104 protein-coding genes, 6 tRNA genes and 1 pseudogene (1 of these 111 only partly in view) are annotated in these 114,510 nt (G+C 61.0%); 40 read left to right on the top strand and 71 right to left on the bottom strand.

The genetic code is table 11. The annotated features are described in order from the left end of the window. The 3 genes in view from miaB to hflX are tightly spaced (each overlapping or abutting the next) and all read left to right on the top strand, a layout consistent with a single transcriptional unit that may run on beyond the window. Positions 1-1,026 carry the 3' portion of a tRNA (N6-isopentenyl adenosine(37)-C2)-methylthiotransferase MiaB gene (gene miaB / locus GXM19_RS02940; protein WP_022094691.1) on the top strand. 345 nt of this gene lie to the left of the window's left edge, so the window shows 1,026 of its 1,371 coding nt (coding positions 346-1,371); its start codon lies off the left edge, out of view; its stop codon occupies positions 1,024-1,026. Beyond that, positions 1,026-1,964, top strand: coding sequence for a tRNA (adenosine(37)-N6)-dimethylallyltransferase MiaA (gene miaA / locus GXM19_RS02935; protein WP_115596192.1), 939 nt, complete (start codon positions 1,026-1,028; stop codon positions 1,962-1,964). Before miaB ends, miaA begins: the two co-directional genes overlap by 1 nt. Continuing rightward, complete coding sequence (hflX, locus tag GXM19_RS02930; RefSeq protein WP_006235986.1) at positions 1,964-3,253, top strand: GTPase HflX; 1,290 nt, start codon at positions 1,964-1,966, stop codon at positions 3,251-3,253. The genes miaA and hflX overlap by 1 nt, the downstream gene beginning before the upstream one ends. Here the strand turns inward: hflX and GXM19_RS02925 are convergent. Both GXM19_RS02925 and lexA read right to left on the bottom strand, forming a co-directional pair. Next, on the bottom strand, positions 3,241-3,942 hold the full coding sequence (locus GXM19_RS02925; protein WP_006235987.1) for a heparan-alpha-glucosaminide N-acetyltransferase: 702 nt from the start codon (positions 3,940-3,942) through the stop codon (positions 3,241-3,243). The genes hflX and GXM19_RS02925 overlap by 13 nt on opposite strands. After that, on the bottom strand, positions 3,942-4,586 hold the full coding sequence (gene lexA, locus GXM19_RS02920; RefSeq protein ID WP_040359862.1) for a transcriptional repressor LexA: 645 nt from the start codon (positions 4,584-4,586) through the stop codon (positions 3,942-3,944). Before lexA ends, GXM19_RS02925 begins: the two co-directional genes overlap by 1 nt. Before the next feature lie 163 nt (positions 4,587-4,749). Between lexA and GXM19_RS02915 the strand changes: the two genes are divergently transcribed. From GXM19_RS02915 to dut, 3 genes are read left to right on the top strand one after another with little or no spacing between them, the layout of a single operon-like run. Then, entirely contained in the window at positions 4,750-5,199 is a 450-nt protein-coding gene (locus GXM19_RS02915; protein ID WP_050766178.1) for a LysM peptidoglycan-binding domain-containing protein, read from the top strand. A 51-nt stretch (positions 5,200-5,250) separates the two neighbouring features. After that, entirely contained in the window at positions 5,251-5,694 is a 444-nt protein-coding gene (nrdR, locus tag GXM19_RS02910) for a transcriptional regulator NrdR (RefSeq protein WP_022093781.1), read from the top strand. 4 nt (positions 5,695-5,698) lie between these two features. Next, on the top strand, positions 5,699-6,142 hold the full coding sequence (gene dut, locus GXM19_RS02905) for a dUTP diphosphatase (protein WP_006235992.1): 444 nt from the start codon (positions 5,699-5,701) through the stop codon (positions 6,140-6,142). A 379-nt stretch (positions 6,143-6,521) separates the two neighbouring features. On the opposite strand, the gene GXM19_RS02900 is transcribed toward dut, so the two are convergent. Next, positions 6,522-7,871 (bottom strand): MGDG synthase family glycosyltransferase, encoded by a 1,350-nt coding sequence (locus GXM19_RS02900; protein ID WP_239057645.1) that lies wholly within the window; start codon positions 7,869-7,871, stop codon positions 6,522-6,524. A gap of 69 nt (positions 7,872-7,940) precedes the next feature. Here GXM19_RS02900 and GXM19_RS02895 point away from each other — a divergent pair, with 69 nt between their 5' ends. Together GXM19_RS02895 and GXM19_RS02890 are read left to right on the top strand one after the other, a co-directional pair. Further along, positions 7,941-8,876: an NAD(P)/FAD-dependent oxidoreductase gene (locus GXM19_RS02895; protein WP_040359863.1), complete on the top strand. Its 936-nt coding sequence runs from the start codon at positions 7,941-7,943 to the stop codon at positions 8,874-8,876. 156 nt (positions 8,877-9,032) lie between these two features. Next, the gene (locus GXM19_RS02890; protein WP_006235996.1) at positions 9,033-9,644 is read left to right on the top strand and encodes a DUF1836 domain-containing protein; all 612 of its coding nucleotides are present in this window, start codon (positions 9,033-9,035) and stop codon (positions 9,642-9,644) included. A 72-nt stretch (positions 9,645-9,716) separates the two neighbouring features. On the opposite strand, the gene GXM19_RS02885 is transcribed toward GXM19_RS02890, so the two are convergent. From GXM19_RS02885 to GXM19_RS02855, 7 genes are all read right to left on the bottom strand, one after another. Next, entirely contained in the window at positions 9,717-10,583 is an 867-nt protein-coding gene (locus tag GXM19_RS02885) for a DegV family protein (protein WP_006235997.1), read from the bottom strand. A gap of 164 nt (positions 10,584-10,747) precedes the next feature. Next, complete coding sequence (locus tag GXM19_RS02880) at positions 10,748-11,875, bottom strand: coiled-coil domain-containing protein (protein WP_203572376.1); 1,128 nt, start codon at positions 11,873-11,875, stop codon at positions 10,748-10,750. Positions 11,876-11,907: 32 nt separating this feature from the next. Continuing rightward, positions 11,908-12,438 (bottom strand): adenine phosphoribosyltransferase, encoded by a 531-nt coding sequence (locus GXM19_RS02875; protein ID WP_006235999.1) that lies wholly within the window; start codon positions 12,436-12,438, stop codon positions 11,908-11,910. A gap of 40 nt (positions 12,439-12,478) precedes the next feature. Then, positions 12,479-13,357 (bottom strand): transcriptional regulator FtsR, encoded by an 879-nt coding sequence (gene ftsR, locus GXM19_RS02870; RefSeq protein WP_006236000.1) that lies wholly within the window; start codon positions 13,355-13,357, stop codon positions 12,479-12,481. 3 nt (positions 13,358-13,360) lie between these two features. Beyond that, a complete protein-coding gene (locus GXM19_RS02865) occupies positions 13,361-13,795 on the bottom strand; it encodes an FHA domain-containing protein (RefSeq protein WP_006236002.1) in 435 nt (144 codons plus the stop codon). A gap of 66 nt (positions 13,796-13,861) precedes the next feature. Then, positions 13,862-14,566, bottom strand: a complete 705-nt coding sequence (locus GXM19_RS02860; RefSeq protein WP_040359866.1) for a CDP-alcohol phosphatidyltransferase family protein — start codon at positions 14,564-14,566, stop codon at positions 13,862-13,864. A 149-nt stretch (positions 14,567-14,715) separates the two neighbouring features. Further along, on the bottom strand, positions 14,716-14,967 hold the full coding sequence (locus GXM19_RS02855) for a dienelactone hydrolase family protein (protein ID WP_006236004.1): 252 nt from the start codon (positions 14,965-14,967) through the stop codon (positions 14,716-14,718). A gap of 447 nt (positions 14,968-15,414) precedes the next feature. Here GXM19_RS02855 and GXM19_RS02845 point away from each other — a divergent pair, with 447 nt between their 5' ends. Next, positions 15,415-16,206, top strand: a complete 792-nt coding sequence (locus tag GXM19_RS02845; protein WP_006236005.1) for a 7beta-hydroxysteroid dehydrogenase — start codon at positions 15,415-15,417, stop codon at positions 16,204-16,206. Positions 16,207-16,886: 680 nt separating this feature from the next. Here GXM19_RS02845 and GXM19_RS02840 read toward each other — a convergent pair. Continuing rightward, positions 16,887-17,126 (bottom strand): hypothetical protein, encoded by a 240-nt coding sequence (locus GXM19_RS02840; protein WP_006236008.1) that lies wholly within the window; start codon positions 17,124-17,126, stop codon positions 16,887-16,889. A gap of 1,260 nt (positions 17,127-18,386) precedes the next feature. Between GXM19_RS02840 and GXM19_RS02835 the strand changes: the two genes are divergently transcribed. Further along, positions 18,387-19,058 carry a BspA family leucine-rich repeat surface protein gene (locus GXM19_RS02835; protein WP_006236013.1) on the top strand — a complete coding sequence of 224 codons (672 nt, stop codon included), beginning with the start codon at positions 18,387-18,389 and terminating at the stop codon, positions 19,056-19,058. A 321-nt stretch (positions 19,059-19,379) separates the two neighbouring features. After that, a complete protein-coding gene (gene relB, locus GXM19_RS02830) occupies positions 19,380-19,652 on the top strand; it encodes a type II toxin-antitoxin system RelB family antitoxin (RefSeq protein WP_239057644.1) in 273 nt (90 codons plus the stop codon). Here the strand turns inward: relB and GXM19_RS02825 are convergent. Then, on the bottom strand, positions 19,607-21,799 hold the full coding sequence (locus GXM19_RS02825; RefSeq protein WP_006236017.1) for a hypothetical protein: 2,193 nt from the start codon (positions 21,797-21,799) through the stop codon (positions 19,607-19,609). The two genes, relB and GXM19_RS02825, sit on opposite strands and share 46 nt — an antisense overlap. Before the next feature lie 483 nt (positions 21,800-22,282). Between GXM19_RS02825 and GXM19_RS02820 the strand changes: the two genes are divergently transcribed. Continuing rightward, a complete protein-coding gene (locus GXM19_RS02820) occupies positions 22,283-23,107 on the top strand; it encodes a DUF6273 domain-containing protein (RefSeq protein ID WP_147293046.1) in 825 nt (274 codons plus the stop codon). A gap of 524 nt (positions 23,108-23,631) precedes the next feature. On the opposite strand, the gene GXM19_RS02815 is transcribed toward GXM19_RS02820, so the two are convergent. The 20 genes from GXM19_RS02815 to GXM19_RS02720 form a co-directional block, all read right to left on the bottom strand. After that, positions 23,632-23,708, bottom strand: a tRNA-Pro gene (locus GXM19_RS02815). Between the two features lie 80 nt (positions 23,709-23,788). Then, positions 23,789-25,000, bottom strand: coding sequence for a bifunctional phosphopantothenoylcysteine decarboxylase/phosphopantothenate--cysteine ligase CoaBC (gene coaBC, locus GXM19_RS02810; protein WP_239057643.1), 1,212 nt, complete (start codon positions 24,998-25,000; stop codon positions 23,789-23,791). Positions 25,001-25,003: 3 nt separating this feature from the next. Next, the gene (locus tag GXM19_RS02805; RefSeq protein ID WP_006236021.1) at positions 25,004-25,723 is read right to left on the bottom strand and encodes a zinc ribbon domain-containing protein; all 720 of its coding nucleotides are present in this window, start codon (positions 25,721-25,723) and stop codon (positions 25,004-25,006) included. Then, positions 25,720-26,529, bottom strand: coding sequence for a Nif3-like dinuclear metal center hexameric protein (locus GXM19_RS02800; RefSeq protein WP_006236022.1), 810 nt, complete (start codon positions 26,527-26,529; stop codon positions 25,720-25,722). Before GXM19_RS02800 ends, GXM19_RS02805 begins: the two co-directional genes overlap by 4 nt. Further along, positions 26,526-27,704: a cysteine desulfurase family protein gene (locus tag GXM19_RS02795; protein WP_115596188.1), complete on the bottom strand. Its 1,179-nt coding sequence runs from the start codon at positions 27,702-27,704 to the stop codon at positions 26,526-26,528. Before GXM19_RS02795 ends, GXM19_RS02800 begins: the two co-directional genes overlap by 4 nt. Before the next feature lie 6 nt (positions 27,705-27,710). Further along, entirely contained in the window at positions 27,711-28,382 is a 672-nt protein-coding gene (gene rpe, locus GXM19_RS02790) for a ribulose-phosphate 3-epimerase (protein WP_006236026.1), read from the bottom strand. Between the two features lie 18 nt (positions 28,383-28,400). After that, the gene (locus GXM19_RS02785) at positions 28,401-29,408 is read right to left on the bottom strand and encodes an NAD(P)H-dependent glycerol-3-phosphate dehydrogenase (RefSeq protein WP_006236027.1); all 1,008 of its coding nucleotides are present in this window, start codon (positions 29,406-29,408) and stop codon (positions 28,401-28,403) included. A 9-nt stretch (positions 29,409-29,417) separates the two neighbouring features. After that, positions 29,418-30,101, bottom strand: a complete 684-nt coding sequence (gene plsY / locus GXM19_RS02780) for a glycerol-3-phosphate 1-O-acyltransferase PlsY (protein WP_006236028.1) — start codon at positions 30,099-30,101, stop codon at positions 29,418-29,420. Next, complete coding sequence (der, locus tag GXM19_RS02775) at positions 30,094-31,428, bottom strand: ribosome biogenesis GTPase Der (protein ID WP_006236029.1); 1,335 nt, start codon at positions 31,426-31,428, stop codon at positions 30,094-30,096. Before der ends, plsY begins: the two co-directional genes overlap by 8 nt. A 10-nt stretch (positions 31,429-31,438) precedes the next feature. Further along, a complete protein-coding gene (locus GXM19_RS02770; protein ID WP_006236030.1) occupies positions 31,439-32,881 on the bottom strand; it encodes a DUF512 domain-containing protein in 1,443 nt (480 codons plus the stop codon). A gap of 2 nt (positions 32,882-32,883) precedes the next feature. Further along, entirely contained in the window at positions 32,884-33,783 is a 900-nt protein-coding gene (locus tag GXM19_RS02765) for a 4-hydroxy-3-methylbut-2-enyl diphosphate reductase (protein ID WP_006236031.1), read from the bottom strand. Between the two features lie 2 nt (positions 33,784-33,785). Further along, positions 33,786-34,514: a lysophospholipid acyltransferase family protein gene (locus tag GXM19_RS02760; protein ID WP_006236033.1), complete on the bottom strand. Its 729-nt coding sequence runs from the start codon at positions 34,512-34,514 to the stop codon at positions 33,786-33,788. Between the two features lie 3 nt (positions 34,515-34,517). Further along, positions 34,518-35,204 carry a (d)CMP kinase gene (gene cmk / locus GXM19_RS02755; RefSeq protein ID WP_006236034.1) on the bottom strand — a complete coding sequence of 229 codons (687 nt, stop codon included), beginning with the start codon at positions 35,202-35,204 and terminating at the stop codon, positions 34,518-34,520. A 66-nt stretch (positions 35,205-35,270) separates the two neighbouring features. After that, complete coding sequence (locus GXM19_RS02750; protein ID WP_082222955.1) at positions 35,271-36,200, bottom strand: pseudouridine synthase; 930 nt, start codon at positions 36,198-36,200, stop codon at positions 35,271-35,273. Between the two features lie 22 nt (positions 36,201-36,222). Further along, complete coding sequence (gene scpB / locus GXM19_RS02745; RefSeq protein ID WP_006236036.1) at positions 36,223-36,951, bottom strand: SMC-Scp complex subunit ScpB; 729 nt, start codon at positions 36,949-36,951, stop codon at positions 36,223-36,225. A gap of 11 nt (positions 36,952-36,962) precedes the next feature. Next, positions 36,963-37,772 carry a segregation and condensation protein A gene (locus GXM19_RS02740; protein WP_006236037.1) on the bottom strand — a complete coding sequence of 270 codons (810 nt, stop codon included), beginning with the start codon at positions 37,770-37,772 and terminating at the stop codon, positions 36,963-36,965. A gap of 84 nt (positions 37,773-37,856) precedes the next feature. Continuing rightward, positions 37,857-38,540 carry a site-2 protease family protein gene (locus tag GXM19_RS02735; RefSeq protein ID WP_006236038.1) on the bottom strand — a complete coding sequence of 228 codons (684 nt, stop codon included), beginning with the start codon at positions 38,538-38,540 and terminating at the stop codon, positions 37,857-37,859. A gap of 9 nt (positions 38,541-38,549) precedes the next feature. Then, positions 38,550-38,846: a hypothetical protein gene (locus GXM19_RS02730; RefSeq protein WP_040359881.1), complete on the bottom strand. Its 297-nt coding sequence runs from the start codon at positions 38,844-38,846 to the stop codon at positions 38,550-38,552. Further along, positions 38,833-40,869: an ABC-F family ATP-binding cassette domain-containing protein gene (locus GXM19_RS02725; RefSeq protein ID WP_006236040.1), complete on the bottom strand. Its 2,037-nt coding sequence runs from the start codon at positions 40,867-40,869 to the stop codon at positions 38,833-38,835. The genes GXM19_RS02730 and GXM19_RS02725 overlap by 14 nt, the downstream gene beginning before the upstream one ends. 75 nt (positions 40,870-40,944) lie before the next feature. Beyond that, a tRNA-Ala gene (locus tag GXM19_RS02720) sits at positions 40,945-41,017 on the bottom strand. Positions 41,018-41,645: 628 nt separating this feature from the next. Here GXM19_RS02720 and GXM19_RS02715 point away from each other — a divergent pair. Then, positions 41,646-41,721: transfer RNA gene (locus GXM19_RS02715), tRNA-Ile, on the top strand. A gap of 210 nt (positions 41,722-41,931) precedes the next feature. On the opposite strand, the gene GXM19_RS02710 is transcribed toward GXM19_RS02715, so the two are convergent. The 5 genes from GXM19_RS02710 to GXM19_RS02690 form a co-directional block, all read right to left on the bottom strand. Continuing rightward, positions 41,932-42,004, bottom strand: a tRNA-Ala gene (locus tag GXM19_RS02710). A 518-nt stretch (positions 42,005-42,522) separates the two neighbouring features. After that, positions 42,523-43,026 (bottom strand): DEAD/DEAH box helicase family protein, encoded by a 504-nt coding sequence (locus tag GXM19_RS02705; protein ID WP_147293045.1) that lies wholly within the window; start codon positions 43,024-43,026, stop codon positions 42,523-42,525. Further along, positions 42,990-43,676, bottom strand: a complete 687-nt coding sequence (locus tag GXM19_RS02700; RefSeq protein ID WP_006236359.1) for a hypothetical protein — start codon at positions 43,674-43,676, stop codon at positions 42,990-42,992. The genes GXM19_RS02705 and GXM19_RS02700 overlap by 37 nt, the downstream gene beginning before the upstream one ends. A gap of 378 nt (positions 43,677-44,054) precedes the next feature. Further along, positions 44,055-44,129, bottom strand: a tRNA-Val gene (locus tag GXM19_RS02695). A 138-nt stretch (positions 44,130-44,267) separates the two neighbouring features. Next, positions 44,268-44,681, bottom strand: coding sequence for a DUF3825 domain-containing protein (locus tag GXM19_RS02690; RefSeq protein WP_082222972.1), 414 nt, complete (start codon positions 44,679-44,681; stop codon positions 44,268-44,270). Between the two features lie 209 nt (positions 44,682-44,890). On the opposite strand from GXM19_RS02690, the gene istA reads away from it, so the two are divergent. Continuing rightward, positions 44,891-46,144: an IS21 family transposase gene (gene istA, locus GXM19_RS02685; RefSeq protein WP_006235233.1), complete on the top strand. Its 1,254-nt coding sequence runs from the start codon at positions 44,891-44,893 to the stop codon at positions 46,142-46,144. Beyond that, a complete protein-coding gene (locus GXM19_RS02680) occupies positions 46,141-46,968 on the top strand; it encodes an ATP-binding protein (RefSeq protein WP_006234068.1) in 828 nt (275 codons plus the stop codon). Before istA ends, GXM19_RS02680 begins: the two co-directional genes overlap by 4 nt. 90 nt (positions 46,969-47,058) lie before the next feature. Here the strand turns inward: GXM19_RS02680 and GXM19_RS02675 are convergent, their stop codons facing one another. The 5 genes from GXM19_RS02675 to GXM19_RS02655 all read right to left on the bottom strand — a co-directional run bounded on the left by GXM19_RS02675 (position 47,059) and on the right by GXM19_RS02655 (position 50,939). After that, positions 47,059-47,436 (bottom strand): DUF3825 domain-containing protein, encoded by a 378-nt coding sequence (locus GXM19_RS02675; RefSeq protein WP_172544920.1) that lies wholly within the window; start codon positions 47,434-47,436, stop codon positions 47,059-47,061. A gap of 358 nt (positions 47,437-47,794) precedes the next feature. Next, positions 47,795-48,577, bottom strand: a complete 783-nt coding sequence (locus GXM19_RS02670; RefSeq protein WP_006236350.1) for a dCTP deaminase/dUTPase family protein — start codon at positions 48,575-48,577, stop codon at positions 47,795-47,797. Between the two features lie 111 nt (positions 48,578-48,688). After that, positions 48,689-49,213, bottom strand: a complete 525-nt coding sequence (locus GXM19_RS02665) for a hypothetical protein (protein ID WP_006236351.1) — start codon at positions 49,211-49,213, stop codon at positions 48,689-48,691. Positions 49,214-49,236: 23 nt separating this feature from the next. Continuing rightward, positions 49,237-49,827 carry a hypothetical protein gene (locus GXM19_RS02660; RefSeq protein WP_006236352.1) on the bottom strand — a complete coding sequence of 197 codons (591 nt, stop codon included), beginning with the start codon at positions 49,825-49,827 and terminating at the stop codon, positions 49,237-49,239. Between the two features lie 266 nt (positions 49,828-50,093). Beyond that, complete coding sequence (locus tag GXM19_RS02655; RefSeq protein WP_147293044.1) at positions 50,094-50,939, bottom strand: hypothetical protein; 846 nt, start codon at positions 50,937-50,939, stop codon at positions 50,094-50,096. A 162-nt stretch (positions 50,940-51,101) separates the two neighbouring features. On the opposite strand from GXM19_RS02655, the gene GXM19_RS02650 reads away from it, so the two are divergent. From GXM19_RS02650 to GXM19_RS02625, 7 genes and pseudogenes are all read left to right on the top strand, one after another. Next, positions 51,102-52,382 carry an IS256 family transposase gene (locus tag GXM19_RS02650; RefSeq protein ID WP_006234240.1) on the top strand — a complete coding sequence of 427 codons (1,281 nt, stop codon included), beginning with the start codon at positions 51,102-51,104 and terminating at the stop codon, positions 52,380-52,382. 49 nt (positions 52,383-52,431) lie between these two features. Continuing rightward, complete coding sequence (locus tag GXM19_RS02645) at positions 52,432-53,136, top strand: class B sortase (RefSeq protein WP_203572375.1); 705 nt, start codon at positions 52,432-52,434, stop codon at positions 53,134-53,136. 396 nt (positions 53,137-53,532) lie between these two features. Next, complete coding sequence (locus GXM19_RS02640; RefSeq protein ID WP_006236368.1) at positions 53,533-53,715, top strand: type II toxin-antitoxin system Phd/YefM family antitoxin; 183 nt, start codon at positions 53,533-53,535, stop codon at positions 53,713-53,715. Between the two features lie 13 nt (positions 53,716-53,728). Further along, positions 53,729-54,973, top strand: a complete 1,245-nt coding sequence (locus tag GXM19_RS02635; RefSeq protein WP_239057642.1) for a flagellar basal body-associated FliL family protein — start codon at positions 53,729-53,731, stop codon at positions 54,971-54,973. A gap of 274 nt (positions 54,974-55,247) precedes the next feature. Continuing rightward, a pseudogene (locus GXM19_RS11205) lies at positions 55,248-55,313 on the top strand (IS1/IS1595 family N-terminal zinc-binding domain-containing protein); the annotation flags it as partial. Positions 55,314-55,328: 15 nt separating this feature from the next. Then, positions 55,329-56,108: an IS1595 family transposase gene (locus tag GXM19_RS02630; RefSeq protein ID WP_006235590.1), complete on the top strand. Its 780-nt coding sequence runs from the start codon at positions 55,329-55,331 to the stop codon at positions 56,106-56,108. Between the two features lie 76 nt (positions 56,109-56,184). After that, complete coding sequence (locus GXM19_RS02625; RefSeq protein ID WP_006235589.1) at positions 56,185-56,382, top strand: type II toxin-antitoxin system RelB/DinJ family antitoxin; 198 nt, start codon at positions 56,185-56,187, stop codon at positions 56,380-56,382. A gap of 180 nt (positions 56,383-56,562) precedes the next feature. Here GXM19_RS02625 and GXM19_RS02620 read toward each other — a convergent pair whose 3' ends face one another. The 6 genes from GXM19_RS02620 to GXM19_RS02595 all read right to left on the bottom strand — a co-directional run bounded on the left by GXM19_RS02620 (position 56,563) and on the right by GXM19_RS02595 (position 61,556). Next, positions 56,563-57,822 (bottom strand): nucleotide sugar dehydrogenase, encoded by a 1,260-nt coding sequence (locus GXM19_RS02620; protein ID WP_006233909.1) that lies wholly within the window; start codon positions 57,820-57,822, stop codon positions 56,563-56,565. Between the two features lie 37 nt (positions 57,823-57,859). Then, complete coding sequence (locus GXM19_RS02615; RefSeq protein ID WP_239057641.1) at positions 57,860-58,621, bottom strand: sugar transferase; 762 nt, start codon at positions 58,619-58,621, stop codon at positions 57,860-57,862. Positions 58,622-58,676: 55 nt separating this feature from the next. After that, entirely contained in the window at positions 58,677-59,228 is a 552-nt protein-coding gene (gene loaP, locus GXM19_RS02610) for an antiterminator LoaP (protein WP_239057640.1), read from the bottom strand. A 766-nt stretch (positions 59,229-59,994) separates the two neighbouring features. Further along, positions 59,995-60,070, bottom strand: a tRNA-Ala gene (locus GXM19_RS02605). Between the two features lie 106 nt (positions 60,071-60,176). Then, the gene (locus GXM19_RS02600; protein ID WP_050766069.1) at positions 60,177-60,857 is read right to left on the bottom strand and encodes a thiamine diphosphokinase; all 681 of its coding nucleotides are present in this window, start codon (positions 60,855-60,857) and stop codon (positions 60,177-60,179) included. A gap of 9 nt (positions 60,858-60,866) precedes the next feature. Next, positions 60,867-61,556, bottom strand: a complete 690-nt coding sequence (locus tag GXM19_RS02595; RefSeq protein ID WP_006233915.1) for an HAD family hydrolase — start codon at positions 61,554-61,556, stop codon at positions 60,867-60,869. Between the two features lie 331 nt (positions 61,557-61,887). Between GXM19_RS02595 and glgB the strand changes: the two genes are divergently transcribed. From glgB to GXM19_RS02560, 7 genes are all read left to right on the top strand, one after another. Further along, the gene (gene glgB, locus GXM19_RS02590; protein WP_006233917.1) at positions 61,888-64,149 is read left to right on the top strand and encodes a 1,4-alpha-glucan branching protein GlgB; all 2,262 of its coding nucleotides are present in this window, start codon (positions 61,888-61,890) and stop codon (positions 64,147-64,149) included. Positions 64,150-64,243: 94 nt separating this feature from the next. Next, positions 64,244-66,670: a glycogen/starch/alpha-glucan phosphorylase gene (locus GXM19_RS02585; protein ID WP_006233919.1), complete on the top strand. Its 2,427-nt coding sequence runs from the start codon at positions 64,244-64,246 to the stop codon at positions 66,668-66,670. A 108-nt stretch (positions 66,671-66,778) separates the two neighbouring features. Then, positions 66,779-67,927, top strand: coding sequence for a glucose-1-phosphate adenylyltransferase (locus GXM19_RS02580; RefSeq protein WP_006233920.1), 1,149 nt, complete (start codon positions 66,779-66,781; stop codon positions 67,925-67,927). 4 nt (positions 67,928-67,931) lie between these two features. After that, positions 67,932-69,059, top strand: coding sequence for a glucose-1-phosphate adenylyltransferase subunit GlgD (gene glgD, locus GXM19_RS02575; protein WP_006233921.1), 1,128 nt, complete (start codon positions 67,932-67,934; stop codon positions 69,057-69,059). A 90-nt stretch (positions 69,060-69,149) separates the two neighbouring features. Continuing rightward, positions 69,150-71,387, top strand: coding sequence for a glycogen synthase GlgA (glgA, locus tag GXM19_RS02570; protein ID WP_040358115.1), 2,238 nt, complete (start codon positions 69,150-69,152; stop codon positions 71,385-71,387). A 430-nt stretch (positions 71,388-71,817) separates the two neighbouring features. Beyond that, positions 71,818-75,114 carry a 4-alpha-glucanotransferase gene (locus GXM19_RS02565; RefSeq protein ID WP_006233924.1) on the top strand — a complete coding sequence of 1,099 codons (3,297 nt, stop codon included), beginning with the start codon at positions 71,818-71,820 and terminating at the stop codon, positions 75,112-75,114. Between the two features lie 88 nt (positions 75,115-75,202). Then, the gene (locus GXM19_RS02560; RefSeq protein WP_006233925.1) at positions 75,203-75,439 is read left to right on the top strand and encodes an FmdB family zinc ribbon protein; all 237 of its coding nucleotides are present in this window, start codon (positions 75,203-75,205) and stop codon (positions 75,437-75,439) included. Positions 75,440-75,580: 141 nt separating this feature from the next. On the opposite strand, the gene GXM19_RS02555 is transcribed toward GXM19_RS02560, so the two are convergent. The 5 genes from GXM19_RS02555 to gltX form a co-directional block, all read right to left on the bottom strand. After that, complete coding sequence (locus GXM19_RS02555) at positions 75,581-76,981, bottom strand: RsmB/NOP family class I SAM-dependent RNA methyltransferase (protein ID WP_006233927.1); 1,401 nt, start codon at positions 76,979-76,981, stop codon at positions 75,581-75,583. Then, positions 76,978-77,898, bottom strand: coding sequence for a methionyl-tRNA formyltransferase (fmt, locus tag GXM19_RS02550; RefSeq protein WP_006233928.1), 921 nt, complete (start codon positions 77,896-77,898; stop codon positions 76,978-76,980). The genes GXM19_RS02555 and fmt overlap by 4 nt, the downstream gene beginning before the upstream one ends. A 326-nt stretch (positions 77,899-78,224) precedes the next feature. Beyond that, the gene (gene def, locus GXM19_RS02545) at positions 78,225-78,761 is read right to left on the bottom strand and encodes a peptide deformylase (RefSeq protein ID WP_040358120.1); all 537 of its coding nucleotides are present in this window, start codon (positions 78,759-78,761) and stop codon (positions 78,225-78,227) included. 18 nt (positions 78,762-78,779) lie between these two features. Next, positions 78,780-81,206: a replication restart helicase PriA gene (gene priA / locus GXM19_RS02540; RefSeq protein WP_239057639.1), complete on the bottom strand. Its 2,427-nt coding sequence runs from the start codon at positions 81,204-81,206 to the stop codon at positions 78,780-78,782. Positions 81,207-81,294: 88 nt separating this feature from the next. Further along, complete coding sequence (gene gltX / locus GXM19_RS02535; protein ID WP_006233932.1) at positions 81,295-82,770, bottom strand: glutamate--tRNA ligase; 1,476 nt, start codon at positions 82,768-82,770, stop codon at positions 81,295-81,297. A 282-nt stretch (positions 82,771-83,052) separates the two neighbouring features. On the opposite strand from gltX, the gene metK reads away from it, so the two are divergent. The 6 genes from metK to GXM19_RS02505 all read left to right on the top strand — a co-directional run bounded on the left by metK (position 83,053) and on the right by GXM19_RS02505 (position 91,686). Next, a complete protein-coding gene (gene metK / locus GXM19_RS02530) occupies positions 83,053-84,333 on the top strand; it encodes a methionine adenosyltransferase (RefSeq protein WP_006233933.1) in 1,281 nt (426 codons plus the stop codon). A 312-nt stretch (positions 84,334-84,645) separates the two neighbouring features. After that, entirely contained in the window at positions 84,646-86,253 is a 1,608-nt protein-coding gene (gene sdaAA, locus GXM19_RS02525) for an L-serine ammonia-lyase, iron-sulfur-dependent, subunit alpha (RefSeq protein WP_006233934.1), read from the top strand. 149 nt (positions 86,254-86,402) lie between these two features. Further along, positions 86,403-88,136: a L,D-transpeptidase gene (locus GXM19_RS02520; protein WP_050766070.1), complete on the top strand. Its 1,734-nt coding sequence runs from the start codon at positions 86,403-86,405 to the stop codon at positions 88,134-88,136. A gap of 132 nt (positions 88,137-88,268) precedes the next feature. Further along, positions 88,269-89,702, top strand: coding sequence for an efflux RND transporter periplasmic adaptor subunit (locus GXM19_RS02515; RefSeq protein WP_006233936.1), 1,434 nt, complete (start codon positions 88,269-88,271; stop codon positions 89,700-89,702). Continuing rightward, on the top strand, positions 89,702-90,475 hold the full coding sequence (locus GXM19_RS02510) for an ABC transporter ATP-binding protein (protein WP_006233937.1): 774 nt from the start codon (positions 89,702-89,704) through the stop codon (positions 90,473-90,475). Before GXM19_RS02515 ends, GXM19_RS02510 begins: the two co-directional genes overlap by 1 nt. Then, positions 90,472-91,686 carry an ABC transporter permease gene (locus tag GXM19_RS02505; protein WP_006233938.1) on the top strand — a complete coding sequence of 405 codons (1,215 nt, stop codon included), beginning with the start codon at positions 90,472-90,474 and terminating at the stop codon, positions 91,684-91,686. Before GXM19_RS02510 ends, GXM19_RS02505 begins: the two co-directional genes overlap by 4 nt. A 212-nt stretch (positions 91,687-91,898) precedes the next feature. Here GXM19_RS02505 and cobK read toward each other — a convergent pair whose 3' ends face one another. The 17 genes from cobK to cobM are packed head-to-tail and all read right to left on the bottom strand — an operon-like array spanning position 91,899 to position 107,678. Next, entirely contained in the window at positions 91,899-92,672 is a 774-nt protein-coding gene (cobK, locus tag GXM19_RS02500; protein ID WP_050766071.1) for a precorrin-6A reductase, read from the bottom strand. After that, positions 92,669-93,310, bottom strand: coding sequence for a precorrin-8X methylmutase (locus GXM19_RS02495; RefSeq protein ID WP_006233941.1), 642 nt, complete (start codon positions 93,308-93,310; stop codon positions 92,669-92,671). The genes cobK and GXM19_RS02495 overlap by 4 nt, the downstream gene beginning before the upstream one ends. After that, the gene (locus GXM19_RS02490; protein WP_006233943.1) at positions 93,311-93,826 is read right to left on the bottom strand and encodes a cob(I)yrinic acid a,c-diamide adenosyltransferase; all 516 of its coding nucleotides are present in this window, start codon (positions 93,824-93,826) and stop codon (positions 93,311-93,313) included. Beyond that, positions 93,823-95,322, bottom strand: a complete 1,500-nt coding sequence (locus GXM19_RS02485) for a cobyric acid synthase (RefSeq protein ID WP_239057638.1) — start codon at positions 95,320-95,322, stop codon at positions 93,823-93,825. The genes GXM19_RS02490 and GXM19_RS02485 overlap by 4 nt, the downstream gene beginning before the upstream one ends. After that, positions 95,315-96,538, bottom strand: a complete 1,224-nt coding sequence (locus tag GXM19_RS02480) for a pyridoxal phosphate-dependent aminotransferase (RefSeq protein ID WP_006233945.1) — start codon at positions 96,536-96,538, stop codon at positions 95,315-95,317. Before GXM19_RS02480 ends, GXM19_RS02485 begins: the two co-directional genes overlap by 8 nt. Next, complete coding sequence (cbiB, locus tag GXM19_RS02475) at positions 96,535-97,509, bottom strand: adenosylcobinamide-phosphate synthase CbiB (protein WP_006233946.1); 975 nt, start codon at positions 97,507-97,509, stop codon at positions 96,535-96,537. Before cbiB ends, GXM19_RS02480 begins: the two co-directional genes overlap by 4 nt. Continuing rightward, on the bottom strand, positions 97,509-98,573 hold the full coding sequence (locus GXM19_RS02470; RefSeq protein ID WP_203572374.1) for a histidine phosphatase family protein: 1,065 nt from the start codon (positions 98,571-98,573) through the stop codon (positions 97,509-97,511). Before GXM19_RS02470 ends, cbiB begins: the two co-directional genes overlap by 1 nt. Beyond that, entirely contained in the window at positions 98,507-99,274 is a 768-nt protein-coding gene (locus GXM19_RS02465) for an adenosylcobinamide-GDP ribazoletransferase (protein ID WP_040358125.1), read from the bottom strand. The genes GXM19_RS02470 and GXM19_RS02465 overlap by 67 nt, the downstream gene beginning before the upstream one ends. After that, entirely contained in the window at positions 99,271-99,819 is a 549-nt protein-coding gene (locus GXM19_RS02460) for a bifunctional adenosylcobinamide kinase/adenosylcobinamide-phosphate guanylyltransferase (RefSeq protein WP_006233949.1), read from the bottom strand. Before GXM19_RS02460 ends, GXM19_RS02465 begins: the two co-directional genes overlap by 4 nt. Continuing rightward, entirely contained in the window at positions 99,816-101,036 is a 1,221-nt protein-coding gene (locus tag GXM19_RS02455) for a nicotinate-nucleotide--dimethylbenzimidazole phosphoribosyltransferase (protein WP_203572373.1), read from the bottom strand. The genes GXM19_RS02460 and GXM19_RS02455 overlap by 4 nt, the downstream gene beginning before the upstream one ends. After that, on the bottom strand, positions 100,951-102,333 hold the full coding sequence (locus GXM19_RS02450; RefSeq protein WP_239057637.1) for a cobyrinic acid a,c-diamide synthase CobB: 1,383 nt from the start codon (positions 102,331-102,333) through the stop codon (positions 100,951-100,953). The genes GXM19_RS02455 and GXM19_RS02450 overlap by 86 nt, the downstream gene beginning before the upstream one ends. Continuing rightward, positions 102,330-103,610, bottom strand: coding sequence for a precorrin-6y C5,15-methyltransferase (decarboxylating) subunit CbiE (gene cbiE, locus GXM19_RS02445; protein ID WP_006233952.1), 1,281 nt, complete (start codon positions 103,608-103,610; stop codon positions 102,330-102,332). Before cbiE ends, GXM19_RS02450 begins: the two co-directional genes overlap by 4 nt. Then, positions 103,598-104,341, bottom strand: a complete 744-nt coding sequence (gene cobJ, locus GXM19_RS02440; protein ID WP_006233953.1) for a precorrin-3B C(17)-methyltransferase — start codon at positions 104,339-104,341, stop codon at positions 103,598-103,600. Before cobJ ends, cbiE begins: the two co-directional genes overlap by 13 nt. Beyond that, positions 104,341-105,432, bottom strand: a complete 1,092-nt coding sequence (locus GXM19_RS02435) for a cobalt-precorrin 5A hydrolase (RefSeq protein WP_239057636.1) — start codon at positions 105,430-105,432, stop codon at positions 104,341-104,343. Before GXM19_RS02435 ends, cobJ begins: the two co-directional genes overlap by 1 nt. A gap of 42 nt (positions 105,433-105,474) precedes the next feature. Continuing rightward, positions 105,475-105,708: an SAM-dependent methyltransferase gene (locus GXM19_RS02430; RefSeq protein WP_006233955.1), complete on the bottom strand. Its 234-nt coding sequence runs from the start codon at positions 105,706-105,708 to the stop codon at positions 105,475-105,477. After that, positions 105,701-106,885 carry a cobalt-precorrin-5B (C(1))-methyltransferase CbiD gene (gene cbiD / locus GXM19_RS02425; RefSeq protein ID WP_040358130.1) on the bottom strand — a complete coding sequence of 395 codons (1,185 nt, stop codon included), beginning with the start codon at positions 106,883-106,885 and terminating at the stop codon, positions 105,701-105,703. Before cbiD ends, GXM19_RS02430 begins: the two co-directional genes overlap by 8 nt. 1 nt (position 106,886) lies before the next feature. Beyond that, positions 106,887-107,678, bottom strand: coding sequence for a precorrin-4 C(11)-methyltransferase (cobM, locus tag GXM19_RS02420; RefSeq protein WP_006233957.1), 792 nt, complete (start codon positions 107,676-107,678; stop codon positions 106,887-106,889). 458 nt (positions 107,679-108,136) lie between these two features. On the opposite strand from cobM, the gene GXM19_RS02415 reads away from it, so the two are divergent. The 5 genes from GXM19_RS02415 (at position 108,137) to GXM19_RS02395 (ending at position 113,680) form a co-directional block, all read left to right on the top strand. Next, positions 108,137-109,063, top strand: a complete 927-nt coding sequence (locus GXM19_RS02415; RefSeq protein WP_006233958.1) for a sirohydrochlorin cobaltochelatase — start codon at positions 108,137-108,139, stop codon at positions 109,061-109,063. A gap of 145 nt (positions 109,064-109,208) precedes the next feature. Further along, positions 109,209-109,742 (top strand): hypothetical protein, encoded by a 534-nt coding sequence (locus GXM19_RS02410; protein ID WP_006233960.1) that lies wholly within the window; start codon positions 109,209-109,211, stop codon positions 109,740-109,742. Between the two features lie 4 nt (positions 109,743-109,746). Then, positions 109,747-111,318: an ABC transporter substrate-binding protein gene (locus GXM19_RS02405; RefSeq protein WP_006233961.1), complete on the top strand. Its 1,572-nt coding sequence runs from the start codon at positions 109,747-109,749 to the stop codon at positions 111,316-111,318. A 22-nt stretch (positions 111,319-111,340) separates the two neighbouring features. Next, positions 111,341-112,363 (top strand): FecCD family ABC transporter permease, encoded by a 1,023-nt coding sequence (locus GXM19_RS02400; protein ID WP_006233962.1) that lies wholly within the window; start codon positions 111,341-111,343, stop codon positions 112,361-112,363. 12 nt (positions 112,364-112,375) lie between these two features. Continuing rightward, positions 112,376-113,680, top strand: a complete 1,305-nt coding sequence (locus GXM19_RS02395) for an ABC transporter ATP-binding protein (protein WP_115596251.1) — start codon at positions 112,376-112,378, stop codon at positions 113,678-113,680. A 110-nt stretch (positions 113,681-113,790) separates the two neighbouring features. Here GXM19_RS02395 and GXM19_RS02390 read toward each other — a convergent pair whose 3' ends face one another. Then, positions 113,791-114,402 (bottom strand): TetR/AcrR family transcriptional regulator, encoded by a 612-nt coding sequence (locus GXM19_RS02390; protein ID WP_050766073.1) that lies wholly within the window; start codon positions 114,400-114,402, stop codon positions 113,791-113,793. Positions 114,403-114,510: the final 108 nt, after the last annotated feature.

Below are 114,510 nucleotides of genomic sequence, written 5' to 3'. Positions count from 1 at the left end.
CATTCCATCGCACATGTGGCCGAGCTCATTGCCGAGGCGTTCCTTGATGGTAAGCGTCATATCCGCACCAATGAGCATGAGGATACGGATGCCATGAGCATGCCGTGGCATCGCGAGACCCAGTATCACGCCTGGGTGCCCATCATGACGGGCTGCAATAATTTCTGCACCTATTGCATCGTGCCGTACGTGCGCGGTCGCGAAAAGAGCCGCCCCTTCGAGGAGATTGTCGACGAGGTGACCGGTTTGGTGCGCCAGGGCGTGCGTGAGATTACGCTGCTGGGCCAAAACGTTAACTCATATGGTCGCGATCTGTTTGGCAAGCCGCGTTTTGCCGATCTGCTGCGTGCCGTGGGCGATACGGGTGTGGAGCGCATCTTCTTTACGTCTTCGCATCCCAAGGATCTGCTGCCCGAGACCATCGACGCCATGGCCGAGACGCCTGCTGTTATGCCGCAGCTGCACCTGGCCGTCCAGTCAGGTTCGACGCGGATCCTCAAAGAGATGAATCGCCGTTATACACGCGAGGACTATTTGGGCCTGGTCGATCGCATTCGCAACCGTATGCCCGATATCGCACTCTCGACCGACATTATCGTTGGCTTCCCGGGCGAGACTGAAGAAGACTTTGAGCAGACGCTCTCGCTTGCCGAGACGGTTCGCTATGCCCAGGCCTATACCTTCATTTATTCCAAGCGCGCCGGTACCCCGGCCGCAGAGATTGACGATCCTACGCCGCATGAGGTTATTCTCGAGCGTTTCAACCGCCTGGTTAAGGTTATCGAGACCACGGCACACGAGTATAACCAGGGTGAGCTTCATACTGTGGTTCCGGCGCTCATTGAGGGAACGAGTAAAAAGAACGACGCGGTCCTGCTGGGCAAGAGTCCTAAGAATCAGACCGTTCATGCGCCCATCCCCGAGGGCTACAGCATCGATCAGCTTGTTGGCAAGATCGTTGATGTTGACGTTGACGTTGCCAAGACCTGGTATTTGTCCGGCTCCGTTGTGGGCGAGCCGCGCTAATGGTTTCTCCCGGGGCAGGTCTTTCCGCCGTCGCGATCGTCGGTCCGACGGCGGTTGGTAAGAGTGATGTTGCCGACCGTTTGGCCGCTCGTCTTTCGTCCGAAGTGCTGTCGTGCGATGCGATGCAAATCTATCGCGGCATGGACATCGGTACCGCAAAGATGGCGCCCGATGAGTGTACGGCGCCGCTGCGTCTCGTCGACATTGTAGAGCCGGGTGTGGCATATTCTGCTGCGCTTTATCAGGCTGACGCTCGCGCGCATGTTGAACGTCTCCTTGGTTCGGGTTGCCTGCCGGTTTTTTGCGGAGGTACGGGGCTGTATCTCAAGGCCGCCCTCGATGAGATGGACTTTCCCTCGGGCGAACTTGAGGACGATCGCCGTGCGGGCTATCAGGAGCTTGCCGAGCGTATTGGTGAGGAAGAACTGCATGCCCTGCTTGCCGAGCGTGACCCCGAGTCCGCTGCGGTCATCCACCCCCATAATGTTCGCCGCGTGATTCGTGCGCTCGAAATGCACGATGATGGTATCTCCTATGCACAGCAAAAAAGTCAGTTTAGTGTTCCGCGCGAGCATTATCATGCTCTATGGTTTGGTCTGACGCGTAATCGCGAGGTTCTCTACGAGCGCATTAACCTACGTGTCGATCTGATGTTTGAACAGGGTCTTGTCGATGAGGTTCGCGGTCTGATGGACCAGGGGCTGGGAGATGCCCTGACGTCGATGCAGGCAATTGGCTATAAAGAGATTATCGATGCTTTTAATGGCGTGATGAGCATGGATGAGGCTCGCGAGCTCATTAAGATGCGTTCGCGTCGTTATGCCAAGCGTCAGCTTTCGTGGTTTAAGCGCGATGACCGTATCGTGTGGTTTGATATGGACGAGTTTACGATCGATAAGGTCGTTGAGGACATCCTGCATCGTATTGAGGCTGCCTAATGGCCCGTTTCCCCCTTGTTCCCACGGCACCCGAGCCCGAGCGTGCCATATTAGTTGGTGTTGAGTGGCGCGACAATGCATGGCCGCTCGATCGTTCGCTTGACGAGCTTGAGCGCCTGGCCCATACGGCTGGCGCCCAGTGCGTGGCGCGTTTGTCACAGCGTCTGGTTAAGCCGTATCCAAAATCGTTTATCGGTTCCGGTAAGGTTGAAGAGCTGTGCGGCCTGGTGCATCGCATGGATGCCGATGTCGTTATTTTTGACGACGACCTGACGCCCTCGCAGCAATCCTATTTGGAGAAAGCCGTGGGCGAGCCGGTAAAGATTATCGATCGTACAGCACTGATCTTGGATATCTTTGGCCTGCATGCTCAGACGCGTGAGGGACGCCTACAGGTACAGCTGGCGCAGCTTCAATATCTGTTGCCTCGTCTGCGTGGCATGTGGAGCCATCTTGCCAAGGAGCAGACGCGCGGCGGCATCGGTTCGCGCTTTGGCCAGGGTGAAAGCCAGCTCGAGGTTGACCGTCGCTTGATTCGCAATAAGATTGCCGCGCTTCGTCGTGAGCTCAAGCAGGTTGAACAGCGTCGCGATGTCCAGTCCAAGAGCCGCATTGAGTCACCGGCGTTTCGCGTCGCGTTAGCCGGTTATACCAATGCCGGTAAATCGACGTTGCTCAATCGCCTGACCGGCTCTACGGTACTTTCGCAGGACAAGCTGTTTGCTACGCTCGACCCGACGACGCGTTCGTATCGCCTGCCCGGCGGTCGCGGCATGACGATTACTGATACCGTCGGCTTTATTCAAAAGCTGCCGCATGGTCTGGTCGATGCCTTTAAATCGACGCTGTCTGAGGTTCTTGGTGCCGATCTGATCCTTAAAGTTGTGGATGCCTCTGACGAGGACTACGAGCGCCAGCTCGAGGCAGTCGATCGCGTTCTTGACGAGATCGGTGCCGGCGAGCGTTTGACGCTTACGGTATTCAATAAAATCGATCTTCTCGATAGCGTTGATCGATTGAGTTTCCGTCGTCGCTATCCCGAGGCCGTGCTGTTCTCGGCCCAGACGGGCGAGGGACTCGACGATCTCGTCGACCGTATTGCTCGTGAGGCGGCTGCCACCGATGTGTTGCTCTCTGCTGATATCCCGTATCGCGAGGGCGCTCTCATCACGCTGGTGCATGAACAGGGAACCCTTTTGCACGAGGAATATCTTGAGGGCGGCGTTCGTATTGTTGCGAAGCTGCCGGCTCGTATCGCGCCGCGGCTCAAGCGTTATCACACCGAGTAGACGAGCTCCAAAAAGCCCAGAATAATGGGCTGATGCAGTAGATAAAAGGGGAGTGCGTGACGTCCAAGGCTGGCGAGCGCCGGGATGGGATTGGCGTAGGCCCAGCTTGGGACGGTCTTATCGATTCCCTGCGCTATGTGTGCGGCGAAGTATCCTGCAAGATACATAAAGATAAACGGGATGATGGGGTAGTAATCACCTGAGATAAATCCAGGGCTCGGAAATCCTAGCCACGCCAGGTATGGGACAGGGTAGGTCGTTTTGGGGATGCTCCAGGTGAGGGCGAACAACACAAGGCATAGGGACATGCCCCATCTCGCCGAAATCTTCTTAAGGACGGGATCGGTCAACGCCACGATGCCGGTACATGCGGCCATGCAGTAGATGATGCCAAAATTAACCGAATCGTCGACTGAGACAAGTGTTGTTGCCAGCCAGACGACGAGTGCTGCTAAGGCGTATTTGGCGGCACGTTTGATATTGTTGCGCGAAAGGGTGCACATCCAACCCGCGATAAACAAAAATACCCAGCTGATGCTGGCGCGCCAGATGTCTTGAAAGACGGTCTGGGTAAACCAGGGCATATCCCAGTCGTACAGGTAGGCGAGATCGTAGCAAGCGTGAAAACCTGCCATTGAAATCATCGTAAACCCGCGGACGGTATCAAAGATGGTGATGCGTTTTTGCATTACGAGAACCGGCGCATCAAGCCGACGACTTTGCCCAAGATAACGGGATTCGTTGCATAGATAGGCTCCATGGTGTCATTCTCGGGCTGCAGGCGTACGCGTCCCTGCTCCTTGTAGAACGTCTTGACGGTCGCTGAACCATCAATCATGGCCACGACAATTTCGCCGTTCATGGCACTCTTTTGTTCACGGACGATGATGTAATCGCCATTGAAGATGCCGACATTGATCATTGAGCTCCCATGTACCTCAAGGATAAAGGAACCCTGATCGGTGGCGATTTCGGTCGGGATAGTAAAAGTGTCTTCGATATTCTGCTCGGCCAGAATGGGAATCCCAGCCGCGACGCGACCAACGAGCGGTAGCGAGACCGTTCCGCGAGGTGCGGTGGGCTCGTCAGATTTAGAAATTGAGACCGAGGAACCGTCCTCGTTAAAGAGTTCCAGGGCGCGCGGTTTGGTGGCATCGCGCTTGAGTAGCCCGCGCGCCTCCAGAGCAGATAGATGGGCGTGCACGGTGCTGGGGGAGGAAAGGCCCACGGCAGAAGCCATCTCGCGCACGCTGGGCGGATAACCCTTCTCCTGCTGATATTCCTTGATGAAGTCGTAAATTTGCTGCTGACGCTTGGTAATTTTGCGAGCCATCAGGGCATCCTCTCTACCCATGTCAAACAAATGTTCGAATTTTGCTTGACAGGAACAACTGTTCGAAGATAATAATAACCGAACATTCGTTCTCGCGCTAGACTTTTTTGTCCGCGCGGCTTGATAAAACTGTTCTCAGCAAAACACGCGAGAGGAGAACATGATGAACGCAACGAATATGGTCCAGGGAAACCTCGCCCTTAAGCTCGAGACGCCTGCAGAACCCACTTTTACGGTTGTTCAGGGTGGCCGCTCCGGCTTTCAGCCTTTGACCGTAAATCCTGCTTGCAATCAGCAGGCTGCAGTCGCGCCGGCCCGCGTTGCCCTGAAGGTTCCGACGATTGTTGCCGTCGCCGTTGCGCTCACGCTCTTCTTTGTCCTCGCTATGTCGGTCTTTAGCGCTCGTCACGCCGCGTATGCCGAGTCCGTTTCCAGCGTTACCTACGAGACCATTCGCGTTCAGCCTGGTGATTCTCTTTGGTCGCTTGCCGAGGAATATCCAATCGAAGGCCTTTCCACGCAAGAGACTTCCGACATGATCCGTAACGTCAATCATCTGGAGCATGGTTCGCTCGCCGCCGGTGCGCATCTTAAGGTTCCTGCTCGTTCGTAATCATTATCGCGCTGCGCATGGTACCCTTGTTATCGTTTAAGAGGAGGTACCATGCGCTGTCCCAAATGCGGCAAGGCACATACCCGCGTCGTTGATTCCCGTATGCAGGAGTCAAATAACACCATTAAGCGCCGTCGCGAATGTTGCTCGTGTAACTACCGCTTTACAACGTTCGAGCGATGCGAAGACCCAATTGAGGTCATTAAGTCGGACGGAACCAAGCAGCGGTTCGATCGCAATAAGCTGCTCGTCGGCTTGATGCGCGCCACCATCAAGCGTGATATCGACACTAAGAAGCTCAATGAGATTATCGACGATATCGAGGTCGAGCTGCGTTCTCGTACGCTGACGGCCGTCACGTCCCATGAGTTGGGTGACATGGTGCTCAAACGCTTGGCCAAGATCGACAAGGTGGCGTACATCCGCTTTGCCTCGGTCTACCGCGATTTCAAAGACGTTGATGAGTTTCTGCAAGAGCTCGACAAGCTAAGGTGATTCCATGTCCAACATTACCGTCAACATAAAGCGTCTCGACCCCACCGTCGAACTTCCCAAATACGCCCATCCCACCGATGCCGGCTTGGATCTGCGCTCCAACGAGGACTGCGTCCTGAAGCCCTTCGAACGCCGTCTGGTCTCTACTGGGCTGGCCATCGCCTTGCCCGATGGCTACGCCGGCTTCGTGCAGCCCCGAAGCGGCTTGGCCATCAAGCAGGGCCTGTCTATAGTCAACACGCCGGGCCTCATCGACGCCCACTACCGAGGAGAACTCAAGGTTATCATCATCAACCTGGATCCCTCCAACAACATCCAAATCAATAAAGGTGACCGCATAGCCCAACTCGTCATCCAAGAAGTCCCCACGGTCAACCTCGTAGAAGTACAAGAACTAGACGAAACCGACCGAGGCAACGGAGGCTTCGGCTCCTCCGGCGTCGCCTAGTTGCTTCCGTCCGCTCACCCGTGGGAGGACCCTATATATCATCCCATGCTCAAACATTCTCGCTGCGCTGCGAAACTGCGCGTGGGACGATATATAGGGCCCTCCCACGGGTGAGCTACGTTTGCATGCTTGTAACTACCGTGCCTCTTCGCTGGAAGCTGATAGCATTAATCGATTTGTAAGCCGGTGCGACAAGGGAGTTTCTCCTTTGTCGCACCGGCTTTCTAGTCGGATTGCAATTTGTTTTCAAGCAGGAAGCCTCTCGTCCGGGACTCACCCATATCGTTCCACGCGCAGTTTCGCAGCGAGCGCAGCGAAGCGAGAATGTTTGAGCATGGAATGATATAAGGGCGGCTCCGACAGAGCGGCGGACATTCGACTAGCGGATATGCGCGGGTTTTCCGCCCCAGTAGAAGCGGCAGAAGGCTCGTTTGCGCTTTTGGGGTTTGCCTACGAGCTCCATGGTTGCGATGGCTATGTCTTCGGCTGCGCGTGGACGGCGCAGGACTTCGCCGTTGATGAGTAGCGCTTTGAGCGACTCAGGGTGGTCGTGCAGGTGACGAAGCGTCACGATGAGTTCTCGTGCGGTGGTGACGTGCATGCTGGCGCCCATGCCGGTGAGCATCGTGGTGTTGGCCTTTTCCTGGCCATAGGACTTGCCCAGCAGGATCATCGGCAGATGCGCGCACAGACACTCGGTGACGGTGAGCCCGCCCGATTTGAGGATTGCCAGGTCACAGCCGTGCATGAGGGCCGCCATGTCGTCCACGTAGTCCAGAACCGTGACGTTGTCGAGCTTCATGGCGTCGAAGAGCGTCTTGAGTCGGGCGGCGTATTCCTTATCCTTGCCCGGTAAAAAGACAAAGTGCATGTCTTCAAAGCTGCGTAAGAAGGGGAGCGTGTGGTCCATCGCGGCACGGAAACGCACGTATGGTTGGGGCAAACTGGCGCCGGCCATCACCAATACGACGGTTTTGTCTATGGGGAGATTGAACTTGCTCAGCTCATCCTCGCGTTTGTAATCGGTATCGAAACCGGCTCGGATGGGGATGCCCGTTATGCGGATCTTTGACTCGGGAACCTTGCGCGGGCGCAGCGTTTCGGCCATAAACTCGTTGGCCACGCAGAACAGGTCGGTGTCCTTGTGGGGCCAAAAGCCTTCGACTTCGTAATCTGTTGGTACGCAGATGACCGGATAATCGATACCCGTAATTACGCGGGCGCCCACGGCAACATTGGCTGCTGTGATGTGCGTTGCGACCACGGCTATAGGCCTGCGGCGACGAATATATTCGTTGAAGGCGGGGAACATAATTCGCGACCATGCCGTGCCGCCACCCCAGAGAAGATGTCCCGTAAGCGTATATCGCCAGGTCAGGTCGTAAATGGGGCGTGTGGCTCCCGTAAAAGAAGCCGCGGTCTTATTGCCGTCGAATTTAATACGTCCAAAATCAAGGATATCGAGCACTTCAATTTCAATATCCTCAGGGATTCCCTTGGTGCCGCGGATAAGGTCAAATGCTTGTGCAATCGCGTTGGCGGCGGCTTTGTGGCCCGATCCAACCGATGCGTGCACAATGGTTACTAGGGGTTTTTGTGCAGGTAAAACGGTCATTTGCTCCGGTTGGGGAGTGGCTTGCATGGGCAGGGGAGCGCTATTGCCCGTCTGCGTTTGATCCATCGATAACTCCCCTTCAGCTTTGTTACGCGATTTATCATTGTAGTGCATGAGTGTCATGTTTACGTAAATTTGGGTATGAGCGCAAAGAACGACAACGTTTCGACGAGAGGATTCTTCATGACTACCGATCAGTCAATCGATGTTGCGATTATCGGCGGCGGCCCCGCGGGCTATGCTGGCGCCATTTATGCGGCGCGCGCCAACCTAACGACGACTGTCTTTGAGCAGGGCATGTCGGGCGGACAGATCGCCACGACCAACGAGGTTGAGAATTATCCTGGCATTCCGCTGCTGAGCGGTGCTGAACTTGGCGAGCGGTTCCAACAACATGCTGAAGGCTTGGGGGCTCAGGTTGAATGGAGTATGGTGACAGGCGTCGACTACGATGCCGATGCAGCGCTGTTTACGGTGCATCACGATATGGGCGATTCGCTGGCCTCGAGCGTTATCGCTTGTATGGGTGCAACGCCTCGACCGGCAGGTTTCGCTGGCGAGGATACCTATCGAGGTCGTGGCGTTTCATATTGCGCAACATGTGACGGCATGTTCTTCCGCGGCAAACAGGTCTTTATAATCGGTGGTGGCAATTCGGCATGCGAAGAGGCGCTGTTCCTGTCAGATATTGCCAGCAGTGTGACCATCGTGCTGCGCCGCGACCAGTTCCGTGCGCCTGATGGTGTTGTTCGGAAGGTGATCGAAAAGGACAATATTACAGTTAGGTACCAAACTAGTATTGTGGAGCTCTCGGGCGAAGCCATGCCAACGACGATCACCTTTAAGGACAATGCATCCGGTGAGACTCATACCGAGTCATTTGAGCCTGGCTCGTTTGGCATCTTTGTCTTTACCGGGACGCAACCCCATACCGAGCTTGTTGAGCATCTAGTCGATCTGGCGCCTGATGGCGGCATTCTGACTGATGAATCCATGGCGACCCGCACGCCAGGTTTATTTGCCGCTGGTGATATCCGTTCCAAGCGTTTACGCCAGGTTGTGACCGCCGTTTCTGACGGAGCCATAGCGGCAACCAGCGCATATGCATTTCTCCATTGATAAGTACGATAATATATCTTATGTAAGGTTGTTATCTTTTAACAAAGTGGTTGGACGGTGTATCAATGTGCTGTCCAACCACTTTTACTTGGCGACTATGTGGTATGCAAAACTAGATAACGTAGAATACAATATATAAATGAACGGAGGATCCTTATGAACCACGCCAAACGCGTTATCCCGATGTCCGATACATCGGTTAGCATTAAGCCTGAGGATATTCAGCCCACTGTGCTGCCCGATGCATTTATTCAGTCCGATATCGTACGCAAACTCAATACGTTGAGTCTGCCGCGCTATGACCAGTTGCCCAATGTGACGCTCTACCGCGACCAGGTCATTGAGTATGTCGCGCTGTGGATGGAGCCGCTGTCCCTTTGCGTTGAGCAGCCTATCATTACGCCATCGATGATCAATAACTACGTAAAGGTTGGCCTGGTGCCTGCTCCGGTCAAAAAGCAATATGGCCGCGAGCAAATTGCCCGCCTGATCGCTATCTGCATCTTTAAGCAGGTGCTACCTATTGCTGCGGTGCAGGCACTCTTTAACATTCAGCGTTTGAGCTACGATGCCCCGACGGCCTTCGACTATGTGGTCGATCAGCTTGAGGCATCGATTCGTTCGGCGTTTTCTGTCGAGCAGACGCCGGTTCCCGATACGGCGCATCAGGTAACGCGTGAGTCGCTGCTTGTGCGCAGTGCGGTTTCCTCCTTCGTTTCGAAGGCTTACTTGATGAGCTATCTCAAGTTCAACGGGTTTAATAGCTAGCCGACGTATAAAACGGGCGGGACAAAGAGCCATCTGTCGCTTTGTCCCGCCCGTATTTTGCTTGGTTGGACTTTATTTGCCTGAAGCTACGCCCATGCCGTAGCCGATGATGAGGCCGTGCATCTCGGCGTAATAGGAATCCAGGCCGCTGCAGGGCATGATGATGGTCTTGGAGCCGGGCCAATGTTCGACTATGCGATCAGCAAGCGCCTGGGCTCCAGCTTCGTTCTCAACGTGATCGATGATGACCTCACCGCCCGTAAAGCCCTCGGCTTCCATAGTGTCGATAATCTTGTTGAGCATCTTCTTTTCGCCACGCGTGTGCCCGACGAGTTCGATTTTACCGGCCTCACTCGCCGTGCCCAAAATGCGGATATTGAGCTTGTTGGCAATGACGCCGGCTGCCTTAGGGATACGTCCGGCTTTGGCGAGGTTTTCGTAATTGCACAAACTGAAGAGGATTTTGCTGTTCTGTTCAAGGCTATCGAAGTATGCGCAAGCATCCTCGAATGAGACATTCGGATTGCTTGCAAGATAGCGGTCGAACAGCAAGAAAATGAGGTCCATTTTGCCGCCAGCTGCGCGTGAATTGACTAGATGAATCTGTCGGTCGGGCTCCTCGGCAAGAACCATATCGCGAGCCGTGGCTGCCGCGTTGTAGCTGCCCGACACGCCCTCAGAGATCGGCATGCAGATGGTCTTGTCTGCCAATTTGAAGAGCTCGGCCCACTCCCCTACGCTGGGACAAGCGCTCGAAGAAGCGTTCGTCTCCGCCTGAACAGCGCAGTTGAGCTCATGAACATCGAGCGAAAGGTCATCGACGAATTCATGCTCCCCCACTCGAATTTTGAGGGGCGCAAATGCAAAGGTGGTATGGGGCGCGGTCGGTTGCCAATCGCGGAGGTTACAGCTTGAATCGGAGATAAGTGCCCAGCTCATAGAGGGTCCTTTCTAATCGTTCCCATTCAATTATAACCATCTTGCAGACCGATTGGGCCGCTATCTAGTATTCAAAACTAGATAGCGGACTGCACTAAAGGCAAAAGAATGGACCCCATGACTCAAAGCCACGAGGTCCATATCCGTTTGCTTTATCTGAATACTTAGTAGCGCACGAAAATGTAGTTGTTGTTCATGCCGGCGGCAACGGAGCTGATGATAACACCCGTGTTGTAGTCGGAAGCATGAATCATCTGACCACCACCGATGTAAATGCCGGTGTGGTACGAGTTGACTACAACGTCACCGGGCTGCGGATCGGACACACGCGTCCAGCCCATAAAGGTGCCCGTGGTGCCCAGGCGGCAATAGCGACCAGTAAGGCAATAGCTTACAAAACCAGAGCAGTCGAAGCTGTTCGGGCCAATTCCGCCCCAGGAATAGGCGCAACCAAGCTTGCTGTATGCACGCGAGACAACAGAACCGCCATCGACGGACTGGCTCGGAGCAGAAGGCGTCGGAGCCGGAGCAGGTGTGGAGGGCTGCGGCGTCGGAGCAGGTGCCGGCGTAGGAGCCGGAGTGTTGCCGCCCTGGTTGTTGTTATTGCTGGTCTGGCCACCGTTGTTGGTCTTCTCGGTCGTACCGGCAGTCTCGTTGCTCACCGTGGCCTTCTCGGCGGTGCTGGCGTTGATGCCGGCCTGCAGCGCGGCGTTGGCCTCGGCCTCTGCGGCAAGCTCGGCTTGCAGCTGCGAATCCAGGGAGTTTACGACGTTCTGGGCTTCAGCCTGCTGGGCGTTAAGCTCGTCAACCTTCTTTTGCGTGGTGGCGACGTTCTTCTCCTGCTCGGCCTGCTTATCGGTGAGCTGCTGCTTAAGCTCTTTGACCTCTTGAATGGTCTGAGCTTGCTTATCGGAAACTTTGCCGTAGTAGAACAAACGGTTGAGCATATCGCTCAGATCATCGACACCCGTCAGAACCTGAAGCAGGCTCAGACCGCCGGTTTTGTACTCGCCGGCGACATAGGTCGAGAGTTTGGCCTGACCATCGGCGATCTCCTGCTGCTTTTGCGTGATCTCGCCAGCAGTCTGATCGAGTGCCTGCGTCTGCGTGGCGAGCTCATCGTAAATCTGCTGGGTTTGGGTACCGATCTGCTCGAGCTTCGTACGAGCAGCGGCAAGGTCGGATGCGGTATCGGCGTAGGCAGGAGCCGCGAGGCCCAAGCCCAAAACACAAGCGAGGGTTGCCGTAGCAGCGCAGCGTGCCATGTTTTTGTGCGTGTTTGCTGTGCGCATGTAGCTTCCTTTCCAGTAACTAAGGGTAACGGCTAGTCCACCGTCACCAGGCTAAAGAGCTCCACATCGTCATCAGACGGCGTGAGCTTCTCGCGCGGGTTGAGAAACGCAAGCTCAAGGATACAACCGTAACCGACAAGCTTTGCGCCCATATCACGCACCAGTTTACCTGTTGCCTCGACGGTTCCGCCCGTCGCGACCAAGTCGTCCAGAATCAACACGGTATCTTTAGAGCTGATAGCGTCGGCATGGATTTCAATTGAATCGGTGCCGTACTCGAGCTCGTAGCTCTGACTTACGGTCTCGCGCGGTAGCTTGCCAGGTTTACGTGCGGGAACAAAGCCGGCGCCAAGGGCTACAGCCACCGGTACGCCAACCATAAAGCCGCGAGCCTCGGGACCCACGACCTTGGTGATTCCCATGCCGGCAAAGTGCTCGGCGAGGGCATCGGTCATGGCTTTGAGTGCCTCGGGATTGCCAAAGAGCGGCGTGATGTCTTTAAAGATGACTCCGGGCTCGGGATAGTCGGGGATGTCGACGATTTGAGATTCGAAGTCGTACATTTCAGGACCTTTCAATGGGTTGCCGGATAAGCGGCAGCGGTTATTTGGCCGCGTTGGCGGTGCCGGATTGCGAAGGGGCGACGACCTTGAGCGGCTTGACGAGAGAATCCTCGTGCGAAGCCGGCGCGGCTATCTCTTCGTTTTTGGCCTTGGTGGACTCGGAGCGAGTGATTTCCTCATCGAGTGCATCGATGTCGGCGTCTTCAACCACGGCGTTGAGCGATTCAAAAACGCGGTTCTTGAGCAGCGCGGTGTGCACGCCCTCCGTCAGGTCGTGAAGCTTCTTAAATGCACGCTCGAGCTTGGCGTCGCGCTCGTCATCGGAGGTATCCATGCCGAGCATGCTCACGAGCACCTGCTCAAACATCGAGGACTCGCGGTTGGCGGAAGACACGTACTGACGCAGGTTGCGGGGCTCGATATGGAAGCGTGACAGCTCGGAGCAGTAGCGGATGATCGGAAAATCGCGGCCATCGACAAGCTCGCGATTCTGCGGACTCTTGATGATGCGAATGAGGTCGTTCTCGGCGAGCGAGCGGATAAACGAAATCTCGACGCCCAACATATCGGGAATGGTCTCGATGGGATGCAGCTTTTGCTTAGTCTCCTTGGGCTCCGTCTTGAGCGGAACATCGGATAGCAAGCCCACCTCGTAGGCGAGCGTTGACAGGTCCGTGGCGTTTTCCAAGCGCTGCTTAATCACGTTGAGCGGCATGTAGCGGGTCTTCTGCAAGTGCAGGATGACCTCCAGACGATCAACGTCCTCCTTAGAGTACTGACGGTATCCCTTAGGCGTACGATGAGGGGTAATGAGCCCCTCATCCTCTAGAAATCTAATTTTTGAGTTCGAAAGATCGGGGTATGCGCCTCGAAGTAGGTTGACGACTTGGCCGATACTCAGATAGTTGCGTTCGGCCATGCCCTACTCACCGGTTTCGATGCGCTCCGGCGTGCTCTCGTGGTAGATGAGCGTAAACGTACCGATCTGAACGGAAGAACCGTCGTGCAGCGGGGCTGCATTGACAATGGCACCGTCGACCCAGGTACCATTGAGCGAGCCCAGGTCCTCGATGCGAGCGCCGAGGCCCTCGCGAATAATGCGCGCGTGGCTGCGCGAAACGGTCATGTCATTAAGGAAGATGCCGTTCGCGGGATCGCGGCCGATGGTGGTCACGTCGTCCTCGAGCTCAAAGGCGGCACCAGTCTGCGGACCCTTGACGATGGACAGGACGGGGGCGGTGATGCGCACGTTGGCCATGAGGTCGGGAACGGTGACGTCGCTTGAAGGCACGCGGAATACGCAGGTAGCGTCAGCAGTCTTATCATTCTGAGGCATATTGTTAACCATGTTGTCCATGACAACCCCTAACTTATCGCGGACGTGCCGCAAATAATGAACCGTACGTAATCATACCCCAACGAATCAGTCTTCGATTTCAGGGTTCAGAAAGTCGATGTCCTCGTCCTCGGGATGCGCGAGAGCCTGTTTAATGGCCACTCCGCCCTTAATGGAGTAGATGACAGCCGTGAGCATGGAGAAGATCACGCCGCCGTACACAAAGAAGATGCCGAGGGGCACCGAGCTTCCGTTGAGGCCCGGGAAGGCCGTAAGGGTTGAAGATAAAAGGTGCAGGCCGTCAATAACGGGGAAACCGAGCAGCATGAGTGAGAAGCCGGTCATGAGCAGCGCCGTGGCAATCTTTCCGGGAAAGACCACATCGATGGGGCGACGGTGATAATGACGCACGATAAGCGTGCCGATGCCCAGATAGATGTCGCGGCCAATAATGAGTACGCAGACCCAGATGGGCAGCTCTCCGCGGACCACCAGTCCAAGTACGCCGGTGAACAGCAGCGCACGGTCGCAAATGGGATCCATGACCTTGCCGAGCCACGAGACCGTCTTAGTCATGCGGGCGATCTGACCGTCCATCCAGTCGGTGGAGGCGGCAACGGCGTAGATAACGATGGCGATGACACGGTTGTTATCCGTCACAAACAGGTACAGAAATACCAGGGTGAGGATCAGGCGCGTAAAGGTGATGAAATTGGAGATCGTAAAGATCTTATTCGACGGGTAATCGGAAGTGCCGATAAGCTCCTTTTTGATCTTCTTTTTGATGCCCACAGGACTCCCCCGCTGGTTAACGACAAAACTTTCGATACTATACCCGTTCCGGCGATGTCTATCCAGCGCAGCCATAGAGAGTCCAGACATATGGAGGATGCTGCTGGGTGCCACGAGGACTCTCGCGCCGTTGCTTTAACAAAAAACTCTCACAGGAAGTAGCCGCGAGGGCTATGTTGGTAGTTGCAGCTACAGTTATTGTTGAGGGTGAGCAGCGCGTCGCGCACGCCGTAGAGGTAGCCGCTGATGAGCGCCCAGCGCACGCGCTCGTCGAGCGCAGCGAGGTAGAGCGTCTGCATGCCACCGCCGGAAAAGCCGACGCAGCCGAGTTCGCGCAGACTCCACGCGCCGCGCGCCGCAACGTAGTCGATGAGGCGCATGAGGTCCCAGGTCTTCGGCATCGATGTGCACATCGAGCATCACGCCGACCATGAACATTGCGAGAAACGTATTTGCCGAGCCCACCGAAGCGGTGACGTCGAGCACCGGCGCAGAATAGCGATGCATCCCTTTGTACATGGGCACACAAGGGGATACAGCAAAGGCGACCGGAGGTCGCAATACCCTCCTGGTGAACAGCTAGCAAGGTGAGTAAAACCACACCGAACGCCGCTCACGCCAGGGCGGCGTTCACCTTTTGGTTCCACCTGCCAGCACCTCCTCTCTCGATGCCGCAAGGGTTTCTTCGCGGTGATAGACCGACACCGTTCATCGTTGTTACGGGCTCGTTCGCAAAGTCGTGAACACGCTCCCCTCTTGTTCAGCGCATAATGGTGCACCGTGTGCGGCTGTGCGGTCGCACGCTAAAGGAGATGTGCCCGCATGGGCATCGAGAGAGAGGATGCAGCATGAACCTGAGGGAGAAGTACGGTGAGTGGGGCCTGATCCTGGGCGCGACCGAGGGCGTCGGCAAGGCGTTCTGCGAGAAGATCGCCGCCGGCGGCATGAACGTCGTCATGGTCGGCCGTCGCGAGGAGAAGCTGAACGTGCTCGCAGGCGAGATCCGCGAGACCTACGGCGTGGAGACCAAGGTCGTGCGCGCCGACTTTAGCCAGCCCGGCGCTGCCGAGACCGTCTTCGCCGCGACCGAGGGCCTGGACATGGGCTTCATGAGCTACGTGGCCTGCCTGCACAGCTTCGGTAAGATCCAGGACACCCCCTGGGAGAAGCACGAGGCCATGATCAACGTCAACGTCGTGACCTTCCTCAAGTGCTTCCACCACTACATGCGGATCTTTGCCGCCCAGGACCGCGGCGCCGTGATCAACGTCTCGTCGATGACCGGCATCAGCTCCAGCCCCTGGAACGGCCAGTACGGCGCGGGCAAGGCCTTCATCCTCAAGATGACCGAGGCCGTGGCCTGCGAGTGCGAGGGCACCGGCGTCGACGTCGAGGTCATCACCCTCGGCACCACCCTAACCCCCAGCCTGCTGTCCAACCTCCCCGGCGGCCCGCAGGGCGAGGCCGTCATGAAGATCGCCCTCACCCCCGAGGAGTGCGTTGACGAGGCCTTTGAGAAGCTGGGTAAGGAGCTCTCCGTCATCGCCGGCCAGCGCAACAAGGACTCCGTCCACGACTGGAAGGCAAACCACACCGAGGACGAGTACATCCGCTACATGGGGTCGTTCTACCGCGACTAGCAACTGCGGAACACACGCGCGAGGCTGCATACGGGTTCGCAGGTAGAGATGCGAGTGCGAGGGTTTCTTTGCGGGGGCGTGCGGATGCGGCGCCTGCGAGGGAACCCTCTTTTCATGGGTGGGCGCGACGGTATCTCTGCGCTCATCGTCGAGGGCGACCTGCCCGGCTCCCTCGTGATCTCCCCGCACGGGACCCCGCGCCCCGGCATCCTCTGGACCGTGTCCCGCTTGTGCCCAGTGGCTCGGCCGATCCGGCCCTCAGGGTATCGGATTCCCGCATTCATCCGTACACACACGGATGAATGCGGGAAGTGTCCGGATGAAGTTGATAATCAAGGAAACAATGCCGTTCTGCCTGGGACGGCTTTGGTCTCGACTTTAACTACAACATCGCAATCGACACTTATCAGCTCGCGCGACGCGCATGGCCAAATCTCGGACGCTGGTGCATGGAGGACCTTCGAGATTTACTGTACATCCAAAACGACGACGCACACCGCGTGCTCGCCGACTGCGAAGACGAGATGGCTGTCTACAATGCGATCAGAAACGGCGTGAAGTCCGGAGAGCTTTCTGTCGAACCGCCGCGCCGTCGCGCGAGCCGACCGGGCAACCCGGGCAATCTGGTCCCGGCTCTCCCGGTCGTATTCCTACGATATCGCCCCTAGATCACCAATGTGTCAGATAAAGAATGAGGCAATGGCTGTGATCACGCCTACGGCGGACGCAACGACTGCGCCTTTTTTCCTCTCCTTTAGTCCGACGAATAGGGTTGCCGTAAAGTAAAGGGCGGAAATGCAGGCTATGGCAAGCGAAACGAGTTCCTTGGGCGGTTTCAGCAAAAGGTCGCTAGCAAAGAGTAATGCAAGCAGGGCAAAGCCGATTGTGGTCAAGTATCTCGATTGGTTTTGCGACAACATGGCAACTTCCTTTCAGAACATGCAAGTGAAAAGTCGGTACGATGTCATTGCGGTTGCAAAAAAGCCGCCGCTAGGACCGGTTGTCACGAGACCGGCGATAACTTCAGCGGTGCCAGCAAGGTAGGGATCGCGCAGGCAAGCCTCCTCCTTCGCGTTCAACTTGACCTTGTGAGGGACGGGGCGGTTATTTGCAGATCCGTGAGAATCGCACCACGCCTTGGAATATGAATCCGTGCAGCGCCCGCGCTCAAAAAAGGGATATATCGTAATTTTCGTCGTAGTTGACTCCGACGTAGATATCGCTGCTCTCGGCGGGAGATCCCTCGTCGGCATGGGCTGCCGCAACGGGCACAAATGGTGTCATGACAAGGGAGAGGCAAAGAGTTGCTGAGACGATGGAGGGTAGGCATTTCTTCATGGCGGGCTCCTTAATCTGGCCTTTGATAGTTACTCGATGTCGCCTCCTTCAGCTTTCTATCCGTTGTATTCGGCGTATTTCTTTAATAAGGCAAGAGGTTCTTCCTCTCCTTCGGATAAGCCGATGATGTTTCCTTGATCATCCAGTATGAATACGGACGGAAGATGCTCAAGTTCATATTGGTCATACACGGTCTTATCTTAATCTATGTATATGGGAAAGTCTCCTTCATGGACCGAGGCTTCTTTAATTGTGCGTCCTCGGAAACAGTGAAAAGGTTCTTCCTTAAGGCTGCGAAATTATCAAGTTGTTGCATATCCTCTATGAGAGATTCACAGTGCGAACACCACGATGCCCAGAACATCAAGATGTTTTCCTCATTAGGTTTTAGCTTGTCAAAATAATTGACGTTTCGGCCGAGGCTGAAATCTTGGCCCATTTTAATGGACAAAGATGAGGGATAAGCATCGTGTTGCGGTTTGATATTGACGGCGATTAAGGCGGCGAAACACGTCAGAGTCGCCAAAGTCAGTAAGGCGATAACGCATTTTCTCGGTTTCCAGCTCATGACAGATCCCTCTCTCATGGTGAAACGCATACGTTTTGAAACGGGACGTCACTCCGAACGCCTTGCCCTCTTAGTGTGATTGCCGCAGCGGCATTGTCTGGTTAGCTGGCGAGGTCATGTCTATCCTCTACGGCGTCAGCCAATCCAATCCGAGAGGAGCCGCACATGAACGCAGCGGAAATTCCTTTCGGGGGGGGGGGTATCTCCGAGATTTACCCGCCGTCCGAAGGGGCAGTCGACAGTAGAGTACGTCCTGATCATCGCGATTATAGTCTTGGTTATCTTGATCGCGGGGCCGTGGGTCTCGTCTGCCATCAGAAACCAGTTCAACACGGTGGCGGGCGCCATCGGGTCTGGCACGACGGGCGAGAACTTCTACGAGCCGGAGGACATCCCCGACCCTGAGAACGGCACGGCGTTCGCGGTCTACTCCGAGGACGACCACAGCCTCATGTTCTACAAGAGGCGCGGGGTGCCCAAGGTAGGAGACATGTTCAACTACCGCAAGGTGACTGCGCTGTATACGGGATTCGAGACGGATCGCTATACACCGATAGACTACAACTACTCAAACGATGCGACAAACGCTCCGTGGTATAGCCGTTCAAGTGATTGTCGGAGCGTGTCCGTCGTTGACGGCGGCATTAAGCCGATCAGCATCTCCTTCTGGTTCCATCAATTCAAGAATTGCATTTCGTTTGATGTGTCGAAGCTCGATACCAGTTCGGTCTCCGGTATCGAGCATATTTTCTATAACTGCGGGAATGTGAGAGACCTGGATCTATCGACATGGGATTTATCTCATTGCGTGACCGCTGTATCGGCATTCGCATATCGGCATTCGCATATTGCCATAATCTGGAATCTATCGAATTCGGTCCTATCTCCACGGCTGATTTCAAGCCATATGGATGCTATTGGATGTTCTCAGACTGCAACAACCTGAGCCTCGACTGCTCGGAGTGGATTATCGATCCGAGCGCTGCAAATTATGCGTTCAACTCCGGGGCGCCCGGTGTGATCTCTCCCAAAGCGTGGCGTTAACCGGTATCGAACTCAGTGCGAGAAGCCGACCCCGGCGCATCGAGGACGGCTTCTCGTTTCAGCCGTTTTGAGAGCCGGTGTCTAATTCAATTTGACCCAGATAACGGGACGGACTCCGAGCACGTCATCCTGTTTGCTCCCGTAATCGCCCGATTTGATAATGCCTTCGGGTTCTCGGTTTTCTCCCCTGCTTGGCATTTGGAATTCAGGGCGTACGCGGTGGGTGGATAATTGGCTCAATCAGATGACGGCGTTGACGGGAACAATCATGGCGATGTACGAGATTGCGGTCAAGTTCGATGAGGGCGAAAGGGCTTTGATTCAGGGCCGTGCGGACGCTGCGGGCATGTCCTTTTCCGAGTTCGTGAGAAGGGCCGCGCTCGAGAAGGCTGAGGACATGGCGGACATCGAGGCCTACAACGAGGCCTTGGACGGGGATGGCGGCACCCGCTACCCGATGGAAGAGGTCGTGCGCATGGCGGTGGAGGCCGAGTGATTGTCCGCGCACATCGTCTGCTCGAACTCGACAAGGGCGTCGGATATCTGACTGCTGGTGGGAAGCGCGAAGCGCTCTCTGCGCGACACGATCTCATCGAACAACGGGACAAGGAACGCCCGGACCTTCGCCTCTTGGTCCTGCGATGAGAGCGTCTCCTCCATCAGCGCCTTGAACTCTTCCGGCTTTACGCCGTCTAGGGCGGCAAGCAGCTCGTCCATCTCGCGTCCGTCGAGCAGGTACTCGACCGCCATGCACGACACCATGGCGTTGAAGTACCGCCCGAAAGACGCGCCGTCGCCCTCGAACAGTATCCCGCCGACTACGCCCGCGGCCGCCGTGCCGACCGTTCCGCCAACCATGCCGCCCGCGAGGCCGACGATGGTCCCCACGCCGGGCGACACCGCCGTGCCGGCGACGGCGCCGACCTTCGCCGCCGCGACACCTGCTGCGGCGGCGCCGGCGATTCCCCCGGCGATCGAGGTGGCGAGGCATGCCATGTTCTGGGCGTACTGGGCGCCACTTGCCTTGCCCTGGAAGAGCCTGTAGGTCTCGGGGACTGAGAACACGGCGAGAGTCACCGCCGCCGAGACGGCGTTGCCCCTTAGCATCTTCGCAAGCTGCTTGGAGGCGGCCGCCCCGCTGATGGCGGTCTTGCCCGTAAGGGCGCGCAGGCCGTTGACGATTGTGGCGGACGCCTTGAATCCGAGCTTGCCGACCAACGCCTGGCTGGGCGCCATCAAGGCGTTGGAAAGCCCCGCTCTGGAGAGCTGCGAGACGACCATATGCTGGGCGAAGGACAGGCCGAACACCTGGACGCCGGCGGCGATGCCAGCCTGGACGGCACCGGTGATGTCCTTGGTCTCCCTGTACGCCATGAACGTCGTCGCCAGAAACGACAGGCCGAACGCGCAGGAGCATGTGACCGCGCCGGTCGCGGCGTCATAGGTCACCGATTCAATCGTTCCCGGTTTGGTGAGGTTCACCGCCTGGTCGTATGTGAGCTTGCCTTTGCGGACGATCTTCTCGGCGTCCTTGGGGTCGCTGACGCCGGGGACCTTGCCTTGGCTGATCTTCTTCTCGAAACCGCGGAGCACCTGCTGGTACTGGTCTTTCGGGACTTCGAGCTGCATCGGCGTGCGGTCTTCTGTGAGGTAGCGATACTGATGGCTGCTCGGGTCGAAGCACGCTTCGAGGGACCCTCGCGCCGTCTTGTAGTACTTGGTCTGGATCAGAACGCCGTCGACGCTTCGGTCGGCGCCGTTCTTCGCGTTGTCCCTCCCCAGAATCTCGGCCTGGTGGCCCTGGAGCCTGTCGATGATGCTGTTCGCCTCCTCGGCAAGCTCTCCGTGGCCCGCGGGGTTGTTGACCGCGGCCCGTTGCTCGACGAAGACCTCCCCGTTGCTGTTGATGGTCGCCGCCGCCGCGACTGCCGCGGCTTTGACCGCCGTATCGCCCACCGTGGCAAGCTCGCTGTCGATGCCGGCGGCGCGGTCATCCTCAAGGCCGCGGAGCGCCTGGCAGCGGGATATGAACTGGCCCCGGCACGCCTCATCGACGGTGAGCGCGAGGTTGCTTTCACCGTCGGAGGCGAAGGAGCCTGGTTCGAAGTGCGCCCACTCGAAGTAGAAGAGGCGAGACCGCCTCTTTTCCTTCCCCGGGACGGCGAACGCGTCGGCGTCCGCCTTGATGTAGACGCCCTTCTCGGTCATGGCGATGCCGCTGGGCCTGAGGTCGAACTCGGCGTCGGCCCAGACGACGGTCTGTTCCCTCGGTATCGGGAAGGCTGACTTCACCTTGGCTGCATTGGCTTCCGTCAACGGAAGTGGAGACTCCTGGAATGAGCCGAGTAGCTCCTGTGCGCGGGTCGCCTCAATCGCCCTCAGGGCTTCCTGTACCTTGGGCGCGTACTCCGCCTTCTCCGCATCAAGTCTTTCGGCCTCTATTTCGTCGAGGGCGGCCTTCGCGCCGCCCGTCGCCCCTGCGACCGCCGCGCCAGCCATTGTCGCCGCGTCTGCAACCGCAGCGCTTGCCGCTACTGCCATCCCAGATGCCCCCTCGGCAATCCTGGTCGCCGCCTCGCCGGCAGTCTTAGTGGCCCTCTGAATCTCCTGCAGCGGGTCGAAGCCTTTGTCGAATATGCTCATGGACGATTCTTTCTCGTGGGCGAACAGACAGTTCGAATCGCGTCGTTTCTCATACGAGCGTTATTATACTTTGCGTTTTATGCCTTTGGTTCAGCTGCCAGACCCGGCGCAGGGAACTCGAGCAAGATTGTCAAACATTGGGCTGTACAAGGGGGGGTACCCACAATCGCCTCTATATCGACGAGGTGCAGCCGTGCGAGGGCTTCGAGAGGGCAATTGGCTGCATTCAAGACACTCGGTTTTCTCCCCTACCGTCATCGTTGCCGCTGCGGCAAGACCGGAGCAGGATTTTGGAATAGCCCTACGCTCGGCGATGTATCTACAAACCCTGAGCGAAGGGAGTGTCGCATATGCATGCAGCGGCAATTGACCTTCGGGGGGGGGGTATCTCCTAGGAATACCCGCCTCCGAGGTCAATCTATCATCGAGTACGTCCTGATCATCGCAATCATCGGTCTGGTGATCGTGTTCGCGGGACCCGGCGTGGCCGGGGCCATCCGAAACCAGTTCAACCTGGTCGGCAATACGGTGAACAATGGGACGACCGCCGGCACCGAGGGCGGCGGTGCGCCAGGCGGCGGCTCCACGGGAGCCGATTCGGCGACCGTCCAGGCGGCAATCGCCAAGGACGCCAAGGACTGGACGCTCGATGAGCAGAAGGCCGTCGCCGAGGATATCGCCGCGAAGGGCGAGGCATCTCCCGCCTACGCCAAGGCCAAGGCCGCTATGGACGCGGGGACGAAGTTCTCGATGAAACTGACGAACGGCAAGACGCTCGAATACCGCATCGTCGGCATCAACCACGATGATCTGGCCGACGGTTCCGGCAAGGCGGGCCTGACGTTTGAGGCGACCAACACTGTCTTGGACGCCCAGAGAATGAACGCCACGGGCACTAACGTCGGTGGCTGGGACAAGTCGGAGCTTCGCAGCCGTCTCAACAGCGGTGACCTCTGGTCGCTCCTGCCGGCCGAGATCCAGTCCAAGGTGAAGTCTGTCAAGAAGATGACCGACAATAAGGGCGGCGGCACCGCAGGCACCCCCTCAGTCACGACTGACAAGATCTTCCTGCTCTCTACGACCGAGGTATACGGGGACATGCAGTCCGACGGCGTCCAGTACGAGTTCTACAAGTCCAAGGGCGTGACGACGTCGAACTACTCCGGAGCTTCGTCGAGGTGGCATCACTGGACTCGCTCTGTGACTCCGAGCGCCTCCACGGGCTTCCGCTTTGTCGTTGGCAACGGCGACTGGGACTACAGCAACGCGACGGGCGTCCCCTATGTGTTCCCCGCTTTCTCCTTCTAATTCATCTTTCTGTCTTTAGATTCATCTGTTAAGCCCGCACAGGCTGCGCGGGCTTTTCTTTTGGCAAGTGTACGAACGGTTTAGGTTCGTGGCACAGGTATTCGGGTTGAGGAGAAATAGGGTCATACAGCGGCTCTCAGAGCGCCAGCCGCACTCCTCCGCCATTACCTCTGCGGCGTCCTCGTATAGAGCCCGTCCTGCTTGGCGTTTCGTTGCAACAGCCCACTTGTCCACCAATCAAGTGGACTACTGGAATAAATACAGCGACACGCTTGTTCGATACAGTCGCTATATCTGTGTAAATCGCCGCGATTAATACAGCCTGTACTCGACTGTATACCAGCTACGCGTATGTAGATTCGTATCGCGTTAATAAATCGGCTCAAGCGTGTGCAAAACGCGCAAGTAGCCGCAAAAGGCGATTATCGCGTAGGTAGATTTTTGGCACCTTGTTGCTTAATCAAAATTAAGCAATTGCTTAAAACAAAAAAGGTCAGGCACTAGGTGCCTGACCTGCAAACTTCTGGTCGGGACGACTGGATTCGAACCAGCGACCCCTTGACCCCCAGTCAAGTGCGCTACCAAGCTGCGCCACGTCCCGAAGCTTTTGTTTGTTGCTCTGCTCTCGCTCGCAACAGGGAGTATATTAACCCGAAACTTTAGACTTGTGCAAGAACTTTTTTACAATTTTTGAAGCAAGTCCAAAATTGTATCTGCGAGCTGGGGTTTTGTTAGTACGGGAAGTTCTTGCGTACCCGTTGTGCTCACAATCCAGGCCTTGTTGGTGTCGGTCCCAAAGCCCGAATCGGTGCGTGAGACATCGTTGGCGATTATTACATCGCACCCCTTGCGGGCCAATTTGCGCTCTGCGTACTCGACAACGTTATCGGTCTCGGCCGCAAATCCGATCACGCATCGCTCGCCCTTCTGGCGCGAGAGCTCGGCCAAAATATCGACCGTCTCGACCAGTTCGATGCGATCCAGGCGCTCGTTGGCCTTTTTGAGCTTATGGTCCGCAGGGGCCGCGGGGGTGTAGTCGGCGACGGCGGCCGCACAAATTGCCGCATCGGCCGTCTGGAAGGCGCTCAGGGCCGCCTGGAGCATCTCTGCGGCGGTCTGCACGCGCACGCACTCCACGCCGCAGGGCACATCGAGTGATGTCGGTCCCAACACGAGCGTGACCGCAGCGCCGCGGCGTGCGGCCTCCCCCGCCAGGGCGATGCCCATCTTGCCCGAAGAGCGGTTGCCAATGAATCGCACGGGGTCGATCGGCTCGTGCGTGGGACCGGCGGTAATTACGATGCGCTTACCCGCCAGGTCCTGTGGCGCGGGGTTGAGCACCTCACAGACAGCCTCTACGATGACCTCGGGCTCGCTCATGCGTCCCGTGTCCACGTTGCCGCAGGCAAGGTAGCCGCTGCCCGGACCCACCACATGGACACCGCGCTCGCGCAGCGTGGCCATGTTGGCCTGCGTCGCCGGCGCCTTCCACATGCCGTTGTTCATAGCGGGTGCGATCACGATGGGTCGCGGCGTCGCAAGCAGCGTGGTGGAGATGAGGTCATCGGCGACGCCGTTGGCCATCTTGGCGATGATATTGGCCGTCGCGGGCGCCACGACCACCAGATCGGGCTCCTGCGCCAGCGAAATGTGGTGGATGGGGTCGGAGGGATCGTCGAATAGGCCCACCGCGACCGGCTCATTGGTGAGTGCGCGGAAGGTAAGCGGCCCCACAAACTCGGTGGCATGCTCGCTCATAACGACCTTGACGCGCGCGCCGCGCTTTTGCAGCAGGCGCACGATATTGCACGACTTATAGGCGGCGATCCCGCCGGTAATGCCCAGCAGGATCGTATTTCCCTCAAGTTGCATTGAATTGTTGGGTGCCGCCATCGTTTAAGCTTCCTTGCTCGGGAGCACCAGGAGGCGGTGGCAGTACGGGCAGTGCGTAATTGACCTACCGTCGTGGTTGAGGTCGCTCATGGACGATGCCTGCAGCGCGGTGTGGCAGACCGTGGGGATGTTGCCCTGGATGGTCTCGACGGCCAGGCCACGGAACTGCTTGAGCAGACGCTCGTAGTCGGTGAGAACGTCGGCCGGCAGCGTGGCAGCAAGCGCGGTGCGCTCCTTAGCGGCGGCGTCAATCTGAGCCTGCAGGTCGGCAGCCTTGGCGCGGGCGGCCTTGGTATCGGCCTTCACGCCCTCCTCGAACTTGGCGATGATTGCCTGCGCGCGGGCCTCGCGGTCGAGCGCCTCCTTATGGGCGACAACGACGTCCTTGCGGGTGTGCTCAATCTTGTCCAGACGCTTGGCCAGGGTGGCGAGTTCATTCTCCAGGTCCTGAACCTCGCGGTAGTCGGAGCCGTCGACATGGCGCTTCTTGGCAGCCTCGATGGCGTTGTTGGTCTGAATCTCGGTGGTGTTGAGATCGTCGAGCTCAATGTCCAGATCCTTGCGCTGGGCGTAGAGCTTGGTCATCTCGGACTTGAGCTTCACATAGGTCTTGCGCTTGGAAGCGAGCTCCTTGAGCTCCGGCATATTGGCAAGTTCGCTCTTGTTGCGGGCGAGCTCCAAATCGATCTGTTGCAGCTTGAGTAGCGTAGCGCCGGCGCTCATAAGTTCTCTCCTTTTGTCACAGTCCACCATTGGCAAGGGTTCAGTATTTTAATCGCATGACGGGGGTCGACCCCGGCGTCAACTGCAGAGTTCATCAATATATCAACGAACGGCTCCTCGGAGCGGTCGTGGCCGAGCAAGATCACCGGCAGCCCGCGTAAGGCAAGGTCTTGCGCCACGTGGTATCCCGCCTCGCCCGTCACGACAACGTCCGCGCCCGCGGCGATGGCGAGCTCTCCAAAGTCGCCCAGGGAGCCGCCCAAAATGGCGACGGTGCGGCACGGGCGATCGGCTTCGCCCCACACACGCGGGTCGCTGCCGAAGGCCGTGGCAGCACGGGTGGCAAGATCGCGCAGCGTGCACGGGTCGTTGAGCGTTGCAAGCGCGCCCAGGCCGGTTGCCTCGGGGTCGTCCACGTGCTCCAGTGAGCTCACGGGTGCGGCACCCAGCAGCTCGCTCAGGCAGACACGGGCTTCGTGCGAGCAGTCCAGGTTGGTGTGGAGCGATATGATGCTCACGCCGCAACGGGCCGCCTCATAGAGTGCCGCGCTGCACTGGGGGCGTGACGCATCCGCCGGACAAAACGCCTCGGGCGCCTTGATATAGACGGGGTGATGCGTCAGCAGCACGTTGGCACCGGCATCTTGTGCGCGGCGAACATTAGCTTCGGTCGCATCGAGTGCGCAGGCCACGCCAGCAATCTCGGCGGCAGGGTCGCCCACGGAGAGCCCTACATGATCCCAGCCCTCGGCGTCCGCCTTGGGGTAGCGCGCCAGCAGCGCGCGTTCAAGCTCGGCGACGATCATGCAGTACCTACGATCGAGAGCAGCGTCTGGGCAAAGTCGTCCAGGTCAGCCGGGTCCACGCGGTCATCGAAGGAGATGCGCAGTGCGCCTAGCGCCTGCTCGCGACCAATGCCCATGGCGCTGAGCACGTGGCTCGGGTCCATGCTGCCGCTCGAGCACGCCGAGCCGGCCGAAACCTCAAAGCCGGCGGCGTCGAGCTTGACGATGAGCTCCTCGGAGTCCATGCCGTCGACGTAGATCGAAACCATGCCCGGCAGACGATCGGCCTGCGCGTAGTCGCCCATGGTGGCGTGAATGCGCGGGTGGGCCGTAAGCGTGGCGTAGAGCTTGTTGGAAAGGGTTTGCAGCGTCGCACGCTCCTGGGCCACATGGGGCGCCAGCGTGCGGGCGGCAGCGGCAAAGGCCAGCTGCGTGCGCAGGTCCTGCGTGCCGGCACGACGACCGGCCTCCTGTCCGCCGCCAAAGATGCGCGGGCGCAGCGGCGTGCGGTTCTTAAGGTAGAGCGCGCCGGATGCCACGGGGCCACCGATCTTGTGCGCGGCAACGGTCATGGCGTCAACTCCCAGCTCGGTGACATCGAGCGGAATGTGCAGATACCCCTGGATGGCATCGGTGTGGAACAGGGCGCCCACGGTATGCGCGGCCGCGGCAAGCTCGCGGATGGGCTGTACCACGCCGGTCTCGTTGTTGGCGACCATAATGCTCACGAGCGCCACGTCGTCGCCGAGCAAGTCGCTCAGCGCGGCGGGTTCGATGTAGCCCGCGCGGCAGGGCTGCACCAGGTCGACGGTAAAGCCGGCGGCGCGCAGCAGCGGCAGGTTGTCCAGAATCGAATCGTGCTCGATGGCCGAAACGATTACACGATCGCGCTTGCGATCGCGCTGACGAGCACCCTCGGCAAGACCGAGCAGCGCAAGCTGGTTGGCCTCGGTGCCGCCGTTGGTAAGGATGATCTCGGACGGGCGAACGCGTGCGCCAAAGCTACGGGCGATCTCGCGACGAGCGACTTCTAGGCGTGCGGCGGCCTTGCGGCCAAGCGAGTGCAGCGAGTTGGGGTTGACGCCGGCAAGCTCGCTGTCGTCGTACTCGCGCTGCGCAAGGAGCGCCTCGGCGCGCATGGGCGTCGAGGCGGCATAGTCAAGATTCACGGGTATGCGGTTTTGACCTGCGGTCATAAGGGTTTATGCCTCCTGTGCAGCCTCGTTGCCCAGCTTCTGCAGCAGCGCAACCTCGGCGGCGGGATCTTCGGACTTAAATACGGCGGAGCCGGCCACCAGGACATTTGCGCCGGCCTTGACGACCTCGGCAATGTTCTTGGAAGAAATGCCACCGTCGACCTCGATGAGGGGCGAAACGCCGTGACGCTCGCACATGGCCTTGAGCTCTTGGAGCTTAGCGATGGTGCCCGGGATAAAGCTCTGGCCGCCAAAGCCTGGGTTCACGCTCATGAGCAGCACCATATCGACGACGTCGATGATGCTCTCGAGCACGCACACGGGGGTGGCGGGGTTGAGCACAACGCCGGCCTTGACGCCGCGCTGCTGCAGATGCGTGAGCGTGCGGTGCAGGTGCGTGGAAGCCTCGTAGTGCACGGTGATCATGTCGGCGCCGGCGTCGGCGTACCAATCCACCGTCTCGTCGGGGTTCGATACCATCAGGTGCGCGTCGACCGGTACATCGGTGGAGCGCTTGACGGCCTTAAGGATGTCAACGCCAAAGGTGAGGTTGCCGGTAAAGTGGCCGTCCATAACGTCAAAGTGCACGTAATCGGCGCCGGCGATCTTGTCGAGCTCGCCCTTGAGGTTGGCCATGTCGGCCGAAAGGACGGACGGAGCGATTTTAATGGAACCCATGGTAGAAGCCTTTCTGCGCTAGTCGTTGAGTCCGTAGAACTCTTGAGAGGGGACGCGGTCGGTAAGGATCTCGAGCGCCCTATCCAAAGTAACACCGTTGTAGAGCGTTTGCTCCACGGCAAAGGTGAGCGGAATGTCTACGCCCAGTGAACGGGCGAGCTCGCTCACGCTGCGGGCGGCGACGGCGCCCTCGACCACCATATGCGTGCGCGTCTGATACTCGTCGAGCGACACGCCGTGGGCAAACTCGTAGCCAAAGGTGCGGTTGCGCGAATGCTCCGAGGTGCAGGTGGCGATGAGGTCACCCATGCCGGCAAGTCCCATGCAGGTCATAGCCTGCCCGCCGCGGGCATGCACCAGACGGCTGATCTCGGCCAGGCCGCGCGTCATGATAAGGGCGAGCGTGTTGTCGCCCGCACCGGTACCGGCGGAGATGCCACACACGATCGCGATGACATTTTTCATGGCGCCGCAAACCTCGACGCCGGTCATGTCCTGTGACAGGTAGATGCGGAAGGCCGTGGACAGGAGCAGGTCCTTAAAGGTCTCCCCTATCTGCGGATCTTCGCTGGCGATGACGGCGGCAGAAAGTCCACCGCGGCAGATTTCCTCAGCATGGTTGGGGCCCGAGAGCGCCGCCACGCGCGACTCGTTGCCGATCTCGCTGGTGATGACCTCGCTCATGAGCAGGCCAGACTCGGGCTCAATGCCCTTGGTGAGGCAGAGCACCGGGGTGCCGGCGGCGATGAAGAGTGCTGCCTGATGACATACGCTGCGCAGGTGTGTGGAGGGCACGGCAAAGATAATGGAGTCGGCGCCGTCGAGCGCCTGCGACAGGTCCGTGGTGGCGACAACGTTGCCGGGCAGCTCGTAGTCCACCAGATACCGGGGATTGCGGTGCTCGCCATTGATGCCGGCGGCCGTCTGCTCGCTATGGGCCCACATGGTCACGCGCTCGGCTCGCGCGGCGGCAAGGCCGGCGACGGCGGTTCCCCAGGAGCCAGAGCCAATTAGCGCAACATTCATGACTCTCTCCTACTTATCGTCGGGCTCGGTGACGCGCTTGGTAAACGAGAGCTTGGACTCCTTACCGGTCATGAGCTTTTTGATGTTCGCGCGATGGGCCCACACCACGGTGATGCCGATCATCGCCATGCAAAACTTAAGTCCCAGGCTGCTGTACGGAAAGACCGCGCAAGCAGCGATGGGAAGGCCGATGGCAGCGGCAAGCGATCCCACCGACACATACTTGGTGATGGCGACGGCCACGATAAACATGCCCAGCAGCGACAGGCCAATGGGCCAGTACCAGGCGAGAATAACGCCCAGACCCACGGCGATACCCTTGCCTCCATGGAAGTTGAGGTAGGGCGAGAAGATATGGCCCCACACCGCTGCCAGACAAATGACGCCGAGCATCCAGTCGCCGGCGGCGCCGGGGGCCATAATGCTCACGGGGAAGCCATAGCCCAAGTCGGCAATGAGCGGACGCGCGATAAGGACGCAGATGGCGCCCTTAAGGCAGTCGAGCAGCAGCGTGAGCGCGGCCACCTTGGGGCCGGCCACGCGCAGCGCGTTGGTGGTGCCGATGTTGCCGGAGCCCGCCTTGCGAATGTCCGTGTGGTTGAACACGCGGCCCAAGATCAGGCCAAACGGAATCGCTCCGATAAAGAACGAGACCACGGCGCAGATGGCGGTCAGCAGAATCGGATTATGCATCCTTTTGCTCCTTCTTTCTAAAGAAGAGTCGAATGGGCGTGCCGGCAAAGTCGAAGGTCGAGCGCATGCGGTTCTCCACATAGCGCTGGTAGGTGTCGTTGACCAAGTCGCTGTGGTTGACGAAGAACGTGAACGTCGGCGGGTTGACGCCCGTCTGGGTCACGTAGTGCATGCGCAGGCGGCGCTTGCCGTCCACCACGGTATGACCGAACTCGCGCAGGTCGGTGAGGAACGTGTTGAGGCGCGAGGTGCTGATCTTTTGCGAGCGCGTCTTTTCGGCAGCGTCGACCATTGCCCAGATCTTCTCGACGCTGCGCCCGGTCAGGGCCGAAATGCGCAGGTACTGGGCCCAGGGAGCCATGACGCCTAGACGGCGGTCGATGGTCTCCATGCAGGCCTCGCGCTTACGGTCGTCGTCGAGCAGATCCCACTTGTTGAGCAGCACAACGATGGCGCAGCCGCGCTCGATGGCCAAGCCCATGACCTTCTGGTCCTGCTCGGTAACGCCCACGGAGGCGTCGACGACGAGTAGCGCCACGTCGGCGCGGTCGATGGCGCGCAGGCCGCGGACCATGGAGTAGTACTCGATGTTCTCGTACACGGTGCTCTTCTTGCGGATTCCCGCGGTATCGACCATGCGGTAGTGCTTGCCGTTGCGCTCGACGACTGTGTCGATGGCGTCGCGCGTGGTGCCGGCGATGTTCGAGACGATGGAGCGGTCGGCGCCCAGGATTCGGTTGAACAGCGAAGACTTACCGGCGTTGGGGCGGCCGATGATGGCGACGTTCAGCGCGTCGGGGAACTCATCGGCGACCTCGTCCTCTTCCTCGGGAAGCAGGGCCACGATGTCGTCGAGCAGGTCGCCCGTGCCGTGGCCGTGCAGGGCCGAGAGCGGCGTGGGCTCGCCGATACCGAGCGAATAGAACTCCCAGATGCTGTCGTTCTCTCGATCAGGGTTGTCGAGCTTGTTCACCAGCAGAAAGACCGGCTTGTCGCAGCGCTTGAGCATGCGAGCGACCGACTCATCCTCCTCGGTGACGCCGGTGCGGCCGTCGACCACAAACAGGATGACGGCGGCTTCCTCGGCGGCGGCGAGGGCCTGGTCGCGAATGGACGTGGCGAAGACGTCATCGCTCTTGAGCGGTTCGATGCCGCCCGTGTCGACGATGGTGAACTCGCGGCCGTTCCAATCGGCCGTGTGGTACGAGCGGTCGCGCGTGACGCCGCGGGACTCGTGGACGATGGCGTCCGAGGTCTGGGCCAGGCGGTTAACGAGCGTGGACTTGCCCACGTTGGGGCGTCCGACGACGGCGACGATAGGTTTCATCTGCACTCCTTTAATGGGTAGGGTCAGTGGAAATGTTAGAGTCCGCGGGCACAATGCCAAGGATGTGCTCCAGGGTATCGAGCAGCTCATGCGGCATGGTCGACACCACATGAACCTCGGCGCCGCGACTGGTAAGGCTTGCGAGTAAATCGTCACGATGATACTCGTCAAGCGTCATGCCGTCAGCGTTGAATATGAGCTTAGGCACAAAGAGCATAACCCCCGACAGGTCTTGGGGCAGCTGCTCCAGAATGTCACACGCGACGATGAGGCCGGTCACGTCCACGTTGCCGCCAAAGTAGCGATTCTTGATGGCCGTGACAGTGCCGGCGAGTCCCCGGGGCGACTCCACAAAGCGGGCCACCGTGTCGCGTGCGCTGGCGCCCGAGAGACACAGAAGCCGCTGGTTGCGGGCGGCGACGGCCTCGCGGGCGCGGGCCAGACGCTCGGCGTCGGTAGCCAGCACGTCGTCGGTCTCGTCCAGATACGAGCGGATCATGCCAATGCCATCGTAGTACTGCGGGTACCCGTCGTAAAAGTCTGCCTCGGGAGGATCGATGCCGGCGTCCAGATAGAACTCGTCGCTCATCTGGAAGGTGTGGCGGCCAAAACGCTCGAAGGCGCGGTCCTGGTAGGGACGGATCATGGCAATGGTCTCGCGCGCCAGTTCGGGCTTGTCGCTGTATGACCAGCTAAAGCGGTTCTGATGCTTGGTAAAACCGAGCGGCACAATGCCCAGGCTTGTGATTTGCTCGTGCTCCTCGCAAAAGCGCAGGGTCTTTTCCAGCTCTTCGCCGTCGTTCATGCCAGGGCACAGTACGATCTGGGCGTGGATCTCGATGCCGGCGGCCATGATGGCCTCGAGTACGTCCATGCCGCGCTGGGCGTTGCGGCCCATCATGCGGCGGCGGACGTCGGGGCTTACGGCATGGACCGACACGTTCATGGGGCTCATGTTGCGTTGGATGACGTTTTCAACATCTTCGTCGGTGAGGTTCGTGAGCGTGACAAAGTTGCCCTGCAAAAAGCTCAGTCGGTAGTCGTCATCGCGAATATAGAGCGTTGAGCGGCCGCCCTTGGGCAGCATGGTCATAAAACAGAACACGCAGGCGTTCACACAGGTGCGCATGCCGTCAAAGATGGGGCCGTCGAACTCCAGGCCCCAGTCCTCGCCCGGGAAGCGGTCGAGCTCGACGGAGGTGACGGTGTTGTCGCGTGGGTCGAAAACCTCGAGGTCGACGGTATCATCGTCGGCCTCCCAAAGCCATACGATCATGTCGGTCAGCTGCTCGCCGTTGACCGTGAGCACGCGCATTCCCGGCTCGATACCCACATCCCACGCGGGCGATTCGGGACGCACGTTCTTAACGAGCGCGCCCTCACCCGGCTCGGGGTCGCGGCTGCGCCCGTAATCGGCCACCTCGGCGGCGTATGCGGGTACGGTATGGTCCATGGTTAGAGGCAAAGCTCCTTGATGCGCTCGACGGCGCGCTCGATGTGTTCTTGCGGGGTGGAGGCTCCGGCGGTGATGCCGATGTGGTGAGCGTCGGTAAACCACGCGGCCTGGAGCTCGGAAGCTTCCTCGATGTGATACGTGCGCTCGCAGGCGTCTGCGCAAATCTGAGCCAGGCGGCGGGTGTTGCCCGAGTTCTTGCCGCCCACCACGACCATGCAGTCGCAGCGGTTGGCAAGTGTGGCTGCTGCCTGTTGACGCTCACTCGTGGCGGCGCAGATGGTGTTGATCACGCGCAGCTCCTGCACACGCGGGGTGATGACTGCCACGACCTCGGCGAGGTTCTGCGCGGTCTGAGTGGTCTGCACGACGAGGCCTACCTTGCCCTTGAGCGGCAGCGCGTCCGCATCAGCGGCGCAACTCACGACCTGCGCATCGTCGCCGGCGTGACCCAGAATGCCCTCGACCTCGGGATGCCCCGGCTCGCCTACGACCACCACGCGGTAGCCCTCGTGCACCAGGCGCTCGGCTGCCATATGGACCTTCTTCACGTAGGGGCAGGTGGCGTCGACCACGTTGAGGCCGCGCGTGCGGGCAGCATCAATCACCTGTGGCACCACGCCGTGGGCGCGGATGATCACGGTGCCGGTTGCGGCGTCGTCCAGGTTCTCGGCCAGGCCAACGCCTGCCTCAGCGAGCTCGCGCACCACGATGGGGTTATGGATGAGCGGACCCAAGGTATGGACCTGAGTGCATTCCCCTGCCTGCGGCGCGGCGGCCAGCGCCATATCGAGCGCACGCTGTACGCCGTAGCAAGTGCCGGCGTGGGCGGCGATCTCGATGGTGGGCGCGGTTGCTTGGTCGGACGCAGTCGCAGCGGTGTTCGTCACGTTCTCGCTCATGGCTAGAACCTGCCCGGATGCTCGGCGCACAGCTCGTCGCGCATCTTATAGACGCGGTTCATGGCCTCGGATTCAAACCAGGCCAGGCGCTCCGTGCGCTTAAGCCCGGCCGGTGCGTCAGAAAGCGAGACGGCCTTGCCGGCGCGGATCCAGCACTTCTTGGGACGCATGAGCTTTTTGCCCGCGGGCGTGATGTCGGACCAGCCGCAGATGGCGAGCGGGTTCACAGGTGCCTTGCCCATCTGAGCGATGAGCGCAAAACCGCCGTGGACCTCGGGCTTGATCTCGCGCGAGCGGATGCGCGTGCCCTCGGGGAAGATCAGGACGTCCTCACCGCGCTGCAGCGCATGCTGGGCGGCGCGCAGGCACTTCATATCGGCAGTACCACGCTCCACGGGGATGCCGCCAACGCGGCTAAAGGCCCAGCGCACAATCTTGCTCTTGGCGAACTCGGACTTAAAGATGGGGCGAATGCGGCGGCCGCCAAAGAACAGCGCCGTCTCTACAGCCAGGAGCTCGGCCATCGAGGTGTGGTTGCAGATGACTACGCTGCCGCGGCCTTCCTGGCGCTCAAACAGCAGATCGGCGTCTTCGACCTTCCAACGCCACATGAGCTTGGAGAAGGCCCAGAGGATTGCCATGACCACGACGACGGTGCCGCGGATGAGCGCCGGAAACTCGGCGTAGGGGGCGCTGTAATAATCCTCGGGCGTCTGCTTAAACAGGCGCATGGGCTACCTCCTTTGGTTGATGAGGTCCTCGATGATGCGTACAACCTCGTCGATGGTGTGGGCGGTGGAGTCGACGTGCACGGCGTCCTCGGCGGGCACGAGCGGGGCGACCTCGCGGCTGCTGTCGAGCTTGTCGCGCTGCTTAAGGGCGTCGAGGGTCTCGTCGACCTCGGCCTCGAGCTGCTCGGACGTGAGCGGCTGGGCATCGTTTTGGTGGCGCTGAAGCACGCGGCGGCGGGCGCGCTCGCGTGGGTCGGCGGTCAGGAAGACCTTGACCTGCGCGTTAGGGAACACGACGGTTCCGATGTCGCGACCCTCGGCCACGATATCGCGGTCCTCGGCGGCACGGCGCTGATGGATGAGCATGGCGGCGCGCACGCCCGGGTAGGCCGAGACCTTGGAGACGTTAGCGTCAACCTGCGGGGTGCGGATGGCGGCTGAAGCGTCCTGGCCGTCAATGGTTAGGCGCGTATCCTCGCCGGTGCCGTTGGTAAAGCGAATTTCGATCTGCTCGGCGAGAGCATCGATGGCTGCCTCGTCATCCAGGTCGATGCCGCGGTCGAGCGCGGCGAAGGTGACGGCGCGGTACATGGCGCCCGTGTCGAGCTTGTTAAAGCCCAGCTGGCGGGCGATCTCCTTGGCGATGGTGGACTTGCCGGATCCGGCGGGGCCGTCGATGGCGACGATCATGCAATGCTTCCTTTCGATGATTGACGTGCTGGTATGGTTCGCGGGCGTTGGGGCGCGGCGGGTTGCCTAGCCCGTGTAGCGCTCGCGGTAGGTGTTGCGCTTGGGTGCGGAGCCGTGGCTGCCGTGGTGACGCGTGCGGCTGGCGGGGGTGTCTTGGGGCTTGTCGCCGTTGCGCTTGGCGCTCGCCTGCTTGGGCGGGATGCCGCCGCTTTTGAGGATCTGCACTTCGCGGTCGGTGAGCTCGCGCCACGAGCCCTTGGCCACGCCCTCGAGCTCAAGGCCGGCAAAGTTGCAGCGATGCAGACGGATTACCGGATGGTGAATCTTGCCCAGCATGCGCTTGACTTGGTTCTTGCGGCCCTCGCGAATGATGACCTCCACGGCGGTGGTGCCGGGCTTGACGCCTTGCGGAGCCACGGCCACGGCCTCGCGCGCGTTGATGACTCGGCAGATTGCCGGCTGGCATAGGCCGTCGTCGAGCTCGATGCCACGGCGGAGCTGATCTAGATCGCGGTCGGTCAGCTGTCCGTCCACGAGCGCTTGGTAGGTCTTGTGGACATGCTTGCTGGGGTGCAGCAGGTCCTGCGATAGGTCGCCGTCGGTGGTAAAGAGCAAAAGGCCCGTGGTGTCGCGGTCCAGGCGACCCACCGGGAAGAGCCCCGGAAAGCGGTTGCGCGGGACCAGGTCGGCCACGCAAGGGCGCTCCTGCGGGTCGCTCATGGTGGTGAGGTAGCCGGTCGGCTTGTAAAGCATCAGGTACACGGCGCCCTGGTTGAGCTTGACGGGCACGCCGTCGACCTCGATGTGATCGCGGTCGACATCGACCTTGGTGCCCAGTTCGGTCGCGACCAGCCCGTTGACGGTCACGCGGCCGGCGGTCATCAGGTCCTCCGAGCCGCGGCGGCTCGCCACGCCCGCGCGCGCCAAAAAACGCTGCAGGCGCATGGTGTGCGGGTAGACGGGCTGAGCGTCGGTTGCGGGTACTGAATTGCCCATGGCGCGCGTCTCCCCTACTTCGTTAGTCCTCGTCATGTATATCCTCCGAGGTCTCGTCGACGACAAGGGTCTCCAAGTCCTCGACTGCCTCAACATCTTCAACATCGGTATCGAGCAGTTCGCGCTCTTCGTCCAGATCCTCGGCCTGCTCCTCGAGCGTGGACTGAATACTGCGGCCGCTCAGGCGCTCGCGGATAAACTGACGCGACTGCTCGTCGGGGGCAAACTGCTCCAGGTCGGGCAGGTCGCGGGTGGAGCGCAGGCCGAACTTTTCCAAGAAGGCGTTGGTCGTGCCGTAGATGATGGCCTGACCGCGCTGGGGGTCGCGGCCCAGCTCGCGCACCAGGCCCTTGTCCACGAGCGACGCGATGACGCCGTCGGAATTGACGCCGCGGATGCCCTTAACCACCTCGCGTGTCACGGGCTGGTGGTATGCGATGACGGCCAGGGTTTCGAGCGCCGCCTGCGACAGCTTTTGCGTGTCCCAGCTCAACACATAGGCCTCGACCACGTCGTGGTAGGCGGGGTGCGTGAACAGGCGCCAGCCGCCGGCGACCTCGCGCAGCTGAAAGCCGCGGTTGGCCTCCTCGTACTCAACCTTGAGCTCGGCGAGCAGCGATGCGCACTCGCCGGGGGCGATATCCAGTGCGCCGGCCAGCGCGGGCGCACTCACCGGGTCGCTCGACACCAGCAGCAGCGCCTCGAGGGCGCCTTTGAGGCTGTTTGCCTCCAGCGTGGAAAGGGTTGACATGGTTGCGGCTCCTATTCGGTGAGCTCGGGGCCCTCGCCGGGCACGTAGGCCTCGGCCCCCTCGACTCGGTTGATGCTGATGGTTCCGAAGATCTCGTCCTGGCTCAGCGTGAGCGAGCCGCGCTTGGCAAGCTCAAGCATGGCCAGGAAGGTGACGACGAGCTGCTCGGTGGAAGCGTCGCCGTCCAGTAGCTCGCGGAAGGTGCAGGTTTGGTGCGCCATGGTAAAGCGGTCGACTGAGGCCACGGTCAGGTCGAGCGGCACGCGATGGGGTGCCACGTGTTCGGCTTCCAGCAGGAAGGTCTGGCGCTTGCCATCCAGGTCGGCACAGATAACGGCCAGGCCGCGCAGGGTAATGCCGGCCAGGTAGTCGGGCATGAGGCCCAAGAACTCGGGGTCGGGGCCGGCCACACGCGGGTGCATGCGGCTTTCGGCCTGCATGCGGGCACCGAGGGCCGCAGCCGCGCCCTTAAACTGCTTGTAGGCAATCAGACGCTGGATCAGGACCTCGCGCAAGGCGTCGCCGTCGAGCGTGCTGAGCTCCTCGAGGTCTTCGTCGAACTCGTCATCGTCGTCGGCTTTGCGCGGGGCCTCCTGCGGTACCAGCGATGCGGCTTTGATGTCCAAAAGGGTTGCCGCGACCAGCAAAAAGTCGCTCGCCACGTCTAGGTCCAGCGCCTCGATACGCTCGGCCTCGGCAAGGTACTGCTCGGCCACCTCGCTGATGGAGATGGCGCCGATATCAACTTTTTGGCGGGTTACCAGCTGCAGCAGCAGGTCGAACGGTCCGCTGTAGACCTGCGTCGACACGCGATACGACATCTTCGACCTCCTTTGACGGCGCCTTCGCGGCGCGGTTTGGGTGAAAATTGCGACCGTTTTGCACGGTCGACCTGTAAGTTTACCTTAGATGCCGGCGATTGCGAAGTTGAGCAGCCACTCGGCCAGCGGATACACGGTAACGTCGAAATACCGCCCGATCACGTCGATGCCGGTCCACATGGGCAGCAGGTACAGCACGATGATAAGGATCGGCATGGCGTATTGTTGTAGACGGTAATAGTTATTGAGCGCCTTGCCATTGAGGAACGGCACGATGATCGACGAGCCATCGAGCGGCGGAATCGGGATGAGGTTGAAGAACGCAAGCGACAGGTTGACCACGATGAACGTGGCGCCGAAGTTCATGATCTGTGATGCCACGGCAAAGGACATGCTGGTGTAGAGGTTGCCGTACGTTGCGTGCATGAGGGCGGCCGCGAGGCACGCGAGGGCGATGTTCGACGCGGGGCCGGCCACGCTCACCAGGACCTCGTCGCGCTTGGGGTGCTTGAGGTTGTTGAGGTAGACGGGCACGGGCTTGGCGAAGGCGAATACGGGACCGCCGGCGGCAAGCATAAGCAGCGGCAGGAGGACGGTGCCAAACGGGTCGATATGGTTGAGCGGGTTGAGCGACACGCGACCGCGCGAACGGGCTGTCTTATCGCCGAGTGCCCAGGCCGCGGCGGCGTGCGCACTCTCGTGGATCACGATGCCGACGATGACGGCGACGGCGCTGGCTAGTAGGTTCATGATGTAGCTGCTGGACATGGCACTCCCCTAGCGGACGCGGCGCGAGGCGCGCGTGAGCAGGTGGTCGATCACAAACAGGATGACGGCGACGATAGCGTAATCCAGGCGGAAGACGCCGCCAAAGGGAGAGGTGATGACGCCGTAGCCGGCGATGGCGCTCGGCAGCGCGCGCGAAAGCTCAATGACAAAGCCAACGATCTGCAGCTTGGCGGTGAGGCCGCTAAAGCACAGCAGCACGGTCATCGCGCTCATAAAGATGCCGCAGATGCGACAGGCGATGGCGATGATGCTCATCGCCACGGCAGCGGCCTTACGAGAGTTCACGCGCGGTCTCCTCTTCGATCTGGGTGGAAAGCTCCAGCCATTCGTCCTCGAGCTTGGGCAGCTCTTGCTTAAGGCCGTTATATTCCCCCAGCGCGGCATTGAACTTGTCCTGATCGGCATAAAGCTCTTCGCTTGCCATCAATTCCATAAGCTCGTCATAGCGGGCGCGCTTTTTGTCGAGCTCCGTCTCGATCTTCTTAAGCTGGTTGCGCACGCCCTTGAGTTTTTTGTTGAGTGCGGCACGGGCCTGGGCCTCGGCGCGCTTTTGCTCCTTGGTCTTTTTGCCCTCTATCGGCTTGGGGGCCGACGCGGGGCTGCTGTCCTGGGCGGCGTTGGCGGGCTTAGTGCTCTTGCCTGCGGCAGGCGCGCTCTCCCCTGCTGCCTCGGCGGCGGCGCGGGCTGCGAGGTCCTCGCGCTTGTAGAGGTAGTAGTCGTAGTCGCCGTCGTAGACCGTGACCTTGCCGTCACGGATGTCGATGATGCGGTTTGCCACGGCACGTACCAAGTGCTCGTCGTGGCTGATCAGCACGATGGTGCCGGGAAAGTTTTGCAGGGCGTTCTCGAGCATGTCCACCGAGTCGATATCCAGGTGGTTGGTGGGCTCGTCCAGGCACAGGAGCGCCTCGGGGGCCACGAGCATCTTGGCCAGGGCCAGGCGCGCCTTTTCGCCACCGGAGAGAACGCGGACCTGTTTTTCGATTGCATCGTTGTCGCTAAACAGGAAGGCGCCCAGCAGGCTGCGCTGCTGCGGCACGGTCCATTTGGGCGTGACGGTGTCGATCTCTTGCAGGACGGTATTGGACTCGGTCATGCCCTCGAGCGCGTGCTGAGCGTAGTATGCCACGCCCACGTTGGTGCCCAGGTCCCGGGTGCCGGTGGTGGGCGGCTCCAGGCCGGCGAGGATCTTCATGAGCGTGGACTTGCCGGCGCCGTTGGGGCCGACGAGCGCCACGTGCTCGCCGCGGTAGAGCTTGAGGTCGATATCGCTGTAGATGTGCTTGTCGCCGTAAGACTTGGACACGCCCTCTAGACCCACGACCATGTCGCCCGAGCGCGGCGGGTCAGGGAACTTAAAATCGATGTGCTTGTGGCCCTCGGGCAGGATGACGAGCTCCTTTTTGATCTGCTCGATCTTTCGGATGCGCTCCTGAGCCTGGGCAGCCTTGGTGGGCTTGTAGCGGAACTTGTCGACGAAGACCTGCATGTGGGCGATGTCGCGCTCCTGGGCGGCTCGCTTTGCGCGCATCTGCTCCAGGTTGTCCTCGCGCTGCTTAAGGTAGCTGCTGTAGTTGCCGGTGTAGGTGGTCACGCGACGGTTTTCGAGAGCGGCGACGTGGTCGACGCAGGCGTCCATGAAGGCGCGGTCGTGGCTGACGATGAGGACGGCGCCGTCGTAGTTGGCGATAAAGCCGCGCAGCCACTGGACGCTCTCGAGGTCCAGGTGGTTAGTGGGCTCGTCTAGAAGCAGCAGGTCGGGGTGGCGCAGGAAGAGCTTGGCCAGCGCGATGCGCATCTGCCAGCCGCCCGAGAACTCGGAGCACGGGCGCTCAAAGTCGGTGACCTTAAAGCCCAGGCCGGACAGGATCTTGCGAGCGTTGCTCTCGAGCTCGTAGCCGCCCAGGTGCTCAAAGCGGTCCTGGACCTGGCCGTACTCGTTGAGGAGTGCGTCGACGTCCTTGCCCTGCTCGGAGAGCTCGGTGATCTGAGCCTGCAGCTCGTTGGCGCGTTCGCCCATGCGGCGAATTTCCTTGGCGGCCGCCATGACCTCGGCGAGGATGGCGGTGTCCTTGTGCTCCAGGTTGGTTTCCTGCTCTAGGTAGCCCACCTGGCAGTCTTTGGCGTACTGGACCTGGCCGGCGTCGGGGCTGTCGATGCCCATGATGATTTTGAGCATGGTGGTTTTGCCGGCGCCGTTGGGGCCCACGAGCGCGAAGCGCTCGCCGGGGTTGATCTGGAAGGACGCGCCGCTAAAGAGGACGCGCGCGCCGAAGCTTTTTTCGATCTTGTCGACCAGGAGGATCATGGTGCCGCCTTTGACCTTGTGTGCCTATATGAAAAAAGGCCCCAACTTGCGTTGGAGCCTCATTCAATGCTCGGGTGGAGACGAGGGGGATCGAACCCCTGACCTCTTGACTGCCAGTCAAGCGCTCTCCCAGCTGAGCTACGCCCCCGTGCGAAGAAGTACTATACGGGAACTCGGACCACGATGCAAGGGCAATTTTGGAAAAACTTTCCGGGGGGGGCGGGCGCCGGAGTCCCGCGGGGCCGGGCCAGCCTGCGGAGCGCCTGGCCCCCGCACGGCCCCTACGCCGGCCGACTTGGCGCGCGGAACGCGACCCTCTCCGCGCAACCGGATTTCCTATGCGTCGCCAGTCCCATTATCGGGTCCGATTGCGAACCGTTCCTCATCTGCGCCTCAGAACTATGCCGGTTTACTACGATGTATCTTGAATGTTCGACCACGCACGCCTTTTCGTGTAACCGTCGGACTCTCTACCTGCGGTTTTGCAAACTGAGAACACGCGGTGGTCGAAGGTCGCCAATCCGTCGTAGTAAACCAGCATGGTTTTGAAATGGCATCAGGTTGATTTCACGCTGAAATGTCTTGAAGCCCTGATTTTAAGGCCTTAACTTTTTATAAAACACTTCTTATGTGCGACGGGCCTAGATTAGCTGTTGTTTAGCATCGAACTTGATCTTGCGTTGTGCGACTTGCTCGTGCATGGTAGTATTTCACGACGTGAAGCGAAGAAATTAGGCCTGAGTTGCCTTTGCTAGAATTGCATTCACCGTTCATAAGGGCTCTTGGCGCAACGGTTAGCGCAGGGGACTCATAATCCCTGGGTTCTGGGTTCGAATCCCGGAGGGCCCACCAGAGTATTTCGAGGCCGGACATTACGCCCGGCCTCTTTGTTATTGGCGCTGCAGACTAGGTTTGCTATCCAGAAACGTAAAGTTATTAACATTCATATTCGTAATTAACAATGGGTATGTCGCCAAGATGCTGCTCAGTCAACACATTGCGTAAATCGATAGATATGAAAAAAGGCCCCAACTTGCGTTGGAGCCTCATTCAATGCTCGGGTGGAGACGAGGGGGATCGAACCCCTGACCTCTTGACTGCCAGTCAAGCGCTCTCCCAGCTGAGCTACGCCCCCGTGCGAAGAAGTACTATACGGGAACTCCCCCGCCGATGCAAGGACAATTTTGGAAAAGATTTTACGGTGCGTGGAACGGCGCGGGGCCGAAGGGACACACGATGCCCGAAATAGCCCGCGGGGCGCGCCCCGCGGGCAGCGGCAAGCCCGCCGCCCTCCTTCCCGGGGCGCGCATGTCGCCCCAGGTGCCGCCGGCCAGAACAAAGCAATCCGCGGTGCTTCCGCGGGAGGGTTTCGTCTGAGCCCCTCTCCGCGCCTTCGGGTCAATTTACTGAACCGTGCGCAGCTCGCGCCAGCTGGTCGCTTCATAAACAGACCGGTTTACTGCGACGATTCCCGGATTTCCGACCACACGCCTACATTCGCAAAACGGGCAGGCATTCTACCTGCGGTTTTACGAGCGACGAATTCGGTGTGCTCAGCTACCCCCAATCCAACGTAGTAAACCGGCGTGGTTTTAAAATGGCACTTAATTACTGGCAGCATATAAAGTAGTAATAATGCTCACTTGAACAATATTACTTACCAATACCAAGCCAATTGCACAGAACGTTGGCTCGCAATCTGGTCTCAGCGCATCTCATCGCCTCGGTTTTTGGTTTGTAGCGCAACTCCAATCGCTCACACACACTGTGAATGATGGCATCAAGCTGATCGTGATCATTGAGCATGTCATGGGTTACAAGAAATACGTCGTATCCCATGCTTTGTAATGCTGTCATTCGTGCGGCATCGTGGTCCAGCACGGCGCCTGAACCATGGATAACCTCTCCCTGAAGTTCGATAAGCACAGCTTTCATTATTATTGGGTTTACGATGACGATATCGCCGTAACAGATTTTCTGACCTGCGATTTTTCGAGCTGAATTCGACAGCGGTGTTAAGTCGTTGACGTATATGTTTTTAAACTCCGCTCCGCCAGTACGCCTCGGAAGACTTAGCAACATGATTCCAGCAACTTCTAGCGGGGATGCCGCAATACCCATTACCTGCCGTGCGGCTTCGTAGAATTGTTTTCCCACATCTCGCCCTTAACCTTCGCTGCAAATCTGTGCAGTTCTTCTATTTCAATAAGAGGCTTTCTCATCCAGAGCGATGTGCCTTTTCCGTTTGCTTTATTTCCGGATCCGTCATTCTGCTGCCCACTTTGATCATTCTCGCTGTCCTTCTGGCTCGCACGAGCATAGACTCGCTTCCATGGGGCCTCGTCTTGGGTTTCATCTAGTTCAAAAAGACTTTCTGTGGTGTACTGCTCTTCTTCTGATTTTGCTTGCTCAAGTGCCATGTCGACCGCGGGCGATGGTTTAAAAACCGAAAACCATCCGCAGAGCTCGTACATGGCCAGAACCAGGTCGCATGAAGAAACGCTTCGAGTCATGGTGAATAGCGTATGAAGAGGGTCTGTGACGCTAAAGCCCATGCCCGTGTCGATCGAGACCTTCTCTGTATAGGCGCTGTTCCATCGGATGGTACGTCTTGTCTCGGAATGTAGGTTGCTTCGAGTTGATGCTGCTGTGATGACTGGGGTCTTGAGGACGTCGGTTACGAATGGGGCTTGGGATAGAGCTCGCCAGCCTTCTTCGGAGTTGGGCAGGCGCGGGTAGAGATCGCGCACCTGTGGCGGGCAGCGCCAGTAACGGAATGCGGTGTTTGCGCAGACGATTTCGTCCATTTGCGCCTCCCCTGGTATCGGCCGTAGACCATGCGGTTGTGGTCGTGGACGATTATCTACCGGGGCATCATGCGGGTAAGTACCGGAAGCTGACCAAACGCTGACCAAAAGCTTGACGAGTTCTGCCGAAAACCGTCGTGTGATAGAAATCCGCTGGAAGACGCTCTGGGCATGCGGTCCCTGTCTCCACATTTGCGCTCGAATCACATGGGGAGTTCATTGAAATTACGGATGTGTTTTATACAAAACATGCAATGGCGTCAAAAAAGGGCGCGATAAAAAAAGACGCCTTATACGACTTCGAGTCGATTTTGGTGTCGGCCTTGGTGTCAAAAGGAAAAAGGTCAGAGGCTTAACACCTCTGACCTGCGCTTTTGATGGTGGGCGATACAAGATTCGAACTTGTGACCCCATCCGTGTGAAGGATATGCTCTACCCCTGAGCCAATCGCCCGTCGCCTTTCGGCAAAAGAGATACTATCATAGCCGAGCGTGGTTTACCAAGAACTTTTTGCCCCCGATTTTAAATTCGTGAGTGCCAGTCAAGCCAAAGCAACCAAAGCAATCGGCAAAACCGCAGCTAAACTACCATTTACCGCTTTATCCACGAGGTCTCAGGACGGCAGATAAGTCGAGCGTTGTTGTAAGCCATGTCGAGCGTGAGGCAGGTGCGTGCGGCGTAGAAGCCGTCCTCGCGTTGGATGGTCAGTGCCAGTTCGGGCTTGTCGCCGGTTAGGCACAGCGGCAGCAGCAGCTGGATCCGGCCGCCGTAGAACTGCGGCACGGCGAGCGTGTAGTTGGCGGCGGCGCGGCGGGCGGCCTCGACGACGGCTCCCTCAAAGGCGCGGCGCAGCAGTAGCGAGTTGCCCTCCCCCATCAGGCTGGCGGGAATACGCGTGAGGTTCTCCTCATCGCCCAGAATGTGGTCGATGTTGGAGCGGATGGGCAAGCGGTAGTCAAAGACCAGCTCGGAGGGGTCCTCGGCAAAGCACACGCGGCACGGCAGGTACTCAAACGAGACCAGTGTTAGCGCCGGGCGATTTTAGCCGCTAATAGTCAAACTATTTTGACCAATCCCGGTCACCGAATAATGGCCACCGTGCCTCCCCGCCGCCACTACGCTGGTGGTGCCAACACGCCGGCGTTAGGAGGACCATTGAGGTGAACGAGAGACACGATGACCTACAGGAGATTATAGACGCGGCGCTCCGGGAGATGGCCGCGGAGGAGGGCGACGGGTTCGACCCGCAGGCATGCAACCTCGCGGAGTTCTGCAGGAGGACGGGGCTCACCCGCTCCCGCGCGAGGACGGTCAGGGCCCACGGGTTCAGGGCCCTGCCCCACGGGAACAGCGGGAGGAGGGCCGCGCCGGGCGTGCTCGCCGGCCACACCGGCCTGGTGGACGACCTCCTGCGGAAGGGCGTCACCAACTCGCAGGTGATATTCGAGCGGCTGCTCGGCCAGGGCTACGCCGGCGGCCTCACCACGGTGAAGACCTATATCGCCGCGCACCGGGACCTCGTGCCCGCGAAGAGGCGGCAGGCGGCCCCGCAGGGCTGCCGCGGCCAGCGCTTCAGGACGGCGCCCGGAGAGGCCTACCAGATGGACTGGGGCTTCGTCGCGGTCGAGCGCCCCGGCGGGGAGCGGGCGCGGATCGCCTGCTTCGCCATGGTCTGCCACCATTGCGGGGGCGCCCACGTCGAGTTCTTCCCGAACGCGCGCCAGGAGAACCTCCTCATCGGGATGCTGCACGCGTTCTCGGCGCTGGGCGTGCCCGCGACCGTGCTCACCGACAACATGAAGAGCGTGGTCGTCCGCCGCGATGCCGACGGCCGGCCCGTCTGGCAGGCCGACTACGCCGAGTTCATGGGCGTCGTCGGCTTCCGCACCAGGCTGTGCAGGCCGCGCCACCCCTATACGAAGGGCAAGGTGGAGAGGCTCGTCCGCTTCGTGAAGGGGAACTTCCTCGCGGGAAGGTCCTTTACCGACCTTGACGCCCTCAACCGGGAGGCCGCCCTCTGGTGCGCCGAGCAGGGAGGCCGCTGGCGGCGCGCGGCGGCATGCGTCCCGATGCGCGAGCACGAGGCGGCGTGCTCGGCGAACACCAGGCCGCTCGAGGTCACGGCCGAGGTCGAGCGGTACCTGTGCCCGCGCCGGAAGATCTCCTTCGACGGCTTCGTGAGCTTCGAGGGGCACCGCTACGGCGTGCCCTACTGGTACGTCCGCCGCGAGTGCAGGGTGAACCGGGAGGGGCGCGTGGTGCACATATACAGCGACGACCTCTCCCGCGAGCTCGTCGCCCACGCCGTCGGCACCGGCGCCGACAGCTGGTGCGAGGGGCAGTGGGAGACATCGCCGGCGCAGCCCGAGGAGCTGCCGACCCAGCCGGTGGGGACCGTGGTCGAGCAAATCGCCCCGCCCAGGACGAAACCCGGTTTCGAGAGGTTCGACTTCGGGAGGGCCGAATGATGGCGGGCGCGGGGGCGAGCCCCTACGAGCTCGCGAGCGACGCCGCGTCGAGGCTCGGGATCGCCGTCGGGGCGGAGGAGCTCGCGACCCTCGCCTCGGACCTCGACCTCGGCGACGGGGAGATGGCCGCCGTGGCAGCCACCTTCTCCTACCTTGCGGAGAAGAGGAGGCTCGCCTCCATCGAGACGCTGCTGAGGCTGAGCAGGCTGCCCAGGCGCGAGCCCAAGACCTTCGAGGGCTTCGACTTCTCCAGGATCCAGGGCCGGGACGCGGCCGCGCTGGGCAAGCTCCCGTCGCTGGCCGACCTCTACGCGCACCGCAACGTCGCCTTCGTCGGGCCCGGCGGCATAGGGAAGACGCACCTCGCGCAGGCCTACGGGCGCGAGTGCTGCATGCGGGGGCTCAAGACCTACTACATAAAGGCGACCGAGCTCAGGGACAGGTTCCAGAAGGCCGTCCAGCGGGGAAACACCTCGCGGGTCGTCTCCTCGCTCGTCAAGCCGTCGTGCCTCATCGTTGACGAGGTGGGGAGATGCGTCTACGACAGGCCGTGCACCGACCTGTTCTTCGATGTCGTCGACAGGCGCTACGAGAAGGAGGGGCCGAACGCGATGGTCCTCACGAGCAACATCGCCCCGAGCGGGTGGGATGAGTTCTTCACGGGCGACGACACGCTCCTCTGCGCCCTCGACAGGCTGTTCGACAAGGCGTCGGTGTTCGTGATGCGGGGCCCGAGCTACCGCGGCAGGGGGCTTGACACCTACTCGGTGGAGGCCGTCCCCCAGGCGGTGAAGGTGAGGGGGATCCAGCCCGAGGGGATGTAGGAATGCGATAGGAAAGTCATAGATGCGGGCGTGTTGGCTAAAATGGGTCGGCCGGGATTGGTCAATCTCGGCCGACTATATTTGGCTAAATTATTCCGGCGCTAACACCAGCATGGGGTCGCTCTCCTTAAAGAAGCCCTTCAAAAACCAGCGCTGGCGCGCGTCGGGCTTGGTGTTGGGCTCAAACAGGCCATAGATGGTCTCGTAACGGCGCGTGTACAGGCCGGTGTTGAACAGGCAGCGGTCGTCATCGAACACCAACGGCAGGTTGGACGGCGCGGTCTGGTCCACGTCGCGCTCGGTCAGGAACACCGCGCGGCTAAACGAGAACGACAGATAGTTTTTGAGGATGCGGTTACTGGGACCCCAGTCCTCGGGGTCGGCTAGATCGACCAGGCGGTCGTAGCAGGGCTCGGGGCAAAACGCGAAGTCGTACACATTGCTGCACAGGGTGCTAGGGAGTTCCATGTGGCGTCCATTCCATTCAATAACCGGCATGCGGATGCTTAGATTCTATACGTGCGACGCACCGTCGAGACGTACAACGCAATTGCGCCTTAGTTCTTTGACGAGCTCGTCGCGGGAGCGGCTTTCGGATACGAGGTCCTGGATCCAGGCGTAGTGCGGGAAAAACCGAGATCTGTCGACCAGACCCCGATTTTACGCTTTCGAGACATGCTTTTTTAAATAGCAGATGTCTTGGGGCTGCTATGGCGGCCATGTAATTTGAAAAATGGAAGTCCGATCAACAAATAGGGGTGCCACGGCAAACGCCGGGGCACCCCGTCTCAGAACCTATATTGCTTTCCCCTAATCCTCTAAGTACTTAGAGGAATGCAAGGACAACAGCAAAGACAATGCACGTGACACCTATCCCGAGCGGAAGTCGTGCCTTCTTCTTTTTGTCCTTAATAAGAAAAGCCTCGATTGCAGACGCAAGGACCAGAAATCCGCCGATAATTAGCAGGTCAAGCGCAACGAAACGGACGGTCGAAATATCGGAAGAGATCCCTCCGGCATTAACGTTCACGAGCGTAAAGATCGCGGCGAAGACGGCAAAGAGTGCCAGCACATTACCGTAAATACGAGATTCGATATTGGCAACTTCTTCCTTTTTGTCTTCAACCTTTTTGAGCTCTCCGGCATAGACGTCGGAATAGTCGGCGAGCCCATTAAAGTTAAGCTCATCGGAAAAGGCTCCATGGTAAGGATGGGCAACCGTGCCTTCGACGTGCTGGAATGCGACCTGCGCGATGCCCTTAGACTTATCGAGGGTAATGGTGCTGCCGCTTACGTTTGTAACACGATAGAACAGCCTAGTTCCATGGCCAGGGAAATAGAGCGGTGCATCCAAAGAAAGCCCTTGGCGAATGCGCGAATTGCGCAGAAGTACGCTAGCGGTCAGATTGTTGGGTAGCGCGACACATTCAACGCAAGAGACAAAAGTCGAGTCTCCGGGGCCAAGCTCGACCTCGAACTGCTTGCTTTCATTAATGTAGAATCCGTCGGTGCGCAAGTCATACGTAACCTGGCCGATGTTCGAAGCATCGGCATTGAGCAGCACCTTGTTGTCGATAAGCTCTTGAATCTTAGTATCGCTCAAGTACATATGAACCACTTCCTTAGGACAACGAGTATAGCACTGAGGTATTGCACTGGCGGCTGTCCCCAAAGGGGACACAGGTGAAGTAAGTTCAACTTCTCTACTCGGCACGCACCCTTAAATAAACTCTCCCGTCTCCAGGTCAACGAAGTCCGCGAGCTGTATCTTTCCGGAGAAGCCGCTCCCCTTGTACTTTCCTGCGTAGGTCTCAGTGTCGAACTTGAACGAAATGTTATACAGCTTTCCAGTCTTTGTCTTCCTGATTAGCCCGTTTTCCAGCATGTAGCTCAGTACCCTCTTATGGCTTTCTCTATCGTTTCCGTTTAGGTAAAAGCAGCAGACACCTTGTTTCGAGCCCGCCGCGATGAGCGTTTCGGGATTCGAGTATTTGGCCTCTACGACGACGCCATCAAGAACTGCGGTTCCGACAATGTCGTCCATGAGGGCGGTTTTGAATGGAGAGAAGAAGAACATCCATTTGCCGCATTGGACAGGATTTATGTCGTGGATTCGCTCCTTATTGATAAACCAAATCCATGAGAACGATTTGACCCTGGCAATCGAGCCGGATTCGTTAAGAAGCGTTTCTTCGACGGACGGCGTTAATTCCTCGTTGTTGCCTGTGTTATTTGAGCTTGCCATTGCATTAATCCTAACAGTCGCCCTTAATAAAGCTCCTCGCCAGCAGCCTCGAGCGCTTGTATCGCTGCGCGTTTTAGCTCATTGAGACTTTCGTAGCCGCTTTCCGACAGCTGGATTATTCGCACGTTGAATGAGTCACCGTACTTGTAATCGGCATACACATCGCAATTGCCCCTACCGAGAAACTGTATGGCCGCTCGATCAATTGCCTTTGCGCTTTGGCCTACGTAGTACAGATCTTTGGTTGCATTATGGACAATGAAGATGCCAGTAATTTCGCCTTGCTGTGTCAGGGCCTTTCGCTGAGACATAAACTCTTCGGCGCTCGCGGCGATTTGAGGATCATCTTCTAGGAGCGATTGGCGTAGCCCTAGTAGTTTCTCTTGTTGCCTTGATGCAGTAATAACAAGAAAGAGCCCGTCCACAAAAAAGAATAAGCCAAGGAGTAAGAAAGTAAAAGAAAGCGAGCCATATATGTTGGCACTCGATGGCAGAGCGGAAAAGAAACTGACAATTGCCAATACAAGCCCAGTAACGCTGATGACTTTTCCGATCGGGATGAGCCTCCTTGGAGGGGCCGATGCGACGGTTTTGATTTGATAGTAGTTCCTCATGTTATGACTCCAGTGATATAGGCAATTGGGTCCAAATGAAGCTTTATAAACGGTAGCATTTGGATTGCAATTATCTTATCGCTCTGGCAGATGGGGTGTAAGGCTCAACATCGGTAATGGATCGAGAGGCAGTCGAGCTGAACAAAATAGTGCCGTCGCAGCGATGGCTGATACGGCACCAATCTCTAAGAAATTGATTTAGTAGTAGGCTAAAGACTTCTGCAATAGCTGCATTCATCCCTCTCTGGTCTCACTTAAACGGGGCCTTAGCAGCGAAATGCGGCAGCCAGGAGCGTTGTTCCCAGAAGGAAAAGCGTTACGGAAGCGGCAATCCAGTCGCTGTCGGCGGTCTTGGGGAGTGTCGTTGCGGTCGTGCTGGTGGCTTTAGGCTTAGAGGACGCAGGCACTGTGATCTTGGTCACCGTCGTCTTGATCGTTATGTTTGTTTTGGGCGACGTGGCCGCAGGTTTCACCGTTGGATCCGTCGTCGGCCCCGCACCGGGCTGCCCTGCAGCAGGGCCGGCACTACCATCTGGTTTACCCTCCCCGCATCCAGGCACGTCGTCTCCATCGGTCTCCCCCGCCGGAGGCGTGGCGACATCGGGCTCAACCACCACATGCGGTACCACCGCACCGGAGGCATCCACCACGCCACTAGCACCAAAGGTCCCGCCAGCAGGCGCCACAAAGCGCGCAGACACAAGCGACCCGCCCAAGCACGCAACGCCGCCATCGGCGCCGGTCGCATTAAGCCACGAGGCATCGACAGAAAGCTGGCATCCAGCCGCGCCAGCACCAAGGCCCGCATCCTGCAGATACACACCGTAGGCGCGCACGCCCGCTCCGGACCCGGCGCCAGCGGCAACGACGTGTCCGCCGCCGCGCACGGCCATGTCGCCTGTGATCACGCCGGCAACCGCCTCGTTCGTAATATCGGCCCCGTTCGCCCGTGCATCGACGGTGCAGCCGTCCACCACGAGCGCCTGCGAGACGTGGATCCCGCACTGCGAGCCCGTCGCCGTCAGGGTCCCGGAACCGCGAAGCGTCAGGTTGCCCCACACCTCCATGCCGCACAGCGTGATGTCCGCATCGGGCGCATGTGACTCCGTCACGGAATTTTGCCCGGCAAGCGTCAGCACCAGGTCGCCGTCGGGATCGCGTCGAAAATGTTGGTGTAAGGGTGACGCCCCAGCGGCCGCTTAACGAAGAGCGGCCCTCGTCCTAGAATCTGAAATCACCACAACAACAGGTTCTAGGAAAGGACGAAGACCGCTATGGAAATCTTATCAGACCCGACGCCGGACATGCTCGCCATGCCCCGTTTCGACGACGGCGCCATCGACATGCAGGAGCTGCTCAGGCGTCTCGCCGAGCAGGTCGTGAACGCCGTGATGGACGCCGAGGCCGACCAGCTCTGCGGTGGCGGGGGGAACAGCCGAAACGGCTACCGCGAGAGGTCGCTCGCCACCTGCGTCGGCACGCTGACGCTGCGCATCCCCAAGCTGCGCTCCGGCAGCTTCTTCCCCGAGGACGTGCTCGAGCGCTACCAGCGCGTCGACCGCGCCCTCGTGGCCGCCGTGGCCGAGATGTACGCCACGGGCACCAGCACCCGCAAGGTGCAGAGGGTGGCCGAGAAGATGGGCGTCTCCAGACTCTCGAAGGACCAGGTGAGCGCCATCGCCTCGAGCCTGGACGCAGACATCGAGGACCTGTGCGCAAGGCCGCTCGGCGGCTCGCCGGTGCCCTACGTCTGGCTCGACGCGACCTACGTCAAGTGCCGCCGCGAGGGGCGCGTCGCCTCCACCGCCGTGGTCACCGCCATCGGCTGCGATGCGGGCGGCTGGAGGCGCGTCCTGGGCGTCGACGTGGTCGACACCGAGTCCTACGACTCGTGGCTCGCCTTCCTGCGGGCTATCCGCTCGCGCGGGGCGGCGGGCGTGCGGCTCGTCGTCTCGGACGCCCACCCGGGGCTCGTCCGGGCGCTCGGCGAGGTCTTCCAGGGCGCCGCGTGGCAGCGCTGCGCGGTCCACCTCATGCGCGACTGCATGCGCGAGGCCGGCTCCTGGCAGCTCAGGCGCCGCGTGGGCAGGATCGTGTCGCAGGTGTTCCGCGGGCGCGACGCCGCCACCGTGACGGCCATGTACCACGCGGCGTGCGACATGCTGGAGGGGTGCTGCCCCAGGGCGGCGGCGGTGCTGGAGGAGGCCGAGCCTGACGCGCTGGCCTACCTCGACTTCCCGCCGACCCACTGGAAGCGCCTGCGCACCAACAACGTGCAGGAGAGGACCAACCGGGAGATAAAGCGCAGGTCGCGCGTCGTGCAGGTGTTCCCCTCCACGGGCTCGCTGGTGCGGCTCGCGGGCGCGGTCATGTGCGAGCAGGACGAGATATGGCAGGAGTCCAGGTACTTCTCGGAGGTGAGGATGAACGAGCTCTACGATGACGGTCGCACTCGGGGAATCGACGGTCCCGTCGATTGGGCGCGGCTTGAGGCGGAGGCCAGGAAGATGCTCGAGTCCGGCCTCGAGCTTGCGGACAGGGTCGAGGCGGCATAGGATATCAACCGTATTCCAGATTCCAGGACGCCGGGCCGACTCGCTTCGGATGGGGCTCTACACCAACTTTCTCGACACTACCCTATCCGCGGCCGCAGCCCTCCTGCTGGGAGGAGAGACGGTTAAAGAGGGATGGGAATACGATAACCTCGCCAAGGATGCCGAGACCCAGATCGCAGACGGAATCGACTGGGCTATGCTCCGCAGCCGTAATCAGGATATCGCGGCATGGCTCAGGGTCGAGGGAACAGCCATCGACCTTCCCGTCGTAAACACGCGCAAGGGAGACCCCGCGGACTTCTATCTGAGCCACGATTTCGACCGCAACCCGTCGTTCGCGGGTTGCCCATACCTGGATGCAAGAAGCACAGCAGAAGGTGCGCACGCACTCGTATACGGACACCACATGGGGTTTACCGGTCAGATCTTCTCCCCTATTTTCGCGACCTACAGGCAAGCGGAATTCGACAAGATCGGCGAGATGTATTGGTTCACCCCCGATAAAGGACGGCAGGTTCTCAAACCTGTCATGGCGATGTCAGTCGACAAGAAATACCAGCCAATCCAGACGTTCGATTTCTCTTCCGCAGAGGAAGTACGGTCGTGGCTTTCGGATATGAAAAAAGATGCGACCGCCGTCAGCGATGACTGCGACGCCACGATTGCAAACGCAACCCGCGCAATCACACTCGTCACCTGCTCTTCGATGAATACGGGCGGTCGAGCGAGAACGCTTCTTATTTTCGCCCAGTAAGGGCGTAGTACACTTGTACCATAATACAGATATGGTATAATGATATTATACTTTTAGAAAGGAGCAAAAGAATGATCAAAAAAAAACGATCGCCCAAAGTTTGTTGCAGAAGCTATATATACGAACACCTTGGAAGGTAAAAGAGTTTCTGATTTCTTTCTTGAAGAAGCAAGCAGGTATTGCAACGATGAAATCGACCTTGCTGAATTTGATCGCCGCCTTTGCAAGCACTACGGCATTTCACCGTCTCAGCTAGATTTGTCCATGCAAGCAGACAGAACATATGATTTAACTGAAAAGTATATTAGATAACTCCAAAAATAGCGTTAAAAACAGCGCTATTGTGGTATAAGAACTGTAGATATAGGTACAGGTTCAGTTTTAGAAGGCGATACAATGGACAGCGATATTCCACCGATGCTTGGAATCTCACAAGTCAAGCGGGATTTCTCCCGCATCGCAAAAGACGTGGCGACGACTGGAAAGCCGGTCGTCGTCCTGAAGGGAAGCAAGCCGATCGTCCAGATCGTACCGCTCCCGAATTCATCCATCCAGGATGAAGCACCAAAGACAGCATAAGGAGGAAATGCAAATGGATGATATGAACATGAACAACGAGCCGCCCGTTTACGACAGCGGCGATATGAAACCGACAAACCCCATCCCTACCGAGGGTGAGAACGATGCCGGCCTCACCGAGGAACTTCCGGTGTATGGAGATACACCGACCGATGACCGAGACAAGCACAAGAAGATCATCGCGATCGCCGCAGGCGTCGTGCTCATCGCCGGTCTCGGTATCGCCGCATTCGCGTTGAGTTCCCATAAGACAGCGAACACTCAGCCGGCCGAGCAGGAGCAAACCGTCACACCGGTCAAGGACAACTCTGAGGAAAAGACGGACAATCTGTCGACTTCCGATATCGCCAAGCTATGCTCGACGCTCAAGCTGGACGATGCCGATCTGTCGATCGCTTCTGACCAGGTACGGGTCGATGCCAAAAGCGGCCGCGTACTCGTGACCCAGGTTTCCGAGGACGATGCAGCCAAGATGGTCGATTCGACCGCACGCCGATCCGCCGCCCTCGCTGCCGTACTCAACGGAAAGAAAATCAAGGGCGTCAGTGCCGTCGATGTGACGTGGGTTGCCACTGACAAGGACGGCAACATCAAGGTCGCCGTCGCATACGATGTCACAAAGGCACCGACCGGAGGATCAACGGTCGACATCATCAACGGATCCGGCGGACATGTGATCGCCGATGACATCTGGTCCACCGATGGCGTGCATGACCAGGGCTATGACCAGAATGCCGGTACCGTGAAGAAACCGGATGGGACCTCTATCTCGACTGGAACCAAGACCGAGGAGAAGAAAGAATCCGACGACAAGGACCAGAAGTCCGATGACTCCAAGAAGGAGGATAACAAGTCTTCCGATTCCTCGAAGTCGGACAACAAGGGCGATTCCTCCCAGTCCAAGCAGAATTCCGGCAATTCGCAGAGTTCCGGCAGTAACAATTCCTCTTCCAACGGCGGTAGCCAGAAGAAGTGGGTTGCCGAGCAGGGCCACTGGGAGACAGATTACAGCCAGGTCTGGGTACCGAATGTAGTGTATACGCGCCATGAACGTTGGATGTGCTCTGTATGCCATGCAACGTTTAACTCAGCAGCCGAAATGGACAATCATGTTATCTCTACCTACGGTGATGCACAACACCCTAATGGAGCTTCTGCAATCAATGATTCGTATACCACCTCTGAGGACCAGGGACATTATGAACAGCAGGCTACGGGACAGCATTGGGTTGTCGACGTCGCCGGTCACTGGGAGTAATGTACATCGTTCCTCTCCTCTTACATTCGGTAAATATATTATACCATAGTACTATGGCATTAGCCGTGAGAATTTACCGGTAAAAAGAAGGCTCTGTTAGACCAAGATTGACATACATATGTCATCACGGCGCCATATCGTTAGCCTCGTAGACCGCGGGGCAGCATGAACGCCGAGGACCTGGTAATCACCTTCAAGAGGGACATCGCGAGCCTCAGCAGGACCGAACGCCGCCGGCTCCGCCTACGAGGCCGAGCGCTCCCCGCGCTGCGGGTCCGCCGCGGTCGTGAAGAAGGGCAAATCAAAGAACGGCGAGCAGCGTTACCTCTGCCAGGATTGCGGCAGGACCTTCGGCATGGGCAGCGGGCACATCCTGGGGACGAGCAGGCTCCCGAAGGAGACCTGGATGGCCAATGCCGAGTGCTTCGTTCTCATGCTGCCCCTGCGCGAATGCGCGGGGCGCTGCCATGTCTGCCTCAAGACCGCCTACACCATGCGCCACAGGCTCATCGAGTGTCTCTCGGCCTACTCGCCCTCGTTCAAGACCGGGCGGGGCTGCGGCTGCGAGCTCGACGAGACCTACTTCCCCGAGTCGTTCAAGGGCAACCACACGAAGGGGTCATTTACGATGCCACGTCACTCCCGACATCGTGGCAAGCAGGTGCACAGGCGCGGACTGTCGCGCGAGCAGATCTGCGTCATGACCGGCGTGAACGACTCGAACGAGACGTTTCTCCAGGTCTCGGGACGAGGCATCCTGTCGAGGAAACGCGCCATGGACGTGCTGAGGGACCGCATCGCGTCCGCTTCCGTCGTAGCGACGGACAAGGCGTCCGCCTATGTCGACGTCCTCGCGGAGCTCGAGGTCGACGCACACACGGCCTACGATTCCAAGGACCCTTCCGAGGGGACCATCAACCGGATCAACACCGTCCATTCGCTCCTCGATACCTTCATGAAGCCGTTTAAGGGCGTGTCGACGAAGCACCTCGGCACCTACCTCGCTTGGTTCAAGTGGTGCCGGACCTTCATGGCGACCGATTCCGGCACCGCCGAGCGCACGGTCGCGCGACAGCTCGCCAACGGCGTGTGCAGGAGCCGCATCCATGATATGTTCAACGTCCTGCCGCCCTAAATGGACTACTGGACCGAAGCCGCCGCATAGAGACAGTAGAATGGTCGCATCGCGATATACGAGGAAAGGTGCAGCCATGCCGTCGAATATACCGGCCACGACGATCCGGATCGACCCGGAGGCCAAAAAGGAGGCCACGGCCATCCTGGACGAGCTCGGCCTGTCCATGTCCACCGCCGTCAACGCGTTCCTCAGGGCGCCCGTCCGGAAGGGCGGGTTGCCGTTCGAGATGAGGGTCAAGGCGCCGGTGCCCGACGGGAAGACGGCAAGATAGTCGGCAAATCGACTTGGGCGATGGGACCCTCACGATTGACCCGACAGATCTTGAGCACATCGCCCCCTTGCCGGATTCAAACCCGGCAAGGGGGCGATTATCTTGCAATTTCAAAAAGATGATTGGGGCAGAATGTCAATCATGGTCTAACAGAGCCTTTCTATTTGCCATTCATACCACCTAGTCTCGTTTAAACAGGTCGCGTGTATAGACCTTGTCCGCCACGTCCGCGAGCTCGTCGCTCCAGCGGTTGGCGACGATCACGTCGCAGCCGGCCTTGAAGGCCTCCAGGTCGTGCGTGACCTCGGAGCCGAAAAACTCCGGCGCGTCCAGCGTGGGCTCGTAGACCACCACGGGCACGCCCTTGGCTTTCACGCGCTTCATGACGCCCTGGATGGAGCTCGCGCGGAAGTTGTCGGAGTTGGACTTCATCGTCAGGCGGTACACGCCCACGACCGGCTTCTCCTTGCCGGCGTACACGCGGTCCCACACCATCTGCAGCACCTCGTCGGCGACGAAGTCCTTGCGGGTGCGGTTGGCCTCCACGATGGCCTCGATCAGGTTCTGGGGCACGTCCTTGTAGTTGGCCAGCAGCTGCTTGGTGTCCTTGGGCAGGCAGTAGCCGCCGTAGCCGAAGCTGGGGTTGTTGTAGTGGCTGCCGATGCGCGGCTCCAGGCAGACGCCGTCGATGACGTCGCGGGTGTTGAGGCCGCGGACCTCGCAGTAGGTGTCGAGCTCGTTGAAGTAGGCCACGCGCAGCGCCAGGTAGGTGTTGGCGAAGAGCTTGACGGCCTCGGCCTCGGTGGTACCCAGCACGAGCTCCGGGATGCCGATGGTTCCGTCGGCGTTCACGCGCTCCAGCTCGGCGGGGTTCGCCCCTTGGGCAAGCAGGCGTGCGAAGCGCTCGGCAGCCGCGACGGCGTCGGCGTCCTCCTTGGGCGCGCCCACCACGATGCGGCTGGGGTGCAGGTTGTCGTAGAGAGCCTTGCTCTCGCGCAGGAACTCCGGGCTGAAGAAGATCTTGCCGTCGCCCAGCCTCTCGCGCAGGCCCGCGGTGTAGCCGACGGGGATGGTCGACTTGATGACGATCCAGGCATCCGGGTTCACCGAGCGCACGGCGGCGATGGCGGCCTCGACGGAGCTCGTGTCGAAGAAATTCTTATCAGAGTCGTAGTTCGTCGGCGTGGCGATGACGGCGTAGTCGGCGCCCGTGTATGCCTCCGCAGCGTCGACGGTGGCATGCAGGTCGAGCTCGCGCTCCCCCGCCTTGGCCTCCGCTAGGAAACGCTCGATCTCATTGTCCTGGATGGGTGACTCGTAGTTGTTGATCTTCTCGACCTTCTCGGCCACGATGTCCAGCGCGTGGACCTCATTGTGCTGTGAGAGAAGGACAGCGAGGGATAATCCTACATAGCCAGTACCGGCAATAGCGATCTTCATTTTATTCTCCGATCCAGATTGTTACGTGCGTTCACGATCAACAGGCGCCATTACCACTAATGACTTCAATTACTGTTAGAGCGATAATTTTCAAATCAGTGCCAACGCTTCGAGTGGAGATATATTCCAAATCTCTCCGCAACATGCCATCGAAATCCGTATCGCTTCGATCAGTCACCTGCCACCAACCTGTAATTCCGGGCTTTACTACTAGGCGCTGCAAGTCATTCTCCGTGTACTCCGCCACCTCATTGGGCAGCGGCGGCCTGGGGCCAACCACAGACATCTGGCCCAGGAACACGTTCAGGAACTGCGGGAACTCGTCGATTGAGTGCTTGCGGATGAACCTGCCGATCTTGGTGACGCGGGGGTCTTCCCTCATCTTGAACATGGCGCCGGCGATCTCGTTCTGCTCCCTGAGCTCGGCGAGGCGCTCGTCGGCGTCCTTGTACATGGATCGGAACTTCCACATGCGGAAGGTTGACAGGCTGCCGTCACGGTGGGTCTGGCCCACGCGGATCTGGCTGTAGAACGGGTTGCCCTCGCTCTCAAGGCGGATGGCCGCGGCGAGCACAAGGCTGGGTACGGCGATGACAGCCAGCACGCAGCCGCTGAACACGATGTCGAACGCGCGCTTGACGGTGCGGTAGGCAAGGCGCGAGCAATCCCAGTCCATAATGGATTGCATGGCCCTGTAGCGGCCGGCGCCCTCACGCCGGTCCATGGCCTGTGCAATCAGTGCCGCCCCCGCGGGCGCATCCGTTGTATATTGAGTTTTATCCGATACGTTCTCTTCCAACACTTCGTCCCCGGGTCGGGGATCCCCCCCCGTTCTGAGTAGCGACCGTCTGCAGCTAGGCGATCGCCTTTTTAAGGTTTCGCATGACGCGTTGCTCGTTGGAAAGCACTGCAAGGCCAACGCGCGTAGTTACGCGTCGGCCGCATAGGTCGAGCTCCAGATAAGCAGTGCTCTTGCGTCTGTTAATGGTTTTGATAAGGCCTTCGTGGCCCAACAGCGGACCAGCCGTAACTACGACCTGGTCGCCGTCTTTTAGGGCCTCGCTCATGGGCACCACGCGGTCTCCCCTATTGGTAAAACTGCCAATGAGCTGGGTCTCTTCTTTTGCCAACGGCACAAACTGACCGTCCTGGGAAAGCACCCGGGCAAAGTCATCCATGCGCAGCAGGTACTGTTGCACGGTCCGAGGATCTGCCGTATCGCAGATAAGATAACCGGGAAAAAGCGGCTTAGTCGTGCTGACCCATTCGCCGTGCACCTTGATCTCGGTTTGGTATTGGGGATAAAAGAGCTCTTGCATGGCGCTCGCCGGCACCATGCGCTCGATGCGCTCGCGCATTACATCTTCGCGACCGTTAATGACCTGAATCACATACCACACGAGCACCACCCCCTTGCTGTCTTACGTGTGGCTCACGGGGTTTTGGTATGGCTTCGCCAGTGCGCTTGTGCGCGAAGGCGCTCCATATTCAAACCCTGAGCCCAGTCAGACAAGCACGTGGCTCTGCCCCACCGTGAACGGTATATACAAAAGCAGCGCTGAGGTTGTTGGCATGTATCGCAAATACACCAACGACCTCAGCTGGCTGCGTGAGATCCAGTCAAGCGAATTCGAAACTGGACCGCACGCAAACAGCTGAAAGACTGCTTCACTTTGGCATACAAGCTATTAATGCATCTTAGAATTAAAGCAATGCAAATTAATAACGTCGCATGACTTCTTTATTGGAGCTCGTGGTGTTTCTGGCACCGCCGTTACGGCCGGATGCTGATCGACCCTGCGCTTTTTGGCTTGCTGGAGCCGCGAGCACAGTTGAACTCATGTAACGCTAAGTATCCTAGCACAAGCTGGTAACGAAACTGATTTGGCTTGTGGTGGACAACATATCGTTCATTTAACGTGTTCAAGGGTGTTGTTTTGGAATGTTGTTCACATTGATGCAGGTTATTGAGGTATTGGCGGTGATTAGGGGCGTTCCTGAAGCCCAAATGGAACGGCGATCTACACTGATAATCGCGTTTGTCTAACAAACTATGTACAGACATGGGAAATAAATTGTGCAACTTTTTGTTGGCATAGGTGGGGTTTGTGGCGCGTAGTGTTTTGGCATGAAAAAAGGCCTTCGGAATTCCGAAGGCCTTTACATTCACGATGGTGGAGACGAGGGGGATCGAACCCCTGACCTCTTGACTGCCAGTCAAGCGCTCTCCCAGCTGAGCTACGCCCCCGTGACGAGGAGATACTATAGGGGAAGATTCTTAGTTGTGCAAGAAGTTTTTTGCAATTGATCCTCGCACTTACGGGTTTTCCTGGGACGGGGCAAAAATAATCACTCTACGAGCGATTATTTATATCCGCCGTCCCGATAAAACCCTGATGCAGCAAATACGCTATTGCAGTACCGGTGTGGACTTCGATCTTTGCAGTAGATCTTACTATGTTGCTAATGCCTGTGTCGGCCAACAAACCCAGGGGGCTGTGATCTAGTTCCCACTCTAGGCCGTGCTCGCTAACCTCGGTATTGGGGGCTATGGCGATGATAGAAAACGTCTTGCCTTCGGCACCTTCGATGGCCCAGGATTCGCCTCCGTGCAGGATACGGGCCGTGATCTCGTCTTCGGCAATCCAGACTGGGGCGCCCTTGTAGCCCGCGAGCAGGCCCAGTACGGAAAGCGCCATGTCCGGACGGCCGCCCGTGACGCAGGTCGCAACCACTTCGGCACCCGGCCAGCGACGGCGGACGGAATCGAGTGCCAGCGCCAGATCCGTGTAGTCCTTGTACGGGTCGTGGCGCTCAACTTCAAAGTCGGTGGCGGCATCGACCAACGCACGACCCGCATCACTCACCGTGTCGGCATCCCCCACATACACGTCGCAGCCCAGGCCGGCACTCAGTAGCGCGTCGAGTCCACGGTCCACGGCGACAACGTAATCGCACTCCTTCGCTAGCCTACGCAACAGATCAGCGCTCGCCACCACGGGCGAGCCGCAGACTACAAGTACTTTGCAAGCCACAGCCCTCGCCTATCCCTCAAACGAAAGAACGCGGGCCAGATCCAGCTCCTCGTAGCTGTCGATAAAGATATCGCAGTTGGCGCGTACGTCGTCGCGCTTCATGCGGCCATGCGGGTCATAGATGCCCACACGCTTAAAGCCGGCGGTGCCAGAGCTCTTAAGGCCAAAGACGGCGTCCTCAAACACCCATGCGCACTCAAACTTGTGCCCATGACGCTCCTCCAGACGGCACAGCGCCAGCTCGTATACGTCGGGGAACTGCTTGGAACGACCTGCCTCGCCCGTGGTGGTCACAAACTCCATGTAGGCGTCGAGCCCGGCGCCAGCGAGCGCAGACTGCACCAGCTCGGCCGGCGTGGACGTAGCCACGCACATGGCAATGCCTGCCGCCTTCGCCTGCTCCAAAAACGCCAGGAGCCCCTCGCGCGGCGGCACCTTGGAGTAGCCATCGATCAGGATGTCGCTAAGCTCGCGATACAGCTCCTCGCCATTCGCGCCAATGCCCCACGTGTCGTGGTAGGCCTGGCACTCGTCCTCGAGCGACAAATGCTCAAACTGGGCAAAATCGTCGACCGTCACGTCGACACCGTGGCGGTGCAATAACTCGGGCTGGGCATAGGCCCAAACGGGCGTGCTATTTACCAGCGTGCCGTCGCAATCGAAAACAAAAGCAACCTTGGGAGCGGCGGTATGGGACATAAACGAACCTTTCGATATCAAATGGTAAACATCCTGCTAAAAACGTTTTACCAAACGTCAGCCAAACAATTTTGAAACCCAAATTGGTAAAACTGTCAAGAGTTTTACCACGTCAAATCTGCCAGTGGTATAAACATGTCGCTTACCGATTAAACGCCCCCGCAAATCCGCTTTCGTCCATAAAACTAACGCACAGGTGTTATCGTAGTTTCTGCCGAAAGTTCCACCGAGCACGCGAGGTGGAACGAATCACAGAAACTTCGCCGTCCCTTCGATTCGTGCAGCCTTGGACCTTTCGCATCTAGTCACCAAGGCAACACGCTGCCGCGTCATGATGGGATCAAACGTGAGCGATACAAAGCTAAAGCCAGCAACCAAAAAGCCCGCAACCCGCAAACCGGCTCCGCACACACCGGAGCTCTCCAAGGACGATGTCTACCTGTTTGGCATTGGAATGTGGGAGCGCAGCTGGGAAAAGATGGGCGCGCATCCCGACACGCAGCAGCGCACGCGCGGCTGGCGCTTTTGCGTTTGGGCGCCCGACGTAAAGAGTGTCCATGTCATTGGTGAATTTAACGACTGGGATGAGCAGGCCAACCCGCTGGTGCCCGTGCATACGAGCGCTATTTGGGAAGGCTTTATTCCTGGCGCCGAGCAGGGTCAGCTCTATAAATATCTTATTGAGACCAACGAGGGTGAAAAGCTCTACAAGGCCGATCCGTATGCCTTTAAGGCCGAGTGCCCTCCGGGTACCGCGAGCGTGCTGTGGACCCTCGATGGCTACAAGTGGAACGACGCCGCGTGGCTCAAGCGCCGCGCCAGCCACAACCACATGTCGCAGCCGCTCAACATCTACGAGGTGCATATTGGCTCGTGGAAGCGCCACGGCGACACGCCACAGGGCGAGCCCGACGAGTACGGCAACTACCCCGGCCCCATGGATCCTTTCCCCGCGCAGCGCGGCGAGTTCTACACCTACGACGACTTGTCGGTGGAGCTCGTGGACTACGTGCGCGACATGGGCTACACGCATATCGAGGTCATGCCGCTCATGGAGCACCCCTTCGATGGCTCCTGGGGCTACCAGACGACCGGCTACTATGCCGCCACGTCGCGCTACGGCAACCCGCAGCAGCTCATGCACTTTATCGATGCGTGTCACGAGGCGGGCATCGGCGTGATCATGGACTGGGTGCCCGGCGGCTTTTGTGCCGACTCCCACGGCCTTGCCACCTTTAACGGCCACATGCTGTTTGAGCACGAGATTCACCCCAACTGGGGCACGCACAAGTTTGACTTCGCTCGCGGCGAGGTCCGCTCCTTCCTGGTCTCCAACGTGCTGTACTGGCTCGAGAACTTCCACGTTGACGGCATTCGCATGGACGGCGTGTCCAGTATGCTGTACCTCAACTTTGGCATCGACGATCCCGGCCAAAAGAAGTTCAACAAGTACGGTACTGAGGAGGACCTGGACGCCAGCGCGTTTATCCGCCAGGTCAACTGCGCCGTGGAGGCCCACTTCCCCGACGTGATGATGATGGCCGAAGAGTCAACCGCGTGGCCGCTCGTGACCTACCCGCCGCAGGACGGCGGCCTGGGCTTCCACTACAAGTGGGACATGGGCTGGATGAACGACACCCTGCACTACATGCAGACCGATTTTCCGTGGCGCCCCGGCAACCACGGGCTGCTCACGTTCTCCATCATGTACGCCTTTACCGAGAACTTCATTTGCCCGCTCAGCCACGACGAGGTCGTGCACGGCAAGTGCTCGCTCATCGGCCGTATGCCGGGCGACTGGTGGCGCCAGTTTGCCGGCCTGCGCACGCTGGCTTTCTACCAGATGACGCATCCCGGTGCCAAGCTCAACTTCATGGGTAACGAGATCGGCCAGTTTATCGAGTGGCGCTACTACGAGTCCATCCAGTGGTTCCTGACCGAGGAGTATGAGACCCACCGTCATCATCAGGCGTTTATCAAGGCGCTCAACCACCTGTACACTGCCGAGCCTGCCCTGTACGAGCGCGGCTACACCGACGACGGCTTTACCTGGATCGACGCGGACAACTCCAAGCAGTCCATCGTGAGCTTTGTGCGTCAGGGCGAGGACGTCGATGACGACCTGGTGATCCTGATTAACTTTGACCCGGCGAGCTACGAGAGCTTCCGCGTAGGCGTGCCGCGTGAGGGTGACTGGGAGGTCATCTTCGATTCCGACCGTCCCGAGTTTGGCGGTAGCGGATACGCCGGCGAGGAGCCCTACACCTGCTCGAGCGAGCCCTATCCCTGGAACGGGCAGATGGACTCCATCGAGATCAAGGTGCCTGGCCTGGCAGGCGTGGTCCTTAAGCGCCGCGGTCCCAGCAGCTATAAGCCGCCCGTGGTTGAGGAGCCCAAGAAGGCGACGCGCAAACGTGCGTCCTCGGTGAAGCCCAAGGCCGCGGCTGCCAAGAAGACTCCGGCCAAGGCGAAGGCTGCCAAGCCCGCTGCCAAGGCTTCGACCAAATCCACGACGGCCAAGAAGGCAGCCACCAAAAAGGCCACTACCAAGGCCAAGGCAGCTGCTGTTAAGGCTCCTGCCAAGAAAGCGTAACAAAGGCGTTACCACTGCACTTACCCGCCCCGGCGGGGCGTAGGATACATGTCATAACCGTTCCGGGAGAAACATCCCCGGGGGAAAGGAACGTATGAATAAGATCTTCGACAACAAGCAGGAGTTTACCGAGCTCTATCGCGATGCCGTCATGAGCATCAGCGGCAAGAGCGTCGAGGCCGCCAGCGACCTCGACCGTTTTAACGCCCTGGCCAAGCTCGTGGCCGAGAAGGCACGCACCGTTGCCACCAAGAGCGACGCCCGCGCCACCGCCGAGGGCAAGAAGCGCGTGTACTACTTCTCGATCGAGTTTTTGATCGGCCGCCTGCTCGACAACTACCTGCTCAACTTTGGCGTGCGCGACATGGTCGCGGAGGCGCTCGACGACATGGGCTTCGACCTTTCCGTCATCGAGAACCAGGAGCCCGATCCGGCACTGGGCAACGGTGGCCTGGGCCGTCTGGCCGCGTGCTTCCTGGATTCCATGGCAGCCGAGGGCATTGCCGGTTACGGCAACGGCATGCGCTACCGCTACGGCCTGTTTAAGCAGGAAATCGTTAACGGCAGCCAGGTCGAGGCCACCGACGAGTGGCTCACCCACGGCTATCCCTGGGAGGTCCGTCGTCAGGACAAGGCCGTGACCATTAAGTTTGGTGGCCACGTCGAGGGCTTTGAGGAGAACGGCCGCACGTTCTATCGCACGGTGGACACGCAGGATATCCTGGCCGTCCCCTACGACATCCCCGTGGTGGGCTATGCCGGCGAGACCGTCAACAAGCTGCGCGTCTGGGCCGCCGAGCCGGTCGAGGAGCACTTCGATCTGGAGGCCTTCAACCGCGGCGACTATGCCCTGGCCGATGCTGAGCGCGCCGAGGCCGAGGCCATCAGCGCCATCCTCTACCCCAATGATGCCGGCGAGCACGGCCGTCTGCTGCGCCTGAAGCAGGAGTACCTGTTTGTCTCGGCTGGTATCTACAGCCTGCTCGACACCTTTGAGAAGGAGCACGGCGCAAACTGGGAGCTGCTGCCACAGTTTGTGGCCATCCATACCAATGACACCCACCCCGCCATGTGCGGCCCCGAGCTCATGCGTATCCTCATCGACGAGAAGAAGCTCGAGTGGGACGACGCCTGGAACATCGTGACGCAGGTCGTGAGCTACACCAACCACACCATCCTGCCCGAGGCTCTGGAGAAGTGGCCCATCGGCACGTTCTCCAAGCTCCTCCCCCGCGTGTACCAGATCATCGACGAGATCAGCCGTCGTTGGCACGAGTCGTTCGACACCACGCAGGAGGGCTGGCAGGAGCGTCTGCGCCAGACCGCCATTCTGTGGGACGGCGAGATTCGCATGGCCAACCTGTCTGTGATCTGCAGCCATAGCGTCAACGGCGTGGCCAAGATCCACTCCGACATCATCAAGAACATCGTGCTCAAGGACTTCTATGCCCTGACGCCCGAGAAGTTCAACAACAAGACCAACGGCATCTCGCACCGTCGCTTCTTTGCCGAGGCCAACCCCACCTATGCCAAGCTCGTGACCGAGGCCATTGGCGATGGCTGGCTGAAGGACGCCTTTGAGCTGGAAAAGCTCAAAGAGTTCCAGAACGACACCGAGTTCCTGAAGGCCGTGGGTGCCTCCAAGCGCGCCAACAAGGAGCGCCTGGCCGCCTACGTTAAGGCCGAGACCGGTCTGGTCATCGACCCCAACACCGTCTTCGATGTCCAGGTGAAGCGCTTCCACGCCTACAAGCGCCAGCTCATGAACATCATGAAGGTGATGGACATCTACAACCGTCGCATCGCCGATCCCAACTTCCACGTGACGCCGACGACGTTCATCTTTAGCGGCAAGGCCGCCTCGAGCTACACCTTTGCCAAGGAGACCATCCGCCTCATTAACTCCGTTGCCGACGTCATCAACAACGACCCGCGCGTCAACGAGGTCATGAAGGTCTGCTTTATCCCCAACTTCCGCGTGAGCAACGCCCAGCTCATCTACCCTGCCGCCGAGATCTCGGAGCAGATCTCCACGGCCGGTAAGGAGGCCTCGGGCACGTCCAACATGAAGCTCATGATGAACGGCGCCATTACGCTGGGCACCCTCGACGGCGCCAACATCGAGATTGCCGACCTGGCCGGCCGCGAGAACGAGGCCATCTTTGGCCTAACCGCTCCCGAGGTCGAGCAGCTCTGGGCATCCAACAGCTACTTTGCGTGGGATACCCTCAACGGCGACCGCGAGCGTCTGGGCCGAGTGATGGACGAGCTCAAGGACAACACCTTTGCGGGTCTTTCGGGCAACTTCGAGAGCATCTACAACGAGCTCATGAACAACAACGACCCTGACCTGGTCATGGCCGACTTCCGCAGCTACGTGGATGCATGGGAAAAGCTCACCGGCAGCTACGGCGACCAGGAGACCTGGAACCGCAAGGCCCTGCTCAACACCGCCTCGAGCGGCTGGTTCTCGAGCGACCGCACCATTCGCGAGTACCGCGACGAGATCTGGCACGCGTAAAGGCGCGCGAGCTCCCCTATGCCAGCACGGCATTACTCGACGGGCGCGACCGAGCGCCGCGCCCGTCGCTAATGGGTTTAGGAACATCGATGACAGAAGGAGAAATCGATGAGTAAGAAAGAATGCATCGCGATGCTCCTCGCAGGAGGACAGGGCAGCCGATTGGGGGCACTCACCCAAAAGATCGCTAAGCCGGCGGTTAGCTTTGGTGGCAAGTTCCGCATTATCGACTTTTCGCTCTCCAACTGCTCCAACTCGGGCATCGACACGGTGGGCGTTCTGACGCAGTATCGCCCCTACCTGCTGCATGCCTACGTGGGCTCCGGCGAGGCGTGGGACCTGGACAGCCGCGACGGCGGCGTGTCGATCCTGCCGCCGTACGAGACGCAGACCGGCGGCGCCTGGTATGCGGGCACGGCCGACGCCATCACGCAGAACCTCGACTACATCAAGGCCAATGACCCCAAGTACGTCCTGATTCTTTCGGGCGATCACCTGTATCGCATGGACTACCGCAAGATGCTCAAGACGCACATTGAGAACAACGCCGACCTCACGGTGAGCGTTATGCCCGTGCCGTGGGAGGAGGCCAGCCGCTTTGGTATCCTGACCACCGACCCCGAGGACGGCCGCATCACCAAGTTCACCGAGAAGCCCGATAAGCCCGATTCAAACCTCGCGTCCATGGGCATCTACATCTTCTCGGCCGACGTGCTGATCGAGGCGCTCGAGGAGGACGCTCTGGACCAGCGCTCGAGCCACGACTTTGGCAAGGACATCATCCCCAAGCTGCTCGGCGAGGGCAAGCGCCTGTACAGCTACGAGTTCCACGGCTTTTGGAAGGACGTCGGCACCATCGCCAGCTTCCACGAGACCTCGATGGACCTGCTGGGCAACAACCCAGAGTTCGATCTGTTCGACAAGCACTTCCCCATCATGTCCAACATCACCACGCGTCCGCCGCACTACATCGGCCCTGACGGCCGCCTGGACGACTGCCTGGTCTCCAACGGCTGCAAGATCTACGGCACCGCTCGCCACTCGATCCTTTCGACCGATGTCATCATCGAGGAGCGCGCCGTGGTCGAGGACTCCGTGCTACTGCCGGGTGCACACGTTAAGAGCGGCGCGCACATCTGCCGCGCTATTTTGGGCGAGAACTCCACGGTCGAAGAGGGCGTGAAGCTCGGCTCTGTCGATACCACCAAGGATACGGCCGTCGTTGGAAATGACGTCGTTATCGGGAAGGGGGAATGATCCGATGATCAATCGCAAGGCCATCGGTTATATCACCGCTAACTACTCTTCGACCTACGGCAGCGTGCTGCTCAAGGATCGCCCCATCGCGTCCGTTCCGTTTTTGGGCCGCTACCGCCTGATCGACTTCCCGCTGTCCAACATGATGAATGCCGGCATTAAGACCGTCGGCGTCGTCATGCCGGGCAACTATCGCTCGCTGATCGACCATGTGGGCTCGGGCAAAGACTGGGGCCTGGACCGCAAGAAGGGCGGCCTGTTCATGGTGCCCGGTAACGCGTATGGCACCACCAAGGGCGGCATGCGCTTCTTGCTGCGCGACATCATCTCCAACAAGACGCTGTTCCAGCGCTCGGACAAGCCCTATGTCGTGATGATGGGCACCAACATCATCTTTAACATGGACCTCAACACCATCATCGACGCGCACGAGAACTCCGGTGCCCAGATGACCGTGGTGTACTGCAAGGCCACGCGCAACGTAGATGACGAGACCAAGCTGCAGATCAACGAGAACGGCCGTCTGACGGGCGTCAGCGCCGGCGTCGTGTATGGCGACAACGCGTCCATGGACTGCTGCATCGTCAACCGCGAGACGCTGCTCGAGATCATCGACCACTACCAGGCCGCCGACTATCTGGACCTGCTCGAGGCACTACAGGGCGACTTTGGCAACATCGACGTGTGCAGCTACGAGTACAAGGGCGAGGTCGTGGGCGTGTTTAGCGAGAAGTCGCTGTACCGCCGCAGCATGGACCTGCTCGACCAGACCGTGGCCGACCATCTCTTCGATCCCGAGCGCCCGATTCTGACCAAGGCCCACGACGTGCCGCCTTCGCGCTACGCGACCGGCAGCCACGCCTGCAACTCGATCATCTCGGCCGGCTGCATCATCAAGGGCACCGTGCGCAACTCGATCCTGTCGCGTGGCGTTGTGGTTGAGGAAGGCGCCTCCGTGACCAACTCGATCATCAACCAGAGCTGCATCATCAAGAGCGGCGCCCGTGTTGAGAACGCTATCCTGGACAAGAACAACGTGGTTCCCATCAACACCGAGCTTCGCGGCACGCCCGAGAACATCCTGGTGTTGGGCAAGGCTCCGTTAACTTCCGATACCACGATCGTGCGTTAACGTTGGTACCGCAACATCGCACGTAACATGCAGAATAGCCGCCCGGTTCGCGCCAGGCGGCTATTCTCGAATAACAACATGGGAGACAATATGGCTGATTCCAGCAAAAAGATGCAGATCGTGTTTGCCTCGGCCGAGTGCGCGCCGTTTGTGAAGACCGGTGGCCTGGGCGACGTGGCGGGTTCGCTGCCAGCGGCGCTTGTGCGCGCCGGCGCCGAAGTCATCGTCATGGTGCCCAAGTACGCCACCATCAAGGACGAGTACAAGGCGCAGATGGAGCACTTCTCCGACTTTTACGTGAGCCTGGGTTGGCGCAACGAGTACTGCGGGCTCGAGAAGCTCGAGCACGACGGCGTCACCTATATGTTTATCGACAACGAGCGCTACTTTGCGCGCGACTATCCGTACGGCTTCTTTGACGACGGCGAGCGTTTTGCGTTCTTCTCCAAGGCCATCACCGAGAGCCTGCAGCACCTGCCGGCCGGCTTTGAGTGCGACATCCTGCACTGCAACGACTGGCAGACGGCGCTGGCGCCCGTGTTTTTGCGCGAGTTCTACCAGGGCCTGCCGCTGTACGACCGCGTCAAGACCGTGTTCTCGATCCACAACGTGGCGTTCCAGGGCCAGTTTAGCGACACCGTGATGGAGGACATCCTGGGCGTGGCGCATATTCCGGCGGCCGCCTCGCAGCTGCGTTGCGACGCCTGCAGCATCAACTACATGCTGGGCGCCCTGCGCTATGCCGACGCCATCACTACGGTAAGCCCCACCTATGCCAACGAGATCCAGACGCCCGAATTTGGCGAGGGCCTGGACGGCGTTCTGCGCGAGCGCTCCTATGCACTACAGGGCATTTTGAATGGCATTGACGTCGCGGGCTTTGACCCTGCGACCGACAAGCGCATTGCCGCCAACTACACCGTCGAGGACCGTTCCGGCAAGGCCGTGTGCAAGGCCAAGCTGCAGGAAGAGCTAGGGCTCGAGGTTCGCGACGATCGTCCGCTTATGGTCATGGTCACGCGCCTGACGCGCCAGAAGGGCATGGACCTGGTCATGTACGCGCTCGACCGCATCCTGGCCGGCGGCGTGCAGGTGGCGGTGCTGGGCACCGGCGACCGCGACTACGAGGACGGTCTACGCTACTTCCAGGACAAGTACCCCGGCACCATGGCCGCACGCATCGAGTTCGATCCGGCGCTGTCGCAGCGCATGTATGCTGCCGCCGACATGTTCCTGATGCCTTCGAAGTTTGAGCCCTGCGGCCTGTCGCAGATCATCGCCATGCGCTACGGTACCCTGCCCATCGTGCGCGAGACCGGCGGCCTGAAGGACACCGTGATCCCGTACAACGAGTTTACCGGCGAGGGCACGGGCTTCTCGTTTAGCAACTTTAACGGCGACGAGATGGGCGATGCGGTATTCCGCGCGGCGCGTCTGTTCTGGGATAACCGCGACGCATGGAACCAGCTGGTCACGCAGGCCATGAGCCAGGACTTTAGCTGGACGCGCTCGGCCGATAAGTATCTGGACCTGTACTTCTTTATGCACCCGGAGATTGAGCGCCCGGCGGCTGTTGTCGACGAGCCTGAGGCTGTTGCTGAGCCGGTGGCCGCTGAGGCCGAGCCTGCGGCGCCCCTTAATGAGCCCGCTGCCGCTGATGTGCCCAAAGCCGAGGAGAAGCCGGTTGAGCCTGAGCCCGCAAAGGCCGAGCCTGAGGTGAAGGCTGAGGTTGTTCCTAAGGCAGAGGCCGAGGTCAAGCCCGCTGCAAAGCCCGCAGCTAAGAAGACTACGACTCGTAAGACGACGGCCAAGAAGGCTACGACAACCAAGGCTGCCGCAGCAAAGACGACTGCTGCCAAGGCAACGACCACGCGCAAGCGCACGACCGCCGCTGCCAAGAAGGCCGCCGAAGCCGAGGGTGCTCCTGAGGTAAAGGCCGAGGTCGCCGAGGCCAAGCCGGCCGCCAAGGCTCCGGCAAAGACCGCTGCCAAGAAGACGACCACGAAAGCAGCCACGACCAAGGCAGCCGCAAAGCCGGCCGCCAAGACCACCACGCGCAAGCGCTCTACGACGAAGGCCAAAAAGGACACAACCAAGACAGCCACTCCCAAGGCAGAGGCCAAGGTCGAGGAAAAGCCTGCAGTAAAGGCTGAGCCGGCTCCGAAGGCCGCCGAGGTCAAGGCCGAGACCAAGGCTACCCGGAAGGCAGAGGCTAAGCCCGAGCCTGCCAAGGAGACCCCGGTCTCCCCCGCCGCTCCGGCAGAGAAAAAGGCCCCGTCCAAGAAGACGTCCGTCCGCAAGGCAACGGCCACCCGCAAGCGCCGCTAATCCGGACGATTAAAACTTAATCCTCAACGCAAAAGAGGGCGCCCCCACCAGGCGCCCTCTTCTTGGTTGAACTTCTGCATTAATAAGAGGCCGGTTTACTACGACAAAATGGCTCCAGCTGACCACGGCAAGTAATCTACGAAATTGGCAACGCTTTTACCTGCGGTTTTAATATCACCAAAATGCCTGTGGTTGAGATCATTCAATTCGTCGTAGTAAACCGAAGTACTTTTGTTTGGCTACAAACAGTATCGGTATAGGCGATTATGAATATCGCTATAATTTGGATGGTAAAACGATTTTCTAGGACAACCGTTCGCCGATGGTAAACGGATGTTGTTTATACAGCCTGTGTACAACAGATATACTTACATCCTGTGCGTAAAGCCCATGGCCAGCAGGCCATGATTCTATCGAACTGGACCGTACTATGAGATTGATACACAACAGCCGTCTGCCGCAGTTTCGCACTCCGTTTGGCGCTGTGACCACAGGAACTACCCTTTCGCTCTCCGTGATTCTGGAGGATGCCGATCCCGCGCAGGCAACGCTTACGCTGCGCACCTGGGTCGATGAGATCGGTGAGTCTCGGTATCCCATGACGCACGAGGGCGACGGCATATTTACTGTAGAGCTTGAGTGCACCGAGCCCTGTCTTATCTGGTACAGCTTTATCTGCAATATCGAAGGCCAGCCCGAGGTCCGCTTGGGTGCACCGCAAGGACGTACCGGCGGCGAAGGCGTAACCTACGACTACGCCGAGGTGCCGTCATTCCAGGTCACCGTTTACAAACACCGTGAAGTTCGACCCGAGTGGTACGAGCGCGGTATGGTCTACCAGATCTTCCCCGATCGCTATGCCCGCGACGAGCACTGGCGCGAGCGCACGCTGGCCGAGGTCGAAAAACCGCGTAAGGGCATTCAGCGCCGCATGGTCGAGGACTGGAATGAGCCGCCTGTGTACGAGCGCGCCGAGGACGGCTCCATCAAGACCTGGGACTTCTACGGCGGATCGCTCAAGGGTATCCAGGAAGACCTGCCTCGCATCGCCGAGCTGGGCTTTACAGCCATCTACCTCAACCCCATTTTTGAAGCCGCGAGCAACCACCGCTACGACACCGCCGATTACACCAAGATCGATCCGATTCTGGGCACCGAGCAGGACTTTACTGAGCTGTGCGAGGCGGCCGAGAAGCTGGGCATTTCCATCATTCTGGACGGTGCGTTCAACCACACGGGCGACGATTCGATCTACTTCAACCGCTACGGCAACTACCCCGGCGTGGGCGCGTGGCAGAGCGAGGATTCGCCGTGGCGCGATGCGTTTTATTTCCACGAGGACGGCTCGTATGACTGCTGGTGGGGCGTGGGCAATATGCCCGCCATCAATGAGAGTTCCGAGCTGGTGCGCGAGCGGATCCTGGGCAAGTACGGTATCATACGCAAATGGCTGCGCGCTGGAGCCCATGGCTGGCGCCTGGATGTGGCCGACGAGCTTTCCGATGACTTCTTGGCCGAAATCAAGAAGGCCGTGCTCGCCGAAAAGCCCGATGCTCTGTTGCTCGGCGAAGTCTGGGAAGACGCCTCCAACAAGATCAGCTACGGCCATCTGCGTCGCTATCTGCAAGGCTCCGAGCTCGACTCAGCCATGGATTACCCCTTCCGCGACATGGTCATCGGCTTTTTGATGGGCTACAAAAACGCCTACCAAGCTGCCGAGGATATCGAGACCTTACGCGAGAACTATCCGCGTGAGGCCCTGTCTTGCGCACTTAATCTGCTTTCGAGCCACGACCGTCCTCGCATCATCTCGGTGCTCGGCGGCGGCCCTGACGAGTCACAGCTGCCTGAATGCGAGCGAAGCAAATGGCGTCTGGACGAGAACGCGATGGGCCTGGCCAAGAGCCGTTTTTGGCTCGCGACGCTCATGCAGATGACCTTCCCGGGCGTTCCCTCAATCTATTACGGTGACGAGTACGGCTTGGAGGGACTCACCGATCCGGGCAATCGCCGCACCATGCCGACCAAGGAAAACCTGCACGACTTCGATACGTTCGCGATCGTCAAAAACGCATCTGCTGTGCGCCGCGCGCTGCCGTTTATGATCGACGGTGAGATCAAGGCCTTCGCGCTCAATGACGAGGTGCTGGCCTACAACCGTACCGGTAAAGACGGCGAGTCCGCGACCGTCATCATCAACCGCAGCCTGCGCAATTCACACCGGGTGACGATTCCGGCGCTCGGCGAATGCGCGAGCGATGTGATCAGCGGTCACGAGTGCGAGATCCACAACGGAACGGTCACGCTCGACCTGTACCCGCTGGGCTCGTCGATCATCTATCACCATGCCGAGCAGCGCCTGCAGGAGCCGCTCGATCACGGTGCGGGTGTTGTGTGCCATATCACATCGGTGCCGACCGACGACGGCAAGCCGGGTACGATCGGCGCGCCCACGCGTCGTTTTATCGACCATCTGGCCGCCATGGGCATGCGCTACTGGCAGGTTCTCCCCGTCAACCCCACGGACTTCTTCCGCTCCCCTTACGCCGGTCCTTCGGCCTTTGCAGGCAATATCGACCTGCTGCCCGAGAGCCACGAGGAGCTGGCAGCCGACTTTGAGACCTGGAAGGCCCGCGGAGGCGAGGATGCCGATCCGCTGTACACCGCGTTTAAGCATCGCAATGCCGATTGGCTCGAGAAGTACTGTGTCTATATGGCCGTTAAGAAGTACTTTGAGGGCGAGTCGCGCCACGATTGGCCGGCAGATGTCGCGCGCTACAACGAGCATCTGATCGACGACAAGCGCTTCCACAACGAGGCCGAGCTTCAGGCGTACATGCAGTACCGCTTTGACCTAGCTTGGTGCGAGCTCATGAACTATGCGCACAAGAAGGGAATCGAGGTCATCGGCGATATTCCTATGTACGTGTCCGACGATTCGGCAGACGCGTGGAGCGAACCCGAGAACTTCTGGCTGTCCGATACCGGCAAAGCAATCGAGATTTCCGGCGCGCCACCCGACAACTTTGCGCCCGAGGGCCAGGTGTGGGGCAACCCGACATTCCGCTGGGACCACATGAAGCAGAACGGCTATACCTGGTGGATGGATCGCCTGCGCCGCGCGTTCTCGCTCTACGACCGCGTGCGTCTGGATCACTTCCTGGGATTCCACAGCTATTACAGCATTCCCGCGGGCAAGGCATGCGCCGACGGTCGCTGGCTAGCGGGCCCGGGCAAGGACCTGTTCCAGACCGCCTACGACGAGCTTGGTCCGCTCAACTTTATCGCCGAGGACCTGGGCTATTTGACGCCCGGTGTTCGCGCCATGGCCTCGACCTGTGGTTTCCCCGGCATGGACGTGCTGGAGTTTAGCGACTACGGCGTTCGTTGCGGCGTGCATCCCACGCCCGGCAAGATCCTGTACACCTCGACGCACGATACGTCGACGCTTGCCGGCTGGTGCACGCGTTCCTTTGCGGGCGGCGATGAACCGAGCGGTGTTGAGGTGGCGGCCAAGCTGATGGGCGACGCGCTGGCAAGCGACGCTCCCCTAGTGATGATGCCGCTGCAGGATGTCCTGGGGCTTGGCGACGACGCGCGCATGAACGTTCCGGGCGTGGCCACGGGCAACTGGACCTGGCAGGCTGACGAGGTAGACATTGCAGCCGCCGAGAACAAAACCGCACAGCTCCTGCGCAACAACCATAGATTCTGGGGCGAAGCGTGATAAAACCCCCGATATAGGGTACAGTTACAGACGTTTGAATTTTTGCGGGCAGAGTAATCTGCCCGCTTTGTGCTGAAAAGGAAGTATTATGGCGCGCTACGATTACAAGTGCTCGAGCTGCGGCAACGTGTTTGAGGTTGAGCATCCCATGTCCGAGACTCCCGAGGTCGTGTGCCCCAGCTGCGGTGCCCCGGCGGCCAAGACGTTCTCGGCCAGCGGCATTAAATTTGAGGGCAGCGGTTTCTACAACACCGATCAACGAAGCGGCGGCTCCAGCACCAACGCCACGAGCGGCTGCTGCGCCAATTGCCCGCATAGCCACTAGAAACCAAACAGCCCCGCGATCAACGCCGATCGCGGGGCTGTTTCTTTAGCTACCCAGGTTTCCTTATGAGTTACGGTGAAATAAGGACTGTTTGGCGGGCAGAAGCGGCTTTTCAATCCCTATTTCACCGCAACTTAGTCGTTACTTGTGGACCAGTCTGGCGCAGAAGTGGCCGTCGTAGGAATCGGCGTTTACGGGGACGCTTTGGAAGAGGCCACGATCGTTCTGGCGTACGGATACGAGTTTCTTGGCCTGATCGAACTCGGGGAGTTGCAGAATCTGTGCTTTGGAAAGCGGCGCCACGCTAAAGCCGGCACCCTCGGGAGAAGCAAGGAACGCGTCCACCAACTGTGTGCTCTCCTCGTCGAAGACCGAGCACGTCGCATAAATGAGCTCGCCGCCGGCTGCCACGCGCGTGGCAGCCTCTTTGAGCATCGTCAGCTGAAGCTTGGGTAACTCGGCCGTCACATCATTCTCGGTTAGGCGCCACGGGATCTCAGGATGACGGCGCATGGTTCCGGTGCCTGAGCACGGCGCATCGATAAAGACCGTGTCGAACTTAACCGTCTCGCCAAGCATGGCATCAAACGATGTGAGCACCTCATCAAGCTCGCAGGCATCACCCGAAACCGTACGAACGCCCCGAATACCCGCCTTATGCAGGCGAGCGAGATTCAGATCGCACTTGCGATCATGCAGATCGAGCGCCGTATGCTGACGCTCATAGCCCGCACGCTTGGCCTGGCACATCATCACATAGGTCTTGGTGCCACGACCGGCACCAATCTCAAGGCAGCTACCAGGGCGCGTGGCAGCTGTGGCGATAAGCTGCGCATTGAGATCAGATGCCACCGCGGCAGCACGCTCAAACACACCCGAAGCAACGGTAACCTGGGCATCAACCGGGGCATGGCAGCCCGGGAAGACAGGCGCGATGAGCTGCGAGATATACGGATCGGGCTTGGTCGCAAAGGCGTTCTCATGCAGGGCCAGCGGCGCGGGGGCCAGATTACCGGCAAAGCTAAGCGCGCCCTCCGGTGTGTCAAACGAAGCCATAATACGAGCGCACAGCCAACGCGGCAGACCCATCAGGCGCGACAGACGAACCAAGCGTCGCTCAGACTCGTCTACATCGGACGCAGCGGCAAAGTCCTCAACGTTGTCCGCGACCTTATGCAGCACGGCATTGGCCAAACCGGCGGCAGACTTAGCTCCGCTGCGCACCAGCTCAACGCCCTGACTCACCGCAACGCGGCCAGGCGTATGCAGATAGAGCATCTCGAAGGCCGAGATACGAAGCGCCATGCGAACACGCGGCGCGACCTTTTTAGGCTTATCAAGAAACTGGTCGAGCAGCTCGTCCAAAATACCCTGCGTGGCGGCCACACCAAGCGCCAAGCGGGCGGCAAAAGCGGAATCGCGCTGATCAATAGCCTTGGCCGATGCGCGAGAGGACAGCACGTCGCGCGCATACATGCCGCGGCGATCGGCCTCCATCAGCACATCGAGCGCAAGCTTGCGCGCGGGAGACAACTTGCTCATGACAAAACACCCCACGAAAGATCAGCGCCCTGCAGGCCAGCAGCCCAAGCAGAAGCGGCCATAGCACGCTTACCATCGGGCTTAACCTCGAGCAACTCAACCGAGCCATCGGAAAGACCCAGGTAAACACGCTTGTTCTTAACGTCAACAGCGCCCTCGCCAAGCGAGACATCGGCCGGTGCAGCATCGAGCACGCGCACGGTCTTGCCGGCAATCACGCATCGGGCAGGCGCGGTATCGGACGAGGCCAGCACATGGCGCACGCAATCAAGCGCAGCCATCTGCGGATCCAGACGCATCTCCAGCTTGGAAATCTTGGCAGCATGGGTAACGAGCGCCTCATCCTGTTCAGTCCACACGGCGGTGCCATCGGCAAGAGAAGGAAGCGTATCGGCAAGCAGTTTGCCGCCAAGCTCACCAAGCTCCATCGTGAGCGCCTCGGCATGCTTACCGGCAACCGACGTGGAAGCCTGAGCACAATAAGCACCAGTATCCACGCCATGCCCGATGCGCATGATAGAAACGCCAGCAACCTCATCACCAGCAAGAATGGCGCGCTGAATGGGAGCAGCCCCACGCCAACGAGGCAGCAAGGACGCATGAACATTTACGATACCGAGCGGCGCCATATGCAGCACCTCATCGGGCAAAATGCAGCCATAGGCAGCCACGCAGAAAATATCTGCCCGAGCAGCTTGAAGCGCCTCAACGACCTCCGGCGTCATACGATTAGCCTCAATAACCCGCAACCCCAGCTCAAGCGCCTTAGCCTTAACAGGAGACGGCTCTAGCTTCTTACCACGTCCACGAACAGCATCAGGACGAGTAACAACAAGCGCAATCTCATTCCCGGCCTCGACAAGCGAAGTCAGCGAAGGCACAGCAAAATCAGGCGTACCCATAAACACAATACGCATAAAGGACGTCTCCCCTCAACCAAAGCCGAGACGGCTACAAATAACAGCGGAAAGCCAAGTACCCAGCCCATCCGCAAGAACAATCAACAAGAACAAATATACCCAAAACCAAAGAAAGAGCCGCAATAAAAGCAGCTCTTCCAACAAAGCAATTATCAGAGAAGACGCCCCTCCCTGACCCAACGGCACCCGGGCGAACCGAGCCAGAACAACGCAGTCCCCGGTGCTGAGCGCCCACATATCGTCCCGCGCGCAGTTTCGCAGCAAAGCGAGAATGTTTGAGCACGGGATGATATGTGGGCGCTCAGCACCGGGGATGGTGGGGTCTACTCCGTCTCGCCCGGTCGAGCGCCGCGGGCCAGGGCGTCCTGGTACTCCTTGACGGCCTTGATCCTCTGCATCGGCTTCAGTCGCTCGAACATGGTGTTACCGTGCAGGTGATCGATCTCGTGCTGCAGGCACACGCAGAACAGATCGCCCGTGGCCTCATAGCGAATAAGGTTGGCATCCAAGTCATACGCCTCGACGACGACATGGTCGGGACGCTCAATCTCGCAGCTAATACCAGGGATGGAAAGGCAGCCCTCGCTAAAGGGCACCAGATGGTCGCTCTGCTCAACAATAACGGGATTGATGAGCACGTACGGGTCGTAGTCGTTCTTGTCGCTGTAATCGCAGTCGATGGTGACGAGCTGAATAAGCTCGCCGATCTGCGGAGCAGCCAGGCCGCAGCCACCGTTCTCGAACATTATCTTCTTCATCTTCTCGGCAAGCGCCTCGATCGCCGGGGTAATCTCCTCGATGACGGCGCACTCCTGGCGCAAACGAGGGTCGGGCGAAAGTACGATTCCGTTGGCTTCCATGGCCATCCTTTCGGGTTGTTACATCAAATCATAGGCATCGACGTCAACGCTCACGCTCACGCCGCGCACAGAGCCCACCTCTTTAAGGCAGGCGTCAATATCATCAGAGACATGGTACCCCACGGGCGACTTCACAAGCAGGTGGAAGCGATAACGGTCCTTGGCTCTCTCGATTACACACGAAGCCGGACCAAGCACCTGGGGCACCGCGCGGCCCGCCCGCAAAAAGTCGGGCGCGGCGGCATGCCAGCGGCGCTTGAGCAGCTTTGCGATGCGACCGATGTAGTCCTGCGCATCATCCGCCTTCGTCGACCACACCAAAATGTTGACCAGGCGCACGAAGGGCGGATATAGCGCGTCTCGGCGCTGGTCTAGGTCGTAGTCGGTAAAGATCGAGCGATCATGCTCGGCAACGGCGCGAATGACCGGGTCCTCGGGCAGATAGGTCTGGATGATGACCTCACCGGGGCGATCACCGCGTCCGGCACGGCCCGCGACCTGCTCCAGCAAATCGTAGGCGCGCTCCCCCGCTCTAAAATCGGGGAGCTTTAACGCAAAGTCGGCATTGACCACGCCCACGAGCGTAACCTCGGGAAAGTCGAGACCCTTGGCGATCATCTGGGTACCTAGCAGCACCGCGCAATCGGCGGCATCGAACCGCTCGAGCAACTTTTTATGCGCGTCCTTTCCGCGCGTGGAATCGGCGTCCATGCGAATGATGGCGACGTCCTCGGGCAGCATCTGGTGCAGCGCGTCCTCGATCTGTTGCGTGCCAAGGCCCATTTTTGCCAGGTAACGGCTGCCGCACTTGGGGCAGCGACTCGTGGGCGCGGGATACGGCTGCACGCGCCAAGACGAACCGCAGGTGTGACACTGCAGCGTGTGCGTGCGCTCGTGATACGTAAGCGCGGTGGAGCAGTGGTTGCAGGTGGGGACGCAGCCGCACTCGCGGCACATCAGGAACGGTGCAAAACCGCGGCGGTTATGCAACAGCACGGCCTTCTCACGGCGCTCGACCACACGCTCCAGGCCTTCCATGAGCGGTTTTGAGAACATTGAGCGGCTACCGTGCGAGAACTCGCGACGCAGGTCGGCAATGCGAACCGTAGGCAGAACAGCATGTCCCGGGCGCTCGGGCATCTCAACGCGCGTCCATGTGGCACCGTTATACGTGCCACGGCGGCAACGATCGAGGGCCTCAGCTGAAGGCGTGGCGGAGCCCAACACGAGCGGGCAGCGGTAGCGTCGCGCCATCTCGGCCGCCACCTCGCGCGCGTGGTAGCGCGGACTGGAGCCCTGCTTGTAACTGGTCTCGTGCTCCTCGTCGATGATGATGAGGCCCGGGTCGTCAAGCGGGCAAAAGAGCGCCGAGCGGGCGCCGACGACCACGCGGGCCGCACCGCTGGCGACCATATCCCACTGGTCCAGGCGCTCGCCGGCCGAAAGACGCGAATGGAACACGGCGACCGTCTCGCCAAAGCGCGAGCGAAAGCGGCCGACGGTCTGGGCCGTCAGAGAGATCTCGGGCACCAGCACGCAGGCCGAGCGGCCGGCCGCGAGCACGCGCTCGATAGCAGAGAGGTAAACCTCGGTTTTGCCGGAGCCCGTAACACCGTCCACGAGCACCACGTCGCCGTGGGCGTCAAGGCGGGCGCGCTCAATCTGCGCGAGCGCCTGCTTCTGGCCGTTCGTGAGCGCGACCGGAGCCTTACCGGTTGCCGAGGACAGCGTGGTCTGCTCGCTGCAACCGCGCCAGGCGCGGCGCTCCTCCACCACCACGACGCCGCGTTTTTCGAGTGCCTTGATGGTCGCCGACATACTGTTGTAGAGCAGGTTGAGGTCACGCGTCGTGACCGGGCCGCACTGGAGCGCCTCGATGAGCTGACGCTGGCGGACCGCGGTCTTGGGCGGCGTATAGTCGAAGCCCTCGGGCGTGAGCATGACCCAGCGGTTTTGGATGGGTTTGACGGCGGGGCGCTCAACGGCCCACACGCCGTCGTCACCTTTGACCACGCGCGGGCTTCCACCCGGGGGCAAGAACAAACGCAGGCACTCGGAAAGCGTTGCGACGTACTCGCGGCTCATCCAGCGTGCGATACGGGCAGCCTCGGCGGTAAAGAGCGGTTTGCTGAGGATAGCCTCGATGGCTTTAATGCGGGCTGGGTCGAGGGCGTTGATGCCTTGCAGGTCACCCAGCTCAGGCGCAATGTCGACGATATAGCCCGCGGCGGCACGGTTACCAAAGTGGACCAGGACCGTGGATCCGATTTGCGCCTCGTTGGCAATGGACCGGGGAATGCCATAAGCAAACGGCTCGGACAGCGCACGGGTGGGAATGTCGAGGACTACGCTCGCATAGGCGGCGACGGGTTCAGGCGCGAACTCAGGCTTGGCCGGAGTCTCCTCCGGTTCCGGCGAACCAAACAGCGACAGTTGCTCGGCCATGGCCCCTATACCTCCCATCCCATGCGTCTTCAGAAACAAGAGCCCCGCTCGGGTGAACGGGGCTCGGATACATGCGTTTACGCGGCTGCTACAGCGCCATCGTGCGGGCGCGGTCGATACGCGCCAGGCAGTCGTCGCGGCCGACGAGCGCCATGGTCTCGCCCAGCGGGGGGCTCACCATGTTGCCGCAGACGGCGACGCGCACGGCCTGGAACACCACGCGCTTCTTAAGGTCCATCTGCTCGGGCAGCGGCTCAAGCGCGGCGTCGATGTTGGCAGCCGTCCACTCGTTCACGCCCTCGAGAGCGGCCTTGGCGGCATCCAGAATGGCACCCATGCCCTCCTTGGCCAGGCCCTTGTTGACGGACTTCTCGTCATACTCGAGCGTCTCGGCCGTAGCGAAGATGGGAGCGGCGACGGTCACGGCGTCGGCCGGCATCTTGGTGCGCGGCTTGACGATGGCGGCAAGCGCGTCGATCCAATCCTCGCCGTACTCGACATTGCCCTCGATGAGACCCGCCTCGTGCAGCTCGGGGACCATGATCTCGTCGGCAAACTGAGCATCGGACATGCCGTTGATGTACTCGGCATTGACCCAATCGAGCTTCTTGGGATCGAAGGTCGCCGGGTTCTTGGAGATGCGGTCGAGTGAGAACTTGTTGGCCAGGACATCGCGCGGGATGATCGTGGTCTCGCCGTCGAGCGACCAGCCGAGCAGCGCCAGGTAGTTGACGAAGGCGTCGGACAGGTAACCGGCGTCGCGGTACTCCTCCACCGAGGTGGCGCCGTGGCGCTTGGAGAGCTTCTTGCCGTCGGCGCCCAGGATCATGGAGATGTGAGCGAACGTGGGCACGGGAGCGCCGAGGGCCTCGTAGACCATGACCTGACGCGGGGTGTTGGACAGGTGGTCGTCGCCGCGGATGACATGGGTGATCTTCATCATGGCGTCGTCGACGACGGTCGCGAAGTTATACGTGGGCGTGCCATCGGAGCGGAAGATGACAAAGTCGTCGAGCTCCTTGGCGTCGAAGGTCACCTCGCCGTGGACGGCGTCGTGGATGACGACGTCGCCGCGGTCCTCGGGCACCTTAATACGCAGGACGTAGGACTCGCCGGCCTCGATGCGACGGCGGGCCTCCTCGGGATCAAGATCGCGGCAACGGCGCTGATAGCCCTGGAAGGGGTCCTTGCGCTCCTGCGCGGCCTTGCGGTCGGCGTCGAGCTGCTCCTTGGTGCAGAAGCAGGGATAGGCCTTGCCCTCGTCCCAAAGCTTCTGGGCGGCCTGCTTGTACAGGTCCAAGCGCTCAGTCTGGGCGTAGGGGCCAAAGTCGCCGCCTACCTCGGGGCCCTCATCCCAGTCCAGGCCAAGCCAACGCATGGCGCGCAGGATGATCTGCGTGTTCTCATCGGTGGAGCGGGTGGGGTCGGTGTCGTCGATGCGCAGGATGAACGTGCCGCCGTTTGCGCGGGCGAAAGCCCAGTTATAGATAGCGGTGCGAGCGCCGCCGATGTGCAGCTTGCCCGTCGGTGAGGGTGCAAAGCGGACGCGAACGTCTGATGCCATGGATATCTCCTCGATTGCAGGATGGATGTCTAACCGCACCAGTATAAAGCATCAAAGCAACCTCCGCACAAAGGGCACCGACTCACTCATTGGGGACAGACTTAAATGACCAGTCTTTGGCAACCTGTTGGCATTTAGGTAAGGCTGGTCATTTAAGTCTGTCCCCAATGAGTAGGTGCGGAAAGGGTGTGAATGTTTGATTTACGCGCTATGATGAGCCCTTGCATAGAGAGCCCGGCGGAATGGTAACGGTCGCCGGGACACGTTTTTGAAAGGACAATCATGTCAGAAGAACTTCGTTCCATCCCACCCCAACACGGGTCCTTCGTATTTACGTCGGAGTCGGTGACCGAAGGTCATCCCGATAAGATCGCTGACCAGATCAGCGACGCCGTCCTCGACGCAATCCTCGCCAAAGAAATAGAGCTCCAGGAGCAGGGCTACATCGCCCCCAACGGCGTGCCTGCCAACGTGGAGAACGTCCGCTGCGCTTGCGAGACCCTCGTGACCACCGGCACCGTCATCGTCGCCGGCGAGATCCGCACCCAGGCCTACGTCGACGTGCAGGAAATCGCCCGCGGCGTTATCCGCCGCATTGGCTACAACCGTGCCAAATTCGGTTTTGACTGCGACACCTGCGGCGTTATGAGCCTCATCCACGAGCAGTCGCCCGATATCGCCCAGGGCGTCGACGAGTCCTTCGAGACCCAGACCGGCGCTACCACCGACCCGATCGACCTGATCGGTGCCGGCGACCAGGGCATGATGTTCGGTTATGCCTCCAACGAGACCAAGACCCTCATGCCCATGCCGCACTACCTGGCAAGCCGTCTGGCTGAGCGCCTGGCCGCCGTGCGTCACGACGGTACCCTCGCCTATCTGCGTCCCGACGGCAAGACCCAGGTCACCGTGCGCTACGAAGACGGCAAGCCCGTCGAGGTAACGACCATCGTCATCTCCACACAGCACGCCGCCGAGATCGAGGACATGGGCAAGATCAAGGCCGACCTCATCGAGCACGTCATCACCCCGGTCATGGACGCCGAGAACATGCCGTGGGACAACGCAGACATCTACGTGAACCCCACCGGTCGCTTTGTCGTGGGCGGCCCCATGGGCGACACGGGCCTCACCGGCCGCAAGATCATTGTCGACACCTACGGCGGCTACGGCCGTCACGGCGGCGGTGCCTTTAGCGGCAAGGACTGCACCAAGGTTGACCGCTCCGCCGCGTATGCCGCGCGCTGGGTCGCCAAGAACGTGGTCGCCGCCGGCCTTGCCGACCGCTGCGAAGTCGAACTTGCCTACGCCATCGGCGTTTCCAAGCCCCTCTCAATCATGGTCGACACCTTCGGTACCGCGAATGTTGCCGAGGACAAGATCGTCGAGGCCGTAGAGAAGACCTTCGACCTGCGCCCGGGCGCAATCATCCGCGACCTAGATCTGCGTCGCCCCATCTACGAAAAGACGGCAGCCTACGGTCACTTTGGCCGAGAAGACGCCGACTTCACCTGGGAGAAGACCGACCGAGTCGAAGAACTCAAAGCAGCCTGCGGCCTGTAAGCTAACCCGAAAAGCTACAGCCAAAAACAACGCACCAAAAGAAGTACCGGCCCCAACCGGTACTTCTTTTTTATTTAAACGGTGGTGAAGATGCTTCGATATGAGCCTACGCTGCGTCACCAGCTAATGAATTTTGCAGCACGCGCCCTTCTACCATGTATCCTTAGTCCCGAGGGGCGGGGCATAAGGTCGATCGCGAGTTCCGCACGAGCCGGAGAGCACTTAATGTGCTCTCCGTGCGAGCAGGACTGTCCGAGCAGGCGACCTTATACCCCGCCCCTCGGGACGACGGGACAGATTAAAGGAGCACCCATGGCAGGCAAGCCGCAAACACTAGCTACGACCTCGGCATTCGAGATCTTGGGCCCCGTCATGGTCGGCCCCAGCTCATCGCACACCGCCGGCGCCCTGCGCTGCGCCCAAGTTGCCGCCAGCCTGCTAGAAGGCCGCATTACCAAGGTCACCTTTGGCCTGTGGAACTCCTTCGCCCACACTTACCGCGGCCACGGCACCGATCGTGCGCTCGTCGCGGGCATCCTGGGCCTCGACACCGATGACGAGAACATCAAGCAGGCCTTCGACCTCGCGCACGAGCAGGGCCTCGAATATCACTTTGACATCAAGGGCGACGACGCGTCCATCCACCCCAACACCGTCGACATTGACATGGTCGACGACACGGGCGCCACGGCACAGGTCCGCGGCGAGAGCCTGGGCGGCGGCAAGATGCGCATCAGCCGCATTAACGGCGTCGGCGTCGACATCTCGGGCATGTATTCCACGCTCTTCGTGGCGCACAAGGACGTCCCCGGTGTACTCGCCGCGCTCACCAACCTGCTCGCCTACGCCCATGTAAACATCGCCTTCTGCCGCACCTACCGCACCGAAGTGGGCGGCCAGGCCTACTCCGTCTTTGAGACCGACGGTGCGCCCGACGACACCGTCGTCCCCATGCTCCGCAAGCTCGACAATGTCGATTACGCGACCTTTATCGAGCTCCCCGGTTCTGCCTCGTCGCTCTCCCCCGGCGTCTCGGCCAAGGAAATCTTCGACGACGGCGAGCAGCTGCTCGATGCGTGCGAGGAACTGGGGCTCAGCATCGGCGCCGTCATGGCCGTTCGCGAGGCGCGTCTGACCGGCGAGGCCCACACCGTCGCCGCCATGCGCCGCGTGCTCGACGTCATGCGCGAGGAGACCACGGCCCCCATCGCCAATCCGCAACGCTCGCTCGGCGGGCTTATCGGCGGCGAGGCCAAGCTCGTCGAAGCAACCCGCTGCAACGATTTGAGTGCAAGCCTGATGGGCGCCGTCCAGACCGACGCCGTTGCCCGCGCCATGGCCGTGCTCGAGCGCTCCGCTACCATGGGCGTGATTGTCGCCGCCCCCACGGCAGGCTCCGCGGGTGTTGTGCCCGGCTGCGTGCTGGCGCTCGCCGATCACCTGCAGCTCGACGACGAGCAGGTCATGGACGCGCTCTACTGCGCAGCCGCAATCGGCCTCAACCTCACCACAAGCTCCTGTGTTGCCGGCGCCGAGGGCGGCTGCCAAGCCGAGGTGGGAAGCGCCGCTGCCATGGCAGCGGCCGCGTTGGTGCAGATGCTCGGCGGCACGCCCGAGCAGGCGCTCGACGCCAGTTCCATCGCGCTGAGTAACCTGCTGGGCCTCGTTTGCGACCCCGTCGGTGGCCTCGTGGAGGTGCCCTGCCAAAACCGCAACGCCATTGGCGTGGCAGCGGCCTTTAGCTCGGCACAACTCGCCCTCGCAGGCATTAAGAGCTTGGTGCCGTTTGACCAGATGGCACATGTCATGCTTTCGGTGGGCCACGCGTTGCCGGCCACGCTGCGCGAGACGGCAAAGGGTGGCATCGCGCAGGCTCCGGCCGCACTTTCGGCCTGTGCAAAATGCGGTGTGTGCGGATAGCGGCAAAGAACGACTCAAAGGTGGGACAAATGTCCCACCTCTTTTGAATGCCACCGTTTCCGTACCACAAAAAGCGGGGCAATCGCTATAATGCAAGCCCAGTAAAAACACGATGAACCGCAAGGCGAAAATCGAAGGATATGCATACGATGTCGCAAAACGATCGAACTCAACTGATTCCCGATCCGCAGCAGCCGAGCAGGCACGCCGCCGGCGTTCAGTCGCCGCGCCCTATCGCGCCGAGCCACGGTCAGCAGCGTGATGCGGCAAACGCTTCTCAACGCCCGAACCAACAGCGACAGCAGCGTCAACAACGACAGCAGCACCAGGCAAACGGCAATGCGCCCAAGCAGCCCCCCACGCACGCTCGAGGCGATCGCGGCCCCGCGCGCAAGTCCGCCGGCAACAATAAGTCGGGCAAAAAGACGACGCTCTTTGTCGTCCTGGGTCTAATCGTCATTGTCTATATCGTTGGCGTCGTAGCATTTTCGCAGGTAGCCTACCCCAACACCATCATCGCCGGCGTCGACGTCTCGTTCTCTAACGCTTCGTCTGCCGCCACCAAGGTCAACTCGGCTTGGAAGCACTATAAGCTCACCGTGACAGGCGATGACTTTAGCTGGACCTATCAGCCCGAGTCCAATGAACCCATCGTCGACGGAGAGGCTGCCGCAAAAGAGATCATCAGCCACAACGAAGCCTTTGTATGGCCGGTCCGCCTTGTGGAATCCTTAAGCGGCAAAACCAAAACAACCGCTACCTCCAACGAAGTCGATCTTGATCAAGACGTCGACCTGTCCATGCTTTCCGACACCTTTGACCAAAAGAAGTTTGAGAAGGATCTGGGCGCCGCCATCGACGAGTTTAACGAGGGGCGTTCGGGCACGTTCGAGGCCAATAGCTCTTATGACGAGCAAGCGGGCAAGTTTACCGTCGAGAAGGCGCGCTCCAACGAAAAACTCAACCGCGAGCATGTCATTAAGTATGCCGAGCTCGAGCTTGCCTCGCTGGCCGAGACCGTAGATCTTTCCAAGCTCGGCAACGATGCCTATGAGCCGCTCAATGGAACGCTGACCGATGATCAGATTCAGGCCGCATGCAATGCCGCCAACAACTTCCTGGGCGTCAACGTGACCCTCAAGCTCAACGGCGAGGATGCCGGCAAGGTTGATGGCAGCTCCGTGTTGCAGTGGATCAGCTTTGCCGATCCGGCCAACCCCACGCTCGATACGTCGCAGATCAGTAGCTGGGCAGCCGAGCTCGCCAACGGCTTTAATACCGTGGGCTCCACTCGCTGGTGGACGCGAGCCGATGGCAAGCAGTGCGCCGTCGAAGGCGGCGACTTTGGTTGGTCCATCGACAGCAGTTCGCTCGCCAAGCAGGTCGAAGACGCCATTAACAACAAGCAGACCGGCGAAATCGAGATCAAGTACTCCCAGAAGGCCGACACCTTTACCGCAAAGGGAGAGCCCGACTGGAAGGCGTATGTCGACGTCGACCTGTCCGAGCAGCACGCGCGCTACTATGACGAGAACGGTAATATCGTTTGGGAGGCCAACTTTATTTCCGGCAAACCGGGCGAAGACGCCACCCCCGAGGGCGTGTGGCAAATCAACAGCAACGACGGCGGCAGTACCTTGATCGGAGCCAAGGACCCCGAGACCGGTAAGCCCAAATACGAGAGCCCGGTGAGCTACTGGATGCCGTTTGAGGGCAACATGATCGGCTTCCACGACGCTACATGGCAAAACGACAAGAGCTTCGATAATGCCGAGTCCTATAAGTGGTGCGGCAGCCACGGTTGCATCAACCTGCGCCTGGCAGACGCCAAGGCACTTCACGACTGCATCAAAGTCGGTCTGTGCGTGGTTGTCCACTCGTAGTGCAACGCGCGCGTTCCTACAACGTGGAACCGCTGCGACCAATCTAACAGTTCCGAAAGAAACCGTCCCATGCGCCCGCCCCAACCGGTGGGCGTATATACTTATCGAGGTTCTTTCTATAAAGGAGACGCTATGCCGAATGTCCCCACGATCACACCGGGCCCGGATGATACCGAGAACACGCCCGAAGGTGCCACCGAAACGATTCCTCTGATTACACACGTACATGCCGACAAGCAGAACGGACGCACGAACGATGCGGCCGAGATTTCCGATGAAGAGGCATATGCCAAGCTCAAGGCAAAACGTGCCGAACGTCGACGCAAAAAGCTGATTCGACGCGTTATTGCCGCCGGCGTCGTGGGCGCCATCGCGCTCATTGCCATTGTCGCAACCCTTGTTATCAATGCGCAGCCACAGGGCGCTAGCGGGCCTGTGACCGACATGGTGACCGAGGGCACATTTACCACAACGGTCGAGGCGAAAGGCCAGCTCAAACCCATTTCGTCCTCAGTGGTCTCCCCTTCTGTCGACGGCACGGTCGATTCAATCAACGTGCAGGCAGGCCAATCCGTCAACGAGGGCGACGTGCTTATGACCATTAAAAACGACGAGCTCGATCGCAACGTTGCCGAGGCGCAGCGTGCAGTTACAGCCGCTCAAGAAGACCTCGCCAACGCGCAGAAAGCCGCAGCCGCCGCGCAGGCCACCCCAACGACGGACGTCGATGGAGCTTCCGCAGCGGCTGGCTCCCCCGCAGCATCAGCGGACACGAACGCCGTATCGGCCGCGCAGCGTAGCCTCGCATCGGCCCAGGCAAACCTCGATCAGGCGAACGCCAAGGCCGCCAGCCGTACGGTCACGGCCCCAAGCTCGGGCAGCATCGTGGAGCTCAACGCCAAGGTAGGCGCCACGGTAACAGGCGGCATGATCATGGGCGAAAGCGATACGAGCGGCGGCAAGCAGTGCATGCAGATCGCCGACCTATCCAAGATGAAGGTGACCGTGCAGGTGGGCGAAAAGGACATCGCCAAGATCGCCGTTGGGCAGAACGCCAACGTCACGTATCCCGCGTTTCCGGATATCGTGAGCCAGGGAACGGTCACGGCCATCGCCTCGGTGGCAAACTCCGACTCCAACTATGGCAGCAGCAGCGTAACCTTTAACGTCGACATCCTCATCGAGGCGCCCGACGCGCGCCTGAAGCCGGGCATGACGGCCGAGGTCTCGGTGGTGACCGAGCAGCTCGACGATGTGGTGATGGTGCCGACGATGGCGCTCATGACCGAAGACGGCGAACACTATTATGTCAACGTGGCAACCGATGACGAGGGCAAGCAGACCCGCCGCGTGAAGGTGACCGTCGTGACGCAAAACGACAACGAAGCCGTAGTCGGCAAGACACAGGTCAAGCGCGACGACCAGGGCAACGAGATTAACCCCAACGTGCCGGTTACCAAGCTGCGCGATGGCGACACCCTCGTCATGGACACCGGAGCGGACGCAACGGCTGACGGCGGCTATAGCACGGATTCGGGCAGCATGTCTGCCGACGAGGGTATGTAATGCGCCCCGTCATCGACATTCGCAACGTGCACCGCATCTTTGAGAGCGAGGCAGGTTGCGCCCACATCCTGCACAACGTGAGCCTGGCGGTAAATCCCGGCGAATTCGTCGCTATCACTGGCCCCTCGGGCTCGGGCAAATCAACGCTCATGAACATCCTGGGCTGCCTGGATAAGCCGACGGCGGGCGACTATTACCTGCAAGGGCTCAACGTGGCCGAGCTCGATGATGACGAGCTCACCGAAGTTCGCGCCCTGAGCATTGGCTTCGTCTTTCAGAGCTTCAACCTGCTGCCGCGCCTAACGGTCATCGAAAACGTGATGCTGCCGCTGGCCTACACCAATGTGCCCCGTAGCCAGCGCGAGATGCGCGCCGTCCACGCGCTGCAGGCCGTCACGCTACCGGTCGACCACTGGGACCACCGCATATCCGAGCTCTCGGGCGGCCAGATGCAGCGTGTCGCCATCGCGCGCGCCCTCGTTAATGACCCGCCCATCATTTTGGCTGACGAACCGACGGGAAACCTGGACTCCGCCACTGGAGCGCTTGTAATGGAGACCTTCCATAAGCTCCAGAAGCGCGGCAAAACCATCGTGCTCATCACACACGACCCCGGCATCGCCGCCGAGGCCGACCGTGCCGTGACCATCCGCGACGGTCGCATTCACGACGGCGCGTATATTCCACATGCACCGCGGACCCTGCGTGGCGCCGTAGATAGCCTGCCCATGATTTCCGCCTCCATCAACCCGCCGAAAGGAGTGATGGCATGAGCGCCCGCGATCTCATCCAGGAAGCCCTTCACTCGCTCGAGGCCAACAAGGGGCGCAGCCTGCTCACCATCCTGGGCATCGTCATTGGCATAGCCTCGGTTATCGCCATGACTTCGCTCATCGGCGGCATCCAAAACAGCCTGGTCAACAGTCTGGGCCTCAATGCGGCACGCATGGTGCAAATCTATTCGTCGCAAGAACTCACCGAGTCGGACATCGAGAAGCTTCAAAAACTGATGCCGCAGATAGAGCAGATCGGCATTGTCGACAGCGCCTATACCGAGTATAAGACCGGCGATAAAAGCTATACCGTCATGGCACAGGGTGTCGATAGCGACATGCTCGACGCCGTGGGGGCCAGCAAGCTCGTTGCGGGGCGTACCTATTCCCAGGCCGAGTCTCAATCAGGCTCGCGCGTGGCGCTCATCAGCCGCGGCGGCGCCGATCAGCTTTACGGCAACGAACAGGATGCGCTGGGGAAAACCATCAAGGTGGCCAACGGCGAGGTGCAGATTGTAGGCGTGATTGATGGCGGCAGCGACTCCATGGGCTCGCTCACGCTGTATATGCCACGCGAGACCATCTCCGGGCTGTTTGGCGACGAAAATCCTTCATTCCCCAGCGTGACGGCACTTGCCGCCGAGGGCACGGACATGGATGAGCTTTGTAAGACCATCGAGTCCAAGGTGCGCGCGATGAAGGGCATCGCGGAGGATGATGAGTACGACAGTGTATCGGCGACCTCCATGAAAAGCGCTATCGATGCACTCAACTCCTTTATGGGCGCATTCTCGCTCATCATGGGTGCTGTCGCCAGCATCTCGCTGCTTGTCGGCGGTATCGGCATTATGAATATGATGCTCACCAACGTGACTGAGCGCATTCGCGAGATCGGCATCCGCCGCGCTCTGGGCGCCAGTCGTCGCGATATCACCGCGCAGTTTTTGGCCGAGTCCTCGGCGCTGTGCGTCACCGGCGGACTGTTGGGTGTCCTGATTGGCTATCTACTGGCATGGGGACTCACGTTCTTTGCCGCAAGCTCGGGCATCATGAGCGAGTTTGGAGCTACCGGGACGATCACGCCAAGCTTCTCCATTACGACAGTGTTGATCGCGTTTGCCGTATCGGTCGGCATCGGCGTAATCTTTGGCTTCTACCCCGCTCGCCGCGCAGCAAAGCTCGACCCGGTGGAGTGCCTACGCTACCAGTAAGCCACCACCAACAAGTTGCGGTGAATTAGGGACTGATTATGCTATCTAGCTTCAAAAACAGACACTATTTCACCGCAACTTATTGAAGGGCTGCTTGCGCCAGTTCCGGGCGTCGTCCTCGAGCTATTGGCGGATGACGGTCTTGTACGGTTCGAGCTTGCTCGAGGCGCTCCTCCTCGCGGGCGGGAGGGCGCGCTAGGCGCGACGAGCGCCTAGCGCGCGAACTCCCGTAAAAGCACGTCTTCCATTTCCCGAAGCGAAAGGGCCCCGCCTCCCTCGGCGGGACGGGTGACCACGATGCAGCGCGCTCCCGCGTCGCGCGCGGCGGCGAGCTTCTCGGCCGTGCCGCCTACGGTTCCCGAGTCCTTGGTCACAAGCCACTGGGCGCCCACCTGCCGAAGCATTGCTTCGTTGAGCTCGCGGGTAAAGGGCCCCTGCATGCCGATGACGTGCGACGGCGAAAACCCCGCGTCGATGCACTTCGCTATAGCACCGGGCAGCGGGAGCACACGCACGAAGAAGCGCTCCGCGAAATCGGCGACACGCGTGTAGGGAGCAAGCTCCTTGCTCCCCGTCGTGAGAAGCGCGCGACCCGGGTTCTCGGAGAGAAAGCGCGCCGCGCAGGCAATCGACGCGACCGGCACGACGCCTTTGGGCAGCGCCTCGGCCGGGCGCGCAAGGCGCAGGCATCGTGCACCCACGGCGAGCGAAGCGGCCCGGATGTTGCCGCTTGCGAGCGTAGCGAAGGGGTGCGTGGCGTCGACGACGATGCGCGCGCCGAAAAGCTCGCGCTCCATGTCGGCCTCGTCGAGCCTGCCCGCATGCACCTCGATGCCCGGAAGCTCGCCCAAAAGCTCGCCTCCGTACTCGGTTGCCGCGTAGGCACGGGCGGGGATGCCCGCCCCGCTCGCCCATTCGCACAGAAGGCGGCCCTCGGTGGTGCCGGCGAAGATGCGCAGCGCCGGCGCGGATGCGGGCGCCGTCACTTCGGGCCGCCTGGGCGCGTGATCTGGTAGAGCAGCGCGTTCATAATGGCGGCCGTCACGGTCGAGCCGCCCTTGCGACCCCTCGCGACGATGGCTGGCACGCGTCGTGCGAGTAGCTCCTCTTTCGCCTCGACAACGTTCACAAACCCGACCGGCACCCCAACGACGAGCGCGGGCGCGATCTTCCCCGCGTCCATGAGCTCGGCGAGGCGCAGAAGTGCTGTGGGAGCGTTGCCGACAGCCACGATGAGCGGACCCTCGATGCCGCAAGCTTTGTCCATGCTCGCAACGGCGCGAGTCGTGCCCGCGGCGCGCGCAGCCGCGGCGACATCAGGGTCGGCCATGTAGCACACGGCCTTGCAGCCGAGCTTCGCGAGCGCGGGCTTGCTTATGCCTGCGAGCGCCATGTTCGTGTCGGTGAGCACCGTGGCCCCTGCGCGCAGTGCGTCGAGCGCACAGTGCGCGGCGTCATGGGTGAACACGAGGGAATCGGCGTACGAGAAGTCGGCAGTGGTGTGGATGACGCGCTTCACGACGGGCTCTTCGAGCGGCGGGAACGTGCGGCCGCCGAGCTCTTCGGTAATGATCTCGAAGCTGCGCCGCTCGATGTCGCCGGGCGCCATCTCCTTGGAATCCATCTAGTACTCCACTCCTTCCCTTGCACATATCCCCTGCACGTAGGGGTGTTTCTCGCACCGCATCTCGGTTATGTAGTCGGCCTTCTCCACGATCTTGCGGGAAGGCGCGCGCCCGGTAAGCGCTACTTCGACGCCGCGCGCGGACATATCGAGCGCGCGATCCACGAGCGCCTCGTCGACAAGCCCCTTCGAAAGCGCGTCGAGCGCCTCGTCGAGCACGAGCAGCCCCTCCTGCACGTCCTCGAGCTCGGCGAGCGCGAAAGCGAGGTTCCCATCGTGCAGCTCGCGCGTCGCGGCAAGTTCTTCCGACGTCATCGACCAGGTAAACTTGTCCGACGCCTTCCCCGCGAACACGAGCACGCCGAAATGCTCGGCGAGCAGGCGCACCTCCCCGCTTTCGCCGTCTTTCAGGAACTGCACGACGACGACGCGGCGGCCTGCGGCGAGCATGCGAAGGGCGAGGCCCATCGCCGCCGTGGTCTTGCCTTTGCCGTCGCCATGATACACGTGGATCATACGCCCTCCTCGATAATGCGGTAGACATACTCCATGTCGAGCGCCCCGCGCACGGAGTCGGCCAGGCGGTCGAACTCGCGCGCACGATGATCGGCCGCGGACACCGCGCCCTCAGCACCCACGACGCTCTCGGGCAGGCCGCGCATGCGCGCGAGCGAGCGCGCGAGGGCGAGTGCCACCCCCGGTTCGTCGAACAGGCCGTGGAGATAGGTTCCGAACACGTTTCCGCAGGCCGCGCCTTCTAGGTTGCCGCCAATCGTGCCCGCAGGGGCGCAGGAGACGGTCGTTTCGCCGTCGTGAATCTCGTACCCGCGCGCCGTCATGCCGTTCCACACCGAAAACGCGCCTTGGGCGCCCGTGATGCGCAGCTCCGACTGGGCGAGGCGCTTTTCCTCCTTGAACACCGTACTTGCAGGGATGAGCCCGAGCCCGCGCGCGGTGCCAGCGCCTTCCCTGCCGTGCGGATCGGAAAGCTCGTCTCCCAAAAGCTGGTAGCCTCCGCATATGCCGAGCACCGGCGTGCCCGCGCCCGAAAGCGCGCGTACACAGGCTCCGATGCCGCTAGCCGCAAGCCAGCGCGCGTCGTCGAGCGTGGACTTCGAGCCGGGGAGCACCACGAGGTCGGGCCGGCCCAGATCGGTCGTCGAGGAAACGTAGCGCACGCCCACGCCGGGCACGCGCGAAAGCGGGTCGAAGTCGGTGAAGTTCGACAGGTGCGGAAGGCGCACGACGGCGACGTCGATGACGCCGCGCGCCTCGCGGGCAGATAGGCGCGGCGCGAGCGAGTCCTCGTCGTCCAGGTCGAGCGTAAGATACGGCACGACCCCCACCACGGGAACCCCGCACATCTTCTCGAGCGGGGCCAAACCCGGGCGGAGGATTTCCACATCGCCGCGGAACTTGTTCACCACAAGCCCCCGCAAAAGAGCGCGATCCTCGGGCGCAAAGAGCGCGACCGTGCCGTAGAGCTGGGCAAATACCCCGCCTGGGTCGATGTCGCCCGCGAGCAGCACGGGGGAGGACACGGCGCGCGCGAGCCCCATGTTGACGATGTCGTTTTCGGCAAGGTTGATTTCGACGGGGCTGCCGGCGCCCTCGATGACGATGACGTCGTTTTCCTCCGCGAGCGAATCGAACGCCTCCAAAATCTGCGGCATGAGCGCCTTCTTTCGCGCGAAGTAGTCCCTCGCAGCGAAGGCTCCCTGCGCCTTGCCGGCCACGATGAGCTGGCTTCGGTGGTCGCTTTCGGGCTTGAGCAGGATGGGGTTCATGCGCACGTCGGGCGCGATGCCGCACGCCTCGGCCTGCATGATCTGGGCGCGCCCCATCTCGAGCCCATCGGCCGTGACACCGCTGTTTAGCGCCATGTTCTGGCTCTTGAAGGGAGCCACGCGCAGGCCGTCCTGCGAAAGCACACGGCACAGCCCCGCCGCAAGCAGGCTCTTCCCCGCGTTCGACATGGTGCCCTGGATCATGATGGGCTTCGCCCTACCCACGGGTATCGACCTCCTTCGCCGAGCCTCGGCCATCCGCGCCCGCCATAGCGCCGCTGCAAGAAGCGCCGCCCCGTTCGTCGGGTTCGCCTTCGCCCGATGCGCCTTCCGCCCGAAGCGCGCGGCTGAACGCCATCGCAAGCCGGGCGTTCTCCTTGCGCGTGCGCACCGCGACGCGGCACCAGAAACGGGACAGTACCGAAAACGAGTCGCACGTGCGGACCAAAACCCCCTGTTTATACAGGCGCTCGGGAATGTCTTTCGCCGGCGTGCGGACTAAAAGGAAGTTCGCATCCGACGGCACGACGGAAAGCCCGAGCGAGGAGAGCTTGAGGGAAAGCCACGCTCGCTCGCCCGCCAATACATCGCGCGTACGCGAGACGTATTCGACGTCTTCCAGGGCGGCGATGCCCGCGGCCTCGGCGACCGAGGAGACGGGCCACGCCTGCCCCGCCCGGCGAATCCCCTCGATGAGTTGGGCGTTTCCGCTGATCAGATACCCCAACCGCAACCCTGCCATTCCGTAGAGCTTGGTGAACGCGGAGAGCACGGCCACATGGTGCGAACACGCGGCGCGTGCGGCCACGCTCCTTTCGCGGGCGTCGGGCGCAAATCCGAGGAAGCACTCGTCCACGACGAGCAGCGCGCCCACCTGCTCGCAGCGGCAAGCCGCGGCATCGATCACGCTGGGGTCGACGAGGCGCCCCGTCGGGTTGTTCGGATTGCAGAGGTACGCCACGTCTCCCGGCCCCTCGATCTCGCGGGCGAAGGAGGCGGGCACGTCGAAGTCGTCCGCTTCGGAGAGCGGGAACTCCTGCACGCATGCGCCGTAGTACGATGCCGCCTCCGCATATTCAGAGAACGTCGGCGCGCACACGACGAGGCGTTTCGGGCGCACCGCCGCGGCGAGCCGCCAGATGATATCGGACGCGCCCGCGCCGCAGACGATAGTATCTTCGGGAATGCCCTGGGCGCGCGCTAGGGCGCGAACGAGGGCAAGACTTTCCCTATCGGGGTAGGCGTCGATTCGAGAAAGCGCCTTGCAAGCTGCGGCGACGGCGCGCGGCGAAGGGCCTGCCGGATTCACGTTCACCGAGAAGTCAATGAGGTCGGAGGCGCCCCCTTCGCAAGCGATGCCGAGCGATTGCGCGCTGCCCCCATGCGTACGGGCGCGTAGGATTCCCCCGGCAGCCTGGGGCGCGGCGTGGTCTTCCCTCATACAATCGCCCCCACGGCGAGCACGACCGCCGCGCGTGCGGCACCGAAGACGACGAGCGCGCATACGGACGCGGCGAGCATGAGCCTTGTCGCCCGGGCGATGTCGCCCCACTCGATTTCGCGGGACGCGTCGCCTATCGTCGGTTTCTCAACGAGCTTGCCGAAATACACCGCGGGTCCTGCCAGGCGCAGCCCGAGCGCGCCCGCGCACGCTGACTCGGTCTGCGCCGCGTTCGGGCTCGCATGGCGACGCCTGTCGCGGCGCCAGATGCGCGCCGCCCCGCACGCGTCGAGCCCGACGATCGGGCACACGGAGATCATGAGCAGGGCCGATAAGCGCGAGGGAATCCAGTTCACCGCATCGTCGAGGCGCGCCGAGGCGCAGCCGAAGTCGATGTAGCGCTCGTTTTTGTAGCCCACCATGCTGTCGAGCGTGTTCACCGCCTTGTACGCCATGCCCAAGGGCGCACCCCCGATAATAAGGTAGAAAAGCGGCGCGATGACGCCGTCGCTCGCGTTCTCCGCCACCGTTTCCACGGCGGCGCGCGCAACGCCCTGCTCGTCGAGAACAGACGTGTCGCGTCCCACGATGAGCCCGACGGCTTCGCGCGCCGCGACAAGGCCGCCCTTCGAGAACGCGCGGGCCACGGCCAGGCTCTGGCGGCGCAGCTCGCATGCCGCGAGAATCTGATAGCTCGCCCATGCCTCGGCCACAAAGCGCAAACCGGGGTGAACCATGCCGCAAAGATGCAGGATTCCCCAGGTCAAAAGCCAACACGCAAGCGGAAGCGCCACGGCGAGCACAAGCCCTGCGGCGCGCGTGCCCGCGGACGTTTGCGGGAATGCGCCCCGCAGGCGGCCTTCGGCCCACGTGATCGCGCGTCCCATGGCGACGACGGGATGGGGAAGCCAGCGCGGGTCGCCGAAGGCAAGGTCGGCCGCGAACCCGGCGGCGACGGCAAGAATCGTCATCACCGAGCATCGCCCCCCGAAGCGGGGCGAACGTCGCGAAGGCAGCGCCCATCCCAGGTGGCGGCCCATGCGCCGCCCGGCTCGGTATGCACGTCGAAGTATCCCATTTTCGGGACAGCTAGCTCGGAGAGCAGCGCTTTCACGGTACCCGCGTGAACGACGAAGACGGCGCGCCCGCTCCCCTGGGCACACTCCGATTCGCACGCCTCCCGAAACGCCGCGACGACGCGGCGGGTGAAATCGCTCTTGCCCTCGCCATGCGGGCAGCGCGTCTCGCACCAGGAGTCTACCCAGGCGCGGTAGCGCGCATCCTCTTTAAGCTCGGCGGCGCTTCGCCCCTCGAAGTCGCCGAAATCCATCTCGCGCAGACCGGGGCACGCCATAAGCTCCGCGTTCGGGAAGAGGATGCGCGCCGTCTGGTCGGTGCGGGCCATGCCGCTCGTGATAACACGGAACACGTCACGATTGCACGTGAGGTCGCGCAAAGCGCGCTCGCCCGCGCTCGACAGGGGCTCGTCGGTGCCCGCCCCGCTGTAGCGATGGCCTTCCGTGCCCGCCGTGGCACCATGGCGCACGAAGACGACTTCCAAAGGCGCGCCCGCGCCCTGCGTCCCTCGAGGCGCATCGGCAAGGTTTCCTTTGATGACCTGGGGAATCCCGCACGTCATGCGCACGACGACGTCGGCGCGCGCAGCGAGCGCGCATCCCAGGCGCCCCGCGCGCTCGCGCCATTGGGCGTCTTCCGCACGCATGGGGACGACCCCCGAGCCGACCAAGGACAGAATCACTGCGTCGAAGCCGATCAGCCGCTCGAGCGCCCGGTCAGCGTCGAGCGCGCGTACGAGTTCCTCAGCACGGTACGCGATGCGGCCGGCAAAAGCCGCGGGCACGCCGCCCTCCGCTTGCTGCGCCGCGTCGACGAAATCGTCCGCCGCGAACCCGAGCTTTTCGCGCACGAAGGTCCTCTTCCCCGAATGCGCACCACCTACCACGAGAATCATAGGAGCATGCCCCCCGCCACCAACATGGCAAGCATCGCGAGCTCGGCCCATTGCAGAAACCATCCGGCCAAATCCCCCGTCACCCCGCCGAAGCGGGACAGGGCAACATGGCGGTACCACGCGAGCGCCAAAAGCCCCGCCACCGCCATAAGGGCGCCGACGGCCTGAACGCACGCGACCATCCCTGCAGCCGAAGCCGCAGCGAAAGCGCAAAGCGGCACGACGATCGCCGCGCGCTTCTTCGCAGGCGAGAGCCCCGCGGCCATGCCGTCCGCCCGCGCGGCAGGCCAGCATTCAACGGCGAGCCCCGAAAGCGCGCGGGAGAACACGAGCGAGCACAGAAGCGCAAGGAACGTCCCCGCCGTAAGCGGCAGCGCGGTGAACAGGGAAAACTGCAGAATAAGGTACACGACAACACCGATGACCCCGAAGGCGCCCGCCCGCGGGTCGTGCATGATCTCGAGCTTTCGCTCGCGTGGGGCCCAACTTGCAAGCGCATCGGAGGTGTCGCAGAGCCCGTCTAGGTGGATGCCTCCCGTCACCGCCACAGGCAGCGCCGCGAGCACGGCCGCGACGATGGTCGCAGGTACGCCGAGCAGGTTCGCCACGTACCCCCACGCCGTCATGAGGAAGCCTTCCGCAAGGCCCACCAGGGGAAACGCGGCAAGCGCATGGGTTGATCCGAAATCGGTCCAGGCCGATTTCGGGACGGGGATGCGCGAGAACGTTCCGAACGCCGCGCCGATTGCCTCTGCTATCTTCACCTTATAGGTCCTTCGCCTTTCATCCACACGGGAATCCCGCATACCACTTCGACTGCGCGGTCGGCCAGCGCCGCCACGCCCGCGTTCACGCGCGCGAGCGCGCGCCTCCATGCCTCGGTCCCCTCATCGTAGCGCATCCCATCGGCGAACACGTCAACGGAGACCACCACCGTATACGCAGCGGCCTGAGCGAGCCGTTCAATGCCTCCGAGCACCTCGCGCGCCACAGCGTCGGGGTCACGCGGGGACAAGCCGCCTTCCGCGAAAAGCTCGTTTGCAACCAGGTTGCCCACGTCCTCCAAAAGAAGCGTGCAGCCGCGAGGAAGCCCGGGCACTGCGGCGCCCACGTCACGCGTGCGCTCGAGGGTGGAAAACCCCTTGCCCTCGCGCAGCGCCCGATGGCGCGCGATGCGGCGGGCGCCCTCTTCCCCGAAGGGCTCCATCGTTGCCAGGTACACGCGGGGGCCGTCGTGCCCGAGGCACAGGGACTCGGCATAGGCGCTCTTGCCGCTCGCGGCGGCGCCGATAACGAACGTCACCGTCATATCCCAGCCTCGAAATGCTCGTAAGCAGCCATGCCAGTCGCCGTGAACGTCTTCCCATCCCGGTACACGCGCAGCGCCGAATCCAGAAGGGGCAGATACGCCATGGCGCCCGCGCCCTCGCCCAAGTGCATGCCTGCGTCGAGGGGTGCCTTTATGCCGAGCTCGCGAAGGAGCTCCTGGCTTGCGGGTTCGCTTGATGCGTGGGTGCCCATGAGGTAGCCCAAGGCGTTTGGACACAGGCGCGCCGCGCACAGGGCCGCCGTGCAGGATATGACCCCGTCGAGGAGCGCCGGCGCCTTCGAGACCGCGGCCCCCAGGTAGAAACCGCACATCGCCGCGATGTCGAAGCCGCCCACCTTCGAGAGCACGTCGATCGGGTCGGCGGGATCGGGCGAGTTCGCGTCGATAGCGCGCTCGACCACGTCGCGCTTGCGCGCGAACGAGGCGTCCGAGAGCCCCGCGCCGCGCCCGACGAGGCTCCGCGCGTCCGCCCGGAGGAGCACTGCGGCCACCGCCGCCGAGGTGGTCGTGTTGCCAATGCCCATCTCGCCCGCGGCGAGAAGGCGCACGCCGGCGCGGACAAATCCGCACGCGACGGCGATTCCGACCTCGATCGCGCGCACGGCCCCATCGCGAGACATAGCGGAGCCGTGCGCGATATTGCCGCTCCCCCGCCGCACGTTCGCGCGCACCATGCGCGCGTCTTCTATGCCCCGGGCCATACCCACGTCGACGGGCACGACCTCGGCACCCGCGAACGCCGCCATGCGGCAGGCGCTCGTGGCCCCCTCGCACATGTTGCGCGCGACGGCTCGCGTCACGTCTTGTCCGCTTTGCGACACGCCTTCGGCAACGACCCCGTTGTCGGAGAAGAATACCGCAAGCGCACGGGGAAACTCGGCCACCTCGGCGCTCCCCTGAGCCGCGGCGATACACGCGACGGCGTCTTCAAAGTCGCCCAATCCCCCCAAAGGGTGCGCGATGGAGTCCCACGCGGCGTACGCGGCGGCGCGGGCACACTCGTCTGCGGGCGCGATCCGGGAGAGCGCGGCTTCGAGCACGGCGCCCGGCGCCGACGAGAACGCGCGCTCGACTTCCTCGCGGATACAGGCAAGCGCGGTTTCGGTTACTTCAGCCATGCCGTCTCCTCTCTGCGAACGACACTGCGGCAGACGCGAACGCGCGCGCAACGTCGGGGTTCGCAGGATAGTACACATGCGGGAAGCCCGCAACCAGGGACGGGGTGGTCGTCATGCACGGCCACCCCTTGTCGCGCCGGGGCTTCTGCGCCCAGAAGTCGCCGCCCGGGCAGGTGGACTGCCAGTAGTGGAACTCGTGCGCGCGGATGCGTGTGCCGCGCGGCCCGTAGAGTCCGTCGCGTTGAGAAGTGAGCTCCACGTACCCGAAATGGGACAGCCTTCCCCCGTTCTCGCTTGCGCCCTCAAGGGCGCCCGCAACAGGCCAGCGCCGCCCCTCGCTATCGGCGATTTCGCGCTGCAGGTACAGAAACCCACCGCATTCGGCGACCGTCGGCATGCCGGATTCCACCGCACGCCGCACCGCCTCGCGCATCGGCGCGTTCTCGGAGAGCTGCCGCGCATGGAGCTCCGGGTAGCCGCCTCCCAGATAGAGGGCGCTTGTCCCCCGGGGCAACTCGCTATCACACAGGGGGCTGAAAAAGGCCAGCTCGCAACCCAGGTCCTCGAGCGCGCGCAGGTTCTCCTCGTAGTAGAACGAGAACGCCTCGTCACGCGCGACGGCGATGATGGGCCGCGCTCCCGCGATCGGCTCAAACCGGTAAGGTTCCTCGCAGATATCGGGTGCCGTCGCCGCTATTTCGAGCAAGCGGTCGACGTCGACGCTCTTTTCCACCAGCTCGGCCATCTTATCGATGCGCGCGGAGAGCTGCTCCACCTCGTCGGCGGTCACAAGCCCCAGATGCCGGCTTTCGAGCGAGAACGCCTCGTCGGCGGGGATATTCCCCAAAACCGCGACGCCCGTGTGCTTCTCGATCGAAGGCGCCGCATAGGCGCAGGCAGCGGCGCTCGTCTTGTTCAGCACGACGCCGCGCACGTTCGCACAAGGCAGGAACTCGGCGATGCCGCGGATTACGGCGGCGAGCGATAAAGACGCCCCGCGCCCGTTCACCACTAAAACGACCGGCGTTTCCGTGTCGCGCGCAACCTGGTAGCTGCTCGCATCGGACACGCCGGGCGCCATGCCGTCGTAGAAGCCCATGACCCCCTCGAGCACCGCGACATCCGCGCCCGCGGCGCCGCGTGCGAGCAGGGCGCGCAGCGTCGGGGCGTCGGTGAAGAAGCCGTCTAAGTTGCCCGAGCGCGCACCCACGACGCGGCGATGAAAGAGCGGGTCAATGTAGTCGGGGCCGCATTTGAAGGCCGCGCATGCAAGGCCGCGGCGCGCGAGCGCGCGCAGGAGCGCGCACGTTACGACCGTCTTGCCGCTCCCGCTCGAGGGCGCAGCGACCATGAAGCGCGGGATGGACGTGCTCACCGGGCGCCGCCTTCCCCACCTGCACCACGCGCGCTGACGAGGAACACGGGGTTTTGCGCCTTCATGAGATGGTGCGAGCCTACAGCCTCGGCGCGGGCGGCCGACACCTGGCACGCCTCGAACCCCTTAAAGCGCGAACCCGAGAGGAGCGCGCACGCCTCGGTGAGCGTCTCAACGGTGACGCATGGCACGCACAAGCGAACCTGCGAGTTCTTCTCGAGCGCCGCCTCCAAGATGGAGGGAAGCTCGCCCGCGCTCCCGCCGACGAACACGGCGTCGGGGACGGGCAGTTTCGCGAGCGCTTCGGGGGCGACGCCGGGGACCGCATGCACGTTGCCGCACCCGAATGCATCCGCGTTCTCTCGGATGAGCCGCACGCCGGTCGCGTTGCGCTCGACCGCCCATACCGACCCCGCTCGCGCGACGAGCGCCGCCTCGATCGATACGCTCCCCGTGCCGGCGCCGACGTCCCACACGGTGTCGGTCGCGGTAAGGCGCAGCTTCGCGAGCGCGACGGCGCGCACCTCCTGCTTGGTCATGGGAACGTCGCCGCGGATAAAGAGCTCGTCGGGAATGCCCGAGGAAGCGTACGGCCAGCGGGAGCTCGCGGCGCGGGATGCGCTAAAGCCCACAGGCGACCCGGCGCCGCCTGCGAACTCGATAAGCATCACGTTCAAGTCGTCGAACGTCTGACCTGCGATTTCACTTGCGGTCGCGCAGGTGATGCGCTCGTCGGGGTACGACAGGCGCTCGGCCACCGTCACGCGCGCGTCCCCGAAGCCCGCCTGCACAAGCTCGCCCGAAAGCCGCGAGGGGTCTTCCCCGCCCGACGTGGCGAGGAAGAGCTCACCTGCGCGCTCGGCCTCGGCCACGATGTCGCACGCCACGCCGTGAGCGCTCGCGAAGCGCCAATCCTGCCATGGACGCGCGAGACGCGCGGCGAGATACGACGCTGAGCTTATGCCGGGAACAACGCGCACGTCCACCTGCGCGTCGCCGGAGAGCGCCTCCACCAGGCGGCGCGCGCCGCTGAACAGCCCCACATCGCCCGTCATCACGACCACGGCGCGCTGCCACGACGCCGCATCGGTGAGCGCGGCTACGATGTCCGCCGTCTTCACGAGCTCGCATCTCACCACGTCGGGCGGCACGTCGATGCCGGCAAGCGCGCGATGAGCACCGATGACCACGTCGGCGATGTCGATCGCGTCGAGCGCCGCGCGCGAGAGCAAGTCGGGGTTTCCGGGCCCCGCCCCGATGATCGTTACCTTTCGCATGGAATCTCCCGATACCCGCGCGGCGTGACCATACGGCCGCCTACGAGCTTCGTGTCCGCGTTGCCGACGAACACGGTGGTGAACATGTCGGCGTCGATCTCCCCCAGCTCGGAGAGCCTGCACATGCCCGACTGCTGCCCCTCGCGCCCGATGTTGCGTACCCAGCCGCAGAGCGTGTCGGGGGCCTTCCATTCGAGCATAATCTTCGCCGCGCGTGAGAGCCTGTCGGCGCGCTTTCTGCTGCGCGGGTTGTACAAACAGATGCAGAAGTCGGCACTCGCGACGGCGGCGAGCCTGCGCTCGATGACCTCCCATGGCGTGAGCAGGTCGGAGAGCGACACGACCGCGAAGTCGTGGGCAAGCGGGGCGCCGAGCACCGCCGACCCGCTCTGAGCCGCGGTGGCCCCGGCGATAACTTCCACGTCTACATCGGGGTAGTCCTCCGCAAGCTCCAGCACGGGGCTCGCCATGCCGTACACGCCCGCGTCACCGCTGCACACGAGCGCCACGGCTTCTCCGCTCTGCGCGCGCGAAAGCGCAAGGCTGCACCGTTCGACCTCGTGCATCATCGGGGTCGCGAGATGCGCCGCGTCGGGCACGGCGGCGAGCGCGAGCTCCACGTATTTCGTGTACCCCACAACGATGTCGGCCGCCTCGAGCGCGCGCCGGGCCGCAATCGTCATGCCGTCGGGGCCGCCCGGGCCGATCCCCACCACGAAGAGCTTTCCCATCACCGCTCCTTAAACGAAAGATCGATAGTTACCTTGGAAAACGCGACGGTCACGCCGCCGTGAGCGAGCTTCGGGAAGATAAGTTTGCCCCCCTCCGCGAGCGCTGCCCGCTCGCACACGTTGTCGACCCCCACCGTCGCGCGCACAAAATCAGATGGCGAAACGCTGCCTTCGACCTGCGACAACTCCTCTGCGGAATACGTCGCAAGCGGGATATTGCGCGCGCAGCAGAAGGCGAGCAGACCCTCCTCGTGCGCCTTCACGTCGATCGTCGCCGCCTCGCGCACGGCCGAAGGCGAGATACCCACCTGCCCGCACGCGAGAAGAAACGCCTCCTCGATCGCTTCGGCGCACGCACCGCGACGGCATCCTATGCCCGCAACGATGCAGGGCACGACAAGGCGAAGCGGCTCGGGCGCAGGCGCCTGCGCCCGCACGCCCGCCGGCTTCCCCGTCTCACCGGCGGGCACGACCTCGCCCGTTGTCTCCGCCGCACGAACGGACGCACCTGCATTCGCGCCAGCGAACGGCGACACGACGATATCGGCCCGAGCGCGGTCGGACGCAAGGTCAACCCCCTCAGGCGGCTGTCCCGAAATCGGCATGTCGGAATAGAGCGCCACGCGCCCGCCCGAAAGCAGCCGCGCCGACACTCGCTTGATGGCCTCGGGATTCGAAACGGCGAGCCCCGCACAGCGCGCCCACGTATCCACCGCCCACACGCCGCGGACGTCGGTCGCCGTGGTGATGACGGGGATGGCCCCTGCCGCGCGTGCCACAGTTTGCGCAAGCTCGTTCGCACCGCCCAAATGCCCCGACAAAAGCGGGACGGCAAAGCGCCCCGCCTCGTCGATCGCCACAACCGCGGAATCGGTTGCCTTCGAGGCGACATGCGGCGCGATCGCCCGCACGGCGATGCCCGCCGCGCCCACGAACAGAAGCGCGTCCGACGCTTCCCACGCGAGCGCCGTCCATGCGCGCAGGTCGGCCTTCCCCTCGCCGAACCCGCGCGAAACGGAAACGTCCCAGCCAGGGTCGTCTTCACCTGTCTGCGCGCAATCGGAAAGCGCGCGTGCGGTGCGCTCCGCCAACGCATACCCCCTCTCAGTGAACGCTATGCAGGAAACCCTCATCTAGCGCACCACCATCGTCGAGAAGTAGCTGCTCCGATCGGGCACATCGTCGAGCGAACGGTACACGCGCTCGCCCGGAAGCCCACAGTCCTCTACGAGCTCGGCACCGTCGAAGGCGCCCTCCTCGCGAAGGATGCGCTTCGTGTCCGCAAGCGAGCGGCGCGCCTTCATGACCACCTTCGTCCCCGGCCAGCCGATTGCGCGGCCCACCCCGTACAGCACGCCTTTACTCATACGTCGCCCCCAATTCCCCGATAACTGCATCGGCGCCCGACGTGCGGAAAAGCTCGCGGCGCTCGGCGTCGAACACGACCGCGGCGATGTCGCATGCGCCCGCCGCGCGGCGGCGCAACCTGTCCTCGATTGCCGCAGCGAGCGAAGCGCGCGCAGCGTCCCCCACGCCGGCGGCCTCGATTACCTCGAGCGCCGCCGTGGTCGTGACCGACGACATGATCTCGCGCACGGTCTTCGCGCCCGCGCCGGCCAAGGCCGCGTGGGCGGCCAGAATCTCCGCGCGGCAGTCGGCGGTACGCGAATGGGTGTCCATGATGCCGCCAGCGACCTTCACCAGCTTGCCGATGTGTCCCACAAGAAGGACATTGGTGAATCCCTCGCGAACGCAGCAATCAATCGCATCGCCCACAAAGTTGGAGATGAAGACCACCGGCGCACCGTTTAGGTGGAAATGCCCCGAGATGAACTGCCCGCCGTAGTTGCCGGGCGTGAGCACGACTCCGCGCCGCCCCATAGCCGCATGCTGCCGAATCTCGAGCTCGATGCTGTCGCGCAAGGCAGCGAGGCTGCGCGGCTCGACGATGCCCGTCGTTCCCAGGATGGAGATGCCGTCCTCTATCCCCAGGTGCGGGTTGAAGGTCTTTTCGGCAAGGGCCACACCCTCGGGTACCGAAATCGTCACAGCAATGTTTCCAGAAAAGCCGTGCGCGGCGCACACCTCACGCACCGCCGAAGTAATCATCGCGCGCGGCGTCGCGTTGATGGCGGCCGCCCCCACCGGCTGCTCGAGCCCGGGCAACGTCACGCGCCCCACGCCCACGCCGCCATCGACGGAAACTTCCGATTCGTGCGCGGGCACGTCCTTGCTGCCCGCAGTACCCGTGCCCGACCCCGCATGTTCCACACGCGCGTACACGAGCACGCCGTCGGTCACATCGGCGTCGTCGCCTGCGTCCTTTCGCACGGCGCACTGGGCGCACCCCTCGCCGATGCATGCATCGACCACGTCCGTCTCGACGGGCAGCCCGCCGGGGGTGACGATCGACACGTGGCCGACGGGCTTTCGTGACAAGAGCATCTCGCAGGCCGCCTTCGCCGCGAGCGCGGCGCAGCTCCCCGTGGTATAGCCGCAGCGCAGGCGGGTCGTCCCGGTATATATGTAGTGCTCGAAGGCCACGCTAGCTGCTCGCCTTCCGATACCCCGTGGCAAACGAAGGGTCGTAAAGCTTGCTGCGCTCGTACGACTCCGCTTGCGCGCCGTCGTGCGCAAGCCCGCCGCGAGCTCCGAGCACGCGGCCCACCACCACGAGCGCCGTGCGGTCGATGCCCACTCGCGCACCCGCATCGGCGAGCGTGCCCACTGTGCAGCGCACCACGCGCTCCTCAGGCCAGGTCGCCTTGTACACGAGCGCCGCCGGCTCGTCGGAGCTGCGGCCCGCGGCCAAAAGCTCGGCGGAAAGCTCGGCGAGCATACCCGAGCTCAGGAAGATGACCATAGTCGAGCCGCTTTCCGCCATGGTGCGCATGCCCTCGCCCGCGGGCATGGGGGTGCGCCCGGAAAGCCGCGTGATCACGACAGACTGGCTGATTCCCGGCAGCGTGTATTCCTGGCGAAGCGCCGCCGCGGCACCGCAAAAGCTCGACACGCCGGGCACCACCTCGTAGTCCACGCCGCGCGCGTCGAGTGCGTCCATCTGCTCCTGGATGGCGCCGTATAGGCACGGGTCACCCGTGTGCAGGCGCACCACTTCCTCGCCCCGCGCATCCGCCGCACACATCACGTCGAGCACTTCCTCCAAGGTCATGTGCGCGCTGTCGTAGACGACGCAGGATTCCTTGCAATCGGCGAGCAGCTCGGGGTTCACAAGGCTCCCCGCCCAAACGACCACGTCCGCCGCGCGCAGAAGGCGCGCCCCGCGCAGCGTGATAAGGTCGGCGGCGCCCGAGCCTGCGCCAACGATATGAATCATCCGAGCCTTCCCTTCCCGTTTCTCATCGCAACCGTTTACGCCGCCCTTCGCACAGCGGGCAAAACACGGCGCCCGCAGCGGCAATCGGCGCAAATACGCAGGCAGGAGGCGCAATGCCGCCCGCCCTGGCTTTGACACGTTCACAAGTGCCCACTATCATAGTAAAAGTTTCGGCAACGAGCATATGACAATCGGATAAAAGGAAATGACCGGCGCGGCGCCCGCACAGCCCGCGCTGGCTTGCGGAGGGAACCAGGTGGGAATCCTGGGCAAGGGACATTACTGTATAGGACGCGCGGGCGAACTGCCTCGCGCCCCAAGCCAGACTGCTTCGCCTTTTCCTCACGGCATCGCCGTGGCGTTAGCTCCTTGTGAACCCCGAGGGGTGCGCTTTTCTTTCGCTTGTGCCGACAAGCAACTGTCGCCGGGGGACCGGCAAACCGAGGAAAGGAAAAACCATGTCCGACCAGATGTCACGCCGCGGCTTCATGGGCGCCGCAGCAACCGGAGCCGTCGCGCTCGCCGGATTCGCGCTCGCGGGCTGCTCCAGCACCTCCGCGAGTTCCGAGAAATCGAGCGAAAAGGAGAAGGCCGTGAAGCCGGTCATCCTCGTCACGAGCTTCGGCACGAGCTACAACGACTCGCGCCACATCACCATCGGCGCCATCGAAGACGCTATCCGCGAGAAGTACTGGCAGGACTACGACATCCGCCGCGCCTTCACCGCGCAGATCATCATCGACAAGCTGAAGAAGCGCGACGGCATCACGATCGACAACATGACCGAGGCGCTCGACCGCTGCGTGGAAGACGGCGTGAAGGAAATTGTCGTGCAGCCGACGCATCTCATGGCTGGCCTGGAATACGCCGACGTGAAAGACGAGCTCGACAAGTACGCCGACAAGTTCGACAAGATCTCGCTCGGCGACCCGCTGCTCACCTCCGACGACGACTACAAGAAGGTGGCCGCAGCCATTAAGGAGAACATGGCGTCCTTCGACGACGGCAAGACGGCGCTGTGCCTCATGGGCCACGGCACCGAAGCCGATTCCAACGCCGACTATGCCAAGATGCAGGAAGTGTTCAAGAACGAGGGCTTGACGCAGTTCTTCGTCGGCACCGTCGAGGCTGAGCCGACCTGCGAGGATGTTATCGCCGCCGCGAGCGCCGCAGGGTACAAGAAGGCCGTGCTCGCGCCGTTCATGGTGGTCGCGGGCGACCACGCGAACAACGACATGGCAGACGAGACCGACCCCGACAGCTGGGCTGCAAAGTTCGTGGCCGCTGGCTTCGAAGTGACGTGCCTGCTCCAGGGTCTGGGACAGAACGCCGCGGTCGACGACATCTACGTCTCGCACGTGGACGACGCCATCGCCAAGCTGTAAACTCGCCGCGCACGGGGGCGCCGGTCGCGTCCCCGTGCAACGGGCATGCGCCTTCCCCGACCGACGGCGCATGCCCGTTGCATTCGCATCCCGCCCGCCCACCGCACGGCGCGGGCGGTCGAAGCGATTGAAAGGAACCCCCTCCATGTTGAAGAAAACCCTCGCCTTCGCCCTGTCAGCGGCGCTTTTCGCGTTCTCGCTCGCCGGCTGCGGCGGAAATTCAATCGACAGCGCAAAGGCAAGCGATGCCGATTCCCAGGAAAAGACCGAACAGGCGGCCGATGCGCCCGAGGGCGCAAGCGCTGCCCCCATCACCGCCGACAAGGTGGCCGACGGCACCTATCCGATCACCGTAGATTCCAGCTCGAACATGTTCAGGATTGTGGACGCCCAGCTCATCGTGGAAAACGGCTCCATGCACTGCGTGATGACGCTTTCCGGCACGGGCTACGGCAAGCTCTTCATGGGCACGGGCGACGAGGCTGCCGCCGCGAGCGAGGCCGACTTCATCCCCTATGTGGAAAACGCGGAAGGCAAGTACACCTACGACGTGCCCGTTAAAGCGCTCGACGAGGACACCGCCTGCGCCGCGTGGAGTATTAGAAAAGAGCAGTGGTACGACCGCACGCTCGTGTTCGAATCCGCCGGCGTCGATCTGCGCGCCGACGCACTGAAGTAACGCCATGCGGTCGATTCTTCCCAAGGGGGAAAACAGGAAGCGCCACAGCATCGCGGCGCGCGCGGTCGCCTGCGTTCTCGTCGCCCTGCTCGCGCTTCCCTTCGCGGGGTGCAGTGCGAGCCCGAACGCGACCGGTGCCACGACGGGCTCTCAGGAATACACTGTGAGCGTCTCGCTTTCCGGCGGGTCAGGGCGCGCAAGCATCGCCTCACCAACCACAATTGTGAAGGATGGCGACACCTACACCGCGACCATCACCTGGTCGAGTTCGAACTACGACAAGATGACCGTCGACGGCGTGGACTACGCGCCCGTAAACGACGGCGGCAACTCCACGTTCGAGATACCCGTCACGCTCGACGAGGACATCGCCGTGTCGGCCGAGACCGTCGCCATGTCGACGCCGCACACCATCGACTACACGCTCTACTTCGACTCATCCACCATGAAGGAGAAATCGGGCGACGAAGCAAGCGGCGGCTCCCCTGCGGGAACGGCCTCAAGCGCCGCGGCCGACTTCCACAACGCCGATTTAGGCTGCGGCTGGAAGCCGACGGGGACGCTTCAGCTTGAATACGCCGAGCACTTCACTGTCGACGAGTTCGAAGGCGGCCTGCGGCTTATCTGCATTTCGAACGGGGAGCGCTTCCTCGTGGTGCCGCAAGATGCGAAGGTACCTGATGGGTTGAGCTCCGACATCGCGGTCATAAGGCGCCCCGCCGACAAGGTGTACCTCGTGTCGTCGGCGACGATGTGCCTGGTCGACGCACTCGATGCGAACGACAATATCATCATGTCGGGCACGAAGGCCGACGATTGCTCGGTCGCGGGCTTCAAAAGCGCACTCGAAAGTGGGGCGATCGCCTACGGCGGCAAGTACAGCGCGCCCGACTACGAGCGAATATCGGCCTCGGGCTGCACGCTCGCCATCGAGAACACCATGATCAACCACACACCCGATGTGAAGGAAAAGCTGCAGAAACTCGGGCTCGTCGTGCTCACCGAACAGTCGTCGAGCGAGCCCGAAGCACTCGGGCGCGTCGAGTGGATTAAGCTTTTCGGCATCCTGTTCGACAAGGAAGACGAGGCCGCGCACCTGTTCAACGAGCAGAAGGCCCGCGTCGAGCAAACGTCGGGGCTCGCGTCGTCAGGTAAAACCGTGGCGTATTTCTACATTAACTCAAACGGGGCCGCCGTCACGCGGCGGGCGGGCGACTACGTGGCGCAGATGATCGAGCTTGCAGGCGGCAACTACGCGCTCGATGACGCGCAGACGGCGTCGACGTCAGGCTCGTCAGTAACGCTCGAAATGGAGCGCTTCTACGCGACGGCGAAGGATGCCGACATCATCGTCTACAACGGCACCATCGACGAATCGGTTGTCACCTTGAACGACTTCGTAGGCAAAAACGCGCTATTGTCGCAGTTCAAAGCCGTGAAGAACGGCAACGTCTGGGTCACAAGCGCCGACATGTACCAGCAGATGACTTCTACCGCCGACATTATCGACGAGCTGCACGGGGCGTTCACCGGCGATGACGCGAGCGACTTCCATTATCTGAGAAAGCTCTGCTAGCGCCATGAGAAGCCGGCTTTCCATGGCATATGACGAATCGGGGCGCGCCGCGCGGTGTCGCGTCGTGACGGCGCAGCTCGCTGTTGTCCTCATCGTGCTCGTCGGGGCCAACCTGTGCATCGGGAGCGTGCTCGTGCCCGCAGACCACATCCCCGGCATCCTTTCGGGCGGCGCGGCCAATTCCATGGAAAGCCAAGTCATCTGGGAGATTCGCCTGCCGCGCGTGCTTTCAGCCGTGCTTCTCGGCGGGGCACTTTCGCTCTCCGGGTTCCTGCTGCAGACGTTTTTCAACAACCCCATCGCCGACCCGTTCATCTTGGGCGTCTCCTCGGGCGCAAAGTTCGTCGTCGCGCTTACGATGATTGTACTTCTGGGCGCGAACCAGGCCATGTCCTCCCCGGCCATGGTGGCCGCAGCGTTTCTGGGCTCGCTTATCACCATCAGCTTCGTGCTCCTCATCGCACGGCGCATAAGTTCCATGGCCATGCTCATCGTGGCAGGCGTCATGGTGGGATACATCTGCTCAGCGGCGACGAACTTCCTCATCGCCTTCGCCGACGACCAGTCCATCGTGAACCTGCACAACTGGTCTTTGGGTAGCTTCTCGGGTTCGAGCTGGGACGACGTCGCGGTCATCGCGGTCGTGGTGATCACCGTGAGCGCATGCGTATTCGCGATATCGAAGCCCCTTTCCGCCTTCCAGCTGGGAGAAGCCTACGCGAAAAGCGTCGGCGTGAACGTCGCACGCTTCCGCGTGGTGCTCGTCCTTCTAGCGAGCATGCTCTCCGCCTGCGTGACCGCGTTCGCTGGTCCGGTGTCGTTCGTAGGCATCGCAGTTCCGCATCTCGTGAAGTCGGCGCTGAAGTCGTCGAAGCCCATCCGCGTGATTCCTGCGTGCTTCTTGGGAGGCGCCATCTTCTGCGCGGGCTGCGATTTGATCGCGCGCACGCTGTTCTCTCCCGTCGAGCTTTCCATCAGCGCCGTCACCGCCATCTTCGGCGCGCCGGTGGTTATCGCGCTCATGTTGAAGAAACGAGTGAGGTAGATGGGGGAATTCATGCCGCGGCCCAAAACGCTCGGAGGGGGCATTCCATGCTTAGACAGTCCTGAGCTCGCGCGAAAGCGCCAGAAGGCACTTTCGGCTCGTGCGGGACTGCGCGCGGAACGCCTCCTCCGAGCGGAGTCGAACCTCGAAACCCCGGTCGAAACGCAGGCTGACGGAGCACCGCTTTTCCGCATAAGCGACCTGTCGGCGGGCTACGACAAGAAGGTCGTAGTCGAAGGCGTCGATCTGGAGGTTCGCGCGGGCGACGTCGTGGCGCTCATCGGGCCGAACGGCTCGGGCAAGTCGACCATCTTGAAAACCATCACACGCCATCTGGCACCGCTTGCCGGCGCGGTCGAGCTCGACGGGCGGGAGATTTCCCGATGGAAGACGGCGGAGTTCGCAAGGAACCTTGCCGTTATGCTGACAGATCGCCCCCGGACCGAGCTCCTCACCTGCCGCGATATCGTAGAGGCAGGAAGGCATCCCTACACCGGGCGAATGGGCACACTCTTGCCCGACGACCATAGTCGGGTCGACGAGGCCATGAAAACCGCACATGTGGAAGAGCTCGCCGAGCGCGACTTCATGCAGATAAGCGACGGGCAACGCCAGCGCGTCATGCTCGCACGCGCCATCGCGCAGGATCCGCGTGTGCTCGTGCTCGACGAGCCCACATCGTATCTCGATATCCGCTACCAGATCGACCTGCTGCGAATACTTCGCCACCTTGCGAAATCGCAGAATGTGGCTGTCATCATGTCCATCCACGAACTCGAGCTCGCGCAGAAAAGCGCCGACAAGGTGATTTGCGTGAAGGACGGTCGGGTCTTCCGCGCCGGCGCACCCGAGGACATATTCACGCGCGAGACGATTGGCGAGCTCTACGGCCTTCAACATGGCACCTTCAACGAGCGCTTCGGCAGCGTGGAAATTGGGCGCCCGCACGGCGATGCGCACACGTTCGTCATCGCCGGCGCGGGTACGGGGTCGGCCGTGTTTCGCCAGCTCATCCGGCAGGGCAAGGCGTTCTACGCGGGCGTTCTGCACGAAGGGGACATCGACTGTGAGCTCGCGCGCGACCTGGCGGCGGAATGCGTGGCCGAGCGCGCCTTCGAGCCTATCGGGGATAAAACCATAGCCCACGCCAAAGAGCTCCTCGTCCACTGTGCGCGCCTTATCGTGTGCCCCGCCGCCTTCGGCACCATAAACGCCCGCAACGCAGAGCTCGTCGAGTTCGCACGCTCGCATGGTATCGAGGTCATGCGAGCGTGCGAAGGCGCATCGGAGGATTCCCAATTGGAGTGGGAAGGATAAACTGGACTTTTTTAAGGATCCTCAGGCTACAGCTCCTACGCCGGCGAGGTCTCCAAGGCGCCGGAGAACCTCGTGAACAGGAATTTCCACGCCGACGAGCCCAACTAGGCCTAATCCAAGCGAGATTCCAGACTCGACAGGCCATTAAGAGTCAGGTCGTTGGCGACCCCAGAGACGCGCTCGATAGGAACCGAGCCGTCAGACAGCGCCCACGTGCGATAGATACCGATAATACCCGACAGCAAAAACGCCAGATAGTAGTCGAACATCTCGTCCTTGAGACCTTGGGGCAGCAGATCGCGTTCGGCAATCTCGTGCTCGAGCGGCGCACGAAGACGAGCCATAAAATCATCGAGCGGAATGTTCTCGATCAGCTGACGATTGAGCACCAAGTTGTTGCACAGTGCCTCGTTAACGGTTTTAAAGAAGGTCGCCGCCGCGCCAAGAGCGCGCTCGTTGGTGTCGCCGTCCATTGAAGCAAGCGTTTTCTCGACCGAGTCGACAATCATCTCCACCACATCGACGGCAATGGCATCGAGCAGGCCGTCAACCGTGCCAAAGTGCACGTAGAAGGTTTTGCGGTCGACATTGGCCTCGCGCGCGATGGCACTCACCGTAATGTCTGCCAGCGGCTTTTCCATGAGCAGGCGCTCGAAAGCCGAAAGGATGGCATTACGGCTGCGAACGATGCGACGATCAAGACGCGGTTTGCTGGTTGCCATGGGCGTGTCCCTTCGATATGCGAGCATTCATCAACAGATGAGAGATAATCTACGTAAGAGGATTATCCCCCATACAGCACAAATATGCCTCGCATCATGAAGAACGCA

It is taken from the genome of Collinsella aerofaciens ATCC 25986 (assembly GCF_010509075.1).
Taxonomy (GTDB): domain Bacteria; phylum Actinomycetota; class Coriobacteriia; order Coriobacteriales; family Coriobacteriaceae; genus Collinsella; species Collinsella aerofaciens.
Note: the sequence above shows the minus strand (reverse complement) of the source record. Positions and strands in the feature narration are given on the sequence as shown.

Excerpts from the sequence above, each read along its gene's own strand:
- miaA (WP_115596192.1), top strand. The coding sequence starts at position 1,026 with ATGGTTTCTCCCGGGGCAGGTCTTTCCGCCGTCGCGATCGTCGGTCCG.
- hflX (WP_006235986.1), top strand. The coding sequence starts at position 1,964 with ATGGCCCGTTTCCCCCTTGTTCCCACGGCACCCGAGCCCGAGCGTGCC.
- GXM19_RS02925 (WP_006235987.1), bottom strand. The coding sequence starts at position 3,942 with ATGCAAAAACGCATCACCATCTTTGATACCGTCCGCGGGTTTACGATG.
- lexA (WP_040359862.1), bottom strand. The coding sequence starts at position 4,586 with ATGGCTCGCAAAATTACCAAGCGTCAGCAGCAAATTTACGACTTCATC.
- GXM19_RS02915 (WP_050766178.1), top strand. The coding sequence starts at position 4,750 with ATGAACGCAACGAATATGGTCCAGGGAAACCTCGCCCTTAAGCTCGAG.
- nrdR (WP_022093781.1), top strand. The coding sequence starts at position 5,251 with ATGCGCTGTCCCAAATGCGGCAAGGCACATACCCGCGTCGTTGATTCC.
- dut (WP_006235992.1), top strand. The coding sequence starts at position 5,699 with ATGTCCAACATTACCGTCAACATAAAGCGTCTCGACCCCACCGTCGAA.
- GXM19_RS02900 (WP_239057645.1), bottom strand. The coding sequence starts at position 7,871 with ATGCACTACAATGATAAATCGCGTAACAAAGCTGAAGGGGAGTTATCG.
- GXM19_RS02895 (WP_040359863.1), top strand. The coding sequence starts at position 7,941 with ATGACTACCGATCAGTCAATCGATGTTGCGATTATCGGCGGCGGCCCC.
- GXM19_RS02890 (WP_006235996.1), top strand. The coding sequence starts at position 9,033 with ATGAACCACGCCAAACGCGTTATCCCGATGTCCGATACATCGGTTAGC.
- GXM19_RS02885 (WP_006235997.1), bottom strand. The coding sequence starts at position 10,583 with ATGAGCTGGGCACTTATCTCCGATTCAAGCTGTAACCTCCGCGATTGG.
- GXM19_RS02880 (WP_203572376.1), bottom strand. The coding sequence starts at position 11,875 with ATGCGCACAGCAAACACGCACAAAAACATGGCACGCTGCGCTGCTACG.
- GXM19_RS02875 (WP_006235999.1), bottom strand. The coding sequence starts at position 12,438 with ATGTACGACTTCGAATCTCAAATCGTCGACATCCCCGACTATCCCGAG.
- ftsR (WP_006236000.1), bottom strand. The coding sequence starts at position 13,357 with ATGGCCGAACGCAACTATCTGAGTATCGGCCAAGTCGTCAACCTACTT.
- GXM19_RS02865 (WP_006236002.1), bottom strand. The coding sequence starts at position 13,795 with ATGGACAACATGGTTAACAATATGCCTCAGAATGATAAGACTGCTGAC.
- GXM19_RS02855 (WP_006236004.1), bottom strand. The coding sequence starts at position 14,967 with ATGCCGAAGACCTGGGACCTCATGCGCCTCATCGACTACGTTGCGGCG.
- GXM19_RS02845 (WP_006236005.1), top strand. The coding sequence starts at position 15,415 with ATGAACCTGAGGGAGAAGTACGGTGAGTGGGGCCTGATCCTGGGCGCG.
- GXM19_RS02840 (WP_006236008.1), bottom strand. The coding sequence starts at position 17,126 with ATGTTGTCGCAAAACCAATCGAGATACTTGACCACAATCGGCTTTGCC.
- GXM19_RS02825 (WP_006236017.1), bottom strand. The coding sequence starts at position 21,799 with ATGAGCATATTCGACAAAGGCTTCGACCCGCTGCAGGAGATTCAGAGG.
- coaBC (WP_239057643.1), bottom strand. The coding sequence starts at position 25,000 with ATGGCGGCACCCAACAATTCAATGCAACTTGAGGGAAATACGATCCTG.
- GXM19_RS02805 (WP_006236021.1), bottom strand. The coding sequence starts at position 25,723 with ATGAGCGCCGGCGCTACGCTACTCAAGCTGCAACAGATCGATTTGGAG.
- GXM19_RS02800 (WP_006236022.1), bottom strand. The coding sequence starts at position 26,529 with ATGATCGTCGCCGAGCTTGAACGCGCGCTGCTGGCGCGCTACCCCAAG.
- GXM19_RS02795 (WP_115596188.1), bottom strand. The coding sequence starts at position 27,704 with ATGACCGCAGGTCAAAACCGCATACCCGTGAATCTTGACTATGCCGCC.
- rpe (WP_006236026.1), bottom strand. The coding sequence starts at position 28,382 with ATGGGTTCCATTAAAATCGCTCCGTCCGTCCTTTCGGCCGACATGGCC.
- GXM19_RS02785 (WP_006236027.1), bottom strand. The coding sequence starts at position 29,408 with ATGAATGTTGCGCTAATTGGCTCTGGCTCCTGGGGAACCGCCGTCGCC.
- plsY (WP_006236028.1), bottom strand. The coding sequence starts at position 30,101 with ATGCATAATCCGATTCTGCTGACCGCCATCTGCGCCGTGGTCTCGTTC.
- der (WP_006236029.1), bottom strand. The coding sequence starts at position 31,428 with ATGAAACCTATCGTCGCCGTCGTCGGACGCCCCAACGTGGGCAAGTCC.
- GXM19_RS02770 (WP_006236030.1), bottom strand. The coding sequence starts at position 32,881 with ATGGACCATACCGTACCCGCATACGCCGCCGAGGTGGCCGATTACGGG.
- GXM19_RS02765 (WP_006236031.1), bottom strand. The coding sequence starts at position 33,783 with ATGAGCGAGAACGTGACGAACACCGCTGCGACTGCGTCCGACCAAGCA.
- GXM19_RS02760 (WP_006236033.1), bottom strand. The coding sequence starts at position 34,514 with ATGCGCCTGTTTAAGCAGACGCCCGAGGATTATTACAGCGCCCCCTAC.
- cmk (WP_006236034.1), bottom strand. The coding sequence starts at position 35,204 with ATGATCGTCGCCATCGACGGCCCCGCCGGATCCGGCAAGTCCACCATC.
- GXM19_RS02750 (WP_082222955.1), bottom strand. The coding sequence starts at position 36,200 with ATGGGCAATTCAGTACCCGCAACCGACGCTCAGCCCGTCTACCCGCAC.
- scpB (WP_006236036.1), bottom strand. The coding sequence starts at position 36,951 with ATGTCAACCCTTTCCACGCTGGAGGCAAACAGCCTCAAAGGCGCCCTC.
- GXM19_RS02740 (WP_006236037.1), bottom strand. The coding sequence starts at position 37,772 with ATGTCGTATCGCGTGTCGACGCAGGTCTACAGCGGACCGTTCGACCTG.
- GXM19_RS02735 (WP_006236038.1), bottom strand. The coding sequence starts at position 38,540 with ATGTCCAGCAGCTACATCATGAACCTACTAGCCAGCGCCGTCGCCGTC.
- GXM19_RS02725 (WP_006236040.1), bottom strand. The coding sequence starts at position 40,869 with ATGATCCTCCTGGTCGACAAGATCGAAAAAAGCTTCGGCGCGCGCGTC.
- GXM19_RS02700 (WP_006236359.1), bottom strand. The coding sequence starts at position 43,676 with ATGGACGAAATCGTCTGCGCAAACACCGCATTCCGTTACTGGCGCTGC.
- istA (WP_006235233.1), top strand. The coding sequence starts at position 44,891 with ATGGCCGCGGAGGAGGGCGACGGGTTCGACCCGCAGGCATGCAACCTC.
- GXM19_RS02680 (WP_006234068.1), top strand. The coding sequence starts at position 46,141 with ATGATGGCGGGCGCGGGGGCGAGCCCCTACGAGCTCGCGAGCGACGCC.
- GXM19_RS02675 (WP_172544920.1), bottom strand. The coding sequence starts at position 47,436 with ATGGAACTCCCTAGCACCCTGTGCAGCAATGTGTACGACTTCGCGTTT.
- GXM19_RS02670 (WP_006236350.1), bottom strand. The coding sequence starts at position 48,577 with ATGTACTTGAGCGATACTAAGATTCAAGAGCTTATCGACAACAAGGTG.
- GXM19_RS02665 (WP_006236351.1), bottom strand. The coding sequence starts at position 49,213 with ATGGCAAGCTCAAATAACACAGGCAACAACGAGGAATTAACGCCGTCC.
- GXM19_RS02660 (WP_006236352.1), bottom strand. The coding sequence starts at position 49,827 with ATGAGGAACTACTATCAAATCAAAACCGTCGCATCGGCCCCTCCAAGG.
- GXM19_RS02650 (WP_006234240.1), top strand. The coding sequence starts at position 51,102 with ATGGAAATCTTATCAGACCCGACGCCGGACATGCTCGCCATGCCCCGT.
- GXM19_RS02645 (WP_203572375.1), top strand. The coding sequence starts at position 52,432 with ATGGGGCTCTACACCAACTTTCTCGACACTACCCTATCCGCGGCCGCA.
- GXM19_RS02640 (WP_006236368.1), top strand. The coding sequence starts at position 53,533 with ATGGACAGCGATATTCCACCGATGCTTGGAATCTCACAAGTCAAGCGG.
- GXM19_RS02635 (WP_239057642.1), top strand. The coding sequence starts at position 53,729 with ATGGATGATATGAACATGAACAACGAGCCGCCCGTTTACGACAGCGGC.
- GXM19_RS02630 (WP_006235590.1), top strand. The coding sequence starts at position 55,329 with ATGGGCAGCGGGCACATCCTGGGGACGAGCAGGCTCCCGAAGGAGACC.
- GXM19_RS02625 (WP_006235589.1), top strand. The coding sequence starts at position 56,185 with ATGCCGTCGAATATACCGGCCACGACGATCCGGATCGACCCGGAGGCC.
- GXM19_RS02620 (WP_006233909.1), bottom strand. The coding sequence starts at position 57,822 with ATGAAGATCGCTATTGCCGGTACTGGCTATGTAGGATTATCCCTCGCT.
- GXM19_RS02595 (WP_006233915.1), bottom strand. The coding sequence starts at position 61,556 with ATGTCCCATACCGCCGCTCCCAAGGTTGCTTTTGTTTTCGATTGCGAC.
- glgB (WP_006233917.1), top strand. The coding sequence starts at position 61,888 with ATGATGGGATCAAACGTGAGCGATACAAAGCTAAAGCCAGCAACCAAA.
- GXM19_RS02585 (WP_006233919.1), top strand. The coding sequence starts at position 64,244 with ATGAATAAGATCTTCGACAACAAGCAGGAGTTTACCGAGCTCTATCGC.
- GXM19_RS02580 (WP_006233920.1), top strand. The coding sequence starts at position 66,779 with ATGAGTAAGAAAGAATGCATCGCGATGCTCCTCGCAGGAGGACAGGGC.
- glgD (WP_006233921.1), top strand. The coding sequence starts at position 67,932 with ATGATCAATCGCAAGGCCATCGGTTATATCACCGCTAACTACTCTTCG.
- glgA (WP_040358115.1), top strand. The coding sequence starts at position 69,150 with ATGGCTGATTCCAGCAAAAAGATGCAGATCGTGTTTGCCTCGGCCGAG.
- GXM19_RS02565 (WP_006233924.1), top strand. The coding sequence starts at position 71,818 with ATGAGATTGATACACAACAGCCGTCTGCCGCAGTTTCGCACTCCGTTT.
- GXM19_RS02560 (WP_006233925.1), top strand. The coding sequence starts at position 75,203 with ATGGCGCGCTACGATTACAAGTGCTCGAGCTGCGGCAACGTGTTTGAG.
- GXM19_RS02555 (WP_006233927.1), bottom strand. The coding sequence starts at position 76,981 with ATGAGCAAGTTGTCTCCCGCGCGCAAGCTTGCGCTCGATGTGCTGATG.
- fmt (WP_006233928.1), bottom strand. The coding sequence starts at position 77,898 with ATGCGTATTGTGTTTATGGGTACGCCTGATTTTGCTGTGCCTTCGCTG.
- def (WP_040358120.1), bottom strand. The coding sequence starts at position 78,761 with ATGGAAGCCAACGGAATCGTACTTTCGCCCGACCCTCGTTTGCGCCAG.
- priA (WP_239057639.1), bottom strand. The coding sequence starts at position 81,206 with ATGGCCGAGCAACTGTCGCTGTTTGGTTCGCCGGAACCGGAGGAGACT.
- gltX (WP_006233932.1), bottom strand. The coding sequence starts at position 82,770 with ATGGCATCAGACGTTCGCGTCCGCTTTGCACCCTCACCGACGGGCAAG.
- metK (WP_006233933.1), top strand. The coding sequence starts at position 83,053 with ATGTCAGAAGAACTTCGTTCCATCCCACCCCAACACGGGTCCTTCGTA.
- sdaAA (WP_006233934.1), top strand. The coding sequence starts at position 84,646 with ATGGCAGGCAAGCCGCAAACACTAGCTACGACCTCGGCATTCGAGATC.
- GXM19_RS02520 (WP_050766070.1), top strand. The coding sequence starts at position 86,403 with ATGTCGCAAAACGATCGAACTCAACTGATTCCCGATCCGCAGCAGCCG.
- GXM19_RS02515 (WP_006233936.1), top strand. The coding sequence starts at position 88,269 with ATGCCGAATGTCCCCACGATCACACCGGGCCCGGATGATACCGAGAAC.
- GXM19_RS02510 (WP_006233937.1), top strand. The coding sequence starts at position 89,702 with ATGCGCCCCGTCATCGACATTCGCAACGTGCACCGCATCTTTGAGAGC.
- GXM19_RS02505 (WP_006233938.1), top strand. The coding sequence starts at position 90,472 with ATGAGCGCCCGCGATCTCATCCAGGAAGCCCTTCACTCGCTCGAGGCC.
- GXM19_RS02495 (WP_006233941.1), bottom strand. The coding sequence starts at position 93,310 with ATGGATTCCAAGGAGATGGCGCCCGGCGACATCGAGCGGCGCAGCTTC.
- GXM19_RS02490 (WP_006233943.1), bottom strand. The coding sequence starts at position 93,826 with ATGATCCACGTGTATCATGGCGACGGCAAAGGCAAGACCACGGCGGCG.
- GXM19_RS02480 (WP_006233945.1), bottom strand. The coding sequence starts at position 96,538 with ATGAGGGAAGACCACGCCGCGCCCCAGGCTGCCGGGGGAATCCTACGC.
- cbiB (WP_006233946.1), bottom strand. The coding sequence starts at position 97,509 with ATGACGATTCTTGCCGTCGCCGCCGGGTTCGCGGCCGACCTTGCCTTC.
- GXM19_RS02470 (WP_203572374.1), bottom strand. The coding sequence starts at position 98,573 with ATGGTTTCTGCAATGGGCCGAGCTCGCGATGCTTGCCATGTTGGTGGC.
- GXM19_RS02460 (WP_006233949.1), bottom strand. The coding sequence starts at position 99,819 with ATGACGGTGACGTTCGTTATCGGCGCCGCCGCGAGCGGCAAGAGCGCC.
- GXM19_RS02455 (WP_203572373.1), bottom strand. The coding sequence starts at position 101,036 with ATGTGTACTATCCTGCGAACCCCGACGTTGCGCGCGCGTTCGCGTCTG.
- cbiE (WP_006233952.1), bottom strand. The coding sequence starts at position 103,610 with ATGCGAAAGGTAACGATCATCGGGGCGGGGCCCGGAAACCCCGACTTG.
- cobJ (WP_006233953.1), bottom strand. The coding sequence starts at position 104,341 with ATGGGAAAGCTCTTCGTGGTGGGGATCGGCCCGGGCGGCCCCGACGGC.
- GXM19_RS02430 (WP_006233955.1), bottom strand. The coding sequence starts at position 105,708 with ATGAGTAAAGGCGTGCTGTACGGGGTGGGCCGCGCAATCGGCTGGCCG.
- cobM (WP_006233957.1), bottom strand. The coding sequence starts at position 107,678 with ATGATTCATATCGTTGGCGCAGGCTCGGGCGCCGCCGACCTTATCACG.
- GXM19_RS02415 (WP_006233958.1), top strand. The coding sequence starts at position 108,137 with ATGTCCGACCAGATGTCACGCCGCGGCTTCATGGGCGCCGCAGCAACC.
- GXM19_RS02410 (WP_006233960.1), top strand. The coding sequence starts at position 109,209 with ATGTTGAAGAAAACCCTCGCCTTCGCCCTGTCAGCGGCGCTTTTCGCG.
- GXM19_RS02405 (WP_006233961.1), top strand. The coding sequence starts at position 109,747 with ATGCGGTCGATTCTTCCCAAGGGGGAAAACAGGAAGCGCCACAGCATC.
- GXM19_RS02400 (WP_006233962.1), top strand. The coding sequence starts at position 111,341 with ATGGCATATGACGAATCGGGGCGCGCCGCGCGGTGTCGCGTCGTGACG.
- GXM19_RS02395 (WP_115596251.1), top strand. The coding sequence starts at position 112,376 with ATGCCGCGGCCCAAAACGCTCGGAGGGGGCATTCCATGCTTAGACAGT.
- GXM19_RS02390 (WP_050766073.1), bottom strand. The coding sequence starts at position 114,402 with ATGGCAACCAGCAAACCGCGTCTTGATCGTCGCATCGTTCGCAGCCGT.